At 69.7% G+C, this 114,005-nt stretch carries 108 protein-coding genes, 2 tRNA genes and 1 riboswitch (2 of these 111 cut by a window edge); of the genes, 33 read left to right on the forward strand and 77 right to left on the reverse strand.

Translation table 11 applies throughout. The annotated features are described in order from the left end of the window. The 5 genes from ACQG07_RS01015 to ACQG07_RS01035 form a co-directional block, all read right to left on the reverse strand. A protein-coding gene (locus ACQG07_RS01015) for a sensor histidine kinase (RefSeq protein ID WP_426736919.1) crosses the window boundary here: on the reverse strand, positions 1-226 show its 5' portion. Its footprint begins 1,148 nt before the window's first position; the window shows 226 of its 1,374 coding nt (coding positions 1-226); its start codon is at positions 224-226; the stop codon falls past the left edge of the window. Between the two features lie 110 nt (positions 227-336). After that, positions 337-1,890, reverse strand: a complete 1,554-nt coding sequence (locus tag ACQG07_RS01020; RefSeq protein ID WP_426736920.1) for an amidohydrolase — start codon at positions 1,888-1,890, stop codon at positions 337-339. 37 nt (positions 1,891-1,927) lie between these two features. Further along, the gene (locus tag ACQG07_RS01025; protein WP_411558232.1) at positions 1,928-2,929 is read right to left on the reverse strand and encodes an Fpg/Nei family DNA glycosylase; all 1,002 of its coding nucleotides are present in this window, start codon (positions 2,927-2,929) and stop codon (positions 1,928-1,930) included. A 62-nt stretch (positions 2,930-2,991) separates the two neighbouring features. Then, on the reverse strand, positions 2,992-3,480 hold the full coding sequence (locus ACQG07_RS01030; RefSeq protein WP_079705703.1) for a ribose-5-phosphate isomerase: 489 nt from the start codon (positions 3,478-3,480) through the stop codon (positions 2,992-2,994). Between the two features lie 35 nt (positions 3,481-3,515). After that, positions 3,516-4,139 (reverse strand): DsbA family protein, encoded by a 624-nt coding sequence (locus tag ACQG07_RS01035; protein WP_064295146.1) that lies wholly within the window; start codon positions 4,137-4,139, stop codon positions 3,516-3,518. 142 nt (positions 4,140-4,281) lie between these two features. Between ACQG07_RS01035 and pepN the strand changes: the two genes are divergently transcribed. The 6 genes from pepN (at position 4,282) to ACQG07_RS01065 (ending at position 12,182) form a co-directional block, all read left to right on the forward strand. Continuing rightward, entirely contained in the window at positions 4,282-6,825 is a 2,544-nt protein-coding gene (pepN, locus tag ACQG07_RS01040) for an aminopeptidase N (protein ID WP_426736921.1), read from the forward strand. 144 nt (positions 6,826-6,969) lie between these two features. Beyond that, on the forward strand, positions 6,970-8,259 hold the full coding sequence (locus ACQG07_RS01045) for a sensor histidine kinase (protein ID WP_274499786.1): 1,290 nt from the start codon (positions 6,970-6,972) through the stop codon (positions 8,257-8,259). Then, complete coding sequence (locus ACQG07_RS01050; RefSeq protein ID WP_426736922.1) at positions 8,256-8,930, forward strand: response regulator; 675 nt, start codon at positions 8,256-8,258, stop codon at positions 8,928-8,930. Before ACQG07_RS01045 ends, ACQG07_RS01050 begins: the two co-directional genes overlap by 4 nt. A gap of 81 nt (positions 8,931-9,011) precedes the next feature. Beyond that, on the forward strand, positions 9,012-10,019 hold the full coding sequence (locus ACQG07_RS01055; protein WP_079705699.1) for a mechanosensitive ion channel family protein: 1,008 nt from the start codon (positions 9,012-9,014) through the stop codon (positions 10,017-10,019). A gap of 20 nt (positions 10,020-10,039) precedes the next feature. Continuing rightward, positions 10,040-10,444, forward strand: coding sequence for a globin (locus tag ACQG07_RS01060; protein ID WP_079705698.1), 405 nt, complete (start codon positions 10,040-10,042; stop codon positions 10,442-10,444). A gap of 55 nt (positions 10,445-10,499) precedes the next feature. Then, a complete protein-coding gene (locus tag ACQG07_RS01065; RefSeq protein WP_426736923.1) occupies positions 10,500-12,182 on the forward strand; it encodes an FAD-binding dehydrogenase in 1,683 nt (560 codons plus the stop codon). 3 nt (positions 12,183-12,185) lie between these two features. On the opposite strand, the gene ACQG07_RS01070 is transcribed toward ACQG07_RS01065, so the two are convergent. After that, complete coding sequence (locus ACQG07_RS01070) at positions 12,186-12,866, reverse strand: hypothetical protein (RefSeq protein ID WP_274499783.1); 681 nt, start codon at positions 12,864-12,866, stop codon at positions 12,186-12,188. Positions 12,867-12,992: 126 nt separating this feature from the next. On the opposite strand from ACQG07_RS01070, the gene ACQG07_RS01075 reads away from it, so the two are divergent. Then, positions 12,993-13,865 carry an acyl-CoA thioesterase gene (locus ACQG07_RS01075; RefSeq protein WP_426736924.1) on the forward strand — a complete coding sequence of 291 codons (873 nt, stop codon included), beginning with the start codon at positions 12,993-12,995 and terminating at the stop codon, positions 13,863-13,865. Between the two features lie 10 nt (positions 13,866-13,875). On the opposite strand, the gene ACQG07_RS01080 is transcribed toward ACQG07_RS01075, so the two are convergent. From ACQG07_RS01080 to ACQG07_RS01100, 5 genes are all read right to left on the reverse strand, one after another. Then, entirely contained in the window at positions 13,876-14,349 is a 474-nt protein-coding gene (locus tag ACQG07_RS01080; protein ID WP_192018105.1) for an acyl-CoA thioesterase, read from the reverse strand. An 87-nt stretch (positions 14,350-14,436) separates the two neighbouring features. Next, positions 14,437-16,119, reverse strand: a complete 1,683-nt coding sequence (gene ettA / locus ACQG07_RS01085) for an energy-dependent translational throttle protein EttA (protein WP_085510665.1) — start codon at positions 16,117-16,119, stop codon at positions 14,437-14,439. A 13-nt stretch (positions 16,120-16,132) separates the two neighbouring features. Then, positions 16,133-17,578: an amino acid permease gene (locus ACQG07_RS01090; RefSeq protein WP_426736925.1), complete on the reverse strand. Its 1,446-nt coding sequence runs from the start codon at positions 17,576-17,578 to the stop codon at positions 16,133-16,135. Between the two features lie 105 nt (positions 17,579-17,683). Then, positions 17,684-18,208 carry a DUF6993 domain-containing protein gene (locus ACQG07_RS01095; protein ID WP_241160868.1) on the reverse strand — a complete coding sequence of 175 codons (525 nt, stop codon included), beginning with the start codon at positions 18,206-18,208 and terminating at the stop codon, positions 17,684-17,686. 22 nt (positions 18,209-18,230) lie between these two features. Further along, entirely contained in the window at positions 18,231-18,695 is a 465-nt protein-coding gene (locus ACQG07_RS01100; RefSeq protein ID WP_159878434.1) for a single-stranded DNA-binding protein, read from the reverse strand. A gap of 282 nt (positions 18,696-18,977) precedes the next feature. On the opposite strand from ACQG07_RS01100, the gene ACQG07_RS01105 reads away from it, so the two are divergent. Both ACQG07_RS01105 and ACQG07_RS01110 read left to right on the forward strand, forming a co-directional pair. Continuing rightward, complete coding sequence (locus tag ACQG07_RS01105; RefSeq protein WP_124769165.1) at positions 18,978-19,178, forward strand: hypothetical protein; 201 nt, start codon at positions 18,978-18,980, stop codon at positions 19,176-19,178. Between the two features lie 133 nt (positions 19,179-19,311). Continuing rightward, on the forward strand, positions 19,312-19,974 hold the full coding sequence (locus ACQG07_RS01110) for a hypothetical protein (protein WP_426736926.1): 663 nt from the start codon (positions 19,312-19,314) through the stop codon (positions 19,972-19,974). 69 nt (positions 19,975-20,043) lie between these two features. Here the strand turns inward: ACQG07_RS01110 and nadE are convergent, their stop codons facing one another. From nadE to orn, 4 genes are all read right to left on the reverse strand, one after another. Further along, a complete protein-coding gene (nadE, locus tag ACQG07_RS01115; protein ID WP_426736927.1) occupies positions 20,044-20,865 on the reverse strand; it encodes an ammonia-dependent NAD(+) synthetase in 822 nt (273 codons plus the stop codon). Positions 20,866-20,956: 91 nt separating this feature from the next. Further along, positions 20,957-21,307, reverse strand: coding sequence for a metallopeptidase family protein (locus tag ACQG07_RS01120; protein ID WP_079705689.1), 351 nt, complete (start codon positions 21,305-21,307; stop codon positions 20,957-20,959). Between the two features lie 55 nt (positions 21,308-21,362). Further along, positions 21,363-21,438 (reverse strand) — tRNA-His (locus ACQG07_RS01125). Between the two features lie 50 nt (positions 21,439-21,488). Then, positions 21,489-22,109 (reverse strand): oligoribonuclease, encoded by a 621-nt coding sequence (gene orn / locus ACQG07_RS01130; protein WP_426736928.1) that lies wholly within the window; start codon positions 22,107-22,109, stop codon positions 21,489-21,491. A gap of 52 nt (positions 22,110-22,161) precedes the next feature. Here orn and ACQG07_RS01135 point away from each other — a divergent pair, with 52 nt between their 5' ends. Further along, positions 22,162-22,386 (forward strand): SCO4848 family membrane protein, encoded by a 225-nt coding sequence (locus ACQG07_RS01135; protein WP_229938567.1) that lies wholly within the window; start codon positions 22,162-22,164, stop codon positions 22,384-22,386. A gap of 30 nt (positions 22,387-22,416) precedes the next feature. Then, a tRNA-Arg gene (locus ACQG07_RS01140) sits at positions 22,417-22,489 on the forward strand. 161 nt (positions 22,490-22,650) lie between these two features. Here ACQG07_RS01140 and ACQG07_RS01145 read toward each other — a convergent pair. The 6 genes from ACQG07_RS01145 to dinB all read right to left on the reverse strand — a co-directional run bounded on the left by ACQG07_RS01145 (position 22,651) and on the right by dinB (position 27,963). Then, positions 22,651-23,223: a hypothetical protein gene (locus ACQG07_RS01145; protein ID WP_426736929.1), complete on the reverse strand. Its 573-nt coding sequence runs from the start codon at positions 23,221-23,223 to the stop codon at positions 22,651-22,653. Beyond that, a complete protein-coding gene (locus ACQG07_RS01150) occupies positions 23,220-24,020 on the reverse strand; it encodes an energy-coupling factor transporter transmembrane component T family protein (protein ID WP_124769159.1) in 801 nt (266 codons plus the stop codon). Before ACQG07_RS01150 ends, ACQG07_RS01145 begins: the two co-directional genes overlap by 4 nt. Next, positions 24,017-25,414 carry an ABC transporter ATP-binding protein gene (locus tag ACQG07_RS01155; protein ID WP_274499776.1) on the reverse strand — a complete coding sequence of 466 codons (1,398 nt, stop codon included), beginning with the start codon at positions 25,412-25,414 and terminating at the stop codon, positions 24,017-24,019. Before ACQG07_RS01155 ends, ACQG07_RS01150 begins: the two co-directional genes overlap by 4 nt. Before the next feature lie 86 nt (positions 25,415-25,500). Continuing rightward, positions 25,501-26,130, reverse strand: coding sequence for an ECF transporter S component (locus tag ACQG07_RS01160; protein ID WP_086473536.1), 630 nt, complete (start codon positions 26,128-26,130; stop codon positions 25,501-25,503). 36 nt (positions 26,131-26,166) lie between these two features. After that, positions 26,167-26,275: riboswitch (TPP riboswitch) on the reverse strand. Positions 26,276-26,325: 50 nt separating this feature from the next. After that, positions 26,326-26,655, reverse strand: coding sequence for a hypothetical protein (locus ACQG07_RS01165; RefSeq protein WP_079705686.1), 330 nt, complete (start codon positions 26,653-26,655; stop codon positions 26,326-26,328). Between the two features lie 9 nt (positions 26,656-26,664). Continuing rightward, positions 26,665-27,963, reverse strand: a complete 1,299-nt coding sequence (dinB, locus tag ACQG07_RS01170; protein ID WP_426736930.1) for a DNA polymerase IV — start codon at positions 27,961-27,963, stop codon at positions 26,665-26,667. Positions 27,964-28,045: 82 nt separating this feature from the next. Here dinB and ACQG07_RS01175 point away from each other — a divergent pair, with 82 nt between their 5' ends. Next, positions 28,046-29,371: an acyltransferase family protein gene (locus tag ACQG07_RS01175; RefSeq protein ID WP_426736931.1), complete on the forward strand. Its 1,326-nt coding sequence runs from the start codon at positions 28,046-28,048 to the stop codon at positions 29,369-29,371. Here the strand turns inward: ACQG07_RS01175 and ACQG07_RS01180 are convergent. From ACQG07_RS01180 to gatC, 4 genes are all read right to left on the reverse strand, one after another. Beyond that, positions 29,342-29,938 carry a hypothetical protein gene (locus tag ACQG07_RS01180; RefSeq protein ID WP_426736932.1) on the reverse strand — a complete coding sequence of 199 codons (597 nt, stop codon included), beginning with the start codon at positions 29,936-29,938 and terminating at the stop codon, positions 29,342-29,344. The two genes, ACQG07_RS01175 and ACQG07_RS01180, sit on opposite strands and share 30 nt — an antisense overlap. Before the next feature lie 115 nt (positions 29,939-30,053). Continuing rightward, on the reverse strand, positions 30,054-31,553 hold the full coding sequence (gene gatB, locus ACQG07_RS01185; RefSeq protein WP_426736933.1) for an Asp-tRNA(Asn)/Glu-tRNA(Gln) amidotransferase subunit GatB: 1,500 nt from the start codon (positions 31,551-31,553) through the stop codon (positions 30,054-30,056). A 3-nt stretch (positions 31,554-31,556) separates the two neighbouring features. Further along, a complete protein-coding gene (gene gatA / locus ACQG07_RS01190) occupies positions 31,557-33,068 on the reverse strand; it encodes an Asp-tRNA(Asn)/Glu-tRNA(Gln) amidotransferase subunit GatA (RefSeq protein ID WP_064295121.1) in 1,512 nt (503 codons plus the stop codon). Beyond that, positions 33,065-33,364 carry an Asp-tRNA(Asn)/Glu-tRNA(Gln) amidotransferase subunit GatC gene (gene gatC / locus ACQG07_RS01195; protein ID WP_064295120.1) on the reverse strand — a complete coding sequence of 100 codons (300 nt, stop codon included), beginning with the start codon at positions 33,362-33,364 and terminating at the stop codon, positions 33,065-33,067. Before gatC ends, gatA begins: the two co-directional genes overlap by 4 nt. Positions 33,365-33,454: 90 nt before the next feature. On the opposite strand from gatC, the gene ACQG07_RS01200 reads away from it, so the two are divergent. After that, positions 33,455-35,176, forward strand: coding sequence for a long-chain-fatty-acid--CoA ligase (locus ACQG07_RS01200; RefSeq protein ID WP_426736935.1), 1,722 nt, complete (start codon positions 33,455-33,457; stop codon positions 35,174-35,176). A 2-nt stretch (positions 35,177-35,178) separates the two neighbouring features. On the opposite strand, the gene ligA is transcribed toward ACQG07_RS01200, so the two are convergent. Next, positions 35,179-37,506, reverse strand: a complete 2,328-nt coding sequence (gene ligA, locus ACQG07_RS01205; RefSeq protein WP_274499771.1) for an NAD-dependent DNA ligase LigA — start codon at positions 37,504-37,506, stop codon at positions 35,179-35,181. Positions 37,507-37,657: 151 nt separating this feature from the next. On the opposite strand from ligA, the gene ACQG07_RS01210 reads away from it, so the two are divergent. Next, on the forward strand, positions 37,658-39,136 hold the full coding sequence (locus ACQG07_RS01210; RefSeq protein ID WP_079705678.1) for a sugar porter family MFS transporter: 1,479 nt from the start codon (positions 37,658-37,660) through the stop codon (positions 39,134-39,136). 63 nt (positions 39,137-39,199) lie between these two features. On the opposite strand, the gene mnmA is transcribed toward ACQG07_RS01210, so the two are convergent. Both mnmA and ACQG07_RS01220 read right to left on the reverse strand, forming a co-directional pair. Beyond that, positions 39,200-40,318: a tRNA 2-thiouridine(34) synthase MnmA gene (gene mnmA, locus ACQG07_RS01215; protein WP_229938575.1), complete on the reverse strand. Its 1,119-nt coding sequence runs from the start codon at positions 40,316-40,318 to the stop codon at positions 39,200-39,202. Positions 40,319-40,378: 60 nt separating this feature from the next. Then, complete coding sequence (locus ACQG07_RS01220; RefSeq protein WP_426736936.1) at positions 40,379-41,602, reverse strand: cysteine desulfurase family protein; 1,224 nt, start codon at positions 41,600-41,602, stop codon at positions 40,379-40,381. Positions 41,603-41,670: 68 nt separating this feature from the next. On the opposite strand from ACQG07_RS01220, the gene glgX reads away from it, so the two are divergent. Both glgX and ybaK read left to right on the forward strand, forming a co-directional pair. After that, the gene (gene glgX, locus ACQG07_RS01225; protein ID WP_274499767.1) at positions 41,671-43,713 is read left to right on the forward strand and encodes a glycogen debranching protein GlgX; all 2,043 of its coding nucleotides are present in this window, start codon (positions 41,671-41,673) and stop codon (positions 43,711-43,713) included. A 2-nt stretch (positions 43,714-43,715) separates the two neighbouring features. Then, positions 43,716-44,207 (forward strand): Cys-tRNA(Pro) deacylase, encoded by a 492-nt coding sequence (gene ybaK / locus ACQG07_RS01230; protein WP_426736937.1) that lies wholly within the window; start codon positions 43,716-43,718, stop codon positions 44,205-44,207. Between the two features lie 57 nt (positions 44,208-44,264). On the opposite strand, the gene glgP is transcribed toward ybaK, so the two are convergent. Continuing rightward, on the reverse strand, positions 44,265-46,838 hold the full coding sequence (glgP, locus tag ACQG07_RS01235) for an alpha-glucan family phosphorylase (protein ID WP_426736938.1): 2,574 nt from the start codon (positions 46,836-46,838) through the stop codon (positions 44,265-44,267). A 172-nt stretch (positions 46,839-47,010) separates the two neighbouring features. Here glgP and ACQG07_RS01240 point away from each other — a divergent pair, with 172 nt between their 5' ends. Both ACQG07_RS01240 and glgB read left to right on the forward strand, forming a co-directional pair. Continuing rightward, entirely contained in the window at positions 47,011-49,065 is a 2,055-nt protein-coding gene (locus ACQG07_RS01240) for a maltotransferase domain-containing protein (RefSeq protein ID WP_426736939.1), read from the forward strand. Between the two features lie 65 nt (positions 49,066-49,130). Further along, a complete protein-coding gene (gene glgB, locus ACQG07_RS01245) occupies positions 49,131-51,353 on the forward strand; it encodes a 1,4-alpha-glucan branching protein GlgB (protein ID WP_426737334.1) in 2,223 nt (740 codons plus the stop codon). 78 nt (positions 51,354-51,431) lie between these two features. Here glgB and ACQG07_RS01250 read toward each other — a convergent pair whose 3' ends face one another. From ACQG07_RS01250 to rpsB, 11 genes are all read right to left on the reverse strand, one after another. Beyond that, positions 51,432-52,412: a tetratricopeptide repeat protein gene (locus ACQG07_RS01250; protein WP_274499764.1), complete on the reverse strand. Its 981-nt coding sequence runs from the start codon at positions 52,410-52,412 to the stop codon at positions 51,432-51,434. After that, positions 52,409-54,271, reverse strand: coding sequence for a hypothetical protein (locus ACQG07_RS01255; protein ID WP_138946842.1), 1,863 nt, complete (start codon positions 54,269-54,271; stop codon positions 52,409-52,411). Before ACQG07_RS01255 ends, ACQG07_RS01250 begins: the two co-directional genes overlap by 4 nt. 118 nt (positions 54,272-54,389) lie before the next feature. Next, a complete protein-coding gene (locus tag ACQG07_RS01260; protein ID WP_426736941.1) occupies positions 54,390-55,133 on the reverse strand; it encodes an alpha/beta hydrolase in 744 nt (247 codons plus the stop codon). A gap of 52 nt (positions 55,134-55,185) precedes the next feature. Beyond that, entirely contained in the window at positions 55,186-55,476 is a 291-nt protein-coding gene (locus ACQG07_RS01265) for a hypothetical protein (protein WP_071260877.1), read from the reverse strand. 50 nt (positions 55,477-55,526) lie between these two features. Further along, complete coding sequence (locus ACQG07_RS01270) at positions 55,527-56,195, reverse strand: hypothetical protein (protein WP_079705666.1); 669 nt, start codon at positions 56,193-56,195, stop codon at positions 55,527-55,529. Positions 56,196-56,270: 75 nt separating this feature from the next. Continuing rightward, positions 56,271-56,828 (reverse strand): DivIVA domain-containing protein, encoded by a 558-nt coding sequence (locus ACQG07_RS01275; protein WP_426736942.1) that lies wholly within the window; start codon positions 56,826-56,828, stop codon positions 56,271-56,273. A gap of 55 nt (positions 56,829-56,883) precedes the next feature. Further along, complete coding sequence (locus ACQG07_RS01280) at positions 56,884-57,930, reverse strand: phosphatidate cytidylyltransferase (RefSeq protein WP_240043907.1); 1,047 nt, start codon at positions 57,928-57,930, stop codon at positions 56,884-56,886. 71 nt (positions 57,931-58,001) lie between these two features. Then, positions 58,002-58,556 carry a ribosome recycling factor gene (gene frr / locus ACQG07_RS01285; protein ID WP_064295107.1) on the reverse strand — a complete coding sequence of 185 codons (555 nt, stop codon included), beginning with the start codon at positions 58,554-58,556 and terminating at the stop codon, positions 58,002-58,004. A 72-nt stretch (positions 58,557-58,628) separates the two neighbouring features. Continuing rightward, on the reverse strand, positions 58,629-59,342 hold the full coding sequence (pyrH, locus tag ACQG07_RS01290; RefSeq protein WP_056006822.1) for a UMP kinase: 714 nt from the start codon (positions 59,340-59,342) through the stop codon (positions 58,629-58,631). A gap of 169 nt (positions 59,343-59,511) precedes the next feature. After that, positions 59,512-60,339, reverse strand: coding sequence for a translation elongation factor Ts (gene tsf, locus ACQG07_RS01295; protein WP_064295106.1), 828 nt, complete (start codon positions 60,337-60,339; stop codon positions 59,512-59,514). A gap of 18 nt (positions 60,340-60,357) precedes the next feature. Continuing rightward, entirely contained in the window at positions 60,358-61,281 is a 924-nt protein-coding gene (rpsB, locus tag ACQG07_RS01300; RefSeq protein WP_064295105.1) for a 30S ribosomal protein S2, read from the reverse strand. A gap of 313 nt (positions 61,282-61,594) precedes the next feature. On the opposite strand from rpsB, the gene ACQG07_RS01305 reads away from it, so the two are divergent. After that, entirely contained in the window at positions 61,595-62,119 is a 525-nt protein-coding gene (locus ACQG07_RS01305; protein WP_202939091.1) for a M23 family metallopeptidase, read from the forward strand. Here the strand turns inward: ACQG07_RS01305 and ACQG07_RS01310 are convergent. The 11 genes from ACQG07_RS01310 to ACQG07_RS01360 form a co-directional block, all read right to left on the reverse strand. Further along, positions 62,092-63,021 carry a tyrosine recombinase XerC gene (locus ACQG07_RS01310; protein ID WP_426736943.1) on the reverse strand — a complete coding sequence of 310 codons (930 nt, stop codon included), beginning with the start codon at positions 63,019-63,021 and terminating at the stop codon, positions 62,092-62,094. The genes ACQG07_RS01305 and ACQG07_RS01310 overlap by 28 nt on opposite strands. Positions 63,022-63,078: 57 nt before the next feature. Then, the gene (dprA, locus tag ACQG07_RS01315) at positions 63,079-64,425 is read right to left on the reverse strand and encodes a DNA-processing protein DprA (RefSeq protein ID WP_426736944.1); all 1,347 of its coding nucleotides are present in this window, start codon (positions 64,423-64,425) and stop codon (positions 63,079-63,081) included. Next, positions 64,422-65,951: a YifB family Mg chelatase-like AAA ATPase gene (locus ACQG07_RS01320; RefSeq protein ID WP_426736945.1), complete on the reverse strand. Its 1,530-nt coding sequence runs from the start codon at positions 65,949-65,951 to the stop codon at positions 64,422-64,424. Before ACQG07_RS01320 ends, dprA begins: the two co-directional genes overlap by 4 nt. Next, positions 65,951-66,307 (reverse strand): YraN family protein, encoded by a 357-nt coding sequence (locus ACQG07_RS01325; protein WP_137241866.1) that lies wholly within the window; start codon positions 66,305-66,307, stop codon positions 65,951-65,953. Before ACQG07_RS01325 ends, ACQG07_RS01320 begins: the two co-directional genes overlap by 1 nt. A 122-nt stretch (positions 66,308-66,429) precedes the next feature. Further along, positions 66,430-66,753, reverse strand: a complete 324-nt coding sequence (locus tag ACQG07_RS01330; RefSeq protein WP_071260887.1) for a DUF2469 domain-containing protein — start codon at positions 66,751-66,753, stop codon at positions 66,430-66,432. 12 nt (positions 66,754-66,765) lie between these two features. Then, positions 66,766-67,410 (reverse strand): ribonuclease HII, encoded by a 645-nt coding sequence (locus ACQG07_RS01335; RefSeq protein WP_137241867.1) that lies wholly within the window; start codon positions 67,408-67,410, stop codon positions 66,766-66,768. Continuing rightward, a complete protein-coding gene (lepB, locus tag ACQG07_RS01340) occupies positions 67,410-68,159 on the reverse strand; it encodes a signal peptidase I (RefSeq protein ID WP_124769107.1) in 750 nt (249 codons plus the stop codon). The genes ACQG07_RS01335 and lepB overlap by 1 nt, the downstream gene beginning before the upstream one ends. A 76-nt stretch (positions 68,160-68,235) precedes the next feature. Then, entirely contained in the window at positions 68,236-68,583 is a 348-nt protein-coding gene (gene rplS / locus ACQG07_RS01345) for a 50S ribosomal protein L19 (RefSeq protein WP_056006851.1), read from the reverse strand. 186 nt (positions 68,584-68,769) lie between these two features. Further along, on the reverse strand, positions 68,770-69,300 hold the full coding sequence (locus ACQG07_RS01350) for a hypothetical protein (protein WP_426736947.1): 531 nt from the start codon (positions 69,298-69,300) through the stop codon (positions 68,770-68,772). Between the two features lie 78 nt (positions 69,301-69,378). Further along, complete coding sequence (locus ACQG07_RS01355; RefSeq protein WP_274499751.1) at positions 69,379-70,038, reverse strand: LuxR C-terminal-related transcriptional regulator; 660 nt, start codon at positions 70,036-70,038, stop codon at positions 69,379-69,381. Continuing rightward, positions 70,035-71,288 carry a PspC domain-containing protein gene (locus ACQG07_RS01360; RefSeq protein WP_426736948.1) on the reverse strand — a complete coding sequence of 418 codons (1,254 nt, stop codon included), beginning with the start codon at positions 71,286-71,288 and terminating at the stop codon, positions 70,035-70,037. The genes ACQG07_RS01355 and ACQG07_RS01360 overlap by 4 nt, the downstream gene beginning before the upstream one ends. 112 nt (positions 71,289-71,400) lie before the next feature. On the opposite strand from ACQG07_RS01360, the gene ACQG07_RS01365 reads away from it, so the two are divergent. Beyond that, positions 71,401-72,912: a PspC domain-containing protein gene (locus ACQG07_RS01365; protein ID WP_426736949.1), complete on the forward strand. Its 1,512-nt coding sequence runs from the start codon at positions 71,401-71,403 to the stop codon at positions 72,910-72,912. Then, entirely contained in the window at positions 72,909-73,277 is a 369-nt protein-coding gene (locus ACQG07_RS01370) for a hypothetical protein (protein ID WP_426736950.1), read from the forward strand. Before ACQG07_RS01365 ends, ACQG07_RS01370 begins: the two co-directional genes overlap by 4 nt. A 29-nt stretch (positions 73,278-73,306) precedes the next feature. Here ACQG07_RS01370 and trmD read toward each other — a convergent pair whose 3' ends face one another. Genes trmD through nirD form a run of 3 tightly spaced genes read right to left on the reverse strand, consistent with a single transcriptional unit; the run spans position 73,307 to position 75,190 of the window. Continuing rightward, positions 73,307-74,014, reverse strand: a complete 708-nt coding sequence (gene trmD / locus ACQG07_RS01375) for a tRNA (guanosine(37)-N1)-methyltransferase TrmD (protein ID WP_085510627.1) — start codon at positions 74,012-74,014, stop codon at positions 73,307-73,309. Between the two features lie 46 nt (positions 74,015-74,060). Continuing rightward, entirely contained in the window at positions 74,061-74,819 is a 759-nt protein-coding gene (locus ACQG07_RS01380) for a sirohydrochlorin chelatase (RefSeq protein WP_426736951.1), read from the reverse strand. Further along, a complete protein-coding gene (gene nirD / locus ACQG07_RS01385) occupies positions 74,816-75,190 on the reverse strand; it encodes a nitrite reductase small subunit NirD (protein ID WP_079705654.1) in 375 nt (124 codons plus the stop codon). The genes ACQG07_RS01380 and nirD overlap by 4 nt, the downstream gene beginning before the upstream one ends. 205 nt (positions 75,191-75,395) lie before the next feature. Between nirD and nirB the strand changes: the two genes are divergently transcribed. The 6 genes from nirB (at position 75,396) to ACQG07_RS01415 (ending at position 85,384) form a co-directional block, all read left to right on the forward strand. Continuing rightward, entirely contained in the window at positions 75,396-77,999 is a 2,604-nt protein-coding gene (gene nirB, locus ACQG07_RS01390; RefSeq protein WP_425313583.1) for a nitrite reductase large subunit NirB, read from the forward strand. Beyond that, a complete protein-coding gene (gene cobA / locus ACQG07_RS01395) occupies positions 78,000-78,779 on the forward strand; it encodes a uroporphyrinogen-III C-methyltransferase (protein WP_121290213.1) in 780 nt (259 codons plus the stop codon). After that, positions 78,776-79,939 carry a uroporphyrinogen-III synthase gene (locus ACQG07_RS01400; protein ID WP_274499744.1) on the forward strand — a complete coding sequence of 388 codons (1,164 nt, stop codon included), beginning with the start codon at positions 78,776-78,778 and terminating at the stop codon, positions 79,937-79,939. The genes cobA and ACQG07_RS01400 overlap by 4 nt, the downstream gene beginning before the upstream one ends. 177 nt (positions 79,940-80,116) lie before the next feature. Continuing rightward, positions 80,117-81,535: an MFS transporter gene (locus ACQG07_RS01405; RefSeq protein WP_086473566.1), complete on the forward strand. Its 1,419-nt coding sequence runs from the start codon at positions 80,117-80,119 to the stop codon at positions 81,533-81,535. Between the two features lie 37 nt (positions 81,536-81,572). Beyond that, the gene (locus ACQG07_RS01410; protein WP_426736952.1) at positions 81,573-83,726 is read left to right on the forward strand and encodes a molybdopterin oxidoreductase family protein; all 2,154 of its coding nucleotides are present in this window, start codon (positions 81,573-81,575) and stop codon (positions 83,724-83,726) included. Beyond that, a complete protein-coding gene (locus ACQG07_RS01415; RefSeq protein WP_426736953.1) occupies positions 83,723-85,384 on the forward strand; it encodes an FAD-dependent oxidoreductase in 1,662 nt (553 codons plus the stop codon). Before ACQG07_RS01410 ends, ACQG07_RS01415 begins: the two co-directional genes overlap by 4 nt. 93 nt (positions 85,385-85,477) lie before the next feature. On the opposite strand, the gene rimM is transcribed toward ACQG07_RS01415, so the two are convergent. The 3 genes from rimM to rpsP are packed head-to-tail and all read right to left on the reverse strand — an operon-like array spanning position 85,478 to position 86,805. Beyond that, the gene (gene rimM / locus ACQG07_RS01420; protein ID WP_236555410.1) at positions 85,478-86,125 is read right to left on the reverse strand and encodes a ribosome maturation factor RimM; all 648 of its coding nucleotides are present in this window, start codon (positions 86,123-86,125) and stop codon (positions 85,478-85,480) included. Continuing rightward, entirely contained in the window at positions 86,126-86,377 is a 252-nt protein-coding gene (locus tag ACQG07_RS01425) for an RNA-binding protein (RefSeq protein WP_064296312.1), read from the reverse strand. Between the two features lie 2 nt (positions 86,378-86,379). Then, positions 86,380-86,805, reverse strand: coding sequence for a 30S ribosomal protein S16 (rpsP, locus tag ACQG07_RS01430; protein WP_064296311.1), 426 nt, complete (start codon positions 86,803-86,805; stop codon positions 86,380-86,382). A gap of 251 nt (positions 86,806-87,056) precedes the next feature. On the opposite strand from rpsP, the gene ACQG07_RS01435 reads away from it, so the two are divergent. Then, entirely contained in the window at positions 87,057-88,199 is a 1,143-nt protein-coding gene (locus tag ACQG07_RS01435) for a glutamate--cysteine ligase (RefSeq protein ID WP_064296310.1), read from the forward strand. A gap of 10 nt (positions 88,200-88,209) precedes the next feature. Here the strand turns inward: ACQG07_RS01435 and ACQG07_RS01440 are convergent, their stop codons facing one another. Beyond that, positions 88,210-88,590, reverse strand: a complete 381-nt coding sequence (locus tag ACQG07_RS01440; RefSeq protein WP_079705647.1) for an META domain-containing protein — start codon at positions 88,588-88,590, stop codon at positions 88,210-88,212. A 16-nt stretch (positions 88,591-88,606) separates the two neighbouring features. Further along, a complete protein-coding gene (gene ffh, locus ACQG07_RS01445; RefSeq protein WP_064296308.1) occupies positions 88,607-90,160 on the reverse strand; it encodes a signal recognition particle protein in 1,554 nt (517 codons plus the stop codon). Between the two features lie 103 nt (positions 90,161-90,263). Here ffh and lipB point away from each other — a divergent pair, with 103 nt between their 5' ends. Continuing rightward, on the forward strand, positions 90,264-90,938 hold the full coding sequence (gene lipB, locus ACQG07_RS01450; RefSeq protein WP_192005128.1) for a lipoyl(octanoyl) transferase LipB: 675 nt from the start codon (positions 90,264-90,266) through the stop codon (positions 90,936-90,938). Then, entirely contained in the window at positions 90,935-91,951 is a 1,017-nt protein-coding gene (gene lipA, locus ACQG07_RS01455) for a lipoyl synthase (RefSeq protein ID WP_064296306.1), read from the forward strand. The genes lipB and lipA overlap by 4 nt, the downstream gene beginning before the upstream one ends. 24 nt (positions 91,952-91,975) lie before the next feature. On the opposite strand, the gene ACQG07_RS01460 is transcribed toward lipA, so the two are convergent. From ACQG07_RS01460 to ACQG07_RS01470, 3 genes are read right to left on the reverse strand one after another with little or no spacing between them, the layout of a single operon-like run. Continuing rightward, entirely contained in the window at positions 91,976-92,476 is a 501-nt protein-coding gene (locus tag ACQG07_RS01460) for a DUF2004 domain-containing protein (protein WP_079705645.1), read from the reverse strand. Then, positions 92,476-93,354 carry a signal recognition particle-docking protein FtsY gene (gene ftsY, locus ACQG07_RS01465; RefSeq protein ID WP_064296361.1) on the reverse strand — a complete coding sequence of 293 codons (879 nt, stop codon included), beginning with the start codon at positions 93,352-93,354 and terminating at the stop codon, positions 92,476-92,478. Before ftsY ends, ACQG07_RS01460 begins: the two co-directional genes overlap by 1 nt. A 54-nt stretch (positions 93,355-93,408) precedes the next feature. After that, positions 93,409-97,080 (reverse strand): chromosome segregation SMC family protein, encoded by a 3,672-nt coding sequence (locus ACQG07_RS01470; RefSeq protein ID WP_426736954.1) that lies wholly within the window; start codon positions 97,078-97,080, stop codon positions 93,409-93,411. A gap of 149 nt (positions 97,081-97,229) precedes the next feature. Between ACQG07_RS01470 and ACQG07_RS01475 the strand changes: the two genes are divergently transcribed. Then, positions 97,230-98,312 carry an N-acetyltransferase family protein gene (locus tag ACQG07_RS01475; RefSeq protein WP_426736955.1) on the forward strand — a complete coding sequence of 361 codons (1,083 nt, stop codon included), beginning with the start codon at positions 97,230-97,232 and terminating at the stop codon, positions 98,310-98,312. Positions 98,313-98,315: 3 nt separating this feature from the next. Here ACQG07_RS01475 and mutM read toward each other — a convergent pair whose 3' ends face one another. The 6 genes from mutM to ACQG07_RS01505 form a co-directional block, all read right to left on the reverse strand. Continuing rightward, complete coding sequence (mutM, locus tag ACQG07_RS01480; protein WP_079705643.1) at positions 98,316-99,206, reverse strand: bifunctional DNA-formamidopyrimidine glycosylase/DNA-(apurinic or apyrimidinic site) lyase; 891 nt, start codon at positions 99,204-99,206, stop codon at positions 98,316-98,318. Further along, entirely contained in the window at positions 99,190-99,867 is a 678-nt protein-coding gene (rnc, locus tag ACQG07_RS01485; protein ID WP_426736957.1) for a ribonuclease III, read from the reverse strand. Before rnc ends, mutM begins: the two co-directional genes overlap by 17 nt. A 91-nt stretch (positions 99,868-99,958) precedes the next feature. Then, entirely contained in the window at positions 99,959-100,168 is a 210-nt protein-coding gene (rpmF, locus tag ACQG07_RS01490) for a 50S ribosomal protein L32 (RefSeq protein ID WP_056006932.1), read from the reverse strand. A gap of 3 nt (positions 100,169-100,171) precedes the next feature. Next, positions 100,172-100,684, reverse strand: a complete 513-nt coding sequence (locus ACQG07_RS01495; RefSeq protein ID WP_079706272.1) for a YceD family protein — start codon at positions 100,682-100,684, stop codon at positions 100,172-100,174. A 111-nt stretch (positions 100,685-100,795) separates the two neighbouring features. Beyond that, the gene (coaD, locus tag ACQG07_RS01500; RefSeq protein ID WP_064296302.1) at positions 100,796-101,278 is read right to left on the reverse strand and encodes a pantetheine-phosphate adenylyltransferase; all 483 of its coding nucleotides are present in this window, start codon (positions 101,276-101,278) and stop codon (positions 100,796-100,798) included. A 19-nt stretch (positions 101,279-101,297) separates the two neighbouring features. Further along, positions 101,298-103,466 (reverse strand): ATP-dependent DNA helicase RecG, encoded by a 2,169-nt coding sequence (locus ACQG07_RS01505; protein WP_426736958.1) that lies wholly within the window; start codon positions 103,464-103,466, stop codon positions 101,298-101,300. Positions 103,467-103,537: 71 nt separating this feature from the next. On the opposite strand from ACQG07_RS01505, the gene ACQG07_RS01510 reads away from it, so the two are divergent. Then, positions 103,538-104,110: an RsmD family RNA methyltransferase gene (locus ACQG07_RS01510; protein WP_192005133.1), complete on the forward strand. Its 573-nt coding sequence runs from the start codon at positions 103,538-103,540 to the stop codon at positions 104,108-104,110. 64 nt (positions 104,111-104,174) lie between these two features. Here the strand turns inward: ACQG07_RS01510 and thiL are convergent, their stop codons facing one another. Beyond that, a complete protein-coding gene (gene thiL, locus ACQG07_RS01515) occupies positions 104,175-105,191 on the reverse strand; it encodes a thiamine-phosphate kinase (RefSeq protein ID WP_274499732.1) in 1,017 nt (338 codons plus the stop codon). A gap of 25 nt (positions 105,192-105,216) precedes the next feature. Between thiL and ACQG07_RS01520 the strand changes: the two genes are divergently transcribed. Further along, the gene (locus ACQG07_RS01520; RefSeq protein WP_426736959.1) at positions 105,217-105,708 is read left to right on the forward strand and encodes a DUF3515 family protein; all 492 of its coding nucleotides are present in this window, start codon (positions 105,217-105,219) and stop codon (positions 105,706-105,708) included. 20 nt (positions 105,709-105,728) lie between these two features. On the opposite strand, the gene ACQG07_RS01525 is transcribed toward ACQG07_RS01520, so the two are convergent. The 8 genes from ACQG07_RS01525 to ACQG07_RS01560 form a co-directional block, all read right to left on the reverse strand. Next, positions 105,729-106,820, reverse strand: coding sequence for a D-alanine--D-alanine ligase family protein (locus ACQG07_RS01525; RefSeq protein WP_192005136.1), 1,092 nt, complete (start codon positions 106,818-106,820; stop codon positions 105,729-105,731). After that, entirely contained in the window at positions 106,723-107,862 is a 1,140-nt protein-coding gene (locus ACQG07_RS01530; RefSeq protein WP_426736960.1) for an NAD(P)H-dependent glycerol-3-phosphate dehydrogenase, read from the reverse strand. The genes ACQG07_RS01525 and ACQG07_RS01530 overlap by 98 nt, the downstream gene beginning before the upstream one ends. Beyond that, positions 107,852-108,592: a lysophospholipid acyltransferase family protein gene (locus ACQG07_RS01535; RefSeq protein ID WP_426736962.1), complete on the reverse strand. Its 741-nt coding sequence runs from the start codon at positions 108,590-108,592 to the stop codon at positions 107,852-107,854. The genes ACQG07_RS01530 and ACQG07_RS01535 overlap by 11 nt, the downstream gene beginning before the upstream one ends. Positions 108,593-108,598: 6 nt before the next feature. Then, entirely contained in the window at positions 108,599-109,969 is a 1,371-nt protein-coding gene (murA, locus tag ACQG07_RS01540) for a UDP-N-acetylglucosamine 1-carboxyvinyltransferase (protein ID WP_064296294.1), read from the reverse strand. Between the two features lie 19 nt (positions 109,970-109,988). Further along, a complete protein-coding gene (leuD, locus tag ACQG07_RS01545) occupies positions 109,989-110,585 on the reverse strand; it encodes a 3-isopropylmalate dehydratase small subunit (RefSeq protein WP_274499730.1) in 597 nt (198 codons plus the stop codon). Then, positions 110,585-112,081 (reverse strand): 3-isopropylmalate dehydratase large subunit, encoded by a 1,497-nt coding sequence (gene leuC / locus ACQG07_RS01550; protein WP_079705635.1) that lies wholly within the window; start codon positions 112,079-112,081, stop codon positions 110,585-110,587. The genes leuD and leuC overlap by 1 nt, the downstream gene beginning before the upstream one ends. Positions 112,082-112,272: 191 nt before the next feature. Beyond that, positions 112,273-113,391, reverse strand: coding sequence for a DUF4333 domain-containing protein (locus tag ACQG07_RS01555; protein WP_426736963.1), 1,119 nt, complete (start codon positions 113,389-113,391; stop codon positions 112,273-112,275). After that, positions 113,388-114,005, reverse strand: partial view of a hypothetical protein gene (locus ACQG07_RS01560; RefSeq protein ID WP_426736964.1) — the 3' portion only. The gene runs 309 nt beyond the window's last position; 618 of the gene's 927 nt are visible here — the last part of the coding sequence; its start codon lies beyond the right edge, outside the window; its stop codon occupies positions 113,388-113,390. The genes ACQG07_RS01555 and ACQG07_RS01560 overlap by 4 nt, the downstream gene beginning before the upstream one ends.

The following is a 114,005-nucleotide window of genomic DNA, read 5'->3' on the forward strand; positions in this document are numbered from 1 at the left end:
CGCCGACGATGATCAGGAGACCGACCCCCAGGATCGCGAGCCCGAAGCCGAGGGAGAGGATCACCACGGCCACGATGCTTCCGGCGATGACGATCGGCAGGTTGGGCAGCAGGAACAGGAGCGATCCGGGGACGTCCCGCCAGAGCCGACCGTATCGCCACGCGCCTCGGGTGGAGGGATCGGGCTTCGCCGACGCGTCGAGCTGTCGGCCGATGGCGGTGGTCATGAAGGAGGTCCTTTCGACGGAGCGGTCCCGGCTCTCGCACCGGGCTCGCCTCAGTCTGTTCGGCTCCGCCGACGAACGGCATCCGGTGGACGCCCCGTTCCGATCGGGGGTTATCCCCCGGCCGGGCGGACGGATGGAGCGGCCGTCAGGCGCCCACCCAGCATCGTCGCACGGACCGGCATGGTGCGCAGCGCCTCCGGCGCGCAGGAGAACGGGTCGAACCCCACGACGACGAGGTCGGCGGGGCGGCCGACGGCCACCACGTCGTCGTCTCCTCTGGTCGACGCCGCCAGTGCCTCCTCGACCGTGATGGCCTGCTCGCCGTGCCAGGCCTCGCGTCCATCGCGGCTGCGCGTCACGGCGGCGGCGATGGAGACCCACGGGTCGAGCGGAGCGACCGGGGCGTCGGAACCGAGTCGGAGTGTGGCGCCGGCGTCGAGGAGGCTGCGGAGCACGAAAGCACGGTCGGTGCGCCCGGCCCAGTGGACCTCGGCGATGTCCCGATCGTCCATCGCGTGTTCCGGCTGGACACTCGCAGCCGTTCCGGTGCGGGCGAACCGCTCCAGGTCGGACGCACGGAGCAGCTGCGCGTGCTCGATCGTGCCCCTCGCACCCGTCGTCTCGATGGCGTCGAGGGCGAGGGTGTTGGCGCGGTCGCCGATGGCGTGCACCGCGCAGTGGAGGCCGTTGGCGGTCGCCAGGGTGAGCAATGCGGTGAGTCGCTCCGGCGGGACGTTGAGCATCCCGTGCGCGTCGGTTCCGGGCGCCGAACCCGGATAGGGCGCTTCGCAGCAGGCCGTCCGGGTGTTGAGGGATCCGTCGGTGATGACCTTGAACGGGCCGACCTGCACCAGGCCGTCCGTTCCGGCGAGCACTCCCCCGGTCACGAGCCCGGCGTCGATCGCGCGCTCGAGGTGCTCGGCGTACACACCGAAGGAGATGCGGAGCGCGCGAGTCCCGTTCCCGACCCGACGGATCCAGTCCGCGGCGTTCCAGCGCATCTCCAGGTCGACGACACCGACGACGCCGCGGGATGCCGCCTGATCGGCGGCGGCCTCGACCCAGCGGTCGGAGAGCTCGTCGGCGACCTGGTCGAGCTGTTTGAGGACAGCGAACGACTCCTCCTCCCGCAACAGGCCGGTGGGATGGTCGGCGAAGCCCGTGGCCCGGAGCGCCGCGCTGTTCAGCCAGCAGCAGTGGAGGTCGGCGCTGACCAGCACGACCTCGCGGTCCGGGGCGATCGCGTCGAGCAGTGCGAACGTCGGCGTGTCCGGCCAGAGGGCGTCACGGAACCTCGCGCCTTCGACCCAGCCGTCACCGTCGGCCCCCTGAGCGATCCGCTCAGCGACCAACTCGACCGCCTCGGCGGCGGATGCGGCCGAGGACAGGTCGACGCGCCTCGCCGTGCGTGCCCACTGGGTGAAGTGCACGTGGTGGTCCCACAGCCCGGGCAGGAGGTACCCACCACCGCCGTCCAACACCCCGGGGTCAGAGCGAAGCAGGACCTCGGGGTCGGCGGGTCGGATCGCCACGATCGAGCCGTCCTCGAGCAGGACGTCGACCCGTTCGGCGTCGGACGAGCCTCCGCGGCGCGGTCCGGACAGGTGGACGTCGGCGATCGTCGTGACGAGGTCGCCGTCGGGTCCAGGGCGGTGCTCGGTCATCACATCGGTCCTCGTCGGTTGGGCAGGCGGGTTCGGTTCAGCGCTGACAGTTCGGGCACCAGTACAGTTTGCGGGCGCCCATCTCCTCGAGGAGGATGTTCGTCCCGCAGACCCGGCACGGCAGTCCCTCCCGCTTGTAGACCCAGTGGCGATCGGCGCGGTTGGCCATCGCGAGGCGGTAGTCGGCCGCCGACAGGTCGTCCATCGTCATCATCTGTCCGGTCTCGACCCCGATCGCGAGCAACCGCGTCCAGTCGAGCCAGATCTCGCGAAGCGTCTCGACGGGGACCGTCTTCCCGGTGCGGTGCGGATCGAGACGGGCGCGGAACAGCAGTTCGGCGCGGTAGACGTTGCCGATCCCGCTGACGATCTGCTGATCCATGAGGAGCAGACCGATCGGGGAACCCTTCCGGTGCGCACGCGACACGAACCGCTCCCCCGCCTCCGCACTCGGGTCGAGCAGCGGATCCGGTCCGAGCCGATCGATGACGGCCTGCACCCCGGCGGCATCGATCACCTCGCAGGCGGTCGGCCCGCGGAGGTCCGCCACGGTCGTCTCGGTCAACAGCCGCACGCGCACCTGACCCACCGGTTCGGGTGGGAACCGCTCGTCGATCTCGGCGAGCGGACTCGACTGCTCGGACATCCGGACCCTGGCCCGGCGCGGTGCACCGATGCTGTGCAGGGAGTTCTCCCCGTCCGCATCGTGGATCGGCGCATCGTCGTCGTCGAGCACCGTGCCGCGCTGGTTCGTCTGCCCCATGCGGCCGTTCGAGGCGGCGATGGTCGGGTCCGACCGGATCTCACCGGCGAAGTCCCACGCGCCGTACAGACCGAGGTGCACCCGCAACCACAGTCCGTCGTCGAACTCGAGGAACATCTGCTTGCCCACGGCCTTGGCGTCGGTGACCGTCCGGCCGTCCAGCACGGCGGCGCCCTCGGCGAAGCGCCCCTGGGGAGACGACACGGCGACCCGGTGTCCGACGAAGTTCTGAGCGAACTGTCGGGCGATGCGATGGACGGAGTGCCCCTCGGGCATGGTGACTCCTCACTCGGTGGTGGCGCGATCCGGCGCGCCGCGCGGTGGCGGTGGAGGACGCGTCAGGCGTCGACGTGCTTGCCGGCGATGGTGCCGGTCGCCTCGAATTCGGCGAGCTGGGCGATCCGACGGGCGTGACGTTCCTCGAGGCTGAACGGCTCGGCGATGAACGCGTCGATGAAGGACACCGCCTCGTCGATGCTGTGCTGACGCGCACCGATCGAGATGACGTTGGCGTCGTTGTGCTGCCGAGCCAGCTGCGCCGTGCTGAGGTTCCAGACGAGCGCCGCGCGGACACCGACGACCTTGTTCGCGGCGATCTGCTCGCCGTTACCCGAGCCGCCGAACACCACGCCGAGGGCGTCCACACCGGCCTGCTGGTCGCGCACGACGGCCTTCGCCGCGTTGATGCAGAACGCCGGGTAGTCGTCCAACGCGTCGTACTCGGCCGGGCCGTGGTCGACGACGTCGTGACCGGCTGCGCGCAGGTGGTCCTGCAGGAACTGACTGAGCTCGAGACCGGCGTGATCGGTGGCGATGTGGATGCGCATGTGGAAAGTCTAGGGTTCCGGGCGCCGGCGTCGCGTCAGTCGAAGATCGGGTCCGCCGTACGGCTGCGCTTCAGCTCGAAGAAGCCCGGGTAGGCGGCAGCGGCGACGACACCGTCCCACAGTGCGAGCGCCTGCTCGCCCTTCGGCGCCGGCGAGATGACGGGTCCGAAGAACGCGACGTCGTCGATCGCGATGACGGGGGTGCCGACGTCCTGACCGACCCGTCCGATGCCGTCGAAGTGGCTCTCGCGCATGGGCCCGTCGTAGGCGTCCGTCGTCGACGCTTCGGCGAGCGCCGCGGGGAGTCCGGTCTCGGCGAGGGCTTCGGCGATCACGGCGTCGACGTCCTCCGCGCGTCCGCCGGGGTGGATCCGCGTCCCGAGCGCGTCGTAGAGCGGCTTGACGACCGCGTGTCCGTGTTCGGCTGCCGCAGCGGCGACGAGCCGCGTGTATCGGAGCGCCCGGGGGAAGAAGGCCCGGTAGTCGTCGCTGACGTCCTGGTCCTCGTTGAGGACGGCGAGGCTCATGATGTGCCAGTGGACGTCGAGGTTCCGGGCTTCGGTGACCTCGTCGACCCAACGTGAGGTCATCCAGGCCCACGGGCAGGAGGGGTCGAACCAGAAGTCGACGCGGGTGTTGTCTGCAGCGGAAGTCGTCATGCCGTCACCCTACGCGCCGATCCCCGTCGACTCCTCCGAAACCGATGGACGGCGGGTCTAGGCTGGTTGATCGTGCCGCGGTCGTCACGAGCGACCACGTGCAGTTCACACGTCACGTGTCCATCAACACCAGGGAGCAGTTGTGCCAGGAGAGAACCTCACCCGAGTCGAAGCCCAGGAGCGCAGGGCGCTCGTCGACACGTCGAGCTACGAGGTCGTGCTCGACCTCACGACCGGTCCCGAGGTGTTCCGCAGCACCACGACGGTGCGCTTCACCGGTGAACCGGGTGCCTCGACCTTCATCGACGCCATGACGCGCACCGTCCACTCCGTCACGCTGAACGGCGTCGAGCTCGACCCGTCGACCGTCTCCGACGGCGTGCGCATCCAGCTCGACGGCCTCGCTGCGGAGAACGTGCTCGTCGTCGATGCGGACGCCGAGTACACGAACACCGGTGAGGGCCTCCACCGCTTCGTCGACCCCGTCGACGGCGAGGTGTACCTGTACAGCCAGTTCGAGGTGCCGGATTCCCGTCGGGTGTTCGCGGTCTTCGAGCAGCCCGATCTGAAGGCGACGTTCACCTTCACGATCACGGCGCCCGCGGCCTGGCAGGTCGTCAGCAACTCCCCGACGCCTGAGCCGGTGCCGGCTCACGACGGCGCGGCGACCTGGAGCTTCGCACCCACGCAGCGCATCTCCTCCTACATCACCGCGATCGTGGCCGGCCCGTACGACGTGGTGCGCAGCGAGCTCACCTCGAGCGACGGCCGGACCATCCCGCTGGGCGTCTTCGCTCGCAAGAGCCTGGCGGAGTACCTCGACGCCGACTACATCTTCGAGAAGACGCGTCAGGGCTTCGCGTACTACGAGGAGAAGTTCGCGTACCCGTACCCGTTCGAGAAGTACGACCAGCTCTTCGTCCCCGAGTTCAACGCGGGCGCGATGGAGAACGCCGGCGCGGTGACCTTCACCGAGACCTACGTGTTCCGCTCGAAGGTGACCGACGCGATCAAGGAGCGCCGGGTCGTCACGATCCTGCACGAGCTCGCCCACATGTGGTTCGGCGACCTCGTCACCATGAAGTGGTGGAACGACCTGTGGTTGAACGAGTCGTTCGCCGAATGGGCTTCGACGATCGCCACCGCTGAGGCCACCGAGTGGACCGAGGCGTGGACGACGTTCAACGCGATGGAGAAGACCTGGGCCTACCGCCAGGACCAGCTGCCGTCGACGCACCCCATCGTCGCGACCATCAACGACCTCGAGGACGTCCAGGTCAACTTCGACGGCATCACCTACGCCAAGGGCGGCTCCGTCCTGAAGCAGCTCGCCGCCTGGGTGGGGATCGAGGCGTTCTTCGCCGGCGTCGGCAACTACTTCCGCAAGCACGAGTTCGGCAACACCGTGCTCGACGACCTGCTCGTCGAGCTCGAGGCGACGAGCGGACGCGACCTCCGCGAGTGGTCCAAGCTGTGGCTCGAGACCGCCGGGGTCGGGACGTTGAGCCCGGAGTTCACGGTCGACGCCGACGGCGCGTTCACCGCGTTCGCCGTCCGTCAGACGGTCCCCGCGGACTACGACACGCTGCGTCCTCACCGCCTCGCCATCGGCCTGTACCGACTGCAGGACGGCAAGCTCGTCCGCACCCAACGGGTCGAACTCGACGTCGACGGGGCCCTCACCGAGGTGCCGGAGCTCGTCGGTGAGACGCAGCCCGACCTGGTGCTGCTGAACGACGACGACCTCGCCTACGCGAAGATCCGCCTCGACGAGCGGTCGCTCGCGACGGCGATCGGCCACCTCGCCTCGATCGAGGACCCGCTCGCACGCTCGCTGGTCTGGGGCGCTGCCTGGGACGCGACCCGCGACGCCGAGTCGAGCGCCTCCGACTACGTGGAGCTCGTCCTCGGGAACATCGCCACGGAGACCGAGTCGACGACCCTGCGCACCACGCTCGGCCAGCTCAGTCTGGCCGCGCGCAACTACGTCGCTCCGGAACGCCGCCTGGCGACCATCTCCCGGGTCGGCGACGCGCTCTGGACGCTCGCCCAGGAGGCGGAGGCCGGCTCCGATGCGCAGTTCCAGTTCGTGAAGTTCTTCGCCGCCCTCGCCTCGACCCCCGAGCACGGCGAGCACCTGCGTGCACTGCGCGACGGCTCCGCGGCACTCCTGGGCCTCGAGATCGACACCGACCTCCGCTGGGAGCTCCTCGAGGGCCTGGTCCTCCTCGGTCTCGCGGACGGTTCGGACATCGATGCGGCGCTCGCCGAGGACAACACGGCGAACGGTGCGCAGGCGGCCGCTCGTGCACGGGCGACGATCCCTACCGTCGAGGGCAAGCGCGCAGCGTTCGACTCGGTCGTCGAGCACGACGACCAGCCGAACGCGATCGTCCGGAACGTCGGTCTCGGGTTCGGGCACGTCATCGACCCGGCCGTCCTGCAGCCGCTCGTCGAGCCGTACTTCGCCGCGCTCACGTCGGTCTGGGATTCGCGCAGTTACAAGATCGCCGAGTACATCGTCGAGGGGCTCTACCCGGCGGCGCTCGCCTCCACCGAGCTTCGCGACCGCACCCGCGCATGGTTGGACGCGGGCCCCGACGTCCCGGCACTCCGACGCATGCTCGTCGAAGCCCTCGCCGGGGTCGAGCGGGCGCTCGCGGCACAGGCACGGGACGCCGCGTGATCCACTCGGCCGGATAGCACTCCGGTACCAGGATCCTCTGGCGAGAACCCCTCCACGGCACGACCCGCTGTGGAGGGGTTCTCCGTATCCTGGAGGGATGCGCGGCCCAGTGAACGACGACCGACCCTCAAGGTCGTCCTCGTCGTGACCGCTCGGAAGCCCTCCTCCGACCGGGACCGGGCCGCGACGGAGGCCGCACTGATGCTCCCGCGCCCGCCCGGGGTCGTCCGACGCTGGTGGTCGAGACATCCGTGGACCGCCGACTCGCTCATCGCCGCCGGGTACCTCCTCGTCGCGCTCTCGGTCAGCACCGTCGAGTGGTTCGACGTCGACCTGGCGGCCCAGCCCGGCCGCATCGCGCTCGCCGTCGCGATCGTGGGCATCACGACACTCGCCGTCCTGCTCAGGCGACGGCGCCCGCTCGCGATGACCGTGCTCGTCATCGCGGTCGGGCTCGTCTCGGTCGCACAGACGGTGGGCGTCGACGCGTTCGCGGTGCCGATCCTGCTCTACTCGGTGGCCGTGTACCGGACCGTCGCACTCGGCTGGCAGGCCTTCGCCGCCGCCGCGGTCGTCGCCGTCCTCGCCCCGTTCCTGCCCTGGGCCGCACCACATGAGCCGGGAGAGCCACAGCAGACCATCATCTCGGTCGTCCTCTTCGCGCTCTTCGGGCTGCTGATCGGGATCAACGTCGGCAATCGCAAGCGGTACGTCGAAGCACTCGTCGATCGGGCGGCGCAGCTGGCCCGCGAGCGCGACCAGCAGGCCCAGCTCGCCGCCGTCGCCGAGCGGACACGCATCGCCCGCGAGATGCACGACATCGTCTCCCACAGTCTCACCGTCATCGTCGCGCTCAGCGAGGGGGCCCTGGCGACGAAGGACCCGGCGGCGTCCCGGTCCGCCATGACCGCCGTCACCGACGCCGCCCGCGGCTCCCTCGTCGACATGCGACGCATGCTGGGCGTCCTCCGCGAGACCGGCAGCGCACCCCTCGCTCCGCAACCCGACGCCGCGTCGATCCCCGCGCTCGTCGAGACCTTCCGCGGGCTCGGCCTGCCGGTCGCACTCACCGTCTCGGGGCCGTCGACGGACGACCCGTCGATCCTGCTCGCCGTGCACCGCATCACGCAGGAAGCGCTCACGAACGCGCTGCGGTACTCGGAGCGGCCGAAGCGCGTCGACGTCGTCATCACCACCGACGACGAGCACCTCGAGCTCATCGTCGAGAACGACGGGTCCATTCCGGACGCGCCGTCGCTCGGCGCCGGCCAGGGGTTGCTGGGCCTCCGCGAACGCGTCGCGTTCCAAGGAGGTCGGGTCACCGCCGGAGCCGTCGGCGATCGGCTGTGGCGCGTCCATGCCGTCCTGCCGCTGGAGCCACGCCCGACGAGAACGTCCCCGCCGACCACCGAACCACGAGGAACCACACCATGACCGATCCCGTCCGCATCCTGCTCGTCGACGACCAACAGCTCATCCGGCTCGGTTTCGGTCTCGTGCTCGGCGCGGAGGACGACCTGGACGTGGTCGGTGAGGCTTCGAACGGCGCCGAGGCGATCGACCTCGCCGCCAGGCTGCAGCCGGACGTGATCCTCATGGACGTCCGGATGCCCGGACTCGACGGGATCGAGGCGACCAGGAGGATCGTCGCCGCGAACCCCGACAGCCGCATCATCATCCTGACGACCTTCGACCTCGACGAGTACGCCTTCGGAGCGCTGCGGGCCGGCGCGAGCGGCTTCCTCCTGAAGGACGCCCTGCCGAACGAGCTGACGTCCGCGATCCGCGCGGTCCACGCCGGCGACGCCGCCGTCTCGACCCGCATCACGAAGCGGATGCTCGAACTCTTCGCGACGGCCCTCCCCGGCACCCCCACGGCCGCCGAAGACGGCTCGGCAGCAGAACTCGCCGAGCTGACACCGCGGGAGCACGACATCCTCGTCGCCATGGCGGAGGGGCTGAGCAACGCGGAGATCGCCGCCCACTTCGTCCTCTCCGAGTCGACGGTGAAGACGCACGTCGGTCGCGTACTCATGAAGCTGCAGCTGCGCGACCGCGTGCAGGCGGTCATCTTCGCCTACAAGCACGGACTCGTGCGTCCATGACCGTTCACGCAGGCACCGTCCGGCTCGCACTCGGGCGGCTCACACGGTTGACTCCGGGTCGCTCGATACACTGAGGCCCATATGAACTGGGATGAGATCTGGCCTGACGTGACCGCCTTCCTCTGGACGGCGGGGTGGAAGATCATCGGCGTGGTGGTCGTGATCGGCCTGGCGTTCGCCGCCGCATGGGTGCTCCGATTCGTCATCCGACGCGTCGTCGGCCGCATCGTGAGTGGCGTCAAGAAGAGCGCCGACGTCACCGACACGCAATCGCTGCTCGCCTCGCCGCTCGCCGCCGTCCGACTCGTCCAACGCACGCGGACCCTCGGCACCGTGCTCAGCAACATCGTCAACGTCACCATCGTCATCGTCGCGGCCATCCTCGTCGTCAACGTCATCGACTCGAGCATCATCGGCTCGTTCGCCCTGCTGACGGCCGCGGTCGGTGCCGGCCTCGGTTTCGGCGCGCAGAACATCGTCAAGGACATCCTCAACGGCCTGTTCATGGTGGTCGAGGACCAACTGGGCGTGGGCGACGTGGTCGACCTCGGACCCGCCACCGGTGTGGTCGAGACCGTCGGCATCCGGATCACCCAGGTACGCGACGTCAACGGCACGCTCTGGTTCGTCCGCAACGGCGAGATCCTGCGGGTCGGCAACATGTCACAGGGGTGGTCGCGGGTCATCATCGACCTGGCGATCCCGTACGACACCGACGTCGAGGCCGTCCAGGAGCGCATGCTCGACACGGCGAACGAACTCGCCCACGACCCCAAGTGGCGCTCCCGCATCCTCGAGAAGCCCGAACTCTGGGGTCTCGAGTCGATCTCGGGCGACGCACTGGTCATACGCCTCGTCATCAAGACGCGCACGAGTGCCAAGGACGACGTGGCTCGCGAACTGCGGATGCGGTTGAAACGGGCCGTCGACGAGATGGACGTCAAACTGCCGTCGCTCAACAGCATCGTCCTCTCGGGCTTCGAGGGTGCCGCAAGCGTGACCGGTTCGCGTCCCCCGCGCACCCACCCGACCACGGTGGTCCCTCCACGGGCGCCGAAGACCAAGCGACCCCCGAGAGGGCAGCAGTGACCGACTCTCAGGCACCAGGCATGTCCTTCTACGAGCAGGTCGGCGGACACGCCACCTTCAAGGCCCTCGTGGACGAGTTCTACCGCGGCGTGGCCGGCGACCCCGTCCTGAAACCGATGTACCCCGAGGAGGACCTCGGTCCGGCGGCCGACCGGCTGATGCTCTTCCTCGAGCAGTACTGGGGTGGGCCGGGCACCTACAGCGCCGAACGCGGCCACCCGCGTCTCCGGCTCCGACACCAGCCCTTCCACGTGAACCCCGACGCTCGCGACCGCTGGCTGCTGCACATGCGCGCCGCCGTCGACAGCCTCGACCTCGCTCCGGTGCACGAGGCGACGCTCTGGGACTACCTCGAGCGGGCAGCCCACGCCATGGTCAACACCTTCGACGAGGACCCAGGGGCACCGCGCCGCAGTCTTCTCTGATTCCGGCCGCACGGTCGTAGGATCGGACGCACGTCCGTGCCGAAGGAGTCAGCAGATGCCAGCAGCCGTCCCGCCCAACCCGTCCGCCGATCGAACCGAGGCCGACGCGATCGTGATCGGCAGCGGGCTGGCCGGGCTCGTCGCCGCCGCAGAGCTCATCGACGCCGGCAAGCGGGTCATCCTGCTCGAACAGGAGCCGGAGTCGAACCTCGGTGGCCAGGCGCACTGGTCGTTCGGCGGCCTGTTCCTGGTCGACTCCCCCGAGCAGCGCCACCTCGGCGTCCGTGATTCGCTCGAGCTCGCGACCCAGGACTGGTTCGGCGCAGCAGCGTTCGACCGTCCCGAGGACCACTGGCCCAAGCGCTGGGCAGAGGCGTACCTCGATTTCGCCGCGGGAGAGAAGCGCGCTTGGCTCCACGACCAGGGCGTGCGGTTCTTCCCGGTCGTCGGCTGGGCGGAACGGGGCGGTTACGGCGCCATCGGCCACGGCAACTCCGTTCCCCGCTTCCACATCACCTGGGGCACCGGACCCGGTGTCGTCGCGCCCTTCGTCCGACGGGTGAACGCCGGCGTCGAGGACGGCACGGTGTCGGCTCACTTCCGGCACCGTGTGGACGAGCTGCTCACCGAGGACGGCGCGGTCGTCGGCGTACGCGGCTCCGTGCTGGCCCCGTCGCATGCCGAGCGCGGGGCTCCGAGCTCGCGCGAGGTCGTCGGCGAGTTCTCGTGCAAGGCGCCCGCGGTGCTCGTCGCGAGCGGTGGCATCGGGGGGAACCACGATCTCGTCCGCGAACAGTGGCCGGCCCGGCTCGGGACGCCGCCGACGACCATGCTCTCCGGTGTCCCCGCGCACGTCGACGGACGCATGCTGGCGATCAGTGAGCGTGCGGGCGGGCATCTCATCAACGGCGACCGGATGTGGCACTACGTCGAAGGCACCACCAACTGGGATCCGATCTGGCCGCAACACGGCATCAGGATCCTGCCGGGGCCGTCCTCGCTCTGGTTCGACGCGACCGGGAAGCGGCTCCCGGTGCCGCTCTTCCCGGGCTTCGACACGCTCGGTACCCTCGCGCACCTGCGCGCCACCGGCCACGACCACAGCTGGTTCGTGCTGACCCAGCGGATTATCGAGAAGGAGTTCGCGCTGTCGGGGAGCGAGCAGAACCCCGACCTCACCGGGAAGGACCTCGGGCTGCTCGCGAAGCGCATCGGCCCGGGAGCGCCCGGGCCGGTCGAGGCGTTCAAGGAGCACGGCGCGGACTTCGTCGTCGCCGACACGCTCACCGAACTGATCGCCGGCATGCAGGAGCTGAGCCCGGAGACGCCCATCGACGCGGGGAACGTCATCGCCGAGGTGGAGGCTCGCGATCGCGAGATCGACAACCCGTTCACGAAGGATCTGCAGATCACCGCGCTCCGCGGTGCCCGCTCCTACCGGGGCGACAAACTCATCCGCGTCGCCGCGCCGCACCGGCTCCTCGATCCGAAGGCCGGACCGCTCATCGCGGTGAAGCTGCATGTGCTGACCCGCAAGAGCCTCGGTGGACTCGAGACCGACCTCGCGAGTCGGGTCCTCGGCCCGGACGGGAACCCAGTGCCCGGCCTCTACGCCGCCGGTGAGGCGGCTGGCTTCGGCGGTGGAGGGATCCACGGCTACCGCGCGCTCGAGGGGACCTTCCTCGGCGGGTGTCTGTTCAGCGGTCGGACCGCCGGTCGCGCGATGGCAGGCGCCTGAGTATCAGGACACGGCGCCCGCGAGCACATGCCCGCGTCGGGTGCTCAAGCGGACCCATCCGCCTGAGCGGAAGACGGCCGCGCGCTCCGGTTCGGCGATGAAGCCGAGGCCCACCGCGGCGAACGCGGCGCCGGTCGGCAGTCCGTGGCCGTCGCCGAGGGGCCGTGACCACACCTGCGACCGCACCTTCTGGACGATCTGATCGCCCACCGCGGTGGGGAGCGTCTCGGCGATCTCCGAGGCCCCCGTCCTGGCGACGAGTTCCAGCTCGATGGTGTCCACGTCGCCCGCACGTTCCCAGCCGCCACGGGGCGGTGCCTGCCCGACCCACGGGGCCGTCCTGGTGGACGGCGGCAGCTCGAGCGGCACGGTCTCGCGGGCATTCGCGACCAGGTCCTCGGCAGCGACGCCGCCGAGCGTTCGGACGATGCGGTCGATGAGTTCACGCGGGGTCGCGAGGACGTCTGCCGTGGCGGATTCGGCGAGGGCGAAGGTGCGCATCCCGATGATCGTCGGACTCCGGTCGAGCAGGCCCTGCGGGTGCAGCACCGGGGCGGAGACCGCCAGGACGTCCCCGGCAGCCAGGAGTCGCACGCCGGAGTCGTCGATCCGGGCGGCGCGTGCGAGGAAGGTGCGGAGGTCGGCGAGCGAGGTGGCGTCGAGGAGCTGCAAGGTGGTGGACATCTTCTCTCAATCTACGCCACCGCCGCGTGCGCTCCGGCACCGCGTCGCCAGGGCCTGGATAGACTCGGCGGGTCGGGTCGGGCATCGACGACCGAGCCTCGACCCCCGGATGAAAGGCGTGTTCGCGTGAAGGAACCGATCCACTCCCTGCTCACCGCACTCGACCTCAGTGCTCCCGGTGTCCGGACCGACGAGGACATCTTCACCGGTCCGTCCCAATGGATGCCACAGGGGCGGGTCTTCGGTGGTCAGGTGCTCGCCCAGTCCGTCGTCGCCGCGACCCGGACCGTCGACGCCGAGCGCGTCATCCACTCGATGCACGGGTACTTCCTCCGACCGGGCGACGTCGACCTGCCGATCACCTTCGCGGTCGACCGCATCCACGACGGACGCTCGTTCGCCACCCGGCGCACCCAGGCGTACCAGAACGGAGTGCCGATCCTCTCGATGATCGCGTCCTTCCAGACCCAGGACGAGGGCCCGGAGCATCAGATCGAGCTGCCCGACGGGATCCCGGACCCGGAGACGCTCCCGTCGGCCGCCGAGCTCCTCAGCGGGATCGAACACCCGGCGGCCGAGGCGTGGGCGACGGGACGCCCCTTCGACCTCCGACACGTCGGCTCCCCCGTCTACCTCCGGGTGGAGGGCGAGCGGACCACCCGGCAAGCGGTGTGGTTCAAGACGATCGAGGACCTGCCCGACGACCCGGCGCTGCACCGTGCCGCGCTCGCCTACGCGAGTGACTACACGATCCTGGAGCCGGTGCTCCGTCGTCACGGCGTCCCGTGGGCCACCCCGGGCATCAAGATCGCCAGTCTCGACCACGCCATGTGGTGGCACCGACCCGCCCGCGTCGACGAGTGGCTGCTCTATCTGCAGGATTCCCCGAGCGCCACCGGCGGACGAGGTCTGTCCCTCGGGCGCATCTACGATCGGGCGGGTCGCCTCGTCGCGAGCGTCGCCCAGGAGGGCATGGTGCGGTTCCCGACGCCTCGGTGACCGGCGTCGCTCAGCGCCGCGAGAACTCGATCGGATCCTCGAGGAACGGCTCCCATGCGGCACGTTCGACGTCCGAGATCCGGCGCGGCTTGAGCGTCTTGGCGTCCACCATGACGACCGTCGTGGAGGCTCGGGCGTACAGCGTCTGCGCTGCCCCGCCCAGCGGCGAGTAGACCTCGTACGCGACCTGCAGGCTGGCTCCGCCGATCTTGCCCATCCAGAGCTGGACGTCGAGCGGATCGCGCTGGTACGGGATCGGGGCCAGGTACTCGATCTCCTGGTGCGCCACGAGCGTCAGCGTCTCGGCCTCGAGGCTCGCGTCGATGACCGCGGTCGGCGGGACGTCCTCCGACGCCAGCGTCGGGATCCAGAAGACGCGGACGCGTGCCTCCTCCAGCAGCTTGAGCATCGAGGCGTTGTTGACGTGGTTGAAGGCGTCGAGGTCGCCCCACCGCAGTGGGATCGGCACGTGGAGTCTGGTCATTGCTGGGCCCTCCGTGGGTCGGGGACGTACGGGTCGTGAACGGACGACGGCCCACCGGCAGAAGCCGATGGGCCGTTCGCACGAGTCCTAGTCGCGCGTGAGCTTGCGGTAGGCGGAGCGGTGCGGCTTTGCCGCGTCCGGTCCGAGGCGCTTGATCTTGTCCTCTTCGTAGGACTCGAAGTTTCCCTCGAACCAGTGCCAGTTCGACGGGTTCTCCTCGGTGCCCTCGTACGACAGGATGTGCGTCGCGATGCGGTCGAGGAACCACCGGTCGTGGGTGATGACCACAGCGCAACCCGGGAACTCGAGGAGCGCGTTCTCGAGGCTCGAGAGCGTCTCGACGTCGAGGTCGTTGGTCGGTTCGTCGAGCAGCAGGAGGTTACCGCCCTGCTTGAGCGTCAGCGCGAGGTTCAGTCGGTTGCGCTCACCACCCGAGAGGACGCCGGCCTTCTTCTGCTGGTCCGGGCCCTTGAACCCGAAGGTCGACACGTAGGCGCGGGACGGGATCTCCTGGTTGCCGACCTGGATGTAGTCGAGCCCTTCGGATACGACCTCCCAGAGCGTCTTGTTGGGGTCGATGCCCCCACGGGACTGGTCGACGTAGGAGAGCTTCACGGTCTCGCCGACCTTGAGCTCACCGGCGTCGAGCGGCTCGATGCCGACGATGGTCTTGAACAGCGTGGTTTTACCGACACCGTTCGGGCCGATGATGCCGACGATGCCGTTGCGCGGGAGGCTGAAGGAGAGGTCGTCGATGAGGACGCGTCCGTCGAAGCCCTTCTCGAGCTTCTTGGCCTCGAGGACCGTCGAGCCGAGTCGCGGACCGGCGGGGATCTGGATCTCCTCGAAGTCGAGCTTCCTGGTGCGCTCGGCCTCCGTCGCCATCTCCTCGTAGCGAGCGAGACGAGCCTTCGACTTCGCCTGGCGGCCCTTCGCGTTGCTGCGGACCCACTCGAGTTCGCTCGCGAGTCGCTTGGCGAGCTTCGCGTCCTTCTTGCCCTGGACGTTGAGACGCTCGCCCTTCTTCTCGAGGTAGGTCGAGTAGTTGCCCTCGTACGGGTAGAGGCGACCGCGGTCGACCTCACAGATCCACTCTGCGACGTGGTCGAGGAAGTACCGGTCGTGGGTGACGGCGAGCACGGCGCCCGCGTACTGAGCGAGGTGCTGCTCGAGCCAGAGCACGCTCTCGGCGTCGAGGTGGTTGGTGGGCTCGTCGAGGAGCAGGAGGTCGGGCTTCTGCAGGAGGAGCTTGCACAGTGCGACGCGACGCTTCTCGCCACCGGAGAGGTGGGCGACCGTGGCGTCGGACGGCGGGCAGCGCAGGGCGTCCATCGCCTGCTCCAGCTGCGAGTCGAGGTCCCAGGCGTCGGCGGCGTCGATCGCCTCTTGCAGCACGCCCATCTCGGCGAGCAGGGCGTCGAAGTCGGCGTCGGGCTCGGCCATCGCGAGCGAGATCTCGTTGAAGCGGTCGATCTTGCCCTTGATCTCGCCGACGCCCTCCTGGACGTTCTCGAGCACCGTCTTGTCCTCGTCGAGTTCCGGCTCCTGCATGAGGATGCCGACGCTGAAGCCCGGCGTGAGCTTCGCCTCGCCGTTCGAGGGGGTGTCGATCCCCGCCATGATCTTCAGGATCGTGGACTTACCGGCACCGTTCGGGCCGACGACGCCGATCTTCGCTCCGGGCAGGAACGCCATCGTCACGTCGTCGAGGATGAGCTTGTCGCCGACCGCCTTGCGGGCGCGGACCATCGAGTAAATGTATTCAGCCATGTCGCCGTCCAGTCTACGGGCGGACCCTCCGTTTGCGCTGCACGACGACGCCCGCGACGACGGCCGCCGCCGCGATCGCGCAACTCGTCGTCACCTCGAGGAGCCGCGCGGGTCCGCCGAAGAACATCGACACCAGCAGCGCGACGAGCGCGACGACGACCACGAGCGTGAGCCACGGGTGTCCCCACATGCGGATCCCGCCGGCGCGGTCGCTGCTCTCCGACGCCCAGACCTGGTCGAACCGTCGACTGCGCAGTTGAGCGACGGCGATCACGATCCACACGAAGATCGCGATCGCGCCGGTGGAGTTGACGAGGAACGTGAAGACCTCGTCCGGTGCGAGGTAGTTCAACAGGACGCACACGAGCCCGACGACGGCCGAGCACAGGATCGCGACCGCCGGCGTGCCGCGTCGCGTCGTCGCGCGGACCGCTCGCGGGGCCTCCCCGCGGCCGCCGAGTGAGAACAGCATGCGCGACGCCGTGTACAGCGAGGCGTTGAGCGTCGACAGCAGGGCCGTGAAGACGATGATGTCCATCGCCACCCCGGCACCGGGGATCCCGGCGGCGTGCAGCATGGTGACGAAGGGACTGATCCCCGGCGTGATCTCCGTCCACGGCACCACGATGAGGACGACCAGGATCGAACCGATGTAGAACAGCAGGATCCGCCAGACGACCGAGTTCACCGCTCGCCGGACGGCACCCTTCGGGTCCACCGATTCTCCTGCCGCGATCGTGGCGACCTCGGCACCGAACATCGAGAAGATGATCGGCAGCAGCGCCGCCAGGACGCCGCCGATACCGAACGGCAGGAAGCCCCCGTCGGTCGGAGCGAGGTTGGCGACGGTCGCCGTCTCGGTCGGGACGACGCCGACGATGATGAGCGATCCGAGCGCGATGAACAGGACCACGGCCGCGATCTTGATCGACGAGAACCAGAACTCGAACTCACCGAACGACTTCACCGAGACGAGGTTGGCGGCGAGGAACGCGACGGTGATCGCGAGCGCCGGGATCCACTGCGGGAGACCGGGCACCCACTGGCTGACGATCTGCGCTGCGGCCGTCGCCTCGATGCCGACGACCACGACCCAGAACCACCAGTAGAGCCATCCGATCGCGAGACCGGCCCAGGGGCCGATGAAGCGCGAGGCGTAGGCGGAGAACGACCCGGTCTCGGGCGATGCGGAGGCCATCTCCCCCAGCATGCGCATGACGAGCACCACGACCACGCCGGCCAGGGCGTACGCGAGGATCACGCCGGGCCCTGCGGCGAGGATCGCCGTGCTCGACGCCACGAGGAGCCCGGCGCCGATCATGCCGCCGAGGGCGATCAGCGCCAGATGACGAGGCTGGAGTGTATGCGCCAAAGCCGTCGGCGCCACGGCCAGACGTTCCTCGGCCAGGAAGACGGCCTCGGTGGCAGGTTCCCCGCCAGGTGATGGGTTGGCGGTCATGCAAGCCCTCGATTCCGGATCGAGCCACCTAGGAGGTAGCGATATCTGAAATGTCAGGTTATGGCATGCCCACGGCTTGCACCAGCCCGTGAGTGGTCGGCGGCGCTACCAGTCGATCGCGCGCGTGACCCCGATGAGGCATCGCCCGGTGTCGAGCTGCGACACCACCGACGAGTGATACCCCGTCGCCGGCCCGTTCTGCCCGAGGATGCACTGCCCTTGCCACCGGATGGCGAACTGGATCGAGTCGGCCGGCTCGCCGATGCTCGTCGTGTCCGAGGAGACCTCCATCTCCGCCTTCGGGAAGCCGGCGGCGACGAGACCGTCGATGATCGCCTGGCCGCCAGCGGCGGGGTTCGCGGCGAGCGTGGCGGCGTTCACGGCGTCGAAGAACGGCAGGTTGTCGGTGGCGGTGCCCTCGGGGAGCAGCACGGGCGCCGCCGGAGCCGTCTCAGTGGCGGTCGGCGTCTGGCTCGGCGTGGCCGTCGGCTCGGGAGCGGGCTGGGAGCAGCCGGTCACGGCGATGCCGAGCAGGCCGAGCACCACGCCGACCCGGACGCCGGCGATCGACGTGCGGCGACGGATCGAGGTGACGGCTGAGACGGGGCGGTCGCGGAGGCTCTTCTGCACGTCGAGCAGTCTACGCGGCGCGTCAGAACGGCGTGTCCTGCGGCGGTGCCGACGCCCACTCCCCGGTTCCGGTTCCGGAACCGGAACCGGTCGACTCGGATGCGGCGGGCGCCGGAGACACCCCCGCTCCGACCGGCGACTCACCGGACCCCTTCGGTTGCCAGCCGATGTCGGGCCCGATGTGATCGGCTTCGATGTCGACCGACGTCCCTCGTCGCTCACCCTGCTCCCAGTCGCGGATCCGCAACCGGCCGAGCACGATCACGCGTTGTCCTTTGACGAGCGAGGTGGCGGAGGCGGTCGCCAATCCACGGAAGGCGCTCACCGTGTACCAGTTCGTCTCCTGCGCCACCCAGGAACCCTGCTTCTGGTCGTACCGACGTTGCTGCGACGCCAGGCGGAAACTGGTGATGTCCAGCCCGGACGTCGTGCGATGGTGCTTGGGGTCTGTCGCGACGTGTCCGCAGACGGTGATCTGGTCGTTCATGGGTTCCTCTCCTGTCGGTCCGACGATCCTGGCGGTGGATCGCGGAAGCGTCCGGGGCGGGTCCGTGCCGATCGCCACCCCGGACGCACTGCCAGCCTCACCGATCCCGTGGGCCCCGTGTCGAGCCGGGCGACCCTCGTCGATGTCCACAACCGCGCACCTCGCTGTGGAGGACCCTCGCTCCGCTCTGACCAGGGCCGATGTCGGTGGCCCCGCATACGCTGACGAGTACCAGCCGGCAGTCCCAGTCCGGCATCGCCCCACCAGCGCACGAGGAGTCCAATGCCCAACGCCCTGAGCATCCGTCCCGGCTACTGGCGCGTGACAACCCCCGACGGCCGCGTGCTCGGCAACATCGAGGCCGTCGGAGCGGACGGCGTTCCTGAATACCGGGCCAACCGGTTCCGACCGGCGGTCCTCGAGTACGCCCCGCTGGGCAGCTTCAGCGATCTCGCGGTCGCCATCGACGCCTTCCGCAACTGAGCGGCTACCCTCCCGCCGTTCCCGTCGACCCCGGTGCGTCGCCCGTGTTCACGCCCGAACGAGGGGTAGTCTGCGGCCCATGCAGTGGTGGAATGACTTCGTAGAGTGGGTGACCTCAGCTGAGGTCCGCCCCATGCTGTTCGCTGCGGCCCTCTTCATCGTGGCCGTCGTGGTGTCCTCTCTCGTCGCCGCCGGCGCAAGCCGTCGTGCGCTGCGAGCCATCGTGGACCAGCGCGATCGAGAGCAGAAGAACGTCGCGATCCTGGCGCTGGTCGACGCCGCCACCGAGGCCAGCGTCTGGAACTCGCTCACCCCGCAGGAGCAGGTGCTCAGCGATCGGGCCGTCGCCCAGGCCGACACCCTCGTGCGGCTCAGCCCGATCAAGGGTGCGGCCGTCGCCGCGGACTGGGCGAACCACCAGCTCCACGAGATGAAGCGCAACTCCGCGACGTTCGGGTACGAGTTGGACCCGGTGGTCGAGGACTTCCGCGACCGCCTCGTCGAGTGGTCGAAGAAGCCGGCACGGGCCCGAAAGGACTTCGACGGGGACCTCCGTCGCTGGCGCGCCGAGTCCACAGGATCGGAACAGGCGCTCGTCGCGGAGCAGGAGTCGTGGGTCGCCAAGCAGCACCACGAGCAGTACGCCGCTGTGAAGCCCGCGTCCACCGCCCCGGCTGCACGGCCCGGCGACATCACTCGCTCCACGGGCGGCACGATCAACACCAGCACGACGCAGCGCATCATCGACGACGTCGCGGTCCTGGAAGCCGAACGCAAGCAGTCCAGCGTCAGCTGACCACCGCGACTGACAGACGGCGGCCCGATCATCCGATCGGGCCGCCGTCTTCGTGTCAGGGGTGCGTGGTCAGCACCACCAGGTGTCGAACTTGCTGACCGGGACCTGCCGCTTGTGCTCCGTCGCCGCGTACCGGGCCTCGATCGCTTCGGCGGCCACCGGATCGATCTCGCTCCCCTCGAGGAAGTCGTCGATCTGCTGGTAGCTGAGCCCGAGGTTCTCCTCATCGGTCTGGCCGGGGGTGCCGTCGAGGAGATCGGCGGTCGGGGCCTTCAGGTAGAGGCGTTCCGGAGCGTCGAGCGACTCGAGGAGCGCACGCCCCTGACGCTTCGTCAGGCCACTGAGCGGGAGCACGTCGGCCCCGCCGTCGCCGAACTTCGTGAAGAAGCCGGTGACCGCCTCGGCCGCGTGGTCCGTCCCGACCACCAGGAGCCCCTGCTGACCGGCGATCGCGTACTGCGCGACCATCCGTGCGCGCGCCTTCGCGTTGCCCTTGACGAAGTCGCTGAGGGGTTCGCCGGTCGCATCCGCGTACTCGGCTTCAAACCCGTCGACCGCACGTTGGATGTTGAACACGACGGAGTCGTCCGGGCGGATGAACGACAGCGCCAACTGGGCGTCGTCCTCGTCGTGCTGCACGGCGTATGGCAGACGGACGGCGACGAACCGGGCCTCTCCGCCCTCGGCTCGGACCTCTTCCGCCGCGAGCTGGCACAGGCGCCCGGCGAGCGACGAGTCCTGTCCACCGCTGATCCCGAGCACGAACCCCTTCGAGTGCGTCGTCCGCAGGTACGACTTCAGGAAGTCGATCCGGGAACGGACCTCGACCGCCGGGTCGATCGTGGGGCTGACATGGAGTTCCGCAATGATGCGGGCCTGGATCTCGCGCATGTCCCCAGGCTACTCGCTCACCGGAGGCGCACCCGGAACTCCGAGGCACTTGCAACACACCGGAAACACGGCTCGGTGGACGAGACGGGTCTCAGGCCCAGCCGAGCTCGTGCAGCCGCTCGTCGTCGATGCCGTAGAAGTGCGCGATCTCGTGGACCAGGGTGGTGTGGATCTCGTCGGCGAGCTCGTCGAGCGTCTCGCACGCCGCCAGATGCGGCTCGCGGTAGACGATGATCCGGTCGGGCATCTCACCGAATCCGTAGCGGTCGCGCTCCGTCAGGGCGACGCCGTCGTACAGCCCGAGCGTGTCGAGCGTGCCGTTCTCAGGGCGGTCCTCGACGACGAAGACGAGGTTGTCGAGACCGTCGACCATCTCGTCGGGCAAGCGGTCGAGTTCGTCCACCACGAGGGCTTCGAACGCCTCGGTGTCCAGCTCCAACATGCCCGCTCCCCGGATACGACAGAAGCCGGAGGGATCCTCCGGCTTCTGTACGACATGGGGTGAGTAACGGGGCTTGAACCCGCGACCTCCTGGACCACAACCAGGCGCTCTGCCAACTGAGCTATACCCACCATGCGACCTGCTCCGCGGAGACCGCGTCACAAGCGACTGGACGAGTCTATTACATGTTTGGGGCGTACCGTGACACGACCGCTTCCGAAACCTGCTTCGCGTCGTCGGAGGACGGGCCGGGGAGGTCGACGAACAACGCTCCGCGGTAGTAGGCGAGCTCACGGATCGACTCGAGGATGTCCGCCAGCGCGCGGTGTCCGCCGTGCTTCGACGGGGCGTTGAAGTAGACCCGCGGATACCACCGACGGGCCAGTTCCTTGATGGAGGAGACGTCGACGTTGCGGTAGTGCAGGTGGGCGTCGAGCCGCGGCATGTACCGCGCGAGGAATCCTCGGTCGGTCCCGATGGTGTTCCCGGCCAGCGGCGCCTTCGACTCGTCGGGGACGAAGCGCTGGATGTACTCGATGACCTGGAACTCGGCGTCCGCGACGCTCACGCCGCTCGGGATCTCCTCGAGCAGCCCCGACGTGCGGTGCATGTTCGTCACGAACTCACCCATGTTGTCGAGTGCCGACTGATCGGGCTTGATCACGACGGAGTAACCCGGGTCGAGGATGTTCAGTTCGAAGTCGGTGATCACGACGGCGATCTCGACGAGTTCGTCGACCTCCAGCTCGAGTCCGGTCATCTCGCAGTCGATCCAGACCAGACGGTCCCCAGCTGTGCTCATGGGTCGAGTCTACTCAGCACGACCGACGCCGCCGGTTCCGTAGACTCGAGCGGTGATCATCGCCATCTCCGCCCTGCTACTCGTCAACGGTGTCTACAACGTCGTCGTCTGGCCCCGCTTCCTCAAGCGGATCGTCGCCGACCCGCGTGCCCGCGACGATCAGGGACGTGCGACGACGTTCCTGCGCGTCCACGTCATCCTCATCAGCATCGCCCTCGTCCTCGCAGCCCTGTCGCTCGTCTTCGGAGTCCTCGGCCTCCTCGGCGTCGGCGCCTGAGACACCGCTGCGGTATCCTGGACGACGCCCGCCTCCGTAGCTCAGGGGATAGAGCAGGAGCCTTCTAATCTCTTGGTCGCAGGTTCGAATCCTGCCGGGGGCACCTCACCCTTCGACAAGCTCAGGGACCGGAACCCGAGACCTCACCCTTCGACAAGCTCAGGGACCGGAACCCCAGTCCTGACCCTTCGACAAGCTCAGGGACCGGAACCCGAGACCTGACCCTTCGACAAGCTCAGGGACCGGGAACCCGAACCTTGGGTCTCAGGGACGGAGCCAGGGGCTCCAGCGTTCGGCGTGGTCGCGCCGGAGGGCGCCGAGGACGAGCGCGGAGACCTGGGCTGCCGCACCCGTCGCCTCGATGCGGAGACCCGCATCGAGGTCGGGCCGCTCCCGCTCGATGAAGGCGTCCTCCTGGAGGGTCCACTCGGCGAGCCAGTCGACGCCGTCACCGCGCCCGATGAGGCGGTCGGTGCGCTGGACCACCGGCGCGTCGAGCCACAGCACCGTGTCGGCGAGTATTCGCGACGCCCGCGACGACGACCCGCAACCCTCGACGATGAGTGGACGGTCACTCGGCACGAGGTGCGCCTCCGCACGGGCGGACCGTTCCCAGTCCCAGCGCCGCCACTCCCCCGCGCGCCGCTCGGAGAACGGTGTGAGGATCCACTCGACGAGGAGTCGAGCACCCTCGTCGAGCCCCTCCCACCCCGGATACAGGTCGTCCATGTGGACGACCGTGCTGGCCGTCAATGCGGACGCCACCGAGGAGGCGAGCGTCGTCTTCCCCGTGCCCGACCGTCCGTCGATGAGCAGGACCGGCGGAACCGCGCTCACTGGCCCACGACCCGGAACGTGCCGGCGAGGACCGCCGTGGACAGCGCGAAAGCCATGATCACGATCGTCACCAGGACGGCGACGAGGTCAGCCCGGCCCAGGCGGGACGGTCTGGCCCAGGTGCGTTCGTTCGGTGCCCCGAACCCCCGCGCCTCCATCGCCGTCGCGAGCTTGCTCCCGCGGCGGATGGCGAACACCAGCAGCACGAACGCCATGGACGCGAACCGCCGGACCACTCCCCGGTCCCCCAGCCCACGGGCACGACGGGCGAGCGCGAGACTGCGCCAGTCGTCGATGAAGAGTCCGAGCATCCGCGCGCCAGCAAGGATCCCGAGCACGAACCGCGACGGCAGCTTCGTGATCTGGGACAAGCCGTCGGCCAGATCGGTCGGATCCACCCGCGCGAAGAGCAGGATCGTCGGGAGACCGAGCGCCAACACGCGGATCGTCACGGCGACCGCCAGCTCGATCGAGTTGTCCGTCACCCTGACGAACCCGAGCGACAGGTACTCCGTCCCTCCCGGCTTCGCGTACAACAGCATGCTGATCCCGCCGATGGGCGCGAAGACGAGCACCGGCAGTGCCCGCTTCAGCAGCGCGGTGAACCGCAGGCCGGAGAGCGGGAACAGCATCACTTCGAGCAGCACCGCCGTGCTCGCACTCACCCAGTCGATCGTCAGCAGCAACGGGACGGACAGGATGAGGACGGCCAGCACCTTCGTCACCGGATTCACGCGGTCGAGTGGCGGTCGATGGTGCAACACCGTCGAGCGGTCCGCTGCCGTGAGGCTCGTCATGCGGCCCGCCTCCCGAGTTCCAGCGGTTCGAGGAGGATGCGATGGTCGCCCAGATGTTCGACGACCCCCGCGTCATGCGTGACGGAGACGATCGTCGCGCCGCGCTCGAGCTCGTGCTGCAGCAGGCGGACGAGTGACAACCACGTGCGTCGATCCTGCCCGAACGTCGGTTCGTCGAGGACCATGACCGCCGGCCGGGCGGCGAGGACGGTGGCCACCGACAACCGGCGCTTCTGACCGCCCGAGAGGCTGAACGGGTTCGCCTCGGCAAGACGACCGAGACCGAGCGCCTCGAGGATCTCGGAGACCCGCTCGTCGATGGCGGTCCGGGACCAGCGGAGGGCCTGCAGGCCGACACCGAGCTCGTTCCGCACGGTCGATGACACGAACTGGTGCTCGGGATCCTGAAAGACCGTCCCGATGCGTGTGAGCAACTCGGTGGACTTCCAGCGGATCGGCCGGGATCCCAGCCTGCCGGCGAGCTGCGGTGCGGCGGTCACCGTCCCCGTGATCTCCGGCAGCAGTCCCGCCAGCGTGAGCGCGAGCGTGGACTTCCCCGCGCCGTTGGGGCCGACGATGACGGTCGCCGCGCCCTCGGGCACCGCGAGCCCCAGGCGCTCCTGCACCGGCTGCTTCCGCGTTCGACCGATCGCCAGGTCGTCGGTCGTGATGACCGCCGCTGATGGGCCGGACACCGGACGAGGGGCCAACCCCAGCGGGATGCCCGGCACCCAGACACCCGCATCGGCCAGGCGCTGCCCGACGTCGTCGAGGACGAGGTCGGGTGGCCCGTCGGCGAGGACACCGCCGTCGGCGTCGAGCACGACGACCCTGGTCATCAGCTCGCGCCAGACGTCGACGCGGTGTTCGATGACGACCAGGGTGGACGAACCGTCATCGACCAGCCGAGCGACGGCGTCCCGCACCTCGGCCACCCCGGCCGGGTCGAGGTTCGCGGTCGGTTCGTCGAGCAGGAGGAGCGAGGGGTGCATGGCGAGTACGCCGGCGAGGGCCAGCCGCTGTTTCTGACCCCCGGACAGCGCCGAGGTCGAGTGGTCCAGCGGCAGGTCCAGTCCGACGGCCTCCAGCGAGGCGTCGACGCGGCGCCAGATCTCCTCGCGCTCGACGCCGAGGTTCTCGCAGCCGAAGGCGACGTCGTCGCCGACCTTGGACAGGATCACCTGCGAATCGGGATCCTGCAGCACGAGCCCGATACGACCCCTCGCTCGTTCAGGCGGAACGCCGTCCACGAGGAGCGAGCCGTGGGACTCCCCCTCGTCCGCACCGCCGAGGACGCCGGCCAGTGCGTGGATCAGCGTCGACTTGCCGGCACCGGACGCCCCCAGGAGGAGGACCCGCTCGCCCGGTTCGATCACGAGGTCGAGGTCGCGCACCGCCCAGGCCTTCCGACCGGCATGACGCCACCCCCAGTCCCGCGCGACGACGCGCGCCGGACCGGTCCCAGCCGCTCCCGGCACGATCAGACCTCGCGCCGAGCGTCCCGCCCCGACGCGAACCGACTGAGCGCTCCGGTCGACGCGAGTGCCCTGACGAGTGCCCAGCCGACGACACCGGCGAGGATCGCGCCCGAGACGAGCAGCGAACCGAGGTAGATCGCGTTGAACTCGACACCCTTCTCGAGGTTGCCCGACATCACGAGCTCGAGGAGCCACGCGCCGGCCCCGGCGCCGGCGCCGGCGAGGATCGCCGGAACGAGGCCGAAGCGCTTGTACGCGAGCGCCGCGAACACCAGCTCAGCACCGAGGCCCTGAGCGAGGCCGGAGTACACCGTCGTGACGCCCCATGCGTTGCCGATGAGGGCGGAGACGATCGCACCGATGGTCTCGACGAGGAGTGCTGCGCCGGGCTTCCGGATGATGAGTCCGCCGAGCACCCCGCCGAGGAGCCAGATCCCGACGGCGATCCCGCCGAAACCGGGCGTGACGGCGCTGGCACCCGCGTACCAGAGTGATCCAAGCGTGTTCCACGCCCAGAAGATGAGGCCGGTCGCGACGCCGAGCACGGCGACCACGACGATGTCGACGACCCTCCAGCGCAAGGTCCGCGACGCAGCGCGTTCAGAGGGTGAGATCTTGGTCGATGCTGACACGATACGTGCCCTTCCTGTAGACGGAAAAGAGCACGGGATAGCGAGAAATGGTCTCCCTGCGCTGGCATGATCCAGATCAGGTTCGACGGTCGAAGGCGAATACCTTCCTCTCAGCCCGGTTCACCGGACTCCCGTGGTGGCACGAGTCTAACCCCTGCCGTGCGCACTCGCACGACAGGGGTTCGACGGGGAGGGCTACTTCTTGAGGGCCTTGATGAGGCCGGCCAGAGCCTTGCCGCTCACCCAGATGAACGGGATCGCGACGGCGATGAGCGAGATGAGGTTCGGGTCGAAACGGAGACCCTCGTCGGTCTTGATGTAGGCACCGACCGGGATCGAGACGCCACCGCCGCCACCGCCGCTCGGGGCGTCGTCGCCGTCGCCCTCGGAGCCGCCGCCGAAGCCGTAGTACGTCAGCGCGACGGGCACGAGCTTCGTGCCGTCGACGTCCTGCTGCTCCCCGTAGGCTGCGGACACGCCGAGCCCCTTCGCCTGTTCTGCCAGCTTCTCCACGAGATTCGTCATACCGCGAGGCTACCGCTCGGTATCCACCGGTCCAAGGGGTTGATCCGTGCTCCCAGCACCCTGCGAGTCTCCGCGACTGCCGAGTCCGCGACGCCTCGGCTTGCCGAGGAGGGAGGCGGGAGCGATCGCGAGATCGCCGAACCGGCTCGCGACCCGGTCGATCGTCTGCTCGGCTTCACGCCACTCCTCGTCCGGGTCCCAGAGCCCGGCACCGGCCTCATCGGCGGGGACGAACTGGTCGACCTTCACCCCGACGAGGCGCACGAGACGCCCACCGCGATCGAGGTCGTCGAACAACGACGCCGCCTCGTCGTAGACCCGACGCCCGACGTTCGTGGCCTCGCCGATGGTGCGCGACCGCGTGATGACGCTGAAGTCCGCATAGCGGACACGGATGCTGATCGTCCGGCCGGCGTAGCCGCCCTTCCGGAGCCGGATCGCGACGAGACCGGCGAGGTTCAGCAGCTCGCGCTTGAGGATGGTCGGGTCGGAGACGTCCGTCGGGAAGGTCACCTCGTGGCTGACGCTCTTCTCGCGTCGTGCCAGCTCGATGCCGCGCGGATCGATCCCGTTCGCGAGCTCGAGGAGTCGGCGACCGGAGGCCTCACCGACCGCGCGCTGGAGCATCGACAGCGGGGTGGAGGCGAGCTGACCGATGGTCCGGATGCCCCGGTTCGTCAGCTGCTCCTCCGTCCGACCACCGACCCCCCACAGCGCGCCGACCGGCAACGGGTGGAGGAACGCCAGGGTCTCGTCGGCGGGCACGACCAGCAGGCCGTCGGGCTTCGACAGGCCGGAGGCGAGCTTCGCGACGTACTTCGTCGATGCCAAGCCGACCGAGCACGGCAGACCGGTCGCGTCGAGGACCCGTTGCTTCACGAGCGCCGCGATCGTCCGTGGGCTCCCGAGCAACCGGACCGCGCCGGACACGTCGAGGAAGGCCTCATCGATGCTCAGCGGCTCGACGAGCGGCGTGACCGACTCGAAGACCTCCATCACCCGGTCGGAGTACTCGCGGTACCTGCCGTGGTGGGGTGGCAACACGACGGCGCTCGGACAGAGGCGCATCGCCTGGGACACCGGCATCGCCGCTCGCACGCCGTACCGGCGAGCCTCGTAACTGGCGGAGGTGACGACCGACCGCCCCTCCTTGTTTCCCACGATGATCGGCAGACCGCGCAGCTCGGGCCGTTCCAAGAGCTCGACCGAGACGAAGAACGCGTCCATGTCGACGTGGAGGATGGGGGTACCGCTGTCGTCGGCATCGTGCGCCGAGACGCGACGCGACGCTCCATCCTGCCGACTCATGCCTCCATTGTCTCAGTCGCCTCCGACACGCTCTCCACAAGGGCCGAGGCGGGAGGGCCCGGCGACGCTAGGCTGTCCGGCGATGAGCACGCGAACGCGGACCGGGTCGGCCCCGGCGGTCCCAGACCTCTCCGGGCGGGACCTCGCCCTCGACCTCGTGCGCGTCGCGTGCGTCGTGACGGTCGTCATCGTCCACCTCCTGATGGTCGCGGTGGCCGTCGAGCCGGACGGCACGATCGGCATCTCCCGAGCGCTCGAGCAGCAGTCGTGGTTCGACACGGGTACCTGGTTCGGCCAGATCATGCCGCTGTTCTTCATCGTTGGCGGCTTCGCGACGATCACCGGCTGGCGCAGCACCGTCCGACGTGGTGGCGGGACCAGCGACTTCCTCCGGTCCCGGGTGTTCCGACTCGCCCTGCCGACGATCCCGGTCCTGCTCTTCCTCGCCGCGGGGCTGTGGCTCGCCGGGGCGCTCGGTGTCGACCCGGCCATCATCGAGGCCGTCGCCGCAGGCGTCGGCTCCCCGCTCTGGTTCCTGGCCGCCTACCTGCTGTGCCAGGCGGTCGCCCCGTTCCTCGCCACCTGCCACGACCGCCACCCCGTCCTGACCTGTGCGGCACTGCTGGCCGGCGTGATCCTCGTCGACGTCGTCCGTTACTCGACCGGTCTCCTGGGCATCGGTCTCGTCAACCTGGTGTTCGTCTGGCCGCTGCTGCAGCAGTTCGGGTTCTTCCTGGCCGACGGACGTCTCCGCTCCGTTCCGCGCCTCGTCCTCGTGGCCGTGGTGCTCGTCTCCTACGGTGCGCTCGTGCCGATCACGACCTGGCTGCCGTACTCGACCAGCATGCTCGGCAACCTCAACCCACCGACCCTCCCCCTCGTCGTCCTCGGCGTCGGGCAGCTCGCCCTGCTCGCCCTGGCGCACCCGCTGCTCACGGCGATCATGCGGACCCGCGCCGCGCGAGCGGTCGTCTTCCTCATCGGGTCCCGGCTGATGACGGTGTACCTCTGGCATCTCCCCCTGATCATCGCGGTCGCCGGTCTCCAGCTCGCCCTCGGCATCCCCTTCGCGGAACCGCTGAGTGCGGCATGGTGGTGGACCCGACCGGTCGTACTGCTCGTCGTCGCGGTTCTGCTCGCGGGCGTCGGCACACTCCTCGGCCGTGTCGAGCACCCCCGCAAGCTGCGCCTCGACCCGGAGCGCAAGCCTGCACACGTCGCCGTGTGGATCGCGCTCGCGAGCGCCTTCATCATGCCCTTCGCGGAGATCTCCCACCCGCTCACCGCCGCGATGGCGGCTGCCGGCGCCGTCGGCTCGATCATCGCGGTCGTGCTCCTGAACCCGACCCGTCGGCCGGTCGAGCGCGTCGCGAGCGGATCAGACCAGGCCGTGGACCAGCGGCCGTAGCCATTCACGGAAGGCCTCCCGGTCGTCCCGGAGCGACTCACTGACCACGATCGTGTCGGGCGCGACCACCCAGGCCCCCGGTCGGTCGATCGGGAGCACCTCGAGGTCCAACCGGAACGAGCTGGATTGCCGGCGCAACTCGAACTGGCGCTCGCGGATGAGTTCGTAGACGTCGGTGAGGCGGCTCGGCGACCGGCCTGCGAGCGCACGCTCGTACTCCCGGATGCGAGCCGCCGCCCACCGGTGCGCCTCGTCGTACGCCCGGTAGGCGAGCTCCTGCAGGTCGAGGGCTCGATCGAACACCTCGAAGTGTGGTGGGCGGACCTCGGCCATGAAGAGGCGCGTGTCGCGACGGGCGATCCCGGTCCACCAGCCGTCGAACTGGACCGCGAGCGCGTCGAGGTCGAGGCCAGCGACGTCGACCCGCTCCAGCCCCGGCGTGACTGCCGGAAGCTGCGCGACGCATCGATCGCCGAGCCCCGCCATGTCGCGGAACGCGAGCGCCAGCATGAGGGCCATCGGAGCGTCTTCCGTGACCTGCCACCGCATGGTGCCTTCGACCAGCATGGCGGAAGTGTATGTCGGGCCAGCAGTCGGCACCAGGGCTTCCCCTGGCCGACGACATCGGGCCCGAGCCGCCGTCATCGACGGTGGCGCGGGCCCGAGGGTGCAGCGGTGACCGCTACTGCGAGGCGCGCTCCAGGACGAGTTCGCGCACACGCGCCGCGTCGGCCTGTCCGCGCATCGCCTTCATCACGGCGCCGATCACGGCGCCGGCGGCCTGGACCTTGCCGTCGCGGATCTTGGCGAGGACGTCCGGCTGAGCGGCCAGTGCCTCGTCGATGGCGGCGATCAGCGGACCGTCGTCGGACACGAGTGCGAGACCGCGAGCGTCGATGACCTCCTGAGGAGTGCCCTCCTCGTCGATGACGCCCTCGAGCACCTGGCGTGCGAGCTTGTCGTTGAGCGTTCCGGCCTCGACGAGCGCCGCGAGTGCCGCGACGTGCTCGGGTGACACGAGGCTCGTCGCCTCGACATCGCGCTGGTTCGCGATCCGCGAGATCTCGCCCGTCCACCACTTCCGTGCGGCGGCCGGAGCGGCGCCGGCCTCGACGGTGGCCGTGATCTCGTTCAGCAGACCACCGTTCACGACGTCCTGGAACTCCAGGTCGGTGAAGCCCCATTCGCTCTTCAGCCGACGACGACGGACGGCCGGCTGCTCGGGCAGTGCCGCTCGGAGTTCCTCGATGAGTTCGGGCGACGGCACGACCGGGAGCAGATCGGGCTCCGGGAAGTACCGGTAGTCGTCGGCGTCGCTCTTCGGCCGGCCGGCGGACGTCGCACCGGTGTCCTCGTGCCAGTGCCGCGTCTCCTGGACGATGGATCCGCCGTCCTTGAGGATCGCCGCCTGCCGCTGGATCTCGTAGCGGACGGCGCGCTCGACGGAACGCAGGGAGTTGACGTTCTTCGTCTCCGTGCGCGTACCGAGCTTCTCCTGTCCACGCGGGCGCAGCGAGATGTTGGCGTCGCAGCGGAGGTTCCCGCGCTCCATCTTCGCGTCGGAGATGCCGAGCGCCACGACGATGTCGCGGATCGCGGAGACGTACGCCTTCGCGATCTCGGGTGCCCGGTGCTCGGTGCCGTAGATCGGCTTGGTGACGATCTCGACGAGCGGCACACCCGCGCGGTTGTAGTCGACGAGCGAGTACTCGGCACCCTGGATACGGCCGGTGGAACCGCCGATGTGCGTGAGCTTGCCGGCGTCCTCCTCCATGTGCGCGCGCTCGATCGGCACCGTCACGATGATGCCGTCCGCCAGCTCGACCTCGACCGAGCCCTCGAAGGCGATCGGCTCGTCGAACTGCGAGATCTGGTAGTTCTTCGCGAGGTCGGGGTAGAAGTAGTTCTTCCGCGCGAAACGGCTCGAGGGTGCGATCGAGCAGCCGAGGGCGAGCCCGAGGCTGATCGAGTACCGCACCGCCTGCTCGTTCACGACCGGGAGCGACCCGGGCAGACCGAGGCAGACCGGCGAGATGTTCGTGTTCGGAGCGTCGCCGAAGCCGTTCGGCGCCGAGGAGAACATCTTCGTCTTGGTGTTCAGCTCGACGTGCACCTCGAAGCCGAGCACCGGCTCGTACAGTTCGAGGGCTTCTTCGTAGGAGAGGAGCTTGTCCTTGGCCATGGGTTACCGACCTCCGAGAGCGGGTGCCTGCGAGATGAGGGTGTGCCCCCACGTCGATTCGAGAAGCGCCTCGAGAGCGGCGCCGACCCGGTAGAGCCTGGCGTCCTCCCGTGCTGGCGCCATGAACTGGATGCCGACGGGCAGACCGTCTTCCGGGGCGAGCCCGATCGGCACGCTGATGCCGGGCACGCCGGCGAGGTTCGCCGGGATGGTGGTGACGTCGTTCAGGTACATCGCCAGCGGGTCGTCGATACGCTCGCCCAGCTTGAACGCCGTCGTCGGGGCGCTCGGGCTCACGAGGACGTCGACCTGGTCGAACGCCGCCGCAAAGTCGCGCTGGATGAGCGTCCGGACCTTCTGGGCACTGCCGTAGTAGGCATCGTAGTAGCCCGCGCTCAGCGCGTACGTGCCGAGGATGATCCGTCGCTTCACCTCGGGACCGAAACCGGCCTCGCGCGTCGCGGACATGACCTGCTCGACCGTGCCGCCACCCTCGGGCGTGACCCGCATGCCGAAGCGCACCGAGTCGAACTTCGCGAGGTTGCTCGACGCTTCGGCGGGGAGGATGAGGTAGTAGGCGGCGACGGCGTACTCGAAGTTCGGAGCGGAGACCTCGACGATCTCGGCACCGTTCGCCTCGAGTACCGCGAGCGCCTCCTGGAAGCGGCTCTTCACGCCGGCCTGGAAGCCCTCACCGTTGAGCTCGGTGACGACGCCGACCCGGAGGCCGCGCAGCACGTCGCCGCGCGCGCCCTCGCGGGCCGCAGCGGCCATCGACGGCCAGGCGTCGCGGAGCGAGGTGGAGTCGAGGGCGTCGTGCCCGGCGATGACGTCGTGGAGGAGGCCCGAGTCGAGGACCGTGCGGCTGACCGGCCCGACCTGGTCGAGCGAGGAGGCGAGCGCGATCGCCCCGTAGCGGCTGACCGCGCCGTAGGTCGGCTTCACGCCGACCGTGCCGGTCACGTGCGCCGGCTGGCGGATGGACCCGCCGGTGTCGCTGCCGAGGGCGATGGGCGCCTCGAACGCGGCGACCGCGGCAGCGGAGCCACCGCCGGAACCGCCGGGGATGCGGTCGAGATCCCACGGGTTGTGGGTCGGGCCGTACGCGGAGTGCTCCGTGCTCGAGCCCATGGCGAACTCGTCCATGTTCGTCTTGCCGAGCGGCACGAGACCGGCGGCACGCGACCGGGCGACGACGGTCGCGTCGAACGGTGACAGGTACCCCTCGAGGATCTTGCTCCCCGAGGTGGACGGCATGTCCGTCGTGACCAGCACGTCCTTGATGGCGAGCGGGACGCCCGCCAGCTCGCCGAGGTCCTCGCCCGCGGCACGGCGTGCGTCGATGTCGGCGGCGACGTCGAGTGCGTGGTCCGACACGTGGAGGAAGGCGTGAACGTCGCCGTCGACCTGCGCGATGCGGTCGAGGTGCGCCTGGGTGGCTTCGACGCTGGAGACCTCGCCAGCGCGCAGCTTGCTCGACAGCTCGGCTGCCGTGAGACCGATCAACCCGCTCACTGCTCCTCCCCCAGGATCGCCGAGACCTTGAAGCGACCGTCGGCCGATTCCGGCGCGTTCTGCAGCGCCTGCTCCCGCGTGAGCGTGTTGCCGACGACGTCGTCGCGGTACACGTTCTCGAGTGGGATCGGGTGGCTCGTCGCCGGGACGTCAGGCGTGGCCACCTGCTGCACCTTCTGGATGTTGTCCACGATGGAGTCGAGCTCCGTCGTGAGGTGGGCGATCTCGTCCTGGCTCAGGGCGATTCGAGCGAGGTTCGCGAGATGCGCGACCTGCTCGGTAGTGATTTCCGACATGCGTCTCCCGTACGTGTAGCGGTGGCGGTCGCTCCAGTCTATTCGCCAGGGACGTGGTCGTCCGTCGGGCTCCGCCCCTACAGTGGGACGGTGACCCAGAACGACTCGAGCAGCCGTCCCTATCCCCCGCACGAGCGTCCCTGGCTCGCGAGCTACGCCGCCGACGTGCCGGACGACATCCCTGAGCAGACCGGCAGCCTCGGCGATCTCGTCGAAGCCTCCGCCGCGAGCTACCCGGACGCCGTCGCGCTGGAGTTCTTCGGGTCGACCACCACCTACACGGAGCTCGAGGCGCTCATCGCCCGTGCCGCCGCCGGCCTGCGCGCACTCGGTGTCCGGGCGGGAGACCCCGTCGCCCTCATGCTCCCGAACTGCCCGCAGCACATCGTCGCGTTCTACGCGGTCCTCAGGCTGGGCGCCGTCGTCATCGAGCACAATCCGCTCTACACCCCCCAAGAGCTCCGCCACCAGTTCGAGGACCACCGCGCGACGTTCGCGATCGTCTGGGACAAGGTCGCCGAGCACCTGCAGGACTTCCCGGCCGACCTGGCGGTGCACTCGCTCGTGACGATCGACGTGACCCGGGCGATGCCGCTCCACATGCGCGCTGCTCTCCGTCTGCCCATCCCGAAGGCGAGAGCCTCACGGGCTCAGCTCACCGCGCCGGTCTCGGGCACCGTGCGGTGGGAGCAGCTCCTGACCTCGGGGCCGCTGCCCGCGAGCCACCCGAAGCCCGCGACCGACGCCCTCGCACTCATCCAGTACACGAGCGGGACGACGGGCTCGCCCAAGGGTGCCGCACTCACCCACGGCAACCTGCTCGCGAACGCGGCGCAGTCCCGCGCCTGGGTGCCCACGGTCAAGCGTGGGGAGGCCGTCGTCTACGCGGTGCTCCCGATGTTCCACGCCTACGGCCTGACGCTCTGCCTGACGTTCGCCATGAGCATGGGCTCGCGCCTCGTCCTCTTCCCGAAGTTCGACCCGGCGCTCGTCCTCAAGGTCATGAAGAAGCGACCGCCGACCTTCCTGCCCGCCGTCCCGCCCATCGCCGACCGTCTCCTGACCGCGGCGACCGAGCAGGGCGTGTCACTGCAGGGCACCGAGATCGCCATCTCTGGCGCGATGCCGCTGCCACACGACCTCGTCGTCCCGTTCGAAGCCGCGTCCGGCGGCTTCCTCGTCGAAGGCTACGGGCTGTCCGAGTGCTCCCCGGTCATCTCCGCGAACCCGGTCTCGACCGCACGGAAGCCCGGGACCATCGGCCTCCCGCTGCCGAGCACCGAGGTGCGCGTCGTGGATCCCGACGACCCGGAGACCGACCGGCCGGCCGGCGAGGCGGGCGAGTTGCTCGTCCGCGGCCCGCAGGTCTTCAACGGCTACTACAACAAGCCCGAGGAGACCGCCGCCGTCCTGCTCCCAGGCGGTTGGTTCCGCACCGGTGACATCGTGTCCATCGACGAGGAGGGGTTCATGACCGTCGTCGACCGGATCAAGGAGCTCATCATCACCGGCGGGTTCAACGTGTCGCCGAGCGAGGTCGAGCAGGTGCTCCGCGGGCACGTGTCGGTCGCTGACGCCGCCGTCGTCGGGCTCCCCGATCCCCACTCCGGCGAGCAGGTCGTCGCGGCCGTCGTCGCGGCTCCCGGTGCCACCGTGGATCCGGATGCCCTCCGAGCCTGGGCGCGGGAGATCCTCACCCCGTACAAGGTGCCGAAGCGGGTCGTCGTCGTCGACGAACTCCCCAAGTCGCTCATCGGCAAGGTGCTGCGGCGCCAGGTCCGCGACGAGCTGCTGCAGGCCGACCAGGGCTGAGGTCAGTCCGTCGGCACCTCGTCGGCGGACGCTGCACCCTCGGCCTCATCCGCGGCCGGGGCCTCCGGCTCGCCGAGCGCCGCCGGACCCTCGGAGACGAGCAGGGCGAACTGCTCTGCGTCGATGATCCGCAGACCGAGTGCTTCGGCCTTCGCGAGCTTCGACCCGGCACCCGGGCCGGCGGCGACGAAGTCGGTCTTCTTCGAGACGCTCGACGCAGCCTTCCCGCCCGCCTGCACGATCGCTTCCAGCGCACCCTCCCGGGTGAAGCCCTCGAGCGAACCGGTGGCGACGACGGTGACACCGGACAGCACACCACCGGCCGCGACCGCCGCACCAGGCCCCGGGTGTCCGGGTGTCGCCCACTGCACGCCCGCCGCAGTCCACTCCTCGACGATCTCGCGATGCCAGTCGACCTCGAACCAGGCGATGAGGGCGTCGGCGATGATCCCGCCGACGCCGTCGACCTCCGCGAGCTCGTCGCGGGTGGCCGCACGGATGGCGTCGAGCGAGCCGAAGTACTCCGCGAGTGACCGGGCGGCCACCGGGCCGACGTGGCGGATGTTCAGTGCCACGAGCAACCGCGCGAGCGGGCGGGTCTTCGCGCCGTCGAGGTTGGCGAGGAGTTCGATCGCGTTCTTGGACGGCACCGAGGACTCGTCGCCGTCGAACTCGTCCGCGGCCGGGTCGTGCACGCCGTCCTTCTTGGCGCGTCGGCGGCGGAAGGGCGTGACGCGCTTCTCGGATCCGTCCTCGTTGAGCTTGGGCAGCCCGGTCTCGTTGTCGCGGACGATCACCGTGACCGGGAAGATGTCGGCCATCGTGAGCGAGAAGAGCCCGGCCTCGGTCGTCAGCGGTGGTTCCGCGGGCTCCACCGGCTGGGTGAGAGCCGCTGCCGCCACCTCGCCGAGCGCCTCGACGTCGAGCGCGCCACGGGAGCCGATGTGCTCGACGCGTCCGCGCACCTGCGCCGGGCAGCTTCGCGCGTTCGGGCAGCGCAGGTCGATGTCGCCCTCCTTCGCGGGGGCGAGGGTGGTACCGCACTCGGGGCAGTGCTCGGGCATGACGAACTCGCGCTCCGAACCGTCGCGGAGCTCGACGACCGGGCCGAGGACCTCGGGGATGACGTCGCCGGCCTTCCGGAGGACGACGGTGTCGCCGATGAGCACCCCCTTCGCCTTCACGACGTCCTGGTTGTGCAGGGTCGCCTGACGCACCTCGCTGCCGGCGACGAGCACCTTCTCCATGACGGCGAACGGGGTGGCGCGACCGGTGCGCCCGACGCTCACGACGATGTCGAGGAGCTTCGTGTTCACCTGCTCGGGCGGGTACTTGTAGGCGATGGCCCATCGCGGAGCACGACTCGTCGCGCCGAGCTCGCCGTGGAGCGCGAGATCGTCGACCTTCACGACGACGCCGTCGATCTCGTGCTCGACGCTGTCGCGGTGGGCGCCGAAGTACTCGATGAACTCCGCCGCACCGGTCGCCTCGTCGTGGACCCGGTAGTGCGAGGAGGTCGGGAGCCCCCAGCTGTGCAGCAGCTCGTAGACCTGCGACTGCCGAGCGACGGGCGGCTGTTCCCACGCGCCGATGCCGTGGACGAGCATCTGCAGTCGGCCGAGCCGGTCGTGCATGAGTGCGAGCTGGGCCGGGTTCTTGCTCTCCGCCTTCTGGCGCAGGGAACCGCTCGCCGCGTTGCGCGGGTTGGCGAAGACCCGTTCACCGGCGGCCGCCTGGTTGGCGTTCAGTTCGCGGAAGGCCTCGACCGGGAAGAAGATCTCGCCCCGGACCTCGACGACCTCCGGGAACTCGACCTCGGGGTCGGACGACGTCAGGCGTTCGGGGATGGAACGGATGTACCGCACGTTCTCCGTGACGTCCTCGCCGACGACGCCGTCGCCGCGCGTGGCCGCGCTCACGAGGCGGCCGCGCTCGTACCGGAGGTTGATGGCGAGGCCGTCGATCTTCAGTTCGCAGAGGTACTGGACGGACCCTCCGGCGTCGCGCTCGACCTTGGCGGCCCAGGCGAGGAACTCCTCGATCGAGAAGACGTTGTCGAGGCTGAGCATGCGCTCGAGGTGGGTGACCGGGGCGAACAGCGTGGTCTCGGCACGCCCGCCGACGGTCTGGGTGGGGCTGTCCTGGCTCTGCAGCTCGGGGAAGAGACGCTCGAGCTCCTCGAGCCGACGGAGCATCGCGTCGTACTCCTCGTCGGAGGCGAGCGACTCGTCGCGCTCGTAGTACGCGTCGCGAAGCTCGAGGATGCGCGAGGTGAGTTCCTCGGCCTCGGTCGATGCCTGCTGGAGGGTCTGTCCGGTGCTGTTCGCCACGGCGTCCAGTCTACGAGCGGCGTCCGACACCGGCGGGCGCTTGACACCCGGCACGTCCTCCCAGATGTGCGCAACCGGGTCGGGGCGGGTCTCATCGAGGAGTAGGGTGTCGCAGTGCCGCAGGAACCATGCGCGCGGAATCGGAGGAACCATGTCCCAGTCCAGCAGTCCGGGAACGGGGGCGGCTCCTACCAGCAAGCAGCTGACCGCGCGCGTCATCGGCATCTCCGTCTCGGCCGCGGTCGGTGGCTTCCTCTTCGGGTTCGACTCCTCCGTGGTGAACGGCGCGGTCGACGCGATGCAGGACCACTTCGCGCTCAGTGAGGCGCTCATCGGCTTCGCGGTCGCGTCAGCGCTGCTCGGTTGCGCGCTCGGCGCCTACCTCGCGGGCCGGATCGCCGACAGCCGCGGCCGCATCTTCACGATGCTGCTCGGTGCAGGCCTGTTCTTCATCTCCTCCTTCGGAGCCGGCTTCGCCTTCTCCCCCTGGGACCTCGTGATCTGGCGCATCGTCGGCGGGCTCGGTATCGGCATCGCCTCGGTCGTGGCTCCGGCGTACATCGCCGAGATCGCGCCGAGCGCCATCCGCGGCCGTCTCGCCTCGCTGCAGCAGCTCGCCATCACGCTCGGCATCTTCGCCGCGCTCCTGTCCGACTCCGTCCTGGCGGGCGCCGCCGGCGGCGCCTCGAACCCGCTGTGGTTCGGCGTCGAGGCCTGGCGCTGGATGTTCATCGCCTGCGCGCTCCCGGCCGTGGTCTACGGCGTGCTCGCGATGCGGCTCCCCGAGTCGCCCCGGTTCCTCGTCCGCAAGGGCAAGTCGGACGAGGCCCGTCGGATCTTCGCGACCGTCTGGCCGCAGGAGGAGGTGGATCGCGCCGTCAAGCTCGCCGAGCAGGCGGTGAAGGACGATGAGCAGCAGAAGAAGGCGACCCTCTGGGGCGGACGCTTCGGGCTCCTGCCGATCGTCTGGATCGGCATCATCCTGTCGATCTTCCAGCAGTTCGTCGGCATCAACGTGATCTTCTACTACTCGACGACGCTGTGGAAGGCCGTCGGGTTCCAGGAGTCCGACTCGCTCCTCATCTCGGTCATCACCTCGGTGACGAACGTCGCGGTCACCGTCGTCGCCATCCTGCTCGTGGACCGCATCGGTCGACGGCCGATCCTCCTCGCGGGTTCCATCGGTATGACGGTCTCGCTCGGCGCGATGGCGATCGCGTTCACGCAGTCGGTCACCGACAGCGCCGGCGAGGTCTCGCTGCCCCAGCCCTGGGGCACGATCGCCCTCGTGGCCGCCAACGTGTTCGTCGTCGCGTTCGGCGCGTCGTGGGGACCGCTCGTCTGGGTGCTCCTCGGCGAGATCTTCCCGAACCGCCTGCGCGCGAAGGCGCTCGGTGTCGCGGCGATGGCGCAGTGGATCGCGAACTTCCTCATCACGGTCAGCTTCCCGGCCCTCGCCGCGTTCTCCCTGCCGGTGACCTACGGCATGTACGCGCTGTTCGCGCTCCTCTCGTTCGTCTTCGTCCTCGCGAAGATCCCTGAGACGAACGGCCTGACGCTCGAGGAGGCGGAGACCCTCTTCGTCAAGAAGCCCAAGAAGTCCAAGGCGGGCGCACAGACCCGATCCTGACGACCGACGCGGAACGCCCGACGAGCCTGCTGGCTCGTCGGGCGTTCCGTCTTTGCGGCGTCCTCAGGCGGAGGCGGCGGCTCCGACGGGCACCGCACTGACGGTGCGGTCGATCGTGAACTGGCCGAGGACGCGCGTCCCGCTGTACAGCACGGCGGTCTGTCCGGGAGCGACGCCGTCGAGCGGCGTCTCCGGGTGGACGACGAGCTCGCCGTCGACGAGCGTCAGCGCGGCGGGAACCGGGTCGGCATGCGCACGGATCTGGACGTCGCACGGGATCGGTGCGACACCGACCTCCGGAGCCCTCCCAGCCCAGGTGAAGCGCGAACCGGCGATCTCGCCGATGGCGAGCGCCTCCTTCGGCCCGACGACGACCGTGTTGTCCTTCGGGCGCACCTCGAGGACGAAGCGCGGACGTCCATCCGGCGCCGGCACGCCGAGGTGCAGACCCTTGCGCTGGCCGACGGTGAAGGCGTGGGCGCCCTCGTGCGAACCGACGACGGCTCCGTCTCGGTCGAGGACCTGGCCGGTCTCGGTGCCGACCCGCTCCCCCAGCCAGCCCTTCGTATCGCCGTCGGGGATGAAGCAGATGTCGTGGCTGTCGGGCTTGTTCGCCACCGTGAAGCCGCGCTCCGCGGCCTCGGCTCGGACCTCGGCCTTCGACGGTGTCGCGCCGAGCGGGAACATCGAGTGCGCGAGCTGTTCGGCGGTGAGCACGCCCAGGACGTACGACTGGTCCTTGGCCCAGGCACTCGCGCGGTGCAGCTCACGATCGCCCTCGGGGCTCGTGACGATCGTGGCGTAGTGACCGGTCACGACCGCGTCGAACCCGAGGTCGAGCGCCTTCTCGAGCAACGCCGCGAACTTGATCTTCTCGTTGCAACGCATGCACGGGTTCGGGGTCCGGCCGGCGCGGTACTCGGCGATGAAGTCGTCCACCACGTCGAGCTTGAAGCGCTCCGAGAAGTCCCACACGTAGTACGGGATGCCGATCAGGTTCGCCGCACGCTGGGCGTCCATCGAGTCCTCGATGGTGCAGCACCCGCGACTGCCGGTCCGGAGCGTGCCCGGCATCCGGCTGAGCGCCAGGTGGACGCCGACCACCTCATGGCCTGCGTCGACGGCGCGTGCCGCTGCCACGGCGGAGTCGACTCCGCCACTCATCGCTGCCAGAACTTTCACCGGGCAAGTCTACGCGCCAGCCGCTGGACGGCCACCCGCAAGCGGTGACGGGACGGCTGCTCAGGGACGAGCGCCCAGCGCCGTGTCGCGGTCGGCGGAACCGGCCCGACTCGCCTGTGCGTACGCGCGCGGCAGGGCCTGGAGGAAGTCATCGACGTCCGTCTCGGTCGTCGTCCGGCCCAGCGTGATCCGGAGGACCGATCGGGCCTCCGTCTCCGGGCGTCCCATCGCGAGCAGGACATGCGACGGTTCCGGGACGCCGGCCTGGCAGGCGGAACCCGTCGAGACCGCCACCCCTGCGAGGTCGAGGAGGAAGAGCATCGAGTCTCCCTGTGCGCCGGGGAACACGAAGTTCGCGTTCGACGCGAGTCGCTCGCTGGGATCACCCGTCAGCTCGGCCTCCGGAACGGTCGCCCGCACGCCGGCCACGAGTCGGTCGCGCAAGGTGCCGAGACGCTCCTGCTCCGCGGTCCGCTCGAGCGCCATGAGCTCCGCGGCGACGGCGAACCCGACGGCTGCCGCGACGTCCTGCGTGCCGGAGCGGAGTCCGCGCTGCTGTCCGCCACCGTGCTGCAACGGCTCCACCACGGCTGGGCGGCTCACGACCAGGGCTCCGATCCCCACGGGACCACCGATCTTGTGCGCGGAGACGCTGAGCGCGACGAGACCACTGGCACCGACCGATCCGGATGCGGCGCGAAGGTCGGCGAGGTCGATGGGGAGGTGTCCGTAGGCCGAGACCGCGTCCAGGTGGAACGGCACCTCGGCCGCTGCGGCGAGCGCCGCCAGCCGGACGACGGGCTGGATGGTGCCGACCTCGTTGTTCGCCCAGAGCGTCGTCGCCACGGCGATGTCCGGGCCGTGGTCGGCGAACTGCTCCGCCGCCGTGTCGAGTGAGACCCGGCCGAGGTCGTCGAGCGGGATCCAGAGCGGGGACGCACCCTCGTGGCGCTCGAGCCATTCGACGGTGTCCAGCGTGGCGTGGTGCTCCCCCGCGGGTGCGAGCACGGCGGCGCGGCGTCGATCCTGCTGGCGGTGCCAGTAGAGACCCTTCAGGGCGAGGTTGATGGACTCCGTGCCGCCGGAGGTGAAGACGAGCTCGATGGGGTCGCACCCAAGGGTCGCCGCGACCCGCTCACGTGCCTCTTCGAGGAGGCGGCGGGCCTGTTGCCCGGGGCCGTGGATGGAGGCCGGGTTGCCGACGGTCGCCATGGCGGACGCGTAGGCCTCGATCACCTCGGATCGCACCGGGGTCGTCGCGGCGTGGTCCAGGTACACCACCATGCCGCTCCTCCCCTCGCCGCGGTGTCCGCGGATCTTCGCGCACTCCCGCACTCACTACTGTAGAACCCATGAACGCTGGTGACCCCTTCCATGATCTCGGCGTCCGCCTCGGCCCGTCCGGTGGTGAGCTCCGTGTGTGGTCCGAGCATGCGGATGCCCTCGAACTCGTGATCTTCGACGACAAGGATCTGAACTGGATCACCCACTCGGTCGAGATGACCCGCGACGACGACGGGGTCTGGAGTGGGAGTTCCGAGGAGCTGGTACTCGGGCGACGCTATGCGGTCCGCGCCTCCGGGCCGTCCTCGCCGAACAACGCCTTCGACCCGAGCCTGCTGCTGCTCGACCCCTACGCCCGCGGGCTCGCCCGCGTGTCGGCCGAGCAGTGGCGTTCCGTCGTCGTCGACGACGCGTTCGACTGGGGCGGTGTGCAGAAACCCCGTGTCCCGCTCGACCGGACCGTCGTGTACGAGGCGCACGTCAAGGGGCTGAGCAAGCTGCACCCCGACGTGCCGGAGGAGCTGCGGGGCACGTACGCGGGCCTCGCCCACCCCGCGATGATCGCGCATCTGCACGATCTCGGGGTGACGAGCGTCGAACTGCTGCCGGTGCACGCGTTCACCTCCGAGCAGCGTCTCATCAAGCAGGGCCTCGTCAACTACTGGGGCTACAACACCCTGAACTTCTTCAGTCCACAGGCCTCCTACGCGACGAAGACGGCGCAGGCGGGTGGCGCGGACGAAGTCCTCCGCGAGTTCAAGGGCATGGTGAAGCTGCTGCACGAGGCCGGCCTCGAGGTCATCCTCGACGTCGTCTACAACCACACCGCCGAGGAGGGGCCCGGCGGCCCCCGCACGAGCTTCCGCGGCATCGACAACGCGACCTACTACCGTCAGGACGCCACCGGCGCCTACATCGACGTGACGGGCTGCGGCAACACCGTGGACTTCGGCCACCCGGTCCCCCAACAGCTCGTGCTCGACTCGTTGCGGTACTGGGCTGACGAAGTGCAGATCGACGGCTTCCGGTTCGACCTCGCTGCGACGCTCGGTCGGAACGAGGCGGTCGAGTTCACGCCCGACCACCCCCTGCTCGAGGCGATCGTCCACGACCCGTCGCTCGTCGACGCGAAGATGATCGCCGAGCCCTGGGACGTCGGGATGGGCGGCTGGCAGACGGGGAACTTCCCCGCCGGTTGGCACGAGTGGAACGACCGGTACCGGGATCGCGTCCGCAACTTCTGGCTCTCCGACATCGACTACGCGAGACGGGCGGACGCCCCGGTCGGGATCGGTGGGTTCGCGACCCGTCTGGCCGGATCGAGCAACACCTTCTCCGCTGAGCGCGGTCCGCTGGCCTCCGTCAACTTCATCACGGCCCACGACGGGTTCACCCTGGCCGACCTCGTCTCGTACGACGTCAAGCACAACGTCGGGAACGGCGAGTCCAACCGCGACGGCACGGACAACAACCGTTCCTTCAACCACGGTGCCGAGGGCCCGACGGACGACCCCGCGATCCTCGCCGCTCGTCGCAAGGCGATGCGGAACCTGCTCGGCACGCTCCTGCTGTCGGCGGGTGTCCCGATGCTCACGGCGGGCGACGAGTTCGGGCGGAGTCAGCGCGGCAACAACAACGCCTACTGTCACGACTCCGAGCTGACGTGGGTCGGATGGACGAGGGAGCCCTGGCAGGACCAGTTGCTCGCGCACAGCCGCCGGCTCCTCGAACTGCGCCGCGAACACCCCGCCCTCCGACCGGAGCACTTCGCCGCCGCCGGGACGACGGTGCCCGGCGCGAGCGTCATGGACTGGTTCGACGCCTCGGGCGCGACCATGAGCACCGAGGACTGGACGAGTCCCCGGAACCGGACACTGCAGTTCTTCTCGACCAGCACGCCGGAGTCCGAGGAGCTCGACCGCGTGCTGCTCATCGTGCACGGCGTCGAGCAGCCGGTCGACGTCACCCTGCCCGAGCACGAGGGCGTGACCGCGTTCGTGCGCATCTGGAACTCCGCGGACGATGCACCGACGTCCGAGGAGGAGCAGTTCGTCCCCGGCCAGACGGTCCCGGTCTCGGCGACGTCGATGCAGCTCTTCCGAGCCGTCTGACGATGGCGAAACGCAGGGCCGAGGGAGGCGTCACCCCGGCGACGGTGACGTTGACCTCGCTGGGCATCCCCTTCACCCCGCGCTCCTACCGTCACGACCCGTCGGTGACGGCCTTCGGTCTCGAAGCCGCCGCGGCGCTCGGAGTCGACCCGCCCAGGGTGTTCAAGACCCTGCTGGCGGAGGTGGACGGGTCGCTCGTCGTCGCGATCGTCCCGGTCGCCGACCAACTCGACCTCAAGGCGCTCGCGGCGGCCCTCGACGGGAAGCGGGCGACGATGGCGGATCCTGCCGTCGCCGAGCGGAAGACGGGCTACGTGGTCGGCGGCATCAGCCCGATCGGGCAGCGCACCACGCTCCCGACGGTGCTCGACGAGAGCGCCTTCGAGCACGAGACGGTGTTGGTCTCGGGCGGTCGGCGCGGGTTCGACCTCGAACTCGCCCCGTCCGACCTCGGAACGGCCGTCGCCGCCGTCGTCGCGCGGATCGCCAGATAGTCGGATCCCTCGACGCACCGGCCCGAGGGTCGCACCGGCGCGTCGGAGGAGATCGCCCTACTGGTCCGCCACGGCGACGAGCCCGAGTTCCGCGGGGGTGAGGAGCAGCTCGTGTCTCGGCACGATGCGCACCGTGTACCCGAACCCGCCGGCCCGATCGAGGGGAAGCGTCCCGGCGTACTCGAGTGTGTGCTCCGGCCGACTCGTCGACGGGGACTGCTGCTGCTCGAGCGGCTGCGTCCGGATGTCGAGCAGTTCACCTCCGGCACCGGGTACCCCGCAGACCACCTCGACGGTCACGTCCTCGGGTGACAGCGATCCAAGCTGGACGTAGGCGCGCAGCCGCAGCACGTCACCGACCTGCGGGACCGCGTCGACACCGCCGCTCTCGACATGGGCGACCGCCAGCTGCGGCCAGGCCTCGCGCACCCGCTGCTTGTAGGCCGCCAGCTCGCGCGCCCGCTGCTGATCGGACGCGTTCAGCTCGCGCTCCATCGCCGCCGCCGGGAGGTACATGCGCTCCGTGTACTCGCGGACCATGCGGTCGGCGCTGAGCGGTTCGGACAGCGTCGAGATCGTGTGTCGCACCATCTGCATCCAGCGCTGCGGCAGCCCGTCGTCCTCGCGCTCGTAGAACCGCGGTACCAGCTGGTGCTCGAGGATCTCGTACAGCGCCGTGGCCTCGAGGGCGTCGCGTTCCTCGTCGTCCGCCGCCCCGTCCGCCGACGGGATGACCCAACCGTTCTCGCCGTCCGCGTACTCGTTCCACCATCCGTCGAGGATCGACAGGTTCAGTGCTCCGTTGAGTGCGGCCTTCATGCCGGACGTCCCGCAGGCCTCGAGCGGACGCAACGGGTTGTTCAACCACACGTCACAGCCGGGGTAGAGCGTCTTGGCCATCCCGATGCCGTAGTCCGGCAGGAAGACGATGCGCGATCGGAGGTCGGGATCCTGGGCGAACTGCACGAGGCGCTGGATGAGCCGCTTGCCGTCGTCGTCCGCCGGGTGTGCCTTCCCCGCGACGACGATCTGGACGGGCCGTTCGGGGTGGAGCAGGATCGCGCGCAGTCGGTCGGGATCGCGCAGCATGAGGGTGAGCCGCTTGTAGCTCGGCACACGCCGGGCGAACCCGATCGTCAACACCTCGGGGTCGAGCAGTTCGTCGATCCAGGACGGGAGCACCGCTTGCGGGTTCTGGGTCCGATACCCATCGGCGATCCGGCGTCGCACGTCGGCGACGAGGCGCTCCCGCATCCCGTGCTTCCGCGACCAGAGCTCGGCGTCCGAGAGCGACGGATCGGACCAGTCCGCCCGACTCGTGTCGGTCGTCCCCCACCGGTCCACGGCGAGGTCGACGAGCGACGGATCCGTCCAGCTCGGGGCGTGGACACCGTTCGTGATCGACGTGATCGGCACGTCCGAGACGTCGAAGCCGGGCCAGAGCCCTCGGAACATCGCCCGGCTCACCTCGCCGTGCAACCGACTGACGCCGTTCGCGCGCTGCGCCAGACGCAGGCCCATGATCGCCAGGTTGAACACGTCGGCCGAGCCGCCGTTCGCCGTCTCGTCGCCGAGTGCGAGGACGTCCGGTGCGGCGACGCCCGGGAGCAGGTCACCGCTGAAGTAGCGCGTGATCGCCTCGCGGTCGAACCGGTCGATCCCGGCTGGAACGGGGGTGTGCGTCGTGAAGACGGTCCCGCCGCGCACGAGCTGCAGCGCCTCGTCGAAGGAGAGTCCGTTCCCGACGAGGTCGCTGATCCGCTCGAGCCCCAGGAAACCGGCGTGGCCTTCGTTGGAGTGGTAGACCTGCGGCAGCGCGTGGTCCGTGAGCTCGCTCCACTGCTTGATCGCTCGGACGCCGCCGATGCCGAGGAGGAGTTCCTGCAGGAGTCGATGCTCGCCACCCCCGCCGTACAACCGGTCCGTCACGCCGCGCAGGTCGGCGACGTTCTCCGGGATGTCCGTGTCGAGCAGCAGCAGTGGCACCCGACCGACCTCGGCGATCCAGACCCGTGCCGACAGGCTCCGGTCGTCGGGGAGCGCCAGGGTGACGGTGACCGGTGTCCCGTCCGGTTCCCGGAGCACGGTGACCGGGAGTCCGTCAGGGTCCTGCACGGGATAGGACTCCTGCTGCCAGCCGTCGTTCGTGATCGACTGCGCGAAGTATCCGGAGCGGTACAGGAGACCCACGCCGACGAGCGGCACCCCGAGGTCGGAGGCGCTCTTGAGGTGGTCGCCGGCGAGGATGCCGAGTCCGCCCGAGTACTGCGGCAGGGCCGCGGCGATTCCGAATTCGGGCGAGAAGTAGGCGATCGTCTGTGGTTTCGGGTCCGGGAGGCCCTGGTACCACCGCGGCTCCTGCAGGTACCGGCGGAGGTCGGCGTGCAAGGCGTCGGCCCGGCCGACGAAGTCCGCATCGGCGGCGAGTTCCGCCAGTCGCTCCGGTGTCACGAGTCCGAGGCCGCTGATCGGATCGTGGTCGGACTCGCGCCAGACGTCCGGTGCGATCTCGTCGAACAGGCGCTGCGTCGGCTCGTGCCACGACCACCGCAGGTTCGCAGCGAGGGCGGTGAGCGAGGTCAGGGACTCGGGGATGAGCGCGCGGACGGTAAACCTGCGGATAGCCTTCACGCGCTCACTCTATGGCAACCGCGGAACGCACCCGAACGCTCATCGGGCGGCCACCCGGGACACGGCAGCGCCCAAGGCCTTAGCATGACGCGCGACACCCCGCGCGCCCCTTCATCGGTGGTCGTTTCGCGGTACGGTCGGACCAGTGGCACCGAAGGAGATGGAACGCACTATGCCGAAGTCAGTACCGCAGTCCTCCACCGTCGACGACGCCGTACCGGTGTCGCTCACGCTGTCCCCGAGCATCGGGCGCATCCCGATCCTGGATCCGACGCCCTCGGTCGAAGGTGGCCGTTGGCCGGCCAAGGCGTTCTCGGGCGAGGTGGTGCCGTTCGGCGCGACCGCGTTCCGCGAGGGACACGACCTCATCGGCGTCGAGCTTCTGCTCACCGATCCGCGCGGGAAGACGGTCGCGCATCGGATGGCTCCGGGCGCCCCGGGCGCGGACCGCTTCGAGGTCGAGGTCCAACTCGCGACCGAGGGCACCTGGCGGTACCAGGTCCGCGCCTTCGCCGACGAGTTCTCGACCTGGGAGCACAACGCCCGGGTCAAGATCGAGGCCGGCGTCGACGTCGAGCTCATGTACCTCATCGGCGCGGAACTCCTCGAGCGCGCCGCGACGGACAAGCTCCGCCCGGCGAAGGACCGCCGCTTCCTCGCCGCCGCCGCCAAGCTCCTCCGCGACACCGACGCCGAGCCGGCAGCCCGGTTCGCGGTGCTCGACGACCCCGAACTCCTGGCCATCGCCGACCGCCGACCGTTCGCCGGTCTCGCGAGCACGAGCGACGAGCGCGTGGTCCGCGTCGAGCGAACCCGGGCCGGCGTCGGTTCCTGGTACGAGTTCTTCCCGCGGTCGGAGGGTGCCGAGCGGAACCCGGACGGCTCCTGGACGTCGGGCACCTTCCGCAGCGCAGCCGGTCGGTTGCCGGCCGTCGCCGCGATGGGGTTCGACGTCCTCTACCTGCCGCCCATCCACCCCATCGGCGTGACGTTCCGCAAGGGGCCGAACAACACCCTCACGCCCGGCGAGCACGACCCGGGTTCTCCCTGGGCGATCGGTGGTTCCGCGGGCGGTCATGACGCGATCCATCCCGACCTCGGCACGGAGAAGGACTTCGTCGCCTTCGTCCGCCAGGCGAAGAAGGTCGGCCTGGAGGTCGCCCTCGATCTCGCGCTGCAAGCGTCGCCGGACCACCCCTGGGTGACCGAGCACCCCGAGTGGTTCACGACCCTCCCCGACGGCACGATCGCGTACGCCGAGAACCCGCCGAAGAAGTACCAGGACATCTACCCGGTCAACTTCGACAACGACCCCGAGGGCATCCGGGCCGAGGTGCTGCGCATCGTCCGGCACTGGATCTCGCTCGGTGTCCGCATCTTCCGCGTCGACAACCCCCACACCAAGCCGCTCGACTTCTGGGAGTGGTTGCTCGCGACCGTCAACCGGACGGACCCCGACGTCGTGTTCCTCGCGGAGGCCTTCACCCGTCCGGCCCTGCTGCAGGGTCTGGCGAAGGTCGGGTTCCAGCAGAGCTACACCTACTTCACGTGGCGCAACACGAAGGAGGAGCTCGAGGAGTTCCTCGGCGCGGCAGCGACCGAGACCGCGGACTTCCTCCGGCCCAACCTGTTCGTCAACACGCCGGACATCCTCACCGAGTACCTCCAGTTCGGTGGCCGGGCGGCGTACAAGGTGCGTGCGGCGATCGCTGCGACCGCCGCGCCGACGTGGGGGGTCTACGCCGGGTACGAGCTCATCGAGAACGTCGCCCGTCCCGGTGCCGAGGAGAACATCGACAGCGAGAAGTTCGAGTATCGTCCGCGGGACTGGGCAGCTGCGGAAGCCGCCGGCACCTCGCTGTCGCCGTACCTCACCCTGCTCAACCAGATCCGGCGTGCGCATCCCGCCCTCCGGCAGTTGCGCAACATCAGCTTCCACTGGAGCGACGACGACCAGATCCTCGTCTTCAGCAAGCATCTCGACCAGCGGTTCACCGGCACCGGCGATCACGACACCCTGCTCGTCGTCGCCAACCTCGATCCGCACTCGGTCCGACAGACCATGGTGCACCTCGACCAGACCGTGTTCGGTGGTGTCCCGGGCGGCAGCTTCGACGTCACGGACCTCGTCACGGGGGCCGAGTGGATCTGGTCCGACAGCAACTTCGTGCGCCTCGACGCCTTCACCGAGCCCGTGCACATCCTGAGCGTGAGGATCCGACCATGACGACCAGCCCTGTGACCCCAGACGGAGCCGCTGCACCGAAGCGCTCCGGCCGTCGAGCCGCACCGATGCCGGTCGACGCCACACCCGCGCCCCGGGAGCTCCCGCTCCCCTCCGTCGAGGATTGGATCCTCGACGCCGTCGCGGAGGGCCGCTACCACGATCCGCATGAGATCCTCGGCCAGCACCTGGTCGACCTCGGCGGGGTGAGCGACCCCCTCGTGGTCGTCCGCGCCAGACGCCCGCTGGCCGATCAGGTGACGGCGGTGCTCGCCAACGGTGCGCGCGTCGAGCTCGCGCACGTCCGCGCCGGCATCTGGCAGGGCTTCCACGTCGACGGCATCATCGACTACACGCTCGACGCCCGCTACAGCGACGGGTCGATCTGGAACGCCGACGACCCGTACCGGTTCGCGCCGTCGATCGGTGAACTCGACCTGCACCTCATCGGCGAGGGTCGACACGAACAGCTCTGGGACGCCCTGGGCGCACACGTCACCGAGCTGCGTGGGGTCACCGAGTCGGTCGCCGGCACCGCGTTCGCCGTCTGGGCACCCCACGCGCGCGCGGTCCGGGTCATCGGCGACCTCAACTCCTGGGACGGCACGGCGCACGCCATGCGCAACATGGGTGCGACGGGTGTCTGGGAGCTGTTCATCCCCACCATCGGCGCCGGCGAGCTGTACCGCTTCGAGATCCTGACCCAGCACGGCGACTGGGTCCGTCGATCCGACCCGATGGCCCGGTTCACCGAGCGCTCCCCCGCCACCGCATCCGTGACCGGTGTCAGCGACTACCGCTGGACGGACGAGGCGTGGCTCGATCGGCGGGCCGCGAGCGATCCGCACAACGGACCCATGAGCGTCTACGAGCTGCACGTCGGCTCCTGGCGTCCCGGGCTCGGCTACCGGGACCTCGCGGACCAGCTCATCGAGTACATCGCGGAGCTCGGCTACACGCACGTCGAGTTCATGCCACTCGCCGAGCACCCCTTCGGCGGCTCATGGGGCTACCAGGTCACCGGCTACTACGCGCCGACCAGCCGCTTCGGTTCGAGCGACGACCTCAAGTACCTGATCGACCGTCTCCACGGCGCGGGGATCGGCGTCCTCATGGACTGGGTGCCCGGCCACTTCCCCAAGGACGAGTGGGCCCTCGCGAACTTCGACGGCCAGCCCCTCTACGAGCACCCCGACCCGCGACGCGGCGAGCAGCCGGACTGGGGCACCCTCGTCTTCGACTTCGGGCAGCCCCAGGTCAAGAACTTCCTGGTGGCCAACGCCCTCTACTGGCTCGAGGAGTTCCACGTCGACGGCCTGCGCGTCGACGCCGTCGCCTCGATGCTGTACCTCGACTACTCGCGGAAGGACGGCGAGTGGCTGCCGAACGTCCATGGCGGGCGCGAGAACCTCGAAGCGATCAGTCTCCTCCAGGAGGCGAACGCGACTGCCTATCGACGGAACCCCGGCATCGTGATGATCGCCGAGGAGTCGACGAGTTGGCCCGGCGTCACCGCGCCGACGAGCGAGGGCGGACTCGGGTTCGGCCTGAAGTGGAACATGGGCTGGATGCACGATTCGCTCCAGTACATCGAGCACGACCCGCTCTACCGGTCACACCACCACGGCGAGATCACCTTCTCGATGGTCTACGCCTTCAGCGAGAGCTTCCTCCTGCCGATCAGCCACGACGAGGTCGTCCACGGCAAGGGGTCCCTTCTCGCGAAGATGCCCGGTGACCACTGGCAGCAACTCGCGAACATGCGGGCCTACCTCGCCTTCATGTGGGCCCACCCCGGCAAGCAGTTGCTCTTCATGGGCCAGGAGTTCGGTCAGCCCTCCGAATGGTCGGAGGAACGCGGTCTGGACTGGTGGATCCTGGACCAGCCGAGCCACCGGGCACTGCTCGGCCTCGTGTCCCGACTCAACGCCGTGTACACGGAGCACCCGGCTCTCTGGGCCCTCGACCACGACGCCGCCGGCTTCGAATGGCTCGACGCCGGGGACGCGCAGAACAGCGTGCTCTCCTTCCTGCGCTGGGACGACGACGGCAACGTGATCGCCGCGCTCGTCAACTTCTCCGGCGCCCCCGTCGGCCCGTACCGGGTCGGTCTGCCTCGCGCGGGTCGGTGGGAGGAACTGCTCAACACCGACGCCGTGGAGTACGGCGGATCCGGCGTGGGCAACTACGGATCGATCGAGGCGTCGGCGTCACCGTGGGCGGGACGCCCGGCTTCCGCCGAGCTCACGCTCCCTCCGCTCGGCATGATCTGGCTCAAGCACGTCGGCTGACCAGGCTTCCGCAGCACCCGGATGCATGACGAAGGCCCGCTTCCTGAGGGAGGCGGGCCTTCGTCGTGCAGCGGTCGGTCAGTAGAGGAGGCCGGTCAACCGGGCCCTGGCCTTCATGACGCGCGGATCGGTGACGCCGGCGACCTGGAACAGCTCGAGCAGGCGCGTCCGGACGGTGTCCTTGCCCGACTGGTCGAGGTCGGGGAACAGCGTCAGCAGCCGGTCGAAGGCGTCCTCGAGGTGTCCTCCGGAGAGGTCGAGGTCGGCGACGGTCAGCTGGGCGTCGAGGTCGTCGGGAGCGGCGGCCGCTTGTCCGCGGATCTCATCGAGGGTCTTCCCCGTGAGGCGGTGCAGCAGACGGACCTGGGCGAGGCCGGCCACAGCCATGTCGTCCTTCGGGTTCTGCGCGATGGCCTTCTCATACGCGGCGATGGCCGTCGGGTAGTCGGCGCGCTCGATGGCCTCGTACGCCTCGGCGTGGAGGGGCGGCAGCGGCTCTTCCACGGGCTCGGCGGGGGCTGCAGCGTCGCCATCGGCGACGACGGCCCGACCGGAGACCCCGTTCTGCTCGGCCAGCTGCAGCAACTGCTCGATCACGTCACGGACCTGCGACTCCGGGATCGCGCCGTTGAACATCGGCACCGGGCGTCCGCCCACAACGGCGACGACCATGGGGATCGACTGCGCCTGGAAGGCCTGGGAGAGCTGCGGGTTCGCGTCGACGTCCACCTTGGCGAGCACGAAGCGACCGGCGTATTCCGCGGCGAGGCGCTCGAGCACCGGCGAGAGCTGCTTGCACGGTCCGCACCATTCGGCCCAGAGGTCGATGACGACGGGGACCACGGAGGACAGCTCGACGACCTGTCCGAACCCGTCGTCCGTCGCGTCGAAGACGAGGGACGGGACCTGGACGGTCTGGTCGGTCGTCGCGCCGGGCGCTTCTGCAGGCGCGCCTGCTTGCGTCGGCGCGCCGGCGGGCGGCGTCTGGTGGCGACGCGCGAGGCCGGAGAGGTCGACGGCGCCGCGCAGGTGTGCCGCGCTCGGCTCCGCGGCACTCACGGGAGCTCCGATGCGGCGATGAGGGTCTGGGTGAATCCGAGCAAGGTGATCTTCTCTCCGGAGTTGACGGCTGGCACGTAGAACAGGAGCTGGTCGCCGTAGGTGGCCTGCGTCCCCTTCGCGCTCTCGGTGATCCCGGAGAGCGCGGCGACCGCACCCGAAGGTTTCACGGTAGCACCGGCTGTGACGACGGAGACCACCTCGCCCTCCTGCACGTTGACGGCGACGATCGCGCCGGAGTCGTTGGTCGCCAGCGCGACGTTCGGGCCGGTACCGGCGGCCGCCGAGAAGGCGATGCTCGCCGTCGTCGGCAGGTTGGCGGCCTTCGTCGCGCGGTCCGCGGCGACCTGCGTGCGGAAGACGTCGCCATCGGCGTTGAACAAGCCGGCGAAGGTGCTCGCGTCGCCGTTCGTGATGATGTCGGCGTAGGCCGCGGCGATCTCCTCCGGCGGCATGACGAGCAGCTTCGAGTCCGGCGGGACGCTCGCGGCACCGATGGTCGCGGGCGCGACGTTCTCGAGTCGGGCGCCCTCGAGGAGCTTCTCCGCGTAGACGACCTGGTAGTTCGACCGCGGGTCCTGCTGGGTCATCACGAGGACCGTCGGCGACACCGTCTCGTCGGCCTTGTCCTGGATCGCGGTCATGACCGTCCGTGGCCAGGCGTCCGTCGCCTGAGGCAGGGTGAGCGTGACGGGCGAGGCGGGGATGGGGGTCGCTCCGGCGGCGTCGGCCACCTTCGAGCGGAGGGCGTAGTTCGCGGTGCGCTCCTCGAGTGCCGGCCCGGAGAACCGGACGGCCGCAGCGGTGCCGTCGAGCGCAGCATCGGCCTCGGACGCCGCCGTCGAGATCCGCGACACGATCCGTTCGACCTGTGGCACGGTGACGACGGGCGCCGCGAAGTCCTGGTCCTGGCTGTCGGCCGGCAGGTCCGTCGCGGTGACGGTGGGCGTCGGTGACGGCGCTCCGATGGTCGGCCAGTAGTCCTGGGAGCAACCGCTCAGGCCGAGCGTGCCGATGAGGACGAGCGGCACGCCCACGACGAGGGAGCGGCGGAGCGGGGAGCGCTTCGTCTTGCCGGCTCCGAGTTCACGGGGGCGGCGCGGCTTCGGTTGTCTCGACATCTTGGTGATGCCCTTCTGTCCTTGTCCCGGACCCTTGCGACGCGGGCCTCGCGAGCGACGCATGCGCTGGATCCCCGAGAGGTAGAGCACGATGCCGGCGAGGAGCACGAGGATGCCACCGGCGATCAGCGGGCCGGCCCATGGGGTGGCGTTGTCGAGTGGCCAGGAGAGGCGGAGGGAATCCGGAGCGGCGGCCGTACCGTCGGTCGCGATGAGCACGTCGATGTCCTTCGGCAGGTTCATCGTCGCGATGACCGCGCCCGCCTCGTCGTACTCGCCGAGCCAGAGGTCGGATCCGCGCGGGTCCGGGCCCTTCTCAGAGGTGGTGGTGTCGTCGGTGGCTTCGGGGGCCGGCGTCGCCGACGGCTCCGGACTCGGGGTCGCCCCGTCGTCGGTCGCGTCCGCCTCGGCGGTGACGGTGGTGGTCGTCAGGGCGGTGCCGGCACTGTTGACGCCGACGCGGCTGTAGGGCTCGTCGCCGAGCCAGGCCGTGATGTCGTCGGAGCGCCCGTAGCTCATGAACACCTGGGTGTCGCCGCCCGCGCCCGCCACGATGGACTGTGCTCCCGGCTGCGACTGCAGCACGCTCCCGGGGATGACGATGAACCGATCACCGCTGTCGACCGTCGTGGACAGGCTGAAGGTGCCGGGCGAGAGGAACACGGTCCGTTGCGCGATTCCCGTCACGATCATGACGGCTGCCACGACGAACGCGGCGATGGCGAGAACGAAACGCACGGATTACTCTCCTCTGGCGTCGGAGCGACGCGGGTGATCCTGCGTCCGACGGGATCCGGCGGGTCGGGCCGGCAGGAGACGCAGGTGGTTCAGGCTATCGGAAATGACTGGGAGGCGGCTAGACGGCCGCTGAGAGGCCGGGGGCCGGCCAGTGCGTCGGGAGCGGCAGCGCCTCGGGACGCACTGCAGCGACGATCTCGGTGAGCACGCGTCGGGTCTGGCTCTCCCCCACCCACAGGTGCTTGGCACCGTCCACCGGGACGAGGGTGGCCCCGGGGAGGACGCCGAACCGTTCCGCCGCTTCCGCGGGTCGGAGGTAGTCGTCGAACTCAGGCACGAGGACGACCATCGGCCGATCGTCGCCGGCCCAGGCCCGGAGCTCGTCCTCCGTCGTGCGGTGCAGCGGCGGAGAAAGGAGGATCACGCCGTCGACGGCCGGGTCGCGACCGTACTTCAAGGCCAGCTCGGTCCCGAACGACCACCCGACGATCCACGGATGCGGAAGCCCGCGCTCGACCACGAACGCCAGCGCGGCCTCGACATCGGCCCGCTCGCCGATGCCGCCGCCGAACGCGCCGTCGCTCGTCCCTCGAGGAGACGAGGTGCCGCGGGTGTTGAAGCGGAGCACGGCGATCCCCGCGAGCGCAGGCAAGCGCGCCGCGGCCTTCCGGAGCACATGGGAGTCCATGAACCCGCCGGCGGTCGGCAGCGGGTGGAGCGTCACCAGGGTCGCGACGATCTCGCCGTCGGCCGGCACCGCGAGCTCGCCGACCAGGGTCAGGCCGTCGGCCGTGTGCAGCTCGATCTCCTCGCGGACGGCGGGGAGCTCGGCGCCACCACGGATCTCGATGGTGTCGGTCATGAGTCAGTCCTCCGGGGCAGTGTGGTCGGGTCGTTTCGCGGCGTGCGTGTGTTCACCGGATCCGCCAGCAGTGCGAGTGCCAGTGCCGCCGGGCAGCGATGTCGGCCTGGTCGCCCAGGACCCCGTCAGCGCGCCACGTCACCACATGGGCGGTGCCGGGCGGTATGGACTGTCCGCATCCCGGACACACATAGGTCTTCTGCGCACTGGAACCGCTGACGGGCTGGACGAACCAGGATCCGTCTCGATGGTCCTCGGTGCGTTTCCACCCCGCCATCAGCCGTTCGAGACCGTTACCCTCGTCGTCGCCGGGCCGTGGCCGATGGCGGTGGTGTCGGGGCATGGGTCAAGTCTAGGCTCAGCCTCCACGACCGTGTCGGGAGGCGGTTCCGGTCAGTACCAGCCGTTGGACTCCGAGTGGGCCCACGCGCCACACGGCGTGCTGTACCGACTCGTGATGTATCCGAGACCCCAGGTGATCTGCGTCGCGGGGTTGGTCGCCCAGTCGGCTCCGGCCGAGGCCATCTTTGAGCCCGGGAGCGCCTGCGGGATACCCGTAGCGCCGGAGCTGGCGTTGTAGGCGTACACGTTCCAACCCGACTCGCGGTTCCAGAGGGAGACGAGGCAGCTGTACTCGCCCTCGCCCCAGCCGTTGGCCATGACCATGTCGTAGGCGATGGCCTGAGCCGTACCCGGGTCGGGCGTACCTGCCGCGGGAGCGCTGCCCGTGGACGAGGAACCGCCGCCGGTCGCGGCCGGAGTCGCCACGGGAGGCGGCGGGGGCGGAGCGACGACCTCGTAGCTGTCGCGGGCGAAGGTGTACTGGTAGTTCGAGCTTGCGACGACGGACTGCGCGGCGTTGCCACCGAACTGCGCCTGCTTCTCCGCATAGGAGGACGCCACGACGCTCGAGGTCGGGTCGACCATCGTCACGGCGACGAAGCCGAACGCAGCCGTCGCCGCGAAGATCCCGAGGACCTTCTTGCCGCGAGAGCGCGGCCGACGGTAGGGCTGAACAGCCTTACCGGTGTTCGGCTGGGCTGATGGTTTCCACGGGGTCACGTCAGTTGAGTCTTGAGGCACGATGCATCGATGGTAGCCGAGAATGCCTGATCAGGCCACCTGGTCGCCCGACGCTCAGCGAACCGCCAGCATGACGTCCACGACGCTGTCGAGCAGTGCGTCGACCTGGGACTCGCGGTAACCGGCCCATTCGTTGCGGAACACGGCCGTGCGGACGCGGTCGACGTTGAGCGGCGTGCCGTCGTGGAAGTAGGCGACGAGGCGATCCGCGAGGGCGTCCACGTCCTTCCGGCTGTAGCCGCGGGCGAGCAGGCTCACGCGCTGGAACCGCTGGCCCTCCGGCCTCGTCAGCCGGTTGAGGATGACCTGCGCGGTGCCGCGGGCGTCGCGCAGCCACTCCTTGGCACCGCGCTCCTCGACCGACCGCTCCCGCTCGCGGAGCGAGAAGGCGTCCTCGAGTCGCTCGAGCGCCGCGTCGACGTGCTCGGTGCTGTAGCCACCCCGGACGAGCCGGAACGCCACGTGCCGGATGTCCTCCGCGCTCAGGATCGCATCGGCGTCGGCGTCGGCGTCCTGCCCGTAGGCGGCGCGAGCGCGGTCGAGGAACTCGTCGACCTCGGCCGGATCGTAGCCACGCTTCGAACGTTTTGCGGTGGGGAAGATCGTGCTCACCGGACCATTCTCCCCCATGAGGGGCTGATCGGGCGAAATCGGACCGAGCCGGGACTCAGACCGCGAGTCCGCCGAACAGGAGGTACACCACGTAGGCGACGACCGCCGACGGCAGGATCGAGTCCAGGCGGTCGAGGAATCCCCCGTGCCCAGGAAGCCACGAGCTCATGTCCTTCACGCCGATGTCGCGCTTGATGAGCGACTCCGCGAGGTCGCCGACCGTGGCACTGCCGAGGAGCAGCAGACCGAGCAGGACACCGACCCACCACGGAACACCGAGCATGAGGATCGCGAGCAGCACGCCGGCCACGACCGAGACGACCCCCGCCCCGGCGAAGCCCTCCCAGGTCTTGTTCGGGCTGATCACCGGCGCCATCTTGTGCTTGCCGAACGACAGGCCGCTCACATAAGCGCCGACGTCGACGCAGATGACGAGGATCAGGAACGCCAGCGTCCACCATTCGCCCTCGGGCTGGGCGACGAGGAACACGGCGAAGGAGGCGAGGAACGGGACGTAGACCTGGATGAACGTCCCGGACGCGAGGTCGCGGACGAGCGTGGGAAGGTCGGTCCGTTTCGAAGCGATGGCCTGCTCGGCCACGCGCCAGACGATGACGAGCAGGATGCCGAGCAGGACGACGGACCAACGCCAGACGTCGTGGAGGAAGAACGCCGCCGGCTGCATCGCGACGGCCGAGATGACGGTCGGGATCGCCGGCACCCGGCGCCCGGTCTGCTCGAGGGCCTTCCGCAGCTCCAGCGTGGCGAAGGCCACCACGGCCGAGGCCAGGACGACGAAGATAACTTTGAAGATGATCAGGCTCACGAGCATGATGCCGCCTGCGGCCACCCCGATGAGGATGGCGTTCACGAGGTTGCGGCCGACCCGCGCCTCGATGCGTTCGTTCGTCGCGTCGAACTGCGCCTTCGTCGCCTGGACCTGCCGTTCGATGTCGGCACGTTTGGCGTCGACCTGCCGCTCGAACTTCGCGCGGCGGTCCTTCAGCTGGGAACGCAATTCCTGCGAACCCGACTTGCCGGACCGGCCGGGTTCGGGCTTCGACGGATCGCTCGATCGCCCGGGAGCGACATCGTCTTCCACAGGTACCTCCAGCGGGCCTGCCGTCGGTCGAGGGACCGGTCGGCGAACGGAATCAGCGGTGGGACAGCGGCTCAGATGGAGAGCAGCTCGGTCTCCTTGGCCTTCAGCGCGGCGTCGACGGCGTCGATGTGCGACTTCGTGACGGCCTCGAGCTCCTTCTCGCCGCGTGCGACGTCGTCATCGCCGACCTCGCTCTTGAGCGCCTCGAGGTCGTCCTTGCCCTTGCGACGGATGTTGCGGATGGACACCTTCGCGTCTTCACCCTTGCCGCGGACGATCTTGACGTATTCCTTGCGACGCTCGGCGGTCAGTTCGGGCATGGTGACCCGGATGACGGTGCCGTCGTTCGTCGGGTTGGCGCCGAGGTTCGGGATGTCGCGGATCGCCTGCTCGATGTCGCGCAGTGCGGACTTGTCGTAGGGCGTCACGACGATCGTGCGAGCTTCCTGGTTCTGCAGGGAGGCGAGTTGCGCCAGCGGCGTCGGCGTGCCGTAGTAGCTCACCAGGACCTTCTGGAACAGCTGGGGGTTGGCGCGACCCGTACGCACCGTGGCGAAGTCATCCTTCGCGGCCTCGACGGCCTTCGACATCCGGGTACCAACATCCGAGAGGACATCCGCGATCACGAGCACTCCTTTGATTGCATTACTGGGTTCAGTCTAGTCGGGCGGCGGGCCTCGGCCCGGCCGCCCTGCCGCCTAGGCGGAGGTGACGAGGGTGCCGATCGCGGCACCGCGGATGGCCGCCGTGACGTTGCCGGCCGGCTCCATGCCGAAGACACGCATCGGCATGCCGTTGTCCATGCAGAGGCTGAAGGCCGTCGAGTCGACGACCTTGAGGCCGCGCTGGAGCGCCTCCTGGTAGGAGATGGTGTCGATCTTCGTCGCCGTCGGGTCGACGCGGGGGTCGGCGGTGTAGACGCCGTCGACGCCGTTCTTGGCGACGAGGACCTCGACGGCTCCGATCTCGAGCGCGCGCTGTGCCGAGACGGTGTCGGTCGAGAAGTACGGGAGTCCGGCGCCCGCTCCGAAGATGACGACGCGACCCTTCTCGAGGTGTCGCTCGGCACGGAGCGGGATGTAGGGCTCGGCGACCTGCGTCATGGCGATGGCCGACTGCACGCGCGTGGCGGCGCCGGCCTGTTCCAGGAAGTCCTGGAGCGCCAGGGCGTTCATGACCGTTCCGAGCATGCCCATGTAGTCGGCTCGGCCGCGGTCCATGCCGCGCTGGCTGAGCTCGGCTCCGCGGAAGAAGTTGCCGCCTCCGACGACCACTGCGACCTCGACCTCGGCGGTCGCTTCAGCGATCTCGCGGGCGATCGACCCGACCACGTCGGGGTTGACGCCCAACTGGCCGCCTCCGAACGCCTCACCTGACAGCTTGAGCAGTACCCTGCGCTTCTTCTCCGGCATCCGCCTGTCCTTCCTCGTCCCTCACACAACTTAGCGTCAGGAGCCGCCCGCTGTCCGCGACAGCCGTCGACTCGCTGGCTGGATCGTCACCGATCCCACGTGCCCGGGTGTGCCCGCGCACGCAAAGGGGTCCGGATCGCCACTGGCGATCCGGACCCCGTCACAACTGCTACGCGCCGACCTTGAAGCGGGCGAACCCGGTCACGGTGAGGCCCGCGTCAGCGAGCACCTTCTGCACGGACAGCTTGTTGTCCTTGGCGTAGTCCTGCTCGAGGAGCGCGACCTGCTTGAAGTACGAGGTCACGCGGCCCTCGACGATCTTCGGCAGTGCGGCCTCGGGCTTGCCCTCGTTCTTCGAGATCTCGGTGACGATCTCGCGCTCCTTCTCGACCTCGTCGGCCGGGACGTCGTCGCGGCTGAGGTAGGACGGGTTGGCGAACGAGATGTGCTGCGCGATGCTGCGAGCCGTCTCCGCGTCGTCGCCCGTGTAGCCGACGACCACGCCGACCTGCGCGGGCAGGTCCTTGTTGGTCTTGTGGAGGTAGACGGCGAAGTGCTCACCGTGCACCACCGCGAGGCGGCGGAGCTCGAACTTCTCACCGATGATCGCAGCGGAGTCCGCGATGACCTCGGCGACGGTCTTGCCGTCGGCCGGAGCCGCGTTCCCCTCTTCGACGGTGGTCGCGCCGGCGGCGACGACTGCGTCGAGGACGAGGTCGGCCAGAGCGAGGAATTTCTCGCCCTTCGCGACGAAGTCGGTCTCGCAGGCGAGCTCGATGAGCGTGGCGGTGTCGCCGTTCTCCTTCGCGGCGACGAGGCCCTCGCTCGTGGAGCGGTCGGCACGCTTCGCGTTGCCCTTCGCACCCTTGAGACGCAGGATCTCGGTCGCCTTCTCGACGTCGCCATCGGCTTCGACGAGTGCGTTCTTGGTGTCGACCATGCCGGTGCCGAGCTGCTCGCGCAGCACCTTCAGGTCAGCGAGAGAAAAGTTGGCCATTGCTGGTGTCCTCCTTGATTACTTCTCGTCGGCGACGACGGCGGCAGCTGCGCCCTCGGCGTCGGCGGCGGACTCGGTTGCAGCGACCTCGACGTCTTCGACAGCCGGAGCTGCCTCGACGGCGTCGGTTGCGGCGATCGCCTCATCGGCGACCTTCTCGGTCTCGGCGGAACCCTGCTCGCCGCCCTGGAGCAGCTCCTGCTCCCACTCGGCGAGCGGCTCGGCCGGGGCGTCGCCCTCGGTCGGCTTCTGGTGGCGCTGGATGAGACCCTCGGCGGCGGCGTCGGCGATGATGCGCGTCAGCAGGCCGACGGAACGGATCGCGTCGTCGTTACCCGGGATCGGGTAGGTGACCTCGTCGGGGTCGCAGTTGGTGTCGAGGATGCCGATGACCGGGATGCCGAGCTTGCGCGCCTCGTCGATCGCGAGGTGCTCCTTCTTGGTGTCGACGACCCAGAGCGCCGACGGCGTCTTCGAGAGGTTGCGGATACCACCGAGCGACTTGTGGAGCTTGTCCAGCTCGCGCTTCTTGATGAGGAGTTCCTTCTTGGTGAAGCCGCTCTTGGAGGCGTCTTCGAAGTCCAGCTCCTCGAGCTCCTTCATGCGGGCGAGTCGCTTCGACACCGTCTGGAAGTTGGTGAGGAGGCCACCGAGCCAACGCTGGTTGACGTAGGGCTGGCCGACGCGCGTGGCCTGCTCGGCGATGACTTCCTGCGCCTGCTTCTTCGTGCCGACGAAGAGGATGGTGCCGCCGTGGGCGACCGTCTCCTTGACGAAGTCGAAGGCCTGGTCGATGTAGCCGAGCGACTGCTGCAGGTCGATGATGTAGATGCCGGAACGCTCGGTGAAGATGAAGCGCTTCATCTTCGGGTTCCAACGGCGGGTCTGGTGCCCGAAGTGCACGCCGCTGTCGAGCAGCTGGCGGATGGTTACGACGGCCATGAGCCGTTCTCCTGTTCTGCGCTCGCCACCGCGCCGCTGACGCGGACGGGTGGGAGTGCCTCGGTTGTCTGACGGACCGGATGGCCTCGTCCCTGGTGCCCGGCGCACTTCCGCCACGCTCCGGAGAGCGAGGACCGATTGGAAGTGGTGGCCGAAATGGCACGCGTAGTCACCCCGACGAGCGAGGTGCTCCGTTCAGCATAGCATCAGGCCACCGTGATGACGGTGCTCCACAGCCCGTCCGACCACGTCCGTCTCCCCGCTCCGAGGTGCCCACCGGCCCTCGCTCTCCCGAGCCCGTCAGGCTCGGATCATGATGACCTCGATCGCCAGTTGGTTCCTCATCTCCTGCCTGGTGCTCCTCGCACCCGTGAGCACGTCTGGGGCGGCGCCGGCCTGGAGCTGGCCGATCGCTCCCCCGCACGTCGTCACCGAGCCGTTCGTCGCGCCACCCGACCCGTACAGCGCCGGCCACCGGGGTATCGACATCGCGGCATCGCCCGGTCAGCCGGTCGCCGCGGCGGCAGCCGGCGTCGTCACGTTCAGCGGGACGGTGGTCGACCGCCCACTCGTCGTGATCCGGCACGACGACGGACACGTCTCGAGCATCGAGCCGGTGGTGGGTTCGGTCGACGTCGGTGGCCGCGTGACCCGCGGGGCACCGATCGGGACGGTCGGCGTCGGCGGACACTGCGCCGACGGCTGCGTGCACTTCGGGGTGCGGCTCGACGGCGTCTACGTCAATCCGATGCTGCTGCTCGGCGAGGTGCCTCCGGCCGTCCTGCTCCCACTGACCGCGACCGCGGAGGCTCAGGCCCGCGGGTGGGCGTTGCGGTAGCTCTCCTTGATGCGTTCGACGGAGACGTGCGTGTAGATCTGCGTCGTCGCGAGACTCGCGTGGCCGAGGAGTTCCTGGACCGCGCGGAGGTCCGCTCCCCCGTCGAGCAGGTGCGTCGCGGCGGTGTGCCGCAGGGCGTGAGGCCCTGCCGGACCACCACCGGGCACGGCGTCGAGGAGCCGGGCGACGAGCGTGTAGACGGAGCGCGGGCCGAGCCGCCCTCCGCGCGCGCCGAGGAAGAGGGCTGCGCCGGGCGTCGGTCCGCGGTCGTTCGCGGCTGCACGGGCGACCAGCTGCGGGCGGGCGCTCGTGAGGTAGTCGACGATCGCCGACTGAGCGGGGACGCCGAACGGAACGACCCGCTCCTTGTCACTTTTGCCCGTGACACGGACGGTGAGCCGGTCGAGGTCGAGGTCGTCCCGGTCGAGTCCGCACAGCTCGGATACGCGAAGGGCCGAGGCGTAGAGCAGTTCGACGACGGCGAGGTCGCGGAGGGCGTTCGGCTCCCCCGATGCGGCGCGGTCCTCGAGCCCAGCGAGGAGGTCGTCGAACGGGCCCCGGCCGACGACGCGTGGCAGGGTCCGACCCGTCTTCGGACTCCGGAGACGTGCCGCGACGTCCGAATCGACCCTGCCGGTGCGCAGGAGCCAGGCGCTCCAGGCCTTGGCCGTGGCGGTGCGTCGCGCGAGCGTCGCCTTGGACGAGCCTGCCTCGGAAGCTGCCCAGAGCCAGTCGCGGAGGAGGTCCAGCGTCACGCCGTCGACGCCCTCGACATCGCGTCCGGTGGCGAAGTCGGCGAGCTGCCGGAGATCGGATGCGTAGGCGCGAACGGTCTGCGGCGACAACCGACGCTCTGAAGCGAGGTGCTCCGAGAACCCGTCGATGCTGCTCCAGATGTCCACGTGGACAGCATGCCCCACGCGTCCGACGCCGTGGTCTTCCCCCGCCGACCGATCACCTCACGCCCGTCCGCCGACGAGCACCCACCCTCGTTCGCGTTCCTCGATGGCCCCGGCGAGATCGAGCGCACCGAGCACACCGGTGACCTCTCGAGGACTCAGACCACTCGCTTTCGCAAGCGCCTCGACGGTGCGTGGCGAGCGCGCACTCATCACATCACGGACCCGGCGTTCCTCTGGCGAGGCGAACGCCTGCGCGTCCGCGTCGACCGCGGTCCACCCGGCGAGCTCCGCCATCTGTGCGGCGTTCGTCACGCAGGTGGCGGCGTACTCACGGATCAGGCGGTGACAGCCCGCCGACGACGGACTCGTGACCGGGCCGGGCACGGCTCCGAGCGGACGCCCGAGGGATGCAGCGTGACCCGCCGTGTTGATCGACCCGGAGCGGTCGCCGGCCTCCACGACCACCGTCGCAGCCGAGGCTGCGGCGATGAGTCGGTTCCGCTGCAGAAATCGCCATTTGGACGGTGTGGACCCGCACGGTGATTCGCTGATGACGGCTCCACCGGCCTCGCGGATCCGACGGATGAGCGCATCGTGACCGGCCGGGTACGGCCGATCGACCCCGCCTGCGAGGTAGGCCACGGTCACACCCCCGCTCCCGAGGGCGGCTCGGTGCGCCGCGCCGTCGATGCCGTACGCGGCACCCGACACGATCGCGAAGCCCCGATCGACGAGCCCGGCCGCAGCCTCGAGGGTGACGTGCTCGCCGTAACCGGACGCGGCCCGGGCCCCGACCAACGCGATGGCGCGTTCTTCCGCAGGCACGTCGGGAGAGCCGCGCAGCCAGAGGGCGTGCGGCGCGTGCACACCGAGGTGGTCGAACCCCGCATGCCAGCCCGGAGCGCCTGGCAGGAGTAGTCGTACGCCGACCTCGATCGCCGTCTCGCACGCGGCGACGAGGTCAGCCGAGACGAGACGGGGGCGCCAGCGTTCCAGCGCACTTCGGAGCACGCGAGAAGCGGGCATCGCGGCGGGATCCTCGGACTCGGCATCGGCATCGGCCGACGTCGAGCCCGAGCCACTAAACCACTCGCTGCCGAGGATGCGGCGCTGCAGTTCGGTCGGCCCCACCCGGTCGAGAACCGCTGACAGTGCGCCCGCAGGGCCGAGCGCACCGACCACGAGCCCGGCCACGCCATCGCCCGGTTCGGCGATCATCGTCCAGGCCGCCCGAGCGAAGGCCGCCCGTATCCCGGTGATGCCGACGTCGTCGTCGGCCTCCGAGACGTGCTCGGCACCTCCATCTGCGTTAGGACTGCCCGCGGCCTCAGCCGACTCCAGGCCGCCGAGTCCACGGACAAGGCGTTCGACCAACTCGCGGTCCAAACCGAACCACGCACTCACGAGATGCCCTTCCGCAGGAAGAGGGCCCGCCCCAAGTGCTCGGCTGTGGGGCTACCGGCCCCGTCGAGGTCGGCGAGCGTCCAGCTCAGTCGGAGGATGCGGTCGTAGCCACGCATGGTGATGCCTCCCCGCTCGAGGGAGCGGTCCAAAGCGCTGGTGACGGATCTGGGCAGCCGCATCCGCGGGCTCCTGAGCCAGGTGCCGCTCGCCTGTGCGTTCGTGGTCCAGCCGGTGCCGACCAACCGCTCGGCACTCGCGGCCCGCACCGCTTCGACGCGGGAACGAGCCTCAGCGGTGGAGACCCCACCCTCCTGCGAGAGGCTCGTCAGTGCCGAGGTGATCCGGTGCACCCGCACGCGGATGTCGATCCGGTCGAGGAGCGGCCCCGAGATCCGCCCGAGATAACGTCGACGGGCCTGCGGTGGACAGGTGCAGACGCCGTCCGCCGTGCCGTACTGACCGCAGGGGCAGGGGTTCGCGGCGAGGACGAGTTGGAAGGCGGCCGGGAACGTCGCGCTGCCGTGCGCACGATGCACGGTGACCACGCCGGCTTCGAGTGGCTGACGTAGCGAGTCGAGGACATCGGCGCGGAACTCCGGCGCTTCGTCGAGGAAGAGCACGCCGTGGGCCGCGCGCGCGGCCGCCCCAGGCCGGATCTGGCGCGAACCGCCACCGATGATCGCCGCTGCCGATGACGAATGGTGCGGGCTCTCCCACGGTGGTCGTCGGGCGAGCGCGCCGTCCGGTGGCAGACCGATGAGCGAGCGGAGGCAGCTGACCTCGACCGCGGCCTCGGGCTCGAGGTCGGGAAGGATCTCGGGAAGCCGGGCGGCCAGCATGGTCTTGCCGGCACCGGGAGGTCCGACCATCATGACGTGGTGCCCTCCGGCCGCCGCAGCGACCATCGCGTCGACCGCCTCCGGTTGTCCGACCACGTCCGCGAGATCGAGTGGGTCGGGCGTGGGTAGCCTATCGACGCGTTGGCGGACGGGTTCGAGGTCGATCGCGGACAGTTCTGCACCGTGCCAGATGGCCGCATCACGCAGCGAGGTCGCCCCGATCACCATGACGCCGGGCACGAGCTGCGCCTCCTCGACGTTCGCGGTCGGCACCATCACCGCGTCGTAGCCGGCGCGGGCGACGGCGAGGACGGCCGGCAGCACGCCGACGAGCGGACGGAGCCGTCCGTCGAGCCCGAGCTCACCGAGGTGGACGACCCGCTCGGCGGACTCCCGGCGGACGAGGCCGCCGACGGCGAGACAGGCGATCGCCATCGAGAGGTCGAATGCGCTCCCCTGCTTGGGCAGCGACGCGGGAGACAGGTTGATCGTGAGCTTGCCACCGGGCAGCTCGCAGCCGGAGTTCGCCGTCGCACTCTTGATGCGGTGCGCGGCCTCACCGAGCGACTTGTCGGGAAGGCCGACGATCGCCATGCCCGGTACGGTCGCGGCGGCCGACGCCTCGACCTCCACGATCGCGCCCGTGAGGCCGGACAGCGCGACCGACCAGGTGCGTGCGACGGCCATCAGGAGACTCCCCGCAGGTGCTGGAGTCGCATGTCACCTTCGGACGGCAGCACGATGCCGACGATGTCGACGCGCATCCGCCGCGAGCGCGGTCGGTGCTCAGCGCACCAGGCCCCGGCGAGACGACCGATCCGGGCCAGCTTGCTCGGCGTGACCGCCTCCGCGGGATCGCCGAAGCCGACGCCGGAACGGGTCTTCACCTCGACGAACACCAGCGTGCCGTCGTCGTCCGCGACGAGATCGAGTTCGCCCTGCGGGCATCGCCAATTGCGGTCGAGGATGCGGTATCCGCACGCCTCGAGATGATCCGCCGCCACTTGCTCGCCGCGTCGGCCGAGCTCGTCCTTCCGTGCCATGTGCACCTCCTGGCATCCAGCCAAGCGTGCAGACGAGGCTCGATACCCAGAGGTGGGTCTGTCGTCGACGATCGCGCGGCGAGGCGTGCCTGTGGAGCGCTGTCGGTCGCGGGGGCCTCGCCCTACTCGTCGAGCGTGAGTTCCTTCGGGAGCTCGAAGTCACGCGAGGACAGCTGCTCGACGTTGACGTCCTTGAACGTGAGCACCCGGACGCTCTTGACAAACCGGTCGGAACGGTAGACGTCCCACACCCACACGTCGGTCATGGAGAGCTCGAAGTAGAAGTCGTTCGCCGTGTCGCGTCGCACGAGGTCGACCTCGTTGGCGAGGTAGAACCGGCGCTCGGTCTCGATCACGTACTTGAACTGCCCCACGACATCGCGATACTCGCGGTAGAGGGCCAGTTCGACCTCGCGGTCGTAGTCTTCGAACTCGTCTTCGTCCATGGTCTCTCCAGTCTACGTGTAGGCGGGCAGCCAGCTGCTCCGGTGGTGGAGGGTCAGGCCGTGCTCGGAGAGGGCCGACAGATGCTGCGCCGAGCCGTACCCCTTGTTGCCCTCCCACCCGTACTCCGGCAGTGCCTCGTGCAACTCGATCATCAGTCGGTCGCGGTGCACCTTGGCGAGTACGGACGCTGCGGCGACCGACGCGCAGTCCCGATCCGCTTTGACCCTCGTGGTGATGGTGAGCGGTCGTTGGAGCGCCCGGCTCAGCCAGTCGCTGTTGCCGTCGAGCAGGACGGTCGATCCCGTGACGTCCGCGCCGACGGCGTGCAGTTCGAGCAGCGCCCGACGGCCGGCGAGTCCGAGGCACGCGGTGATGCCCAGCTCGTCGACCTCCGCCGGACTCGCGAGTCCGACGGCCCCGTACAACACCCACTCGCGGGCCAGCGGTTCCAGGCGGGTCCTCGCTCGCTCGCTCAACAGCTTCGAGTCGCGGAGTCCCTCAGGGAACGGCCCGCACGCCGGGGCGACGACCGCGGCGCCGACGGCCACCGGGCCGGCGATGGCTCCGCGACCCACCTCGTCCATGCCGATGACCGACGGGACACCCGCAGCGAACAGTTCGTGCTCGACCTCGAGGGTCGGTTCGCTGACGGCCATCACTCCTCTTCTGGGGCAGGGATGCCCTGGAAGACGGTCGGGTAGTTGTCGAGCCAGGCCCAGTTGCTGGACGGCCAGGTGATGACGAACGCGCGCCCCACGACGTTGTCGATCGGGACGAAGCCCCCACCGGGGGTGTCGCCGTTGTACCGGGAGTCCTTCGAGTTGTACCGGTTGTCGCCCATGACCCAGAGCGAGCCCTCGGGGACGACGATGTCGAACGGGTCTCCGGACACCTTCTCGGTGCCGGCCGGGAGCTTCACGTACGGTTCGTTCAGCGGAACCCCATTGACCGTCATCTGCCCGAGCGGGTTGCAGCACGACACGTGGTCGCCCGGTAACCCGATGACGCGTTTGATGAGGTGGTCGTCGCTGTCGGGAGCGACGAGGCCGAAGATCGACAGCACCCATTCGACGGCTGCGGTGACGGGAGGCTGCGGAGCCTCGACCGTCTGCGGGAGCCAGCCGCCCGGATCCTGGAAGACGACCACGTCGCCTCGGTTCAGCGAGACCACGTCGGGGACGAGCTCGTTCACCAGGATGCGGTCCTGGATCTGCAGCGTGTTCTCCATCGACCCGGACGGGATGTAGAACGACCGCACGAGGAAGGTCTTGATGAGGAAGGAGACCAGCAGCGCGACCACGAAGATGATGAGGAGGTCGCGAAGGAAGAGCAGCGCTCCGCGTTTGCCGCGGGGGCGCTGCTGGTGGTCGGGCGACGCGTCTGCCGCCAGGGAATTGTCTGTCATTTAACCGCCTGAGCTCCCCACCAGCTTATCCGGTGGGGAGCTCAGGAATGATCGCGGAGGGCGACCGGGAGGACGACTAGTTGTCGCGCTTCTCCTTGATCTTCGCCTTCTTGCCACGGAGCTCGCGGAGGTAGTACAGCTTCGCGCGACGGACGTCACCGCGGGTGACGACCTCGATGTGGTCGATGTTCGGGGAGTGGACCGGGAAGGTGCGCTCGACGCCGACCTGGTAGCTCACCTTGCGGACCGTGAAGGTCTCGCGAACACCCTCGTTGGAGCGGCCGATGACGACACCCTGGAAGACCTGGATACGGGACTTGTTGCCCTCGATGATGTTCACGTGCACCTTGACGTTGTCGCCGGCGCGGAAGTCGGGGATGTCCGACTTGAGGGATGCTGCATCGACTGAGTCGAGAATGTGCATGATGATTCCATCTCTGCGACCGCCACAGGTCGACCGCTGAATACGTTCGGAAGGAAGGGTGTGCCCGATGCCGGCGTTCCCCTGTGGCAGAACTGCGGAGGCACAAACAGCAATTGTGTCATGAAAGGGCCTCGGATGGGAAACCGAGCCCCGGACGGCGCAGGCGACAGCGGTGGATACGGCCGCTCAGCGACGCTCGTCGGGCTTGGACTCCTCGATCACGATGAACTCGCCGCCGTCGATCGGCCCGGGATCGAACCGTGGCTGCGGCGGGATCGCCGATCCGGGGACCGTGCCTGGCCCGGCTGCAGCGGCCATGCGCTCGAATTCGGCCATCGTCTCCCGGGCGCGGCGTGCCGTCTCGGAGATGAGTTGCGCGATGACGCCCCAGAAGGCGGCGAGGCCTGCGACGACGCCGAGGACCGCCCAGAGGGCGACGCCCGAGCTGAACGAGCCGAAGCAGATGATCGTGACGTGCCAGAGCGTGAGCAGGCCGACGTCCGTCCACGACACGAGCTTCGTCGTCCGGACGCTGGCCCTGGCGGAGATGAGGAACGCGATCGCGGCGAGCGCGATGGCGAGGATCGGCATGGCGATGAAGAGCCCGAACAGGCTCCAGCCGCTCTCACCGAAGAATCCCCATCCGACGAACGGCCAGGCGGGCAGCACGAAGATCGCGGCGAATCGCCAGTAGTAGAACGCCCGACGGATGATCATGCCTCTCAGGCTACCGCCGGGCTCCTGGGCGCGCACTGGTCGTTCGCTGTCGGCCGATGTCGGTCCGGGCCAGAGGGGTCAGAGGAGCTTGCGCTGCAGCGCCCAGGCGGCGAGCTCGTGGCGCGAGGACAGCTGCAGCTTACGCAGCACGCTCGACACATGGGTCTCCACGGTCTTCACGGAGATGAACAGCTCCGTCGCGACCTCCTTGTAGGCGTAGCCGCGGGCGATGAGGCGCATGACCTCCTGCTCACGGGCCGACAGCCGGTCGAGCTCGTCGACGGACTCCGCCGTCTCCCCCGTCACAGCGCCGAAGGCGTCCAGGACGAATCCCGCGAGCCGGGGTGAGAAGACCGCGTCGCCGTCGTCGACCCGCCGTGCGGCCTCCGCGACCTCGGCACCCGAGGAGCTCTTCGTGATGTAGCCGCGTGCACCGGCCCTGATCACCCGGACGACGTCCTCGGCGGCGTCCGAGACGCTGAGCGCGAGGAACCGGGTGGCGGGCGCGATCGACACCGAGCCGGCGATCACGTCCGCGCCACCGCCGCCGCCGCCACCCGGCAGGTGGACGTCGAGCAGCACGACTTGCGGGCGCGTCTCCCCGATCACCCGGATCGCCTCCTCCACGTCGCCGGCCTCCCCCAGCACCTCGATGCCGGGATCGAGTTCGCTGCGCAGTCCGGAACGGAAGATCGAGTGGTCGTCGACGATCACGACGGTCAGTGGTCGGTCGCTCATGGTCGGCTCCTCGGAACGGTCGGGACGGTGTCGGGCTGCGGCGCCGTCGCCGCGGCGTCGTGCACGGGCAGGACGAGACGGACCTCGGTACCTCGTCCGCCGGGCCCCGGACGGATGGTCGCCTCGCCACCGATGCGCTGCATCCGGCCGATGATCGACTCCCTGACCCCGAGGCGGTCCCGCGGGACCTGTTCCAGGTCGAAGCCGGGGCCGCGGTCGGAGATCGACACCTCGATCCGCTGCGGTGCCGTCTCCAGATAGACGGAGACGTCGCCGCCGGCGTGACGTGCCGCGTTGAGCACGGCCTCACGTACGGCGGCGAGGAGCGGCTCCGGAGCGTCGTCGATCGCACGCCCGACCGCGACGACGTCGACGCGCACCGCGTGGTCGGCCTCCACCGCCGCCGCGATGGTCCGCAGCTCGGTCGCGAGGTCGCCCGTCGGAGCGGTCCCGCCGGAGAAGAGCCAATTCCGCAGCTCGCGCTCCTGCGCCCTGGCGAGACGGGACGCCTCGCTCCCCGGACCGGCCTGCTGCTGGATGAGCGCGAGCGTCTGGAGCACGGAGTCGTGCAGATGCGCGGCGATCTCGGCGCGGTCGGCCTCGCGCATCCGCGCGGCGCGCTCGTCGGCGAGGTCGCGATTGAGCTGGAGCGCCCAGGGGGCGATGACCACGGCGACCCCGAGGAGCACGGCGATCGCGGCGACGATGACCGTCCACATGTTCGGGCGGTCACCGGTGACGAAGAACAGGAGGATGCCGAGGACGACGAGGACGAGCGCTCCGAGTACGCGGATCAAGAGGGCACGTGAACCCTCACCGCGACCACGCTCGCCGAACTGCCGCCAGGCGAGCGCGGCTCCCGCGAGGACGACGATGACGGGGATGACGGCCTCGAGTGGGATGTCCAGCCCGGTCCGGGTCGCGATCAGCGCGGTCCCGGCCGCGAGCAGGGCGATCCCGAGCAGCACCTCCGTGATCGGCGCGCGACGGGGGCCGTCGAGGTCGCCTCCGTCATCGGTCGAGGCCGGCCGGAGCAGGTGCTCCCGAGGATCGAGCGGTGCGTCCGCGCCCCGCGTCGGCGTCATGACCCACAGCCACACGTAGAGGAGCAGGCCCGCTCCACCGCAGCACGCGAGGATGACCGTCGCCGTCCGCACCGCAGCGACGGGGAGACCGGTGTGCTCGGCGAAGCCGGCGCACACACCGCCGAGCAGGCGGCGCCTCGGCCGGATCATCACCTCGGTTCCCATGGAGCCATCCAAGCAGTTCGGGGTGCGGTCGGCACCCTGGGACAGCAGGATCAGGGTGCACTCAGGGTCATGCCGGATGGGCACGACCCGCACGCTTCGCCAGAATCGGACCATGACGAACCACAGCACGCCGCCCACCGGAGCGGAACCGGGGGCACCCGCCCCGCAGGATCCGACGACCCGCTTCTTCGACTGGTGGCGGTCCACCGGTCTCCGTCGCTCGAGCGACTCGTGGCTCGGCGGTGTCGCCGGGGGTGTCGCGGCCCGGCTCGGCCTCGATCCGATGATCGTGCGCGGAGCCCTCATCGTCATCGCGATCCTGGGCGGGCCGGTCCTCTTCGTCTACGCCGCGGGCTGGGCGCTCATCCCCGACCAGCAGGGTCGGATCCACCTCGAGCGTGCGATCCGGGGCGTCTTCGACCCGGCGATCGTCGCGATCGGTATCCTCGCGGTGCTCACCGTCGTGCCGTTCATGCGTGGCCTCTGGTGGGACGGCGTGCCGCATGCGTGGAACCTGCCGGGGTGGCTGGAGTCGACCATGACCGCCGGTTGGGTGATCGCCCTGGTCGCCGCGGCGGTCTGGCTGATCGTGATGTTCTCCCGCCGCGACCCCGGGCGGGCGACTCCGCCTGAGACACCGCCGCAGCGCGACCCGTGGACCAGCGACGCCTCGATCCCGAAGCCGACGGCACCATCGCCCACAGCCTCCCCCTCGGGCGCTGCCGGCTCGGCCCCGGCCTCCCCCGGTGCCGCGAACCCGGTGTCGCTCGCGAAGGCCGATGGTTGGCCTGATGATGCGGGCACAACCGTCCCGCTCCCTGGAACCACCACCGCCACCACCACCGCGTGGGACAGGGCTCCGAGCCAGCAGCGCGGTTGGACGAGTCAGGAGTTCCGGGAGGAGATGAGCCGCCAGCGAGCCGAGCAGCAGGCCGAGCGTGAGACGAAGGCTCGTGAGCGTCGTGCCCAGCACCCTGGAGCGGCCTTCGTGGCGATCACCCTCGGACTGGCGCTGCTCGCCGGTGCCGGCGCGGCCGTCATCGCGGCGAGCGCCGGGTTCTCGATCCCGGTCGTCGTGGTCATCGGGCTCGCCGCAGCGCTCGGTGCGCTCGCCGTCGCGACGATCGTCGCGGGCATCAGCGGACGGGAGAGCGGCTGGCTCGGACTGTTCACCTGGGCCGCCGTGATCTCCTTGCTCGCCACCGGGGTGTTCCCACTCGGCTCCTCCTTCCTGCCGGTCGGACGCACGACCTGGACCGTGACGTCGACGGATGCGGACGACCGACGTGGCTACGTGATGATCGCCGGCCAACCCACGCTCGACCTCGGGGAGCTCGCCGACGACGACGCGTTGCGCGGTGGGACGATCGACGTGTGGATCCTCGCAGGCGAGGTCGACGTGCTCATCCCCGAGGACGTGCCGGTGATCGTCGAGTTCTCAGCGATCGCGGGCACCCTGGAGACGGGACGCGATGGTCGGGACCGGACGGACCGACGCGGCGGAGCCCTGTTCCAGGATGAGGCACGGTACGGACGAACGGCGTCAGGAGACACGACACGGGTACGGGTGTGGACGGTCGCCGGCAGCGCTGTCGTGACCGAGGAAGCGGAGGCGGGACGATGAGCGAGCAGGACGACCGGACCGGAGCGGCGGACATGTCGTCCCCAACCGACGCGGCGACGGGATCGGCTCCGTCGGAGACCGATCAGACGGCCACCACGGAGTCGACCAGAGCGCAGCCGGCCACAGCGCAGACGGCGGATGAGCCGAGGACCGATGCTGGCCCGAAGGATCGAGGCGGTCGACCACCGCGCTTCGGCACGATCCTCTGGGGCGTGCTCCTGCTCGTCTTCGCCGGCGCCATGCTTGTCACCAACCTCACCGAGGTGCGCATCGACCCCCTGGGGTGGATCACCGGGGCGATCATCGCGACCGGGGCCGTCCTCGTCATCGCCGGCATCGCCGCCGCCGTGCGACGTCGGCCCTGACAGCCGTCACGCACAGGACCCCGGCGCGCTCAGGCGTCCGGCTCGTCGGCGGGCAGCAGATCCGGGCGGACCTCGCGGGTCCGCTCGATCTGTTGCTGACGACGCCAGGTGGCGATCGCACCGTGGTTGCCGCTCAGCAGCACCGGCGGTACCGGGAGTCCTCGCCACTCGGCGGGCTTCGTGTAGCTCGGGTACTCGAGGAGCCCGTCTTCGTGCGACTCCTCGACGAGACTCTCGGGGTTGCCGACGACGCCCGGGACGAGCCGACCGATCGCCTCGATCATCGCCATCACGGCCACCTCTCCCCCGTTGAGGACGTAGTCGCCGAGGCTCACCAGGCGGACCCGTGCTCGGCTGGCGGTGTGGTCGAAGACGCGGTGGTCGATGCCCTCGTACCGGCCGCAGCCGAAGACGAGGTGCGGCTCGGCCGCGAGCTCGCGGGCCATGGCCTGAGTGAACACCTCACCCGCAGGAGACGGGAAGATGACCAGCGGCTCCTCCTCGGTGTCGTCACCCAGGATGCCGTCGAGCGCCTCACCCCAAGGCTCCGGCTTCATGACCATGCCGGCTCCCCCGCCGTACGGGGTGTCGTCGACGGTGCGGTGACGGTCGTGCGTCGAATCCCGCAGGTCGTGGACGTCCAACTCGATGAGCCCGCTCTGCTTCGCCTTGCCGAGCAGTGAGAGGTCCAGGGCATCGAAGAAGGTCGGGAAGATCGTGACGATGTCGATGCGCATGAGGAGCAGTCTATTCGCGCGACGGTCGTCGTCCCGGTCGCGCCGGTCAGCCCGACAGTCCGGCCGAGACCTCCTCGTAGCGGTCGACCACGAGGTCGACGATGCCCGGATCGGGAACCTCGCCGAGGTGGAGGAGCGGCGGCGTCACGAGGTCCGCTCCCGCCTCCTCGAGCAGCCGCGCGAAGTAGCCGGGCGCCAGCAGGTAGGTGGCGATGATGACCCGCCCTCGCGGTCGACTCGTTCGAGCCGCGACCACCGCATCGGGCACCGACGGCTGAGCCGCGGAGACGAACGCCGTCTCGACCGGCACCCGCAGTCGCGACTCCAGTCGACGTCCCATGTCGACGCAGTCGGCGACGGCCCTGGCGTCGGTGGACCCGGCCGCTCCGAGCACGATCCGATCATCCGGCGTCACGTGCAGCGCCTCCAGTCGCCTGGCGAGGACCGCTACGAGGCGGTCGTCCGGTCCCATCGCCCGTCCGAGTGCCGTCGGCCGATCCGTCGCCTCGAGGTCCTCGACGAGGTCGACGTGGACGTGGAACCCCGCGGACAGGAGCAACGGCACGACCACCGCGGGCCGCTCGGGCTCGATCGAACCGAGGGTGGCCGGGACGTCGGGCTGCTGGACGTCAACGAAGCCACCGGCGACGTGGAGATCGGCACGCGATCGTCCGACGGCGTCGACGAGCGCGGCGACGGAGGCCTGTCCGATCGGGCAACTCGTCCCGTGGGACACGGCCAGGAGCGCCGGACTCGTCCGCGGACGCGTCTGCGGGCGGCGCACCGCGGTCTCGAGCAAGGTCATGCGTCCTCCCCCAGCTCGATCTCCACGAACCCGCCCACGATGCGGGTGCGGAACGTCTGGAGGAAGAGGTTCGGGTCGGTGAAGCACTCACCCGTGCCGAGGTCGTACACCTGCTTGTGCAACGGTGACGCGATCGTCGGTCGCTCCCCTCGAGAACCGACGATGCCGCGAGCCATCACCGGCGCGGCTGTGTGCGGGTCCCGATGGTCGACGGCGTAGACCTCATCTGCGCCGATGCGGAACACCGCGATCTGCCGGGCGCGGAGCAACGCCACCTCGCCCCAGGAGAGTTCGAGGTCGTCGATGGCGCAGACGCGTCGCCACTCGGCGAGCGCCGTCCGCCCGGTGTGCTCCTGCATCGTGATGCTCATCGTCGGCCTCCTGGTCGTGCGTCGGAGCACCGACGCTACGGGCGGGGTGTTTCGTCGGATCACTCGTGACGTTTCGGTGAGGTGAAACCGACCTCACATCCGCCCGGGCGTCGTGTGCGGTCCTGGACGCGTTCGGGACACATGCGGGCAACGGTCCGGAAACGCCGCGTCAGTACGCTCGCTGGAACACGAGCCGAGGGGGCCCATGATGATCGATCCCACCGCAGGAGATCTGCCGCGTCGCGTCGTCGTGGTCGGCGGCGGCCCGGCGGCACACCGTCTGGTCGATGCCCTGCACAGTCGCGACGCCGGGCGCACCATGCACATCACGGTCGTCTGTGAAGAGCTCCACCGTCCCTACGATCGTGTGGCACTGAGCAAGCGTCTCGACGATGCGGTGATCGACCTCACGCTCGCGCCGACGGGCGTCTGGGACGAGCAGCACGTGTCGCTCCTGCTGGGCGAACGCGCCGAACGGATCGACCGCGAGGCCCGGACGGTGCACACCTCCCTGGGCAGGGTCGTCTCATACGACGAGCTGGTCCTGGCGACCGGCTCCTCGGCACCGGTGCCCGAGATCGACGGTTCGGAACACGCCCTCGTCTACCGGACGATCGACGACGTGGACCTGCTGGTGTCGGAGATCGCGCGCATCGGCTCCCTGCGAGGTCGTCCCGCCCGGGTGATCGTCGCCGGCGGCGGGTTGCTCGGGCTCGAGGCCGCCGGTGGTGCGGCACGGCTCGGTGCTGAGGCGAGCGTCGTGCACTCCGGGTCGTGGCTCATGTCAGCCCAGCTGGACGAGGGAGCCGGTCGAGCCCTCGGGCGCATCATCGGCGGCCAGGGCATCGGTCTGCACTTGGGGACGAGGCCCCGGTCGATCCTGGTGGACGAGCAGGGCGGTGTCTCGGGCGTGAAGTTCTCGAGCGGCCAGCAGGTCGACGTCGACATCGTGGTGTTCGCGATCGGGATCCGCGCCAGGGACGAGCTGGCCCGCGATGCCGGGATCGAGCTCGGTGACCGCGGCGGTGTCGTGATCGGGACGGACTGCAGGACGTCTGCGCCGGGTGTCTGGGCCATCGGCGAGGTCGCCTGCTTCGACGGTCGATGCACCGGTCTCGTCGCACCGGCGAACGCGATGGCCGAGGTCGTCGCGGATCGGCTGCTCGGTGGCGAGGCGGAGTTCACGACCGTCGACGACGCCACGAAACTCAAGCTGTCCGGTGTCGACGTCGCGAGTTTCGGCGACGCGCTCGCGCGCACCGAGCACAGTCTCGAGATCGTGTACGCGGACCCGGCACGCGGGCTGTACCAGAAGCTCGTCATGACGGACGACGCCAAGACCCTCCTGGGCGGGGTCTTCGTCGGCGACGCCTCGCCCTACGCCTCGCTGCGCCCGCTCCTCGGCGCCGAGCTGTCGAGTGAGCCGGCCGCCTACCTGTCGGCGTCAGGGATCGAGGCACCGGCCGGGGACGAGCTCCCCGACGCAGCGCTCGTCTGCGCATGCAACGCCGTCACCGCGGGGACCGTCCGCGACGCGATCGCGGGCGTGCACGGCGAGGCGTGCACCGAGTTGGGGGCGCTCAAGACCTGCTCCCGCGCCGGTACCCAGTGCGGCTCCTGCGTCCCGCTCGTGAAGAAGATCCTCGAGACGGAGCTGACCAAGTCCGGCATCGCCGTCTCGCGCGCACTCTGCGAACACTTCGAGCTGTCTCGGCAGGAGCTGTTCGAGACCATCCGGGTGCTCGGTCTCACCTCCTTCGACGAGATCCTCGCTCGCTACGGCACCGGACGCGGCTGCGACGTGTGCAAGCCGGTGATCGGTTCCATCCTGGCCAGCCAGCAGGGTGGGTACATCCTCGACGGCGGCCGGGGGACGCTGCAGGACACGAACGACCGGGCGCTCGCGAACATGCAGAAGGACGGCACCTACTCCGTGGTCCCCCGGATCCCCGGTGGCGAGATCACACCGCAGAAGCTCGCGGTGATCGCGCAGGTCGCCACCGACTACGGGCTCTACACGAAGATCACGGGCGGTCAACGCATCGACCTGTTCGGCGCGCGCCTCGAACAGCTGCCCGACATCTGGCGCATCCTCGTCGACGCCGGCTTCGAGTCCGGACAGGCGTATGGGAAGTCGCTCCGCAACGTGAAGAGCTGTGTCGGGTCCAGCTGGTGCCGCTTCGGCGTGCAGGACTCCGTGGGCATGGCGGTCCACCTCGAACTCCGGTACCGCGGCCTCCGGGCACCGCACAAGTTCAAGTTCGGGGTGTCGGGGTGCGCGCGCGAGTGCGCTGAAGCACGTGGCAAGGACGTGGGGATCATCGCCACCGAGCAGGGCTGGAACCTGTATGTGGGCGGCAACGGAGGGTTCCAGCCGACCCACGCGCAGCTCCTCGCCGGAGACCTCGACGACGAGACGCTCATCCGGTACATCGACCGTTACCTCATGTACTACATCCGGACGGCGGACCGACTGCAGCGCACCGCCAGGTGGATGGAGGACCTCGACGGCGGACTCGACCACGTGCGGGAGGTCGTCGTCGAGGACTCGCTCGGACTCGCCGCCGAACTCGAACAGGCCATGGCCGCGCATGTGGACGGGTATGAGGACGAGTGGGCGGCGACCCTCGCCGACCCGGAGCGCCTCCGCCGGTTCCGTTCCTTCGTCAACGAGCCGGGCGATGCCGAACCGCGACTCGCGCGGGTCGCGGAGCGAGGCCAGTACCGGCCCGCGACGACGGAGGAGATCGAGCGCGGCGAGGCCGTCTATCTCGCAGGGCCTACCATTCCAGTGAGGGAAGGGGCATAGATGTCGGGTCCAGGCAGGGTCACGCTCGTCGGCGGCGGACCGGGCGATCCCGCGCTGCTGACCGTCGCTGCCGTCGAGGCCCTCCGAGACGCGGACGTGGTCCTCTACGACCGGCTCGCACCCCACGACACCCTCCCCGAGCTCGCCCCGAACGCGCTCCTCGTCGACGTCGGCAAGCGCCCTGGCCATCACCCGATCGGACAGGACGGTATCGAGACCGTCATGGTGCAACACGCGCTCGACGGCGCGGCGGTCGTCCGCCTCAAGGGAGGCGACCCGTACGTCTTCGGGCGCGGCAGCGAGGAAGTCCTGGCCTGCCACCGCGCGGGCGTCCCCGTCCGCGTGATCCCGGGCGTCTCGAGTTCCGTCGCCGTGCCCGCGGCTGCCGGGATCCCCCTCACGCACCGGAACCTGAGTCATCTCTTCACCGTGGTCAGCGGTCATGCGCCGCTCTCCGACGAGGAACATCGTCACCTCGCCGGCCTCGGTGGGACGATCGTCGTCCTCATGGGTGTCGGCACGCTGCCCTCCATCTCCCACGGGCTCCTCACCTCGGGGCTCGCCGCCGACACACCCGTCGCGATCATCGAGCGCGGCTACAGCGAGACCCAGCGCACCACCGTGGCCGACCTCGGGACGATCCTCCACGTCGCCGCGGCCGCCGGCGTGCGGTCACCGGCCGTCATCGTGATCGGCCACGTCGTCGCCTTCGCCTTCGACGGTGACGCCGAGGCTTCGGAACTGCTGGCGCGGGCCGAACGTCTGGGGGCATCGGCGTGACCGACACCACCCCGCCGGCCGCTGACGCCGGCCCGGACGTCACGACCCCGGTCCCGGGATTCCGGGCGGACCAGCTCGAGGGCTTCCGGATCGGGGTGACGAGCGACCGTCGGTCGCAGGACCTCATCGACGCCTTCGAGCGGCGCGGCGCCACCGTCGTGCACGCACCGACGCTGCGGATCGCACACGCACAGCACGACGAACCGCTCATCGACGACACGCACGACATCATCGCCGCGCGCCCCGACGTCCTGCTCGCCACGACCTCGTACGGCATCCGACGCTGGTTCGAGGTCGCCGACGCCGCGGGACTCGGCGACGAACTCCTCGAGGCGCTCGCCGAGACGGCCATCCTCGTCCGTGGTCCCAAGGCACGGGGTGCCATCCGAGCAGCCGGTCTGAACGACGTGGGCATGAGCGACCGCGAGACCACCGCCTCCCTCGTCGACAAGGTCGTCGCCGACTACCCGGCCGGTCTCCGCGTCGCCGTCCAGCTCCACGGGTACACCGACGAGCGCCAGCTCGAACGGCTCCGTGCCGTCCACCAGGAGGTGCACACGGTCGCCCCCTACCGGTGGACGGACCCCGATGCGACCGACGAGCGCGTGCGGCGTCTCGTCGAGGCGATCGTCAGTGGCTCGCTCGACGCGGTCACCTTCACGAGCGCCCCGTCGGTCGTCGCCCTGTTCACGGCCGCGGAGGCACTCGGTCAGGAGGACGCCGTCGTCGACGCCTTCCGTCGCGACGTGCTGTGCGCGGCCGTCGGCCCGGTCACGGCGGCGCCACTGCTCGCCCAGGACATCGAGCCCATCGTCCCCGAGCGGTTCCGCATGGGGGCACTCATCCGGCTGCTGTGCGAGCATCTCGAACAGCACGCGATCCTCCGAGCCGAGACGCTGCACGGCCCGATCGCCATCCGTGGCGCCATCGTGGAGCTGCCCGGCTCGCGGGTCCGGCTCCCCCCGAACTCCCTCGCGCTCCTCCGCGCCCTCGTCCGTGCGAACGGAGCCGTCCTCTCGCGCTCCGCGCTGGCCGACGCGCTGCCCGCAGCCGCGGACCACCACGCGCTCGAAGTACAGATGAGCCGCCTCCGCCAGACGCTCGGCGTCCCCGGACTCATCAACACGATCGTCAAGCGCGGCTACCGCCTCGACGTCTGACGGCGGCCGGTCCGGCTCCTGGACCGCGGGCGGTCATCCGCCTCACCGGGGTGATGAGTGCCTGTGAGCAGGCGGTGATCCAGGTGTTACCTCGCGGGTGGGGCCCCGAAACACGGCGTCGGTAGCTTCGGAGACAGCACACGTCCCGTCCCGCTTCACCGAACGCTCGGAGCAGCCATGACCACGAACCTCGAAGCAGCCGACGCCCCACCGACCACGGCGACACCGACCGTCACCCCGGTCGCACTGACCCACCGCCCCGGTCGTTGGATCGACGGGTGGAACCCCGAGGACAGCGCGTTCTGGGACAGGGAGGGCCGCGGCATCGCCGGGCGGAACCTCCGGTGGTCGATCTTCGCGGAGTTCCTCGGCTTCGTGGTCTGGCAGCTCTGGAGCATCGTCGTCGTCATGCTCCCGACGGCCGGGTTCTCGTTCTCCACGGCCGAGACCTTTTGGCTCATCTCGATGCCGAGCCTCGTCGGTGCGACCCTCAGGTTCCCGTACTCGTTCATGGTCCCGCGCTTCGGCGGGCGGAACTGGACGATCATCTCGGCGGGGCTGCTCCTCATCCCGTCCATCGCGCTCGCGCTGTGTGTAGGCAATCCGGACACCCCGTTCGGCGTCATGCTCGTCGTCGCCGGACTCGCCGGGTTCGGCGGTGGCAACTTCGCCAGCTCCATGTCCAACATCACCTACTTCTACCCGCAGCGGGAGAAGGGCTGGGCGCTCGGGCTGAACGCGGCGGGCGGCAACCTCGGAGCAGCGGTCGCGCAGTTCGTCGTCCCCATCGCGGTCACCGTCGGAGCCGCCGCCACCCTCAACCTGAGTCTCGCCGGATGGATCTGGGTCCCCTTCATCCTCCTCGCGATGTTCGGTGCCTACCGCTACATGGACAACCTGTCGTCAGCGAAGGCGGACCTCCGCGGATCCGCCGCCGCGCTGCGGGAACCGCACCTCTGGCTCCTCGCACTCCTGTACATCGGCACCTTCGGCTCGTTCATCGGCTTCGCGAGTGTGTTCCCCAAGCTCATCGCGGACCAGTTCCCCGACTTCTCCTCCTTCGCCGTCGGTTCCGCGTCGATCTCGCTCGCGTTCCTCGGAGCCCTGATCGGTTCCCTGGCACGCCCCTTCGGTGGGCGTCTCGCCGACCGCTTCGGTGGGGCCGTCGTCACGATGAGTGCGTTCGCCGTCATGGCCCTGGGAGCGCTCGCGGTGCTGTGGACCCTGCCGCTGGCGAACTTCTGGCTGTTCCTCGGCTGCTTCCTGCTCCTGTTCGTCGCCGCCGGTGTCGGGAACGGCTCGACGTACCGCATGATCCCGAGCGTCTTCGCGGCGCGATCCGGCCTGCGCGACGCCCACCACCGCAGCGGCGACGTCGGGACGCAGCGCAAGGCCGCCGCCGCGCTCGGGCTCATCTCCGCGATCGGTGCCTACGGCGGCTTCGTCATCCCACAGATCCTCGGGCTCTCGCACGGCGCGACCGGTAGCTACTCGGCCGCGTTCATCGGCTTCATCGGCGCGTATGTCGTCCTGTTCGCGGTCACCTTCCTCGTCTACTTCCGCAAGAACGCGTCACTCGCCGGCCAACGACTGTGAGCCGTCGCTCCACCCGCTCCTGACCGAAGGACCACGCATGCCTCGTCCCACCGCCCCGGTGACCGACACCCACTGCCCGTACTGCGCGTTGCAGTGCGCGATGTCCCTCACCCGAACGACGGCGGTGGACGGGGTCGCTCCGAGGCTCCCGGTCGACGTCGCCGGGCGGGACTTCCCGACGAACCGGGGCGGCCTCTGCAAGAAGGGGTGGACGTCGGCCGAGCTCCTCGCGCGGGGCGATCGCCTCACGACCCCCTTGGTGCGCGACGCCACCGGTGAGCTGGTCGAGACGAGCTGGGATGCGGCCCTCGACCTCGTCGCATCGACCATCCTCCGCATCCGTGGTGAGCGCGGGGCGGACGCGATCGGAGTCTTCGGAGGCGGTGGCCTCACGAACGAGAAGGCCTACCAGCTGGGCAAGTTCGCCAGGATCGCGATCGGGACGAGCCGGATCGACTACAACGGCCGGTTCTGCATGTCCTCCGCCGCGGCAGCGGGCAACCGTGCGTTCGGGATCGACCGGGGGCTGCCGTTCCCACTGGAGGACCTCGACGGTGCGTCGACCGTCCTCCTCCTCGGATCCAACGTCGCGGAGACGATGCCCCCGTTCATCGGTCATCTCGTCGGTGCTCAGGCCTCCGGTGGCCTCATCGTGGTCGATCCGCGCCGCTCGGCCACCGCGCGACTCACCGAGACCGGTCGTGGACTCCACGTGCAGCCCGCGCCCGGGACGGATCTGGTCCTGCTCCTGGGGCTCACGCACATCGTCCTCGCCGAAGGGCTCGCAGACGAGGCCTACCTGGCCGAGCGCACGACCGGGCTGGACGGCCTGCGCCGCAGCGTGAGCGCGTGGTGGCCGGAACGCGTCCAATCCGTGACCGGCGTGCCGGCGCCGGTCCTCCGAGACGTGGCTCGTCGGCTCGCCGCCTCGGACGGCACCTACATCCTCACCGGTCGCGGCGTCGAGCAGCATGTCGACGGCACCGACACGGCCACCGCCGCCATCAACCTCGCACTCGTGCTCGGACTACCGGGCCGGCCGGGATCGGGCTACGGCACGCTCACCGGCCAGGGCAACGGCCAGGGCGGTCGCGAACACGGTCAGAAGTGCGACCAACTGCCCGGGTACCGCAAGATCACGGATCCGGAAGCCCGCCGTCACGTCGCCGAGGTATGGGGTGTGCCGGTCGAATCGATCCCCGGCCCCGGGCTGCCGGCCGTCGCCCTCCTCAACCGTCTCGGTGAACCGGAGGGCGTGCACGCCCTCCTGGTCCACGGCTCGAACGTCGTCGTATCCGCTCCGAACGTGCAGACGGTCCGGGACGGACTCGGCCGCCTCGAGCTGCTCGTCGTCTGCGACTTCTTCCTGTCGGAGACCGCCGCGCTCGCGGACGTCGTCCTCCCGACGACGCAGTGGGCGGAGGAGGAAGGCACTATGACCTCGCTGGAGGGGCGAGTGATCCGCCGCCGGCGGGCGCTCGATGCTCCGGTCGGCGTCCGCAGCGAGCTCTGGATCATGCACGAACTCGCCCGTCGTCTCGATGCTCCGGGCCGATTCGAGCTGGACCCGTCGATCGTGTTCGACGAGTTGGCGGCCGCATCCGCCGGAGGGATCGCCGACTACTCGGGGCTGAGCCACGCCCTGCTCGACACCGGTCTCGCCGCGCACTGGCCCTTCCCCGTCGGCAGCGGCGGCACGCCCCGGCTGTTCTCGGAACGGTTCGCACACGACGACGGTCTCGCCCGGATCGTCCCGGTCCGCCCTGCGAGGCCATCGGAGTCGCCGGAGACCGGGGAGGAACTCACCCTGACGACCGGACGCCTCCTCGAGCACTACCAGTCGGGCACCCAGACCCGCCGCGTCCCCGAGCTCGACGATGCTCGCCCCGAGGTCTTCGTCCAGGTCCACCCCGCGACGGCGGCACGACTCGGCATCGTCGAGGGCGGAATGGTCGAGGTGTCGAACCGTCGGGGCGCGCTGACGGTCCGAGCCCGTGTCGACGGCGGGATCCGTCACGACACCGTCTTCCTGCCGTTCCACTACCCGGGCGACGCGTCGGCGAACCTCCTGACACAGGACGCGGTCGATCCGATCTCCGGGATGCCGGACTTCAAGCGCGCGGTGGTGCGGCTGCGCCCGGCCGCTGGCGCACCACTGCCGGAAGCCACAGCGCCCGGAGCCCTCCGATGAGTCCGCGACCAGGTCGCGCACTCCGCATCGTCGTGATCGGATTCGGCCCGGTCGGTGCGCGATTCGCCGAGGAGGTCGCCCCCGGCGTGAGGGACGGCTCGATCCAGATGACCGTGGTCGGGCAGGAACCGGTCGACGCGTACAACCGGGTGCTGGTCGCCGATCACGCGGTCGGCTCGACCGGACTCGCCGACATGATGCTCGTCAGTGCCGAGGACCTCGCCCTGGACGGTATCCGTGTCCTGCGCGGCACGACCGCGATGCAGATCGATCGCGAGACGCGGACCGTCGAACTCGACACCGGGGAGACGCTCCCCTACGACCGCCTCGTCTTGGCGACGGGTGCGCGCGCGAACGTTCCGACACTCGACGGCGTCGATCGACGGAAGCGGGACCTCCCGGCGCTCGAGAAGTACGGACGGTCGTTGCTGCTGTCCGACCACGACCTCCCCCGCGGCGTCTGCACCCTGCGTGACCTCGCGGACGCCGACGCCGTCGCCGAGGTCGTCCGATCGGGCGGCCGGATCGTCGTCCTGGGTGCCGGTGTCCTGGGACTGGAGCTCGCGCTCTCCGCCGCGCGCGCCGGCGCCGACGTGGTCGTCGTCCACCACGGCCCCACCCCGATGCCGCGGAACCTCGACCGCGGCGGCGGCTCCGTGCTCGCCGCGGCGCTCCGGGCAGCGGGAGTGGAGGTCATCGCACACAGCCGCGCCGAGGCGGTCGGTCATCGCAACGACCCCGCGGGCGGGAGGCACTTCGATGCGCTGATCACCGCTGACGGGAAACGGATCACCGGCGATCTGCTCGTCCTGTCGTGCGGGGTGAGCGCACGCTCCGATCTGGCGATCCTCGCCGGGGTCCGTGTCGGCTCAGGCGTGCTCGTCGGCGAAGACCTCAGCAGCTGGTCGGACGAACGGATCTTCGCCATCGGCGATTGCGCGCACGTGCTGGCGCCGACACCGGAGCTGCGCAGCGAGCGCATCGTCCCCGGCGGCCCGTCGGGGCTCATCGGCCCAGGATGGCGGCAGGCCGAGTGGCTCGCCGCTCGATTCCTGATCGAGGCCGCGGCCGGCGGACCACCGCTCGAGCTGGGTCCACCACCGGTCGAGCGGGCGAGCACCGTCGCACTCAAGGCCGAGCGGGTCGACGTCGTCGCGGTCGGCGACGTCCAGGCCGAGCCCTGGGACGTCGAGTCGACGACCGCTGACGGGTGCAGCGTGCATCCGGCCGCTCCGCGCAGCGTCTCGGTGTGGGCGGACCCCGACCACGGCCGCTACGTCAAGATGATCACCCGCGCCGGGGTCCTGACCGCCTTCGTCTGCATCGGTATGCCGCGAACTGCGGCCGAGCTGACGCTCCTGTACGACGGGGGCGGCGAACTGCCGGCGGATCGCTCGGTCCTCCTCCGGCTCGACGGGCCGGACGCGATCGGTGGTGCCTCCGCCGATGCGTTCGCCCCCTCGACGACCGTCTGCACGTGCAACGGCGTGACGGTCGGCAGGATCATGGATGCCGCGCAATCGGGCAGTACCACGGTCGCCTGCATTGGCAAGGCAACCCGCGCCGGTACCGGCTGCGGTGGGTGCACCGGCCGGATCGCCGCGGTCCTCGAGCGGGTCGCGGACGGTGATCGTCAGAGCGAGCCGGTACCGGCGTGATCTGCCGGAGACGACGACGGAGGCGCCGGTTGCACGCAACCGACGCCTCCGTCGTGGGTGTTCCGAGCCGGGAGAACCGACTCGGAACGCGATCTACTGCTCCGGCTGCGACGCTCCGGTGTCGTCCTGAGCCTCGTCGGAGGCCTCGGATTCGGCTGGGCCGGCCGTCGTCGTCTCGGGGGCGTCGTCGGCCTCCGGGAGTTCCTCGAACAAACCGGTTGGCGGCGTGACCGTGACGATCCCGGCAGCGATGTCGACCGTGGGGACGATCGCCTTCACGAACGGGACCATGACCTCGCCGTCGCCGGTCTTCACGATCAGGAGGTCCTGAGCCGGGAAGTGGTCGACGCGAGCGACGGTACCGACGGCGACGCCGTCGCGGTGCACGGCCAACCCGACGAGCTGGTGGTCGTACCACGCGTCGTCGTCGACCGGTAGCTCGGTGGGGTCCTGCTCCACCCAGAGGATCGCCTTCACGAGGGTCTCCGCCTCACTGCGATCGGAGATGCCGACGAAGAAGGCGACCGGCTGGCTGTTGTACCAGCGCAGTTCGATGAGCTCGAGCGTCTTGCCGCGCCACTTCGATCCTGCGGGGACCTGGAGCGTGAACGTCGCGCCCGGGGTGAACCGGTGCTCCGGCTCATCCGTGTAGAGCTCGACCTTCAGGGCGCCCTTCAGGCCATGGGCTTTCGTGAGCCGACCGACCCGCAACTGGGTCTTCGGCTCCGTCTCGTCCGCCACCTACGCGCTGGCGCCGGAGGCGTCCGTGTCGACCACGTCGACTCGGACCCGCCGACCGTCTGCCAGCGCTGCCACGAGGGTGCGCAGGGCTTTGGCCGTCCGGCCGGCACGACCGATTACCCGGCCGAGGTCCTCGGGGTTCACACGAACCTCGAGGACCTCGCCACGGGCGGAGTTCTGTGCCGTGACGCGAACGTCATCCGGGTGATCGACGATCCCCTTGACGAGATGTTCGAGCGCGGGAGCGAGCAAGACTACGCCTGCTCTGCTTCAGCGGCGTCGGCAGCGGGCGCCTCGGCCTCGGCCGGGGCAGCCTTGGCCGCGGGGGCCTCAGCCTTCGGCTTGAGGACGGGCTTCTTCTTCTCGTCGGCGACGAAGGCGGCCTTCGGCTCCTTGACGCGGACGGTGCTCACGGCGTCCTTGTCGCCCTTGAACTTGCCCCAGTCACCGGTGAGCTTGAGAAGTGCTGCGACCTGCTCGGTCGGCTGGGCGCCGACGCTGAGCCAGTACTGCGCACGCTCGGAGTCGACCTCGATGAACGAGGGCTCCTCGGTGGGGTGGTACTTGCCGATCTCCTCGATGACACGACCGTCGCGCTTCGTGCGCGAGTCTGCGACGACGATGCGGTAGTACGGCGCACGGATCTTGCCGAGACGCTTGAGACGGATTTTGACAGCCACGATTCTCCTGAATGATGTGATGTTTGATGTGCTCGCTGCCGAAAGGTGGGGCCACACGCTCGACGCGAAAACTGTGGTTGCTGCGGGCGTCGGATAGAGGGTCGAACTCCGCGCAGACTCAACTCTCTATTCTGCCAGACATCGGGCGATCTGGGTAATCCGGCGACACCGATACCGGATGACCCCTCCACCCCGTGTGAAGATGGGCTGGCGCGCGGCATCCGGCCGCGCCCTGCGGGAGGTCGACGCCAATGCCCATCGAGTTCGCCAGATCCGAGCGTTCGACCGTCGGCCTCGAATGGGAGGTCGCCCTCGTCGACCGCGACACCGGCGATCTCGTCGGCGCAGCGGACACCGTCCTGTCGGAACTCCGCCCGAGCGACGGTTCCGATCATCCGCAGATCACCAACGAGCTGCTGCTCAACACCGTCGAACTCGTCTCGGGTGTGCACCACACGGTCCCCGAGGCGATCGCGGACCTCGAAGGCCAGCTGGCCGAGGTGCGGGCGATCACGGATCCGATGGGCGTCGAACTCATCTGCAGCGGTTCGCACCCGTTCGGCCAGTGGTACGACCAGCAGGTCACTGACAAGCCCCGCTACCACAAGCTCATCGACCGCACCCAGTGGTGGGGTCGCAACATGATGATCTGGGGCGTGCACGCGCACGTCGGCGTCGAGACGGTCGACAAGGTCCTCCCGATCATGAACGGGCTGCTGACCTATCTGCCCCACCTCCAGGCGCTGTCGGCGTCCAGCCCCTACTGGGGCGGGGTCGACACCGGGTACGCGTCGAACCGCGCGCTCATGTTCCAGCAGCTCCCGACGGCGGGCCTCCCCTACCAGCTCTCGGACTGGGAGCAGTTCGAGGCCTACGTCGACGACATGACGGTGACCGGCATCATCGAGGACCACACCGAGGTCCGCTGGGACGTTCGACCGTCGCCGCAGTGGGGCACGGTGGAGATGCGCGCGTGCGACGGAGCGTCGACCGTCGCGGAGTTCGGCGCCCTCGCCTCGCTCATCCACTGCCTCACCGAGCACCTGTCCGACCGCCTCGACGCCGGAGAGCGCCTGCAGACCCTGCAGCCGTGGTACGTCCGCGAGAACAAGTGGCGTGCGGCGCGGTACGGCCTGGACGCCGAGATCATCCTCGACTCCTCGGGCCACGAGCGCCTCGTGACCGACGACCTGCACGACCTGCTCGACACCCTCGCGCCGGTCGCTCGCCGGCTCGGCTGTGCGGACGAACTGGCGAGCATCGCCACGATCATCGAGCACGGCGCGAGCTACCAGCGACAGCTCGCCGTCGCCCACGCGAACGGCGGCAGCCTGCAGGCGGTCGTGAGCTCGCTCGCGAAGGAGCTGCGACACGGGGTCCAGCCCTCCGCCTGACGAGGCGGCGTCACTCAGCGCGGTCGAGCGTCCCGATCCGCGTGCCGGCGTCGTCGGTCACGGTCAGGCGCCCGCCGTCGTCCGAGAGCGTCGCCTGTGCGATCCCCCGTAGCCAGGTGTCGACGCCCGGACACGCCATCAGGGTGCTCGCGACGTCGGAGACGACGACCGCGTCGTCCTCGGCGCGCCAGGAGCCGGAGAGGCTGTTGCAGCCGTCCGAACCACTCACGCGACCGTCGTCGGTGAACACCAGGTGCGGGTCGGCCGCGCCGGTCCCCTCACCCCAGGTGCCCAGGACGCGTTCGCCCGGAGACGGAGCGGAGCACCCGGCGAGCATGCCCGCGGCCAGGACGACTGCGACGACCGAAGCCGCTGTCCTCAGCGCGCGCATACCACCTCCGCTCGACTCAGCGACCCAGGAACTTCTGCAGCTCGGCGAGCTCCGCCTCGGTCGGGGCTGCCGATCCCGACGACGAACCGCCGCCGAGGCCGAATCCAGCGCCCGTAGCGGCAGCCTGCGTCTCGACGGCACCGGCGTTCTCCGCCGCGCGCTTGGCCGGGTTGCCTGAGCGGGAACCCTTCTTCTTGGCCTGCGGCTTCGGTCGGTTCGTCCGTGCACCGGGGACCGGACCCATCCCGGGGATGTTCGGCACGCCACCCTTGGCGACGGTCTTCATCATCTTGGCCGCCTGCTCGAAGCGGTTGACGAGGGCGTTGACCTCGGTGACGGTCATGCCGGAACCCTTGGCGATGCGCAGGCGCCGGGATCCGTTGAGGATCTTCGGGTTCGTGCGCTCGGCCGTGGTCATCGACTGGATGATGGCCTCGGTGCGGACGATCTCGCGCTCGTCGAAGTTCTGGAGCTGCTCCTTCATCTGCCCCATGCCGGGGAGCATGCCCATCATCTTCTTGATGGAACCCATGCCGCGCAGCTGCTGCATCTGCTTGAGGAAGTCGTCGAGCGTGAAGGAGTCGGTCGCGAACTTCTCCGCGACCTTGCGCGCCTCCTCCTCGTCGAAGTTCTGCTGCGCCTGCTCGATGAGGGTGAGGATGTCACCGAGGTCGAGGATCCGGCTCGCCATGCGGTCGGGGTGGAACGGCTCGAAGTCGTCGAGACCCTCACCGGTCGACGCGAACATGATGGGGCGTCCGGTGACCGAGGCGATCGAGAGTGCCGCACCACCGCGGGCGTCGCCGTCGAGCTTCGAGAGCACCACACCGGTGAAGTCGACGCCGTCGAGGAAGGCCTTGGCCGTCGCGACCGCGTCCTGACCGATCATCGCGTCGATGACGAAGAGGACCTCGTCGGGATCGACCGCCTTGCGGATGTTCGACGCCTGCTTCATGAGCTCGGCGTCGACGCCGAGTCGTCCGGCGGTGTCGACGATGACGGTGTCGTAGAGCTTCTGCTCGGCGAACCGGACGCCGTCGCGGGCGACCTTGACCGGGTCGCCGACCCCGTTGCCGGGCTCGGGAGCGTAGACGGGGACGCCCGCCTGCTCTCCGACGACCTGGAGCTGGTTGACGGCGTTGGGGCGCTGGAGGTCGGACGCGACGAGGAGCGGCGTGTGGCCGTCCTTCTTGAGCCACTTGGCGAGCTTGCCCGCGAGTGTCGTCTTTCCGGCGCCCTGGAGCCCGGCGAGCATGATGACGGTCGGCGGCTTCTTCGCGAACTCGAGACGCCGCTGCTGTCCGCCGAGGATCGTGACGAGCTCGTCGTTGACGATCTGGACGACCTGCTGCGCCGGGTTGAGCGCCTTGCTCACCTCGTCGCCGAGGGCACGTTCGCGCACGCGACCCGTGAAGTCCTTGACGACGTCGAGTGCGACGTCCGCGTCGAGGAGGGCGCGACGGATCTCGCGGACGGTGCCGTCGACATCGGCCGCGGAGAGCTTGCCCTTGGTGCGGAGGTTCTTGAACGTATCCGCGAGGCGGTCAGAGAGTGTGCCGAACGTTGCCATGATCCCTCCAGTTTAGGGCAGACCGCGGCGCGAGCCGGTCGAACGTCGCCATGGTCCGAAGATGAGTATTTGGACGCCGTCCAACAATGCTATCGTGGCGGCCATGACACAGCTCCTCATCGCCGGGCTCGCGCCCGCGTTCGTCCCGTACCGCGAGGGTTGGGCGCTGCAGCGTCGGGTCCATGAGGCGGTCGTCAGCGGTGAGGGGCCCGAGCACCTCATCCTGTGCGAACACGAGCCCGTGTACACGGCGGGCAAGCTGACCCGCCCACACGAGCGTCCCGACGACGGCACACCGGTCGTCGAGGTCGACCGCGGCGGCCGCATCACCTGGCACGGACCCGGACAGCTCACCGGCTACCCGATCGTCCGCCTCCCGGAGCCGGTCGACGTCGTCGCCCACGTCCGACTGCTCGAGGAGGTCATGCTGCAGACGATCACGGAACTCGGCGTCATCGGCCGCCGCATCGACGGACGGTCCGGTGTCTGGGTCGACCCGGTCGCCGGCGGACCTGCCGCGAAGATCGGCGCCGTCGGTGTCCGGGTGCAGGCCGGGGTCACGCTGCACGGCTTCGCGCTCAACTGCGACAACTCCCTCGAGCCCTTCGGCCACATCGTCGCGTGCGGCATCGCCGATGCCGGGGTCACCACGATCAGCGCCGAGCTCGGTCGACGGGTCACGCCCAGCGACGTCGCGGAGCGCGTCTCCGAGATCTTCGAAGCACTCCGGCCCGGCTGGACGGCCGCGTCCGTGACCACGATCGGAGCGGCCGCATGAGCGGCTGCGGCGCTCCGGCACCCGCTCCCGCGGCGGACACCGGCGGACGGAAGCTCCTGCGGCTCGAGGTCCGGAACGCCCAGACCCCCATCGAGCGGAAGCCCGACTGGATCAAGACCCGCGCGACGATGGGACCCGAGTACCGACAGCTCCAGGCGCTCGTGCAGGAGGAGGGCCTGCACACGGTCTGCCAGGAAGCCGGCTGCCCGAACATCTTCGAGTGCTGGGAGGACCGCGAGGCGACCTTCCTCATCGGCGGGTCGCAGTGCACGAGGCGCTGCGACTTCTGCCAGATCGACACCGGCAAGCCGGCCGACTACGACCGCGACGAGCCACGGCGGGTGGCCGACTCGGTGCAGCGGATGCGGCTGCGCTACGCGACCGTCACCGGCGTGGCGCGCGACGACCTCCCCGACGAAGGGGCGTGGCTGCACGCCGAGACCGTCCGGCGCATCCACGAGACGAACCCGGGGACGGGGGTCGAGATCCTCGCGACCGACTTCTCCGGCAACCCCGACCTCCTCGGCGAGGTGTTCGCCTCACGACCGGAGGTGTTCGCGCACAACGTCGAGACGGTTCCACGCATCTTCAAGCGGATCAGGCCCGCCTTCCGCTACGAGCGCTCCCTCGACGTCCTGACCCAGGCGCGTGCCGCCGGCCTCATCACGAAGTCCAACCTCATCCTCGGGATGGGCGAGGACCGGAGCGAGATCAGTCAGGCGCTCGAGGATCTGCACGAGGCCGGCACCGACATCATCACCGTCACCCAGTACCTCCGGCCGACGCCTCGGCACCTCCCCGTGGACCGCTGGGTCAAGCCGCAGGAGTTCCTTGAGATCAAGGAGGAGGCCGAGGAGATCGGGTTCCTGGGTGTGCTCGCGGGTCCGCTCGTCAGATCGTCCTACCGTGCCGGACGCCTCTGGGCGCAGTCGATGACCGCGAAGGGCCGCGAGGTCCCCGAGGGGCTGCAGCACCTCGCAGACGCCTCACTCGGCTTCGCCCAGGCGGTCTGAGGCCGGCGCCTCGACCTGACGGGGTCAGTCCTCGCTCGTGACCCCGGTGACCTCGCCGTCGGAGGTGTACGCGACCATGAGCACGCCGTCGAGCTGGTCCGCGTCGAGCGAGTACTCGAAGATCGCGAACGCCTCGTCGCCGTTGTGCTGATGCGGCGCGAACCCGACGCTCAGCAGCGTCATCGACCGGATGACGTCGACGTCGCGGTCTCCGGACTCGTCGACCAGGACGTCCGGCAGGGACTCCCCCAGCTCCTCGACGGCTTGGATGATGTACTCGGTCACCTCGGAGGTGCGGTCGTCGACCTCGCTCAGCATCGCCTCACGCGAGCGCAGGTCGAAGCCCTCCAGGGCGAGGATCATCGCGGCCGCCAGGTCGAGAGCATCGGCCGGGATGTCGTCCTCGTCGGGGGCGCTCAACGAGATGGACACGGACTGCTCCCCGACGTCGATGTTGTCGGACCAGTAGACGCCACCACCAGGCTCGGTCGCGATGATGCCGAAGTAGTCGTGTTCGATCGCCATCAGCTGCCCACCAGGTTCTGTGCGAAGACGTGCGGCGTGAAGCCGGTGAGGTCGCCGATGCCCTCGCCCTGGCCGACGAGCTTGATCGGGATGCCGGTCTTCTCCTGCACGGCGAGGACGAACCCGCCCTTCGCGGAGCCGTCGAGCTTCGTCAGGACGAGTCCGGTCACCCCGGCGTGCTCGATGAACGCCTGCGCCTGCGACAGACCGTTCTGACCGGTCGTCGCGTCGAGCACGAGGAGGACCTCGGCGATGGGCGCCTGCTTCTCGACGACGCGGCGGATCTTGGACAGCTCGTCCATGAGCCCGCCCTTCGTCTGCAACCGACCGGCGGTGTCGATGATGACGATCTCGGTGCCGGTCTGCTTGGCGTACTCGATCGTCTGGAAGGCGACGGAGGCCGGGTCCTGCCCCTGCTGCTGGGGGCGGACGATCTGCGCGCCCGCGCGCTCCGCCCACGTCGCCAGCTGCTCGACGGCAGCGGCACGGAAGGTGTCCGCGGCGCCCACGACGACGGTGCGGTCGTAGTTGCGGAGGAACTTCGCGAACTTGCCGATGGTGGTCGTCTTGCCGACCCCGTTGACGCCGACGACGAGGACGACCGCCGGACGCTCGCTGAGCTTCAGCGTCGTGTCGAACTTCGACAGCCGCTCCTCGACCTCCTCGCGCAGCATGCGCTGGAGATCACGCGGGTCGGTGGTCCGGTAGCGGTCGACGGAGGCGTGCAGGCCCGTGACGATCGACTCGGTGACGTCGGGGCCGAAGTCGGCGCCGATGAGCGCGTCCTCGAGGTCCTCCCAGGTGGTCTCGTCGATCGTCGGACGTTGGAACATGCCTTTGAGGGCACCGGAGAGTGACCAGGGTGTGCGTGCAGCCATGGTCTCAGCGTAGCCGTCGGCGACGCGGTCCCGTCGCGAGGGGACGAGACCGGATCAGCTCGCGCGTTCCGCTGCCACGCGCTGACCGACGACGGCCGACACCCCGTCCTGGCGCATCGAGACGCCGTAGAGGGCGTCGGCGATCTCCATGGTGCGCTTCTGGTGCGTGATGACGATGAGCTGGCTCGTCTGACGGAGGTCCTCGAAGATGGTGAGGAGCCGCCCGAGGTTGGCGTCGTCCAGGGCCGCCTCCACCTCGTCCATGATGTAGAACGGGCTCGGTCGGGCTTTGAAGATGGCGATGAGCAGGGCGACCGCGGCGAGCGAGCGCTCCCCGCCCGACAGGAGCGACAGGCGTTCGATCTTCTTGCCGGCGGGCTTGACCGACACCTCGATGCCCGTGGTGAGCATGTGCTCGGGGTCGGTGAGCGAGATGCTGCCCGTGCCGCCCGGGAACAGGATCGGGAACACCTCGGTGAAGGCGGCTTCGGTGTCGGCGAACGCCGAGGCGAAGATGACCTCCATCTTCCCGTCGATGTCCTCGATGATCGACAGCAGGTCGGCCCGGGTGCTGGTGAGGTCGGCGAGCTGTTCGGTGAGGAATCGGTGACGCTGTTCGAGAGCGGCGAACTCCTCGAGCGCGAGCGGGTTGACCCGGCCGAGTTGAGCGTAGGTGCGCTCCGCCGCGGCGAGGCGCTTCTGCTGCTCGGCGCGGACGTAGGGCGTCGTCGGCACGTCGTCCGACTCCTCGGCGGGTTCCTCCTCCGGCTCGACGTCCGGCGTCACGGAACCGTCGGCAAGCGCCTCGGGCGCCTCGTCCGAGTCGGGCGTCGTCGTCTCGGGTGAGACCTCCGGACCGGTGTCGTCGGCCGTTCGCACAGCCGAGCGGGCGGTCGCGCGGGGTGTCGGAGGGTCGACGGGCACCGGAACCTCGGGCCCGTACTCGGCGACGAGCACGTCCTCGACGAGCCCCAGCTCCGACCCGGCTCGCTCGAGCAGACCGGACAAGTGGAGCTTCTTCTCGTAGATCTGGAGTTCGAGGCCGTGGACGCTCTCGGTGACGACCTGCAGCCGCTGCCGGAGCGTGTGCTCCTCGCCGCGCAGTCGCACGAGCTCGGCGTTCCGGCTGGACCGCGTCGCCTCGGCTGCCGCGAGCGCGACGCGGGCCTCGGTGACCGACCGGTCGACCGAGTCGAGGACGGGCGGGAGCGCCTCCGTCACGGCGGTGGCGGCCGCGGCCTGGCGCGCACGGATGACGGCACGCCGAGCCGCTTCCTCCGCTGCCGCCTGGTCGGCCTGCCGCTGCCGCTCGAGGTTCGCGACCGCGAGCTCCTCAGCCCGCACGCGTTCGCGCGCGGTCTCGAGGAGGAGGCGGTGCTGCACTTCGGCCTCGCGCGCCGCGTCCAGTTCGGCGGAGAGCCCATCGCGTGCCGAGACGTCGAGGAGCGGTCGTGGACGCGCGCGAGCGGTGTCGTGGTCCAGCTTGGCCCGCTCCACGGCGGCAGCGGCGTCGGCGACGGCCGCCTCCGCCGTACCGGCAGCGGCGAGCAGGCGGTCGTGTTCGGCCTGCGCGGATTCGTATCGGACCGTGACCCGGTTCACGCGCTCGGCCTGTGAGGCACGGTTGGCGTCGAACTCGCGGAGGGCGCTGAGCGCAGCCTGCGCGGTCTGCTTCGCCTCCTGCAGGATCGTGCGCTGCTCAGCCAGTGCGAAGCGCGCCCGTTCGATGAGCGACTCGACCTCGCCGTGTCGATCGGCTGCCGCATCACGTTCGGCCAGCAGTTCGATGCGGCTCTGCGCTCCGCCGCTCCCCCCGCGGACGATGCTGTCCGTGACGACCGCGCCGTCACGGGTCACGAGGGTGAACGCGCTGAGCGACGAGCCGAGTCGGTCGTACGCCGCGATCGCGTCGTCGAGCGAGTCGACGACGAGGACCGAGGCGAGGATCCCCAGCACGCCAGGAGGGGCCTCCACCAGCTCGGCAGCCGAGGTGAACCCGGCGGGCACGTCGGGGACGTCTCGCGCACCGTCGGCGATGACGATCTCGACCCGGCCGAGATCCTGGTCGGCCGCGTGATCGAGCGCCCGCCGGGCGGCGTGCCGGTCGACGGCGACGGCGGCCTCCGCGAGCGTGCCGAGCGCTGCGGCCACAGCCGACTCGTGGCCGGGTCGGACCTGCACCCGGTCCGCGACGATCCCGTCGATCCCGTCGAGACCGCTCGATGCGAGTTCGGCCGAGCCGGTCTTGAGGTCGAGGGCGCGCGAGAGTGCACTGGTCTTGGCGCCGAGCGAATCGCGTTCACGTTCGAGGGTGTGGAGCTGCTCGCGCAGGCCCTCGATCTCCCCCTCGGCCTCCGCCGCGCCGCGCTGGGCCGCCTCGTAGGCGTCGTCGAGTCCGGAGTCGGCGGCGTCCGCCACGGTCGGGTCGTCCTCGAGCGCCTCGTACTCCAGCCGCGCGGCGTCCAGACGGAGGGCAGCGGCGTCGATCGCGTTCTGCTGGCGCAACGCCTCGCCACGGACCGCGGCGAGTTTGGACCCGGCGGCGTCGACGGCGCCCGCGAGCTTGGAGAGCTCCAGGTCGTGTCGTGACACGAGCGCGCTCTGCGCTGCGATCTCGACGTCCACCGCGTCGAGTGCGGCGCGCTTCGCGCGGGTGTCCGTCTGCGCCTCCTGCAACGCGCGCTCCGCGTCGGCGACCGCCACCCGCAGTCCGTCGATCTCCGCGGTCGCGTCGGCGACCATCTGCTTCGTGATCCGCGGTTCGGCGGCCGTCGTGTCCGTCGACGAACCGAGGAGCGCGAGCCGCTGATTGGCGAGCGTGTACAGGTTCCGGAGGCGCTCCTGCACGCTCTCGAGTTCAAAGGTGATCCGGCGGGCGTCGTCGACCGCGTCGCCGAGTTGCGCCTGCTCGATCCGGTTGATCCGCAGTTCCGCCTGTTCCAGCTGCTCCTGGAGGACGAGGCGCTCGCTGTGGCGCTCGCTCTCCGACCGGTTGTGCTCGTCGAGGGAACGCCGGAGGCCCACGACGTCGTCCGCGAGGATCCGAGCGCGGGCGTCGCGGACGACCGCGGCGATCGTCTGCGCCTCCCGGGCGATCTCCGCCTGACGGCCGAGCGGCTTCAGCTGCCGACGGATCTCCCCGGCGAGGTCGCTCAACCGCGTGAGGTTGGTCTGCATCGCCTCGAGCTTCCGGAGCGTCTTCTCCTTGCGTCGGCGGTGCTTCAGGATGCCGGCCGCTTCCTCGATGAAACCGCGGCGCTCCTCGGGCGTCGCCCGCAGCACCGCGTCGAGCTGCCCCTGTCCGACGATGACGTGCATCTCGCGGCCCAGACCGGAGTCGCTCAGGAGCTCCTGGACGTCGAGCAACCGGCACGTGTCGCCGTTGATGGCGTACTCGCTCCCGCCGTTGCGGAACAGGGTGCGGCTGATCGTCACCTCGGTGTACTCGATGGGCAGTGCGCCGTCGCTGTTGTCGATGGTGAGCGTGACCTCGGCTCGACCGAGCGGGCCCCTGGTCGACGTGCCGGCGAAGATGACGTCCTCCATCTTGCCGCCGCGGAGGGTCTTCGCCCCCTGCTCGCCCATCACCCAGGCGAGCGCGTCGACGACGTTCGACTTGCCGGAGCCGTTGGGACCCACGACGCAGGTGACGCCCTGCTCGAACGCGAAGGTGGTGGGGTGCGCGAAGGACTTGAACCCTTTGAGCGTCAGGCTCTTCAGGTACACGCGCACCTCCTCTCCCGCGTCGCGGATGCTGTGCACTACGGTAGCGAATCCGCGGACGGACGAGGGACACCACGCTGTGCCGGCCCGCCGGGGCGGTCGTACCATGGACCGCATCACCCAGGACGGTCTGGTGTGGGAGGGAGCCGACGATGCGCGTCACGATCGACGAGGTCGAGATCCCGGCGTCCGGGAGCTCAGCCGTGTTCGACACGGTCCAGGAGGTCGCGAACACGCTCGAAGCGGAGATCTGGTCCACCGACGACTTCGCTCTGACCTCCGCCATGACCCTGCCCGATTACCGCGACCAGCGGTTCCAGCGACGCGTCCTGCTCGCCGCCGTCCTCGACGGCCGTGTGGTCGGTCGCGGCTGGCTCGGGTACGGCACCGAAGCCGACGCGGCGACGGCCTCCCTGGACGTCGGCGTCCTCCCCGACGCGCGTCGTCAAGGGATCGGCACAGCGCTCCTGTCGGAGCTGGAGCGACGGGCCCTCGCGGCCGGCCGCCCGACGGTGACCGCCTTCACCCAGCACGCCGTCGACGACATCCCGGCCGGCGAACCGCTCCTCGGTGCGAGCGTCGGCGATCGGGCGATCCCCGCGAACGCCGCGGCCAGCCGGTTCATGCTCGATCGTGGATACGCCCTCGCCCAGGTCGAGCGGACCAACCGCTGCGACCTCGCCACGACGCTCGGGGAGCTGCCGGACATCGTCGCGACGTCGACCGCCCGAGCCGGACACGAGTACCGCCTCGTGCACTGGGTGGACCGCACCCCCGACGAGCTGCTCGGATCACTCGCCACGGCCCGCGAACACATGGCGACGGACATCCCGGCCGCCGATCTGGAACTCGACCCCGAGGTCTGGACGCCCGAGCGGGTCCGCGCCCGCGAGGCACAGCTGGCGGCGTCTGGCGACCACGCGATCGTCGTCGCCGCCGTCCACCGCGACAGCGGCACGGTCGCCGGGTACAGCGAGCTCGTCCTCGGCGAGGGCAAGGAACACGCGGAGCAGTGGGACACGCTCGTGCTCGCCTACCACCGGGGACACGGCCTCGGACTCTGGATGAAAGCGGCGAACCTCCTCGCACTCGCCGATCAGGCACCCGAGCGGTCCCGGATCTACACCTGGAACGCCGACGAGAACGCGCACATGCTCGCGATCAACGACCGACTCGGGTTCCGCATCGTCGGCTATTCCGGAGAGTGGCAGCGCCGACTCCCCCGCAGCGACTGATCGTCAGGTGCGGCGCTGGCACACGGGACAGCGGTGCGAGCCCCGGTTCATGAACTGCTCGCGGACGATGAGCGTGCCGCAGCGCGCGCACGGTTTGCCCTGCCGTCCGTAGGCGTTCAGGCTGTGGGCGAAGTACCCCGCCTGACCGTTGACGTTCACGTACTGGGCGTCGAAGCTCGTCCCGCCCTCGGCCAGGGCCTTGGCGAGCACGGCACGGACCTCCTCGAGCAGCCGGCCGGCGCGTCCGAGCCCGAGACGGGCGGTCTCCTGCTCGGGGTGGATGCGCGCCGCCCAGAGAGACTCGTCCGCGTAGATGTTGCCGATCCCGCTGACCAGGGTCTGATCGAGGAGCGCCCGCTTCACACCGGTGCGTTTCTCGCGCAGTCGTCGGAGGAAGCCGGCGTCGTCGAAGGCCGGGTCCATCGGGTCGCGGGCGATGTGCGCGACCTGGTCGGGCACCATCGCGACCTCGTCGCCGAACCCACCTGCGGCTCCGTCCGTCGTCGGGACGAGCGCGGTCACCGCCATGGAGCCGAAGATCCGCTGGTCCACGAAGTGCAGCCAGAGCTCGCCGTGCTCGGGATGCTCCAGCTGCAAGCGGATGCGCAGGAGTCGGTCGGCGTCATCGCCAGGTGACCGGAGCAGCATCTGCCCGCTCATGCCCAGGTGACCGACGATCGCCTCATCGTCGTCGAGGGGGAACCAGAGGAACTTCCCGCGTCGGACGGCAGATCGGATGGTCCGCCCCGTCAGCCGTGCCGTGAAGTCGGCGACACCACTCGCGTGGCGGCGCAGGGAGCGTTCGTCGAAGACCTCGACGCCGGCGATCGTCGCCCCGCTGACGGCGGGCTCCAAGCCGGCGCGGACGACCTCGACCTCAGGGAGTTCCGGCACTGATCCTCGACCAGGCTTCCAGGGCCGCCGCCATCTCGGCGTGCTTCTTGCTCGTGCCGGAGCCCGTCGCCGTGACCGCGGTGCCCACGGTGACCGTCGCGACGAACCGTCGGTTGTGGTCGGGGCCGGAGCTGGCGATCTCGTAGACGGGCGCCGGCGCACCGATGGCCGCGGCGGCCTCCTGGAGGCTCGTCTTCGGGTCCATCGCCGCGCCGAAGCGCTCAGGGTTCTCGAGGAGGGGGTTCACCAGGCGCAGGACGAGTGCCGTCGCGGCGTCAGGTCCGGCCGACAGGTACGTCGCGCCGATGACGGCCTCCATCGTGTCGGCCAGGATGGACGCCTTGTCGCGGCCTCCGGTCTGGTCCTCGCCCTTGCCGAGCTTGATCCGCTCGCCCAGACCGATCGAACGCGCGACCTCGGCGAGCGCGATCGTCGAGACGAGGCTCGCCCGACGCTTCGCCAGCTGCCCTTCGTCGAGGTGCGGGAAGTCGCGGTAGAGCATGACGGTGACGGCCTGCCCGAGGATCGAGTCGCCGAGGAACTCGAGGCGCTCGTTGTGCGGGAGTCCACCGTGCTCGTACGCGTACGAGCGGTGCGTCAGCGCCAAGTCGAGCAGCTCGTACGAGACGTCGACACCCAGTTTCCGTGCGAAAACGACCACACCGGGATCGGTCTCCGATGCGGAGCCGATTCCGGTGTGGTCGGAATGATTCGTGTTCACGCTGTTCGAACGCGGACGTTCAACGCGCGGATCAGACGTCTGCGACCTTGCGGCCCTTGTACTCGAGGTACAGGGCGGTGCCCTGCGAGTCCTCGACGACCTTGGCGCGGTGCGGCAGGCTGTACGTGACGCGGCCGTTCTCCACCGTCTTCACGAGCGTCGGCACGGCGGCCTTCCACTGCGAGCGACGCGAGCGGGTGTTCGAGCGCGAGACCTTCCGCTTCGGGGGGTTTCCAGCCATGATCTATCTCTCTTCTGTGTCTGCAGCGGCGCGCTGGGCGCTACTGGCGTCTGTGTCAAGTACGGAGTCTGAGGACAAGCCCGCGAGCGCAGACCAGCGAGGATCTGCGACGTCGTGAGGGTGTCGTTCCGGACGTTCGGCCAGCCGCTCACCGGTCTCGGGGTCGAGTCCGGGGCAATCCGGCTGGCACACCGGCTGAAACGGTAATGCGAGAACTACCGCATCTCTGACCAGAGGTTCAAGATCCACGTGGTCGTCGTGAACCTCGAAGTCAGACGCTTCCGAATTAGGATACGCGAAAAGTTCCTGAATCTCGACTTCGACAGGCAGTTCGATGTCGCGGAGGCAGCGTCCGCACTCGCCGGTCGCCAGTGCGTCGACGTCGACGGTCACGAGGATCCCCTCGTGAACGGACTCGAGACGCACCTGCTCGGAGAGCGTCGTGCCCTCCTGGACGGCGACCAGACCCTCGCCCCAGCGCTCGGCGAGCACCACCTCGAGGTCGTGCTCGCGCATCTCCCCGGGACGGTTCACCAGATCGCGCACGTTGACGCTGAACGGCGAATTGTTCGTTCTCTTCCTAGTCACGATCGACGATTCTACGCCGAACCCGACCGGGAGGACGCCCTAGCCCTCCTGGAGGAAGGTCGCCACCACCTGCGGGACGTACGGGCTGACATCGCCACCGAGTGCGGCCACCTGCCGGACGAGTGAACTCGAGACGTGCGCGTGCGCGGGATCAGGCAGGAGGAAGACCGTCTCCACGCCGGCGAGGCTGCGGTTCATGATGGCCATGGGCGTCTCGTACGCGACGTCGACCTGCGAGCGGATGCCCTTCACGAGCACGCTCGCGCCGACGTCCGTGCAGTAGTCGACGAGCAGGCCGACGTTCCACTGCGCGACGACGATGTTGTCGGGCAACCCGCCGTCGGCGATGGAGCGCTCGAGCAAGGACACCCGCTGCGGCATCGGCAGCAGCGCGGACTTGTCGGGGTTGTGCACGACCAGCACGTGCAGTTCGTCGAAGATGCGCGCCGCCCGCTCGATGACATCCAGGTGACCGAGGGTGACTGGGTCGAACGATCCGGGGACGACGGCGATCCGCTTCATGCCGCCAGCCTATCGGTGCTCAGTTCTTGGCGAGCGCGGCGCGGTCGGATTCGTCGAGGCGTCGGCGGAGCGCTTCGGCCAGCACCGGGTGGTCGGCGAGGTCGGGATCGGTGTCGAGGAGCTCGGCGGCATCCGCCCGCGCCGCGATGATGACCTCGCTGTCGTGCACGACCCGGAGCAGCTTGAGCGAGGACCGCCCGCCCGACTGCATGCTGCCGAGGACGTCGCCCTCGCGCCGCAGCTCGAGGTCGACCTGCGCCAGGTCGAAGCCGTCGAGCGTCGCGGCCACCGCGTCGACGCGCTCGCGTGCGGTGCTCTCCGCCTCCGCCGCGGTGACGAGCAGACACAGCCCCGGGACGCCGCCTCGGCCGACGCGTCCGCGGAGCTGGTGGAGCTGCGACACCCCGAAGCGCTCCGCGTCGAGCACGACCATCGTCGAGGCGTTCGGGACGTCGACGCCCACCTCGATGACCGTCGTCGCCACGAGCACGTCGATCTCACCGGCGGCGAAGGCCCGCATCGTCCGGTCCTTCTCCTCCGCGCTCATCCGGCCGTGGAGGACGTCGATGCGTCGGGACGCGAGCAGCGGGTGGGTACGCAGCTGCTCCACCGTGGTGAGCACGGACGCGATCGGGCGCGCCGGGTCGGCGTCCTCCTCGAGTTCCTCACCGGGCTCGACCTCCTTGGCGTCGATCGCCGGGCACACCACGAACCCCTGCCGCCCCTGCGCGAGTTCCTCGGCGAGGCGCTCCCAGACGCGGGAGATCCACCGCGGGTGATCGGCCAGGGCGACCACGAAGCTCTCGATCCCCTGCCGCCCGCGTGGCAGCTCCTTGATGATGCTGACGTCGAGGTCGCCGAAGACGGTCATGGCGACGGTCCGTGGGATCGGCGTCGCGGTCAGCACGAGGACGTGCGGCGGTGTGCGTCCCTTCTGACGGAGCTGGTCGCGCTGCTCCACGCCGAAGCGGTGCTGTTCGTCGACGACGACCATCCCCAGATCGGCGAAGGTCACGGCGTCGCCCAGCAGCGCGTGCGTCCCGATCACGATCCGGGCCTGGCCGGCGACGATCCGCAGCAGCGCCCGTTTGCGATCGGACGTCGGCAGCTGGCCGGTGAGCAGCGTCGGCATGAGCTCGGCCGAGAGATCGGGGCCGAGCGAACGGACGATCGACCGCAGGTGCTGCGCCGCGAGGACCTCGGTGGGCGCCAGTAGCACCGACTGTCCCCCGCTGTCGGCGACGGCCGCCATGGCCCGGAGGGCGACGAGCGTCTTGCCCGAACCGACCTCGCCCTGGACGAGCCGGTTCATCGGATTGGGCTGCGCGAGGTCGGCCGCGATCTCCGTGCCGACCGTCTGCTGGTCGCCGGTCAGCTCGAACGGGAGCGCGGCATCGAGGCGCTCGAGGTAGCCGCCGGCTTTCGGCACGCGGGGCTCGGCCGCCAGGGCACGGGTGGCCGCGCGCTGCTGGAGCAGGGCCGTCTGGAGGAGGTACGCCTCCTGGTACCGCAGGCTGCGGCGACCGCGCTGCCAGTCGCGGTCGACCGTCGGGCGGTGGACCGCACGGATGGCGGCGTCGAAGGAGAGTTCACCCCTCGCCGCCCGGACCGACCGCGGGACGGGGTCCTCCTGCGGCGGCAGGGCGTCGAGCACCAGCTCCACGGACTGCTTGAGGTTCCAGCTCGTGATCGTGCTCGTCGCCGGGTAGATCGGGATGGGCGCCTCCGACCACGCCTTCGCCTGGGCGTCCGCGAGCGCGGGTGCATCGGCGTCGTCGGGGAAGAGCTGATATTGCGGGTGCGCGAGCTGATAGCTGCCGCGGTAGTCGCCGACCTTGCCCGCGAAGATGCCACGCAAGCCCGGCCGGAGTTCGTTCGCCCGCCAGGGCTGGTTGAAGAAGGTGAGGTTGAGTCGACCCTGACCGTCGGAGATGACGACCTCGAGGATGGAGCCCTTGCGTTGCTTCATCTGGCGGTCGCGGACCTCGAGGACGTCGGCGACGATCGTCACGTCCTCGCCGAGTGGCAGCTGGCCGATGACCGTCAGCTCGCCGCGCTTCGCATAGCGACGCGGGTAGTGCTCGAGGAGGTCGCCGACGGTCTCCACGCCGAACGCCTTCTGGAGTGCCGTCGCGGTCCGGCCGCCGAGGACACCGCCGAGCTTCGTGCCCAGCTCGATCCCCGTCATGCCGTCGATTCTATTCGGGACCTCGGACACCGCGGTTCGCTCGGCTTCGCGCAGCCTGCGAGGATGGGACCATGGCCGGTATCAGGATCATCTCGGGTTTCGCCGGATCACGCACGATCCGGGTTCCGGGCAGCGGTACACGACCGACGAGCGATCGCGTCCGCGAGGCACTCTTCTCCGCGCTGGAGGCCCGCGATGTCATCGCCGGCGCCGAGGTGCTCGACCTGTACGCAGGGTCGGGGTCGCTGGGACTCGAGTGCGCCAGCCGGGGTGCCGCGGTCGTCACCCTCGTCGACCGAGGGTCGGAGGCGGCGAAGCTGTGTCGCGACAACGCGAAGATCGTGACCTCGGCAGCACCTCGCGGTGCGGCACCACGCATCACGGTGCACGCCAAGTCGGTCGGCGCCTACCTGTCCGGGGCGACGGTCCCGTCCGACCTCGTCTTCATCGATCCCCCGTACGACCTCCCCGAGGCGGAGCTCACGGCCAACCTCGCCGCGCTCGTCGGTCTGGTCACCGACGACGGGCTCGTGCTCGTCGAGCGGAGCTCCCGCTCGCCCGAACCGACCCTTCCCCCAGCGCTCGAGGTCCTGCGGAAGAGCACCTACGGCGAGACCGTCGTCTGGTGGATCACGCCGGTCTGAGCCACCGCTTCACCGTCACCGCGTCTCCGCAGGGTCTTCGCGCCACGGCGGCCGGCCACACCGCTCAACCGGACGCGTCGTCCCAGTCGCGGTAGGGGTCCCAACCGGCGCGACCGTCGTAGGCCACACCGTCGACGAGGACCCCGGCACCGGTCCGGGCCGTGCCGATGGTCCGGAAGCCGGCGGGGATCGTGGTGGCGGCCGGGAACGTCGCCAGGAGGGAGTGGTCCTCGCCGCCGGCGAGGGCGAGCGCCACGTCGGCACCCAGGTCCTCGGCCCGGAGGTCGATCGCGACCCCACTCGCCCGCGCGAGGCGACCGGCGTCGAGCGCGAGCCCGTCCGACAGGTCGAGCATCGCCGTGGCACCGGCGACGGCGGCGACGACACCGGCGGCGATCGGTGGCCGTGGTGCGAGTTGTGCCTCCACCTCGACCCGGTGATCGCGTCGCAGGCCGGCCGCTGCCTCGGCCGAGGGCACGCCGTCGGCGTCGACCCCACGTGAGAAGAGGAGTCGCAGGCCTGCCGCAGCCGAACCCAACTCCCCCGCGACCGCGACCACGTCGCCGGGTCGCGCTCCGTCACGTCGGATGGGGGCACGACCCTCCAGGTCGCCGAACGCCGTCACCGCGATCATGAAGACGTCGGACACGGCCAGATCGCCGCCGACGACACCGCAGCCGGGCGCGAGCTCGGCACAGGCGTCGCGCAGTCCGTCTGCGAACCCGTCGAGCACGGCGACCGGCAGGTGCTTGGGCATGGCGAGTGCGACGACGAGTGCCGTCGGACGCGCCCCCATCGCCGCGACGTCCGCCAGGTTGCTGGCCGCTGCCTTCCACCCCAGGTCGTGGGCGCTCGACCACGCCAGCCGGAAGTCCGGCCCATGGATCATCGTGTCCGTCGTGACGACGAACCGACCGTCGGGCGCCAGGACCACCGCGGCATCGTCACCCGGCCCGAGGAGTTCGGCGTCGGCGTGCGGCAGGCGAGGGAAGATGCGCTCGAGTAGCTCCCCCTCGGCGAGGTCCCCGACACAGGGCCCGACCGTTCCGTGATCGTCGGACGCGCTCCCAGACTCGTTCATGGGATCAACGGTAGCCTGGTGGGCGATGTCCCCGATTCGTGTGCTCCTCGCCACCGCCCTCGCCGCAGCCGCAACCCTGGGCCTCGCCGGCTGCGCGCCCGCCGTCGCGCTCGAACCCGCCGCCGATGCGAACAACCCGCAGTGCGCTGAGGTCACGGTGCGTCTGCCCGACGTCGTCGCCGAACTTCCCGAGCGAGGGACCGACGCCCAGGCCACGGGCGCCTGGGGCGATCCCGCGACGGTCCTCCTGCACTGCGGCGTCGCGATCCCCGGCCCGACCACGCAGCAGTGCCAGTCGGTGAACGGGGTCGACTGGATCATCGACGACGCCGACGCGCCGAACTACCGGTTCACCACCTTCGGGCGCACGCCCGCGGTCGAGATCGTGCTCGACGGCGACGCCGTCGCCAGCAGCACCGTCCTGGCCGATCTGGCGCCTGCCGTGTCCGTGCTCCCCGTCACCGGGAAGTGCACCGCCCTCGGCGACGCCGACCTCCCGATCCCCACCGACGGCTGACCGTTCCGGCGCCGCTGCATTCAGGAGCGGGCGCGCGCGACCTCGATCAGCTCGGTGATGAGCTCGGGGTAGCTGAGCCCCGAGGCCAACCAGCAGCTCGGGAACATCGAGATCGGAGTGAACCCCGGCATGGTGTTGACCTCGTTGACGACGAAGCCGTCCGCGGTCAGGAAGAAGTCGACCCGGGCGAGCCCCGCGCAGCCCAACGCCTCGAACGCCCGACGCGAGAGGTCCTGCATCTCCGACAACTGCTCGGGACGAAGGTCGGCGGGGCAGACGAGCTCGATACCGGGTGCGTCGAGGTATTTCGCCTCGAAATCGTAGAAGTCGCGTCCGGTCACGACGACCTCGCCGGCCACCGAGACCCGAGGTGCCTCGCCGGGGAGGGACTCGAGGACCGCACATTCGACCTCTCGGCCCACCAGACCGGTCTCGACGAGCACGGTCGAGTCCTCGGCGAGGGCCAGTTCGATCGCCGCACGGAACGCGTCCGGCGTCGACACCTTCGACACGCCGACGCTCGAACCGGCTCGCGCCGGCTTCACGAACGCCGGTGACCCGAGCGATCCGAGCGATGCGAGCACCTCCTCGGGTGCCGTGGCCCACTCGTGGGCGGTGAACCGCACCCACGGCGCGACGGCGATCCCGGCGGCCTGGAGCACCGTCTTCGTGAAGTGCTTGTCCATGCCGAGGGAGGACGCGAGGACGCCGGAGCCGACGTACGGGAGGTCGACGAGCTCGAGCATGCCCTGCACGGTGCCGTCCTCGCCGAACCGACCGTGGAGGATCGGGAAGACGATGTCGATGGGACCGAGGGTGAACGGGACGCCGTCCTCCCCGACCACGGTCAGCTCACGGCTGCCGACGCGCTCAGGCCAGCGCACGGCCGGCCGCGAGGGGTCGACCTCCGGCAAGTGCGCGGGGTCGAGCGCGTACCGGCTCGGGTCGTCGACCTCGAGGACGTACGAGCCGTCGTGGGCGATCCCGACCGGGTAGACGTCGTACCGTTCGCGGTCAATCGCGGCGAGGACGCCGCCCGCCGTTGCGCAGCTGATCGAGTGCTCGCTTGAACGGCCTCCAAAGAGCACCACCACTCCGGTCTTGTGCGTCATCGTTGCTTCTCTCCCCCTGGGGTTCGTCGTCGTCGGTCGTGAGGTGCGGTGCGATGTCCTTCGGGTCGAGCGTGCCGTCGAGCACCTGCTTGACCTGTTCGACGATGGGCATCGCGACCCCCTTCGCCTTGGCCAGCTCGAGCACCGGCGCCACGGACGCGAGCCCCTCCGCGGTCTGCTGCATCTGTTTGACGACGTCGTCGAACTGATACCCCTGGCCGAGCAGACGCCCCGCCGTGTTGTTGCGGGACAGCGGCGACTGGCACGTCGCGATGAGGTCGCCGAGCCCGGCCAGGCCTGAGAGGGTCTCCGGCTGCGCGCCGTGGGCCACCGCGAAGTCGGTCATCTCGACCAGCCCGCGGGTGATGATGGAGGCCTTCGTGTTCTCGCCGTAGCCGACGCCGTCGACGATGCCGATCGCGACGGCGATGAGGTTCTTGAGCACACCGCCGAACTCGGTACCGATGACGTCGGTGTTCACGAAGCTGCGGAAGTACCGGTTCCGGGCGAGGAGCGCGACCGTCTGCGCCGTCTCGAGGCTCTCCGAGGAGATCACGGCGGCCGTCGGCTGCTCGCGGGCGATCTCGAGCGCGAGGTTGGGGCCGGAGGCGACGGCGATGCGGGACGGGTCGATGTCGAGGGTTTCGCGGATGACCTCGCTCATCCGGGATCCGCTGCGCCGCTCGACGCCCTTCATGAGCGAGACGACGATGCTGCCGTCCTCGAGGTGCGGGCGGAGCGCGATGAGGTTGTCGCGCAACGACTGGCTCGGGACCGACAGGAACACGACCGAGGCACCGCGCACGGCGTCGACCATGCTCGCGGTCGCCGTCATCCTCATCGGCAGATTGATGCCGGGCAGGTAGTCACTGTTGCGCTTGGCCTCGGTGATCTCGCGAGCGAGCTCGGGCCGTCTGGCCCACATGACCACGTCGGAGCCACCGTCCGCGAGGATCTTGCCGAACGTCGTGCCCCAGCTGCCCGCTCCGAGCACGGCGACCCTCGTGGCGGCCGGTGGTTGCGGAACGTTCCTAGGACTCAAAGCGGCCTGTCTCCTTCTGCTGGTGTTTCGAGGGATCCCAACGCTCAGAGGGAGCTTGGGCACCGCGCAGTTCCTCGCAGAGGGCGGTGATGGCCTGCATGACGACCTCGGTCGCCTCGTTCAGCGTCTTCGAGTCTAGCGGCCGCCCGGCGAAGGCCGAGAGGTCCACCGGCTCGCCGATGGCGACCTCGACGCGCTTCCGCAACGGGAACACCCGCAGTTTGCCGTACCGCGGCATGACCTCCTGCGTGCCCCAGTGCGCGGCGGGGATGATCGGCAGGCCGTGCGTGAGGGCGATCCGGACCGCGCCGGTTCGCCCGCGCATCGGCCACAGGCCCGGGTCGCGGGTGAGCGAGCCCTCCGGGTACACGACGACACCCTGCCCGCGTTCGGTCAGGTGCGCTGCGGCGCTGACGGGGTCCATCCCACGGGCGGAGCCCTCGCGCTCGACGGGGATCTGTCCGGACTTCCGCAACAACCACCCGACCACCGGGACCTTGAAGAGACTGCCCTTCGCCATGAAGCGAGGCTGTCGCCCGAGCCGCCAGACGGCCACGCCCATGATCAGCGGGTCGAACTCGCTGTCGTGGTTGGGCGACAGGATGAACGGCCCCTCCTGCGGCAGGCGTTCGCCGTGCCGGACGCGGAGCTTGACGAGAGCACTGAACGGCGGGATCGCGATCGACGACAGCAACCAGTAGATCGACGGCCTCGACCGTTCCACCCCCACGGCGGACTACTTCGTTTCGAGGACGAAGTCAGCACCGAGCTGCTGGAGCTTCACGATGAAGTTCTCGTACCCACGGCTGATGATGCCGACGTTGCTGACCGTCGACTTGCCCTCGGCGGTGAGCGCCGCGATGAGGTGGCTGAAGCCACCGCGGAGGTCGGGTACCTCGATGTCGGCACCGTGCAACGGCGTCGGGCCGTTGATCACGGCGGCCTGCTCGAGGTTGCGCCGCGGCACCCGACGAGGCGTACCCGACAGCCCGTTGGGGTGCACGACGATGTTCGCGCCCATGGTGTTGAGCGCGTCCGTGAAGCCGAAGCGGTTCTCGTAGACGGTCTCGTGGACGATCGACTCGCCCGTCGCCTGCGTCAGCGCGACGATGAGGGGCTGCTGCCAGTCCGTCATGAAGCCGGGGTGCACGTCGGTCTCGATGACCACGGGCTTCAGCTCCTCCTTGCGGTAGAACCGGATGCCGTCGTCGGTGATGTCGAACCCACCACCGGCCTTGCGGAAGATGTTGAGGAACGTCATCATGTCCTGCTGCTTCGCGCCGCCGACGAAGACGTCGCCGTCGGTCGCGAGCGCGGCCGACGCCCAGCTCGCTGCCTCGTTGCGGTCGCCGATGGCCGTGTGGTCGTACCCCTCGAGCTTGTCCACGCCCTCGATGAGGATCACGCGGTTCGGCTCGTAGGAGATGATCGCTCCCATCTTCTGGAGGACGGCGATGAGATCCATGATCTCCGGCTCGATCGCCGCACCCTTGAGCTCCGTGGTGCCCTTGGCGCGGACCGCCGTGAGCAGGACCTGCTCCGTGGCGCCGACGCTCGGGTACGGGAGATGCACCGTCGTCCCGTGGAGACCGTTCGGGGCCGAGAGACGGATGCCCTGCGGGAGCTTCTCCACGACCGCGCCGAACTTGCGGAGCGCGTCGAGGTGGAAGTCGATGGGGCGGTCGCCGATGCGGCAGCCTCCGAGGTCGGGGATGAACGCCGCCCCGAGGCGGTGGAGCAGCGGCCCGCAGAACAGGATCGGGATCCGGGAGAAGCCGGCGTGTGCGTCGATCTCCTCCATGTGGGCGGACTCGACGTTGGTCGGGTCGAGGCGGAGCTCGTTCGGGTTCTCGCCCTCCGTCACGTCCACGCCGTGGATCTCGAGCAGGGAACGGACGACTCGGACGTCGCTGATGTTCGGCACGTTGCGCAGGACGCTGACGTTCTCGCCGAGCAGCGACGCGACCATCGCCTTGGTCACGAGGTTCTTGGCACCCTTGACCTCGATGCGGCCTCTGAGCGGGATACCGCCGTTGATCGTGATGCGGTCGACATCGAGTCCGACCGACGAGCCTGCCGCCTGTGACGCCTGGACGAGTGAATTCAAACCGGTACCTACTGCCTTGCTACTTGACGGGAATGGTGCGGGGCAGCCAGTTCGGCCGCCGGGCCTCGAACGCGGTGATCTGCTCTTCGCTACGGAGCGTCAGCCCGATGTCATCGAGTCCTTCGATGAGCCGCCACCGAGTGTAATCGTCGACCTGGAACGAAACCGTGAGATCGCCGACCGTGATGGTGCGGGCGATGAGGTCGACGACGGAATCGGACCCGGGAGCGGCCTCGATCGCAGCCCAGAGCTGCTCGAGCTCCTCCTCGCTGACCTGGGCGGCGAGGAGACCCTGCTTCCCGGAGTTCCCGCGGAAGATGTCGCCGAAGCGGGAGGACACGACGACCTTGAACCCGAAGTCGCGCAAGGCCCACACGGCGTGCTCACGCGACGAGCCGGTGCCGAAGTCGTGCCCCGCGACGAGGATGCTGGCACCCTGGTAGACGGGCTGGTTCAGGACGAAATCGGGGTCCTGACGCCACCCCGCGAAGAGCGCGTCCTCGAAGCCGGTCTTCGTGACCCGCTTCAGGTAGACGGCGGGGATGATCTGGTCGGTGTCGACGTTGGAACGCCGCATCGGAGCGGCGACGCCGGTGACGGTCGTGAACTTGTCCATCAGGCGTGCACGCCTTCCTGCTCGGTGGCGGCGTGTCTGCCGGGCTCGACCTCGAGATCGGCCGGGCTGGAGAGTGTTCCGCGGATGGCGGTCGCCGCGGCGACGAGCGGCGAGACGAGGTGTGTGCGGCCGCCCTTGCCCTGGCGACCCTCGAAGTTGCGGTTCGACGTCGAGGCGCAGCGCTCCCCCGGAGCGAGCTGATCGGGGTTCATCCCGAGGCACATGGAGCATCCGGCGAACCGCCACTCCGCACCGAAGTCGGTGATGATCTTGTCGAGCCCCTCGGCCTCGGCCTCGATCCGAACCCGGGCGGAACCCGGGACGACCATGACCCGCACACCCTCGGCCTTCGTGCGGCCCTCGATGACGGATGCGAACGCCCGCAGGTCTTCGATGCGGCTGTTCGTGCAGGAGCCCATGAAGACCGCGTCCACCGGGATCTCCTTCATCGGGGTGCCGGCTTCGAGCGCCATGTACTCCAGGGCGCGCTCGGCGGCGGACCGCTCGTTCGGGTCGGCGATGGCCGCGGGGTCGGGCACGTTCTCGCTGAGCGAGACGCCCTGGCCCGGGTTGGTGCCCCAGGTGACGAAGGGTTCCAGCGTGTCGGCGTCGAGGAAGACCTCGGCGTCGAAGGCGGCGCCTTCATCGGTCGCGAGGGTGTCCCAGTAGGCGACGGCCTCGTCCCAGTCGGCTCCGGTCGGAGCGTGCGGGCGGCCCTGCAAGTAGTCGTAGGTGATCTGGTCCGGGGCGACCATGCCGGCCCGGGCCCCGGCCTCGATCGACATGTTGCAGATCGTCATGCGGCCCTCCATGGAGAGCGCACGGATCGCCGAGCCGCGGTATTCGAGGACGTAGCCCTGCCCACCGCCGGTGCCGATCTTCGCGATGACGGCGAGGATGATGTCCTTCGCGGTCACGCCCGGCCGCAACGTGCCCTCGACGGTGATCGCCATGGTCTTGAACGGCTTCAACGGCAGCGTCTGCGTGGCCATGACGTGCTCGACCTCGCTGGTGCCGATGCCGAAGGCCATGGCCCCGAAGGCGCCGTGGGTCGAGGTGTGCGAGTCGCCGCAGACGACCGTGATCCCGGGCATCGTGAGGCCGAGCTGCGGACCGACGACGTGGACGATCCCCTGGTCGAGGTCGCCGAGGGAGTGGATCCGCACCCCGAACTCCGCGGCGTTGCGACGGAGGGTCTCGATCTGTGTGCGGCTCGTGAGGTCGGCGATCGGCTTGTCGATCGCGAGCGTCGGGGTGTTGTGGTCCTCGGTCGCGATCGTCAGGTCGACGCGACGCAGCGGCCGGTCGGCCAGGCGCAGACCGTCGAAGGCCTGCGGGCTCGTCACCTCGTGGACGAGGTGCAGGTCGATGTAGATGAGGTCGGGTGTGCCGTCCTCGCCCTTGACGACGAGGTGGTCGTCCCAGACCTTCTCGGCGAGCGTGCGCGGGTGCTCGGGAATGCTCGGGACGGACGGATCGGCGTTCAGCTGCGACATGTCGTGGAATTCCTTCAAACGATGAGTGGTCAGGCGTCAGCGACCTCCGCGACGAGGGAGCCTGGAACTAGGCCTCGTCGCGGCTGGGAAGGAGGAGCAGCCCGGACAACATTCGCCCAGCGTACCACCCGGTCCGTGACGAAGCCGTCGGCACCATCGTCGCTCGAGGGGACGCCGGTGCCGACACCGTGCTACTTCGGCGCGTCGATCCCGACGCGGTACTGCCCCTGGTCGTTGATGACCTCGACGGCCACCGGGTAGCTCTTCGCGTTGTACGAGAAGGTGCACTCGAACTGTGTCCCGGTCGTGGCCGGCTGATCACTCGGGCACTCGACCTTCTCGACGTCTGCGAGGCCGAAGTCCTGCTTGAGCACCTCGGCCACACCGGTCTGCACCGAGCCGCGGTCGAGCATCGGCGTGAACAGGCGACCGACCGAGAGGAGGGTGAGCGGGACGGCGATGAGCGATGCGGCGACCGCACCGACGAGCACGCCGATCCAGAGCTTGCGCCCGAGCGGCTTGCGGGCGGCCTTCGGCCCCGAAGCCGGCTGCTGGCCGGTCGCCCCGTACTCGGGGCCAGGACGGAACGGACCGGTCTGCTGTGGGCCGGACTGCGATCCATGCTGCTGTGGACCTGGCTGGAACGGGCCGTTCGGGTGCTGCGCCTGTCCCGGACCGAAGGGCTGTGGCCCGGTCGGGCGTGCCTGACCGTAGGGCGGCTGACCCTGCGGCCCCTGCGGCCGACCCTGAGGTTGGCCCTGCGGCGCGCCGAGCGGACGTCCCTGTGGAGCCTGGCCGAGGGCCCGACCCTGCTGAGGACCCCCGGGCGCATGACCGGGCTGACCAGTCGATGTCGGGGGCCGGAACCCGTCCGGACCGCCTGGCCGCCCCTGCTGCTGCTGCTGGTTCGGAGCTGCGTTCGAGGGCCGCTGCTGCTGCACCCACGGCTGCCCACCGGGCGCGCCGGCGAACGGCGCTCCGGACTGGGCTGGCGGCTGCGGCGCTGGACCGTTGGACTGCTGCCCTGGGGCGCCTCCCTGCGGACGGGGCCCTCCACCGGTCTGACCAGGTGCGGACGGCTGAGACGGGCCGTTCTGGGACGGGACGCCCTGCGGTGGTCCGTTCTGACCCTGCGGCGCGCCGTTCTGGGGTGCACCGTTCTGCGGCGGCGTCTGACGCTGCGGGCTGCCCGGCCCGAACTCCAGGCGGGGTGCGTTCGGGTCGGGGAATCCCGGCGGCTGCTGGTCGGGGCGCAGGGGGCCGCCGACCGGGGGCTTTCCGAGGTCCTCGGGTTTCTGGTCGTCGGTCATTTCCTCAACTCCTCGATCCGATCCCAGAACGCGGCCTGATCGGCCGCCGGGATCACCGTCACGTCGAATCCTGATGGTGCGGTCGGCAGGTCTTCGAGCGTCGACGTACCCGACACCTCGAAGCCGGCCTGCAACTGCAGCTTGGTCTCGCTCTCGACCGTCCCGCTCAACTCCATCTTCACGAGGCCACCCTCGGCGTTCTGGAAGATCGTCACCGGCAGGAGGGTCGCCAGGTCGTCCTCGCTGAACGCCGACACGAGGTCGTCCGGGAGGTCGAAGAGCGTCCCGACGGCCAGCACGCTCTCGAGGCTCGCGCTCGTCGAGATCTGTGAGGAGCCGTCGTTCCGCATCGAGACCACGACGCTGCTGAGCGCGCCGTCCCCCGAGCTGCGGGTCGTTTCGACCGCGGAGTAGATGTCGCAGGCGATGGAGATGCCCGGGTAGACACAGGCGGGTCCGAGTGACCCCTCCGCGTCCTCCTCGGCCACGTACTGCGTCTGGACGGCCACCCACTCAGTCGGCGCGAGCTCCTTGAGTTCACCGCCGAGCAGCAGGAGGTCGTAGTCGACTCCCGCCTGGTGATAGATGTCGACGGTGTCGCCGTCGGCGGAGCC

It is taken from the genome of Plantibacter sp. 2H11-2 (assembly GCF_050031945.1).
GTDB lineage: Bacteria > Actinomycetota > Actinomycetes > Actinomycetales > Microbacteriaceae > Plantibacter > Plantibacter auratus.

Coding starts and splice junctions, on each gene's coding strand:
- ACQG07_RS01035 (WP_064295146.1), bottom strand. CDS start 4,139: ATGACGACTTCCGCTGCAGACAACACCCGCGTCGACTTCTGGTTCGAC.
- ffh (WP_064296308.1), bottom strand. CDS start 90,160: ATGGCAACGTTCGGCACACTCTCTGACCGCCTCGCGGATACGTTCAAG.
- ACQG07_RS01020 (WP_426736920.1), bottom strand. CDS start 1,890: ATGACCGAGCACCGCCCTGGACCCGACGGCGACCTCGTCACGACGATC.
- ACQG07_RS01410 (WP_426736952.1), top strand. CDS start 81,573: ATGCCTCGTCCCACCGCCCCGGTGACCGACACCCACTGCCCGTACTGC.
- nadE (WP_426736927.1), bottom strand. CDS start 20,865: ATGCGCGAGATCCAGGCCCGCATCATTGCGGAACTCCATGTCAGCCCC.
- ACQG07_RS01355 (WP_274499751.1), bottom strand. CDS start 70,038: ATGAGCGACCGACCACTGACCGTCGTGATCGTCGACGACCACTCGATC.
- nirD (WP_079705654.1), bottom strand. CDS start 75,190: ATGAGCATCACGATGCAGGAGCACACCGGGCGGACGGCGCTCGCCGAG.
- ACQG07_RS01495 (WP_079706272.1), bottom strand. CDS start 100,684: ATGCGCGAGCACGACCTCGAGGTGGTGCTCGCCGAGCGCTGGGGCGAG.
- ACQG07_RS01165 (WP_079705686.1), bottom strand. CDS start 26,655: ATGACGAATCTCGTGGAGAAGCTGGCAGAACAGGCGAAGGGGCTCGGC.
- ACQG07_RS01440 (WP_079705647.1), bottom strand. CDS start 88,590: ATGCGCGCGCTGAGGACAGCGGCTTCGGTCGTCGCAGTCGTCCTGGCC.
- ACQG07_RS01510 (WP_192005133.1), top strand. CDS start 103,538: ATGGCCGGTATCAGGATCATCTCGGGTTTCGCCGGATCACGCACGATC.
- ACQG07_RS01555 (WP_426736963.1), bottom strand. CDS start 113,391: ATGACCGACGACCAGAAACCCGAGGACCTCGGAAAGCCCCCGGTCGGC.
- leuD (WP_274499730.1), bottom strand. CDS start 110,585: ATGGACAAGTTCACGACCGTCACCGGCGTCGCCGCTCCGATGCGGCGT.
- glgX (WP_274499767.1), top strand. CDS start 41,671: ATGAACGCTGGTGACCCCTTCCATGATCTCGGCGTCCGCCTCGGCCCG.
- ACQG07_RS01240 (WP_426736939.1), top strand. CDS start 47,011: ATGCCGAAGTCAGTACCGCAGTCCTCCACCGTCGACGACGCCGTACCG.
- ACQG07_RS01475 (WP_426736955.1), top strand. CDS start 97,230: ATGCGCGTCACGATCGACGAGGTCGAGATCCCGGCGTCCGGGAGCTCA.
- ACQG07_RS01100 (WP_159878434.1), bottom strand. CDS start 18,695: ATGAACGACCAGATCACCGTCTGCGGACACGTCGCGACAGACCCCAAG.
- ACQG07_RS01220 (WP_426736936.1), bottom strand. CDS start 41,602: ATGGTGGTGTACCTGGACCACGCCGCGACGACCCCGGTGCGATCCGAG.
- trmD (WP_085510627.1), bottom strand. CDS start 74,014: ATGCGCATCGACATCGTCACGATCTTCCCGACCTTCTTCGATGCCCTG.
- orn (WP_426736928.1), bottom strand. CDS start 22,109: ATGAGCACAGCTGGGGACCGTCTGGTCTGGATCGACTGCGAGATGACC.
- ACQG07_RS01380 (WP_426736951.1), bottom strand. CDS start 74,819: ATGACCTTGCTCGAGACCGCGGTGCGCCGCCCGCAGACGCGTCCGCGG.
- ACQG07_RS01265 (WP_071260877.1), bottom strand. CDS start 55,476: ATGCCCCGACACCACCGCCATCGGCCACGGCCCGGCGACGACGAGGGT.
- ACQG07_RS01505 (WP_426736958.1), bottom strand. CDS start 103,466: ATGACGGGGATCGAGCTGGGCACGAAGCTCGGCGGTGTCCTCGGCGGC.
- coaD (WP_064296302.1), bottom strand. CDS start 101,278: ATGAAGCGGATCGCCGTCGTCCCCGGATCGTTCGACCCAGTCACCCTC.
- rpsB (WP_064295105.1), bottom strand. CDS start 61,281: ATGGCCGTCGTAACCATCCGCCAGCTGCTCGACAGCGGCGTGCACTTC.
- ACQG07_RS01520 (WP_426736959.1), top strand. CDS start 105,217: ATGTCCCCGATTCGTGTGCTCCTCGCCACCGCCCTCGCCGCAGCCGCA.
- ACQG07_RS01120 (WP_079705689.1), bottom strand. CDS start 21,307: ATGTTGGAGCTGGACACCGAGGCGTTCGAAGCCCTCGTGGTGGACGAA.
- ACQG07_RS01260 (WP_426736941.1), bottom strand. CDS start 55,133: ATGACCGACACCATCGAGATCCGTGGTGGCGCCGAGCTCCCCGCCGTC.
- ACQG07_RS01525 (WP_192005136.1), bottom strand. CDS start 106,820: ATGACGCACAAGACCGGAGTGGTGGTGCTCTTTGGAGGCCGTTCAAGC.
- ACQG07_RS01030 (WP_079705703.1), bottom strand. CDS start 3,480: ATGCGCATCCACATCGCCACCGATCACGCCGGTCTCGAGCTCAGTCAG.
- ACQG07_RS01180 (WP_426736932.1), bottom strand. CDS start 29,938: ATGCTGGTCGAAGGCACCATGCGGTGGCAGGTCACGGAAGACGCTCCG.
- tsf (WP_064295106.1), bottom strand. CDS start 60,339: ATGGCCAACTTTTCTCTCGCTGACCTGAAGGTGCTGCGCGAGCAGCTC.
- lipB (WP_192005128.1), top strand. CDS start 90,264: ATGACACAGCTCCTCATCGCCGGGCTCGCGCCCGCGTTCGTCCCGTAC.
- ACQG07_RS01060 (WP_079705698.1), top strand. CDS start 10,040: ATGTCCTTCTACGAGCAGGTCGGCGGACACGCCACCTTCAAGGCCCTC.
- ACQG07_RS01405 (WP_086473566.1), top strand. CDS start 80,117: ATGACCACGAACCTCGAAGCAGCCGACGCCCCACCGACCACGGCGACA.
- ACQG07_RS01360 (WP_426736948.1), bottom strand. CDS start 71,288: ATGGGAACCGAGGTGATGATCCGGCCGAGGCGCCGCCTGCTCGGCGGT.
- ACQG07_RS01320 (WP_426736945.1), bottom strand. CDS start 65,951: ATGGCCGTCGCACGCACCTGGTCGGTCGCGCTGTCCGGCCTCACGGGC.
- ACQG07_RS01055 (WP_079705699.1), top strand. CDS start 9,012: ATGAACTGGGATGAGATCTGGCCTGACGTGACCGCCTTCCTCTGGACG.
- glgB (WP_426737334.1), top strand. CDS start 49,131: ATGCCGGTCGACGCCACACCCGCGCCCCGGGAGCTCCCGCTCCCCTCC.
- pyrH (WP_056006822.1), bottom strand. CDS start 59,342: ATGCCGGAGAAGAAGCGCAGGGTACTGCTCAAGCTGTCAGGTGAGGCG.
- ettA (WP_085510665.1), bottom strand. CDS start 16,119: ATGGCTGAATACATTTACTCGATGGTCCGCGCCCGCAAGGCGGTCGGC.
- ACQG07_RS01460 (WP_079705645.1), bottom strand. CDS start 92,476: ATGGCGATCGAACACGACTACTTCGGCATCATCGCGACCGAGCCTGGT.
- ACQG07_RS01415 (WP_426736953.1), top strand. CDS start 83,723: ATGAGTCCGCGACCAGGTCGCGCACTCCGCATCGTCGTGATCGGATTC.
- gatC (WP_064295120.1), bottom strand. CDS start 33,364: ATGTCGGAAATCACTACCGAGCAGGTCGCGCATCTCGCGAACCTCGCT.
- rpmF (WP_056006932.1), bottom strand. CDS start 100,168: ATGGCTGGAAACCCCCCGAAGCGGAAGGTCTCGCGCTCGAACACCCGC.
- ACQG07_RS01305 (WP_202939091.1), top strand. CDS start 61,595: ATGATGACCTCGATCGCCAGTTGGTTCCTCATCTCCTGCCTGGTGCTC.
- ACQG07_RS01350 (WP_426736947.1), bottom strand. CDS start 69,300: ATGATCATCCGTCGGGCGTTCTACTACTGGCGATTCGCCGCGATCTTC.
- ACQG07_RS01435 (WP_064296310.1), top strand. CDS start 87,057: ATGCCCATCGAGTTCGCCAGATCCGAGCGTTCGACCGTCGGCCTCGAA.
- ACQG07_RS01105 (WP_124769165.1), top strand. CDS start 18,978: ATGCCCAACGCCCTGAGCATCCGTCCCGGCTACTGGCGCGTGACAACC.
- ACQG07_RS01370 (WP_426736950.1), top strand. CDS start 72,909: ATGAGCGAGCAGGACGACCGGACCGGAGCGGCGGACATGTCGTCCCCA.
- leuC (WP_079705635.1), bottom strand. CDS start 112,081: ATGTCGCAGCTGAACGCCGATCCGTCCGTCCCGAGCATTCCCGAGCAC.
- ACQG07_RS01365 (WP_426736949.1), top strand. CDS start 71,401: ATGACGAACCACAGCACGCCGCCCACCGGAGCGGAACCGGGGGCACCC.
- ACQG07_RS01335 (WP_137241867.1), bottom strand. CDS start 67,410: ATGGCCGTCAGCGAACCGACCCTCGAGGTCGAGCACGAACTGTTCGCT.
- ACQG07_RS01090 (WP_426736925.1), bottom strand. CDS start 17,578: ATGACCGCCAACCCATCACCTGGCGGGGAACCTGCCACCGAGGCCGTC.
- lepB (WP_124769107.1), bottom strand. CDS start 68,159: ATGACAGACAATTCCCTGGCGGCAGACGCGTCGCCCGACCACCAGCAG.
- ACQG07_RS01150 (WP_124769159.1), bottom strand. CDS start 24,020: ATGACGAGCCTCACGGCAGCGGACCGCTCGACGGTGTTGCACCATCGA.
- lipA (WP_064296306.1), top strand. CDS start 90,935: ATGAGCGGCTGCGGCGCTCCGGCACCCGCTCCCGCGGCGGACACCGGC.
- ybaK (WP_426736937.1), top strand. CDS start 43,716: ATGGCGAAACGCAGGGCCGAGGGAGGCGTCACCCCGGCGACGGTGACG.
- ACQG07_RS01080 (WP_192018105.1), bottom strand. CDS start 14,349: ATGACCAGACTCCACGTGCCGATCCCACTGCGGTGGGGCGACCTCGAC.
- cobA (WP_121290213.1), top strand. CDS start 78,000: ATGTCGGGTCCAGGCAGGGTCACGCTCGTCGGCGGCGGACCGGGCGAT.
- thiL (WP_274499732.1), bottom strand. CDS start 105,191: ATGAACGAGTCTGGGAGCGCGTCCGACGATCACGGAACGGTCGGGCCC.
- ACQG07_RS01325 (WP_137241866.1), bottom strand. CDS start 66,307: ATGGCACGGAAGGACGAGCTCGGCCGACGCGGCGAGCAAGTGGCGGCG.
- ACQG07_RS01330 (WP_071260887.1), bottom strand. CDS start 66,753: ATGGACGAAGACGAGTTCGAAGACTACGACCGCGAGGTCGAACTGGCC.
- ftsY (WP_064296361.1), bottom strand. CDS start 93,354: ATGGCTGCACGCACACCCTGGTCACTCTCCGGTGCCCTCAAAGGCATG.
- gatB (WP_426736933.1), bottom strand. CDS start 31,553: ATGGCCAAGGACAAGCTCCTCTCCTACGAAGAAGCCCTCGAACTGTAC.
- rplS (WP_056006851.1), bottom strand. CDS start 68,583: ATGCACATTCTCGACTCAGTCGATGCAGCATCCCTCAAGTCGGACATC.
- ACQG07_RS01175 (WP_426736931.1), top strand. CDS start 28,046: ATGAGCACGCGAACGCGGACCGGGTCGGCCCCGGCGGTCCCAGACCTC.
- ACQG07_RS01025 (WP_411558232.1), bottom strand. CDS start 2,929: ATGCCCGAGGGGCACTCCGTCCATCGCATCGCCCGACAGTTCGCTCAG.
- dinB (WP_426736930.1), bottom strand. CDS start 27,963: ATGAGTCGGCAGGATGGAGCGTCGCGTCGCGTCTCGGCGCACGATGCC.
- nirB (WP_425313583.1), top strand. CDS start 75,396: ATGATGATCGATCCCACCGCAGGAGATCTGCCGCGTCGCGTCGTCGTG.
- ACQG07_RS01070 (WP_274499783.1), bottom strand. CDS start 12,866: ATGTCCACCACCTTGCAGCTCCTCGACGCCACCTCGCTCGCCGACCTC.
- ACQG07_RS01210 (WP_079705678.1), top strand. CDS start 37,658: ATGTCCCAGTCCAGCAGTCCGGGAACGGGGGCGGCTCCTACCAGCAAG.
- ACQG07_RS01065 (WP_426736923.1), top strand. CDS start 10,500: ATGCCAGCAGCCGTCCCGCCCAACCCGTCCGCCGATCGAACCGAGGCC.
- ACQG07_RS01110 (WP_426736926.1), top strand. CDS start 19,312: ATGCTGTTCGCTGCGGCCCTCTTCATCGTGGCCGTCGTGGTGTCCTCT.
- ACQG07_RS01050 (WP_426736922.1), top strand. CDS start 8,256: ATGACCGATCCCGTCCGCATCCTGCTCGTCGACGACCAACAGCTCATC.